This window comes from Nostoc sp., assembly GCF_036917535.1.
Taxonomy (GTDB): domain Bacteria; phylum Cyanobacteriota; class Cyanobacteriia; order Cyanobacteriales; family Nostocaceae; genus Nostoc.
In genome coordinates, this window is record NZ_JBALDA010000089.1 from 1 (window position 1) to 101,642 (window position 101,642).

The 101,642-nt window shown below is 42.5% G+C and carries 84 protein-coding genes, 1 other RNA gene and 6 pseudogenes; 36 read left to right on the forward strand and 55 right to left on the reverse strand.

Annotation, left to right across the window (positions count from 1 at the left end; genetic code table 11):
• The coding region (locus tag V7K56_RS27915) for a HEAT repeat domain-containing protein (protein ID WP_334915790.1) at positions 1 to 1,989 on the forward strand (1,989 nt) is incomplete at its 5' end.
• A 229-nt stretch (positions 1,990 to 2,218) separates the two neighbouring features.
• Here the strand turns inward: V7K56_RS27915 and V7K56_RS27920 are convergent.
• A complete protein-coding gene (locus V7K56_RS27920; RefSeq protein WP_334915793.1) occupies positions 2,219 to 2,902 on the reverse strand; it encodes a Uma2 family endonuclease in 684 nt (227 codons plus the stop codon).
• A 172-nt stretch (positions 2,903 to 3,074) separates the two neighbouring features.
• Between V7K56_RS27920 and V7K56_RS27925 the strand changes: the two genes are divergently transcribed.
• The gene (locus tag V7K56_RS27925; RefSeq protein ID WP_334915795.1) at positions 3,075 to 3,995 is read left to right on the forward strand and encodes an NADP-dependent oxidoreductase; all 921 of its coding nucleotides are present in this window, start codon (positions 3,075 to 3,077) and stop codon (positions 3,993 to 3,995) included.
• 283 nt (positions 3,996 to 4,278) lie between these two features.
• Here the strand turns inward: V7K56_RS27925 and V7K56_RS27930 are convergent, their stop codons facing one another.
• Positions 4,279 to 4,464: a hypothetical protein gene (locus tag V7K56_RS27930; protein WP_334915797.1), complete on the reverse strand. Its 186-nt coding sequence runs from the start codon at positions 4,462 to 4,464 to the stop codon at positions 4,279 to 4,281.
• A 315-nt stretch (positions 4,465 to 4,779) separates the two neighbouring features.
• On the opposite strand from V7K56_RS27930, the gene V7K56_RS27935 reads away from it, so the two are divergent.
• Positions 4,780 to 11,376 (forward strand): HAMP domain-containing protein, encoded by a 6,597-nt coding sequence (locus tag V7K56_RS27935; protein ID WP_334915799.1) that lies wholly within the window; start codon positions 4,780 to 4,782, stop codon positions 11,374 to 11,376.
• Positions 11,377 to 11,749: 373 nt separating this feature from the next.
• Here the strand turns inward: V7K56_RS27935 and V7K56_RS27940 are convergent, their stop codons facing one another.
• Together V7K56_RS27940 and V7K56_RS27945 are read right to left on the reverse strand one after the other, a co-directional pair.
• Positions 11,750 to 14,173, reverse strand: coding sequence for a glycoside hydrolase family 65 protein (locus V7K56_RS27940; RefSeq protein WP_334915801.1), 2,424 nt, complete (start codon positions 14,171 to 14,173; stop codon positions 11,750 to 11,752).
• Positions 14,174 to 14,247: 74 nt separating this feature from the next.
• A complete protein-coding gene (locus tag V7K56_RS27945) occupies positions 14,248 to 17,424 on the reverse strand; it encodes a protein kinase domain-containing protein (RefSeq protein WP_334915803.1) in 3,177 nt (1,058 codons plus the stop codon).
• Between the two features lie 181 nt (positions 17,425 to 17,605).
• On the opposite strand from V7K56_RS27945, the gene V7K56_RS27950 reads away from it, so the two are divergent.
• The 3 genes from V7K56_RS27950 to pstS all read left to right on the forward strand — a co-directional run bounded on the left by V7K56_RS27950 (position 17,606) and on the right by pstS (position 21,011).
• Positions 17,606 to 18,346: a cytochrome c biogenesis protein CcdA gene (locus V7K56_RS27950; RefSeq protein WP_292782130.1), complete on the forward strand. Its 741-nt coding sequence runs from the start codon at positions 17,606 to 17,608 to the stop codon at positions 18,344 to 18,346.
• Between the two features lie 30 nt (positions 18,347 to 18,376).
• On the forward strand, positions 18,377 to 19,777 hold the full coding sequence (locus V7K56_RS27955; RefSeq protein ID WP_334915806.1) for a cytochrome c biogenesis protein: 1,401 nt from the start codon (positions 18,377 to 18,379) through the stop codon (positions 19,775 to 19,777).
• A 136-nt stretch (positions 19,778 to 19,913) separates the two neighbouring features.
• Positions 19,914 to 21,011 (forward strand): phosphate ABC transporter substrate-binding protein PstS, encoded by a 1,098-nt coding sequence (gene pstS, locus V7K56_RS27960; protein ID WP_334915808.1) that lies wholly within the window; start codon positions 19,914 to 19,916, stop codon positions 21,009 to 21,011.
• A gap of 37 nt (positions 21,012 to 21,048) precedes the next feature.
• Here pstS and queF read toward each other — a convergent pair whose 3' ends face one another.
• The 6 genes from queF to V7K56_RS27990 form a co-directional block, all read right to left on the reverse strand.
• Positions 21,049 to 21,462: a preQ(1) synthase gene (gene queF, locus V7K56_RS27965; RefSeq protein WP_334915810.1), complete on the reverse strand. Its 414-nt coding sequence runs from the start codon at positions 21,460 to 21,462 to the stop codon at positions 21,049 to 21,051.
• 73 nt (positions 21,463 to 21,535) lie between these two features.
• Positions 21,536 to 21,937 (reverse strand): hypothetical protein, encoded by a 402-nt coding sequence (locus V7K56_RS27970; protein WP_334915812.1) that lies wholly within the window; start codon positions 21,935 to 21,937, stop codon positions 21,536 to 21,538.
• A 156-nt stretch (positions 21,938 to 22,093) separates the two neighbouring features.
• On the reverse strand, positions 22,094 to 22,480 hold the full coding sequence (locus V7K56_RS27975; protein ID WP_334915814.1) for a phasin family protein: 387 nt from the start codon (positions 22,478 to 22,480) through the stop codon (positions 22,094 to 22,096).
• Between the two features lie 25 nt (positions 22,481 to 22,505).
• Positions 22,506 to 22,602, reverse strand: an RNA gene (ffs, locus tag V7K56_RS27980) — signal recognition particle sRNA small type.
• Positions 22,603 to 22,639: 37 nt separating this feature from the next.
• The gene (locus V7K56_RS27985) at positions 22,640 to 22,906 is read right to left on the reverse strand and encodes a YciI family protein (protein WP_334915816.1); all 267 of its coding nucleotides are present in this window, start codon (positions 22,904 to 22,906) and stop codon (positions 22,640 to 22,642) included.
• Positions 22,907 to 23,047: 141 nt separating this feature from the next.
• Positions 23,048 to 23,383 carry a KGK domain-containing protein gene (locus tag V7K56_RS27990; protein ID WP_334915818.1) on the reverse strand — a complete coding sequence of 112 codons (336 nt, stop codon included), beginning with the start codon at positions 23,381 to 23,383 and terminating at the stop codon, positions 23,048 to 23,050.
• Between the two features lie 116 nt (positions 23,384 to 23,499).
• On the opposite strand from V7K56_RS27990, the gene V7K56_RS27995 reads away from it, so the two are divergent.
• The gene (locus V7K56_RS27995; RefSeq protein ID WP_334915820.1) at positions 23,500 to 24,051 is read left to right on the forward strand and encodes a 2'-5' RNA ligase family protein; all 552 of its coding nucleotides are present in this window, start codon (positions 23,500 to 23,502) and stop codon (positions 24,049 to 24,051) included.
• Between the two features lie 118 nt (positions 24,052 to 24,169).
• On the opposite strand, the gene V7K56_RS28000 is transcribed toward V7K56_RS27995, so the two are convergent.
• Positions 24,170 to 24,304 carry a hypothetical protein gene (locus tag V7K56_RS28000; protein WP_334915822.1) on the reverse strand — a complete coding sequence of 45 codons (135 nt, stop codon included), beginning with the start codon at positions 24,302 to 24,304 and terminating at the stop codon, positions 24,170 to 24,172.
• Between the two features lie 140 nt (positions 24,305 to 24,444).
• Positions 24,445 to 26,076, reverse strand: coding sequence for an alkaline phosphatase D family protein (locus tag V7K56_RS28005; protein WP_334915824.1), 1,632 nt, complete (start codon positions 26,074 to 26,076; stop codon positions 24,445 to 24,447).
• A gap of 417 nt (positions 26,077 to 26,493) precedes the next feature.
• On the opposite strand from V7K56_RS28005, the gene V7K56_RS28010 reads away from it, so the two are divergent.
• Positions 26,494 to 27,318: a peptidoglycan-binding domain-containing protein gene (locus V7K56_RS28010; RefSeq protein ID WP_334915826.1), complete on the forward strand. Its 825-nt coding sequence runs from the start codon at positions 26,494 to 26,496 to the stop codon at positions 27,316 to 27,318.
• Positions 27,319 to 27,645: 327 nt separating this feature from the next.
• Here the strand turns inward: V7K56_RS28010 and V7K56_RS28015 are convergent, their stop codons facing one another.
• Both V7K56_RS28015 and V7K56_RS28020 read right to left on the reverse strand, forming a co-directional pair.
• Positions 27,646 to 28,071, reverse strand: a complete 426-nt coding sequence (locus V7K56_RS28015; RefSeq protein ID WP_334915829.1) for an ester cyclase — start codon at positions 28,069 to 28,071, stop codon at positions 27,646 to 27,648.
• A gap of 279 nt (positions 28,072 to 28,350) precedes the next feature.
• Positions 28,351 to 29,490 (reverse strand): NAD(P)/FAD-dependent oxidoreductase, encoded by a 1,140-nt coding sequence (locus V7K56_RS28020; RefSeq protein WP_334915831.1) that lies wholly within the window; start codon positions 29,488 to 29,490, stop codon positions 28,351 to 28,353.
• A gap of 255 nt (positions 29,491 to 29,745) precedes the next feature.
• Between V7K56_RS28020 and V7K56_RS28025 the strand changes: the two genes are divergently transcribed.
• Both V7K56_RS28025 and V7K56_RS28030 read left to right on the forward strand, forming a co-directional pair.
• Positions 29,746 to 29,889, forward strand: coding sequence for a hypothetical protein (locus V7K56_RS28025; protein ID WP_334915833.1), 144 nt, complete (start codon positions 29,746 to 29,748; stop codon positions 29,887 to 29,889).
• Positions 29,890 to 29,925: 36 nt separating this feature from the next.
• Positions 29,926 to 30,120 (forward strand): hypothetical protein, encoded by a 195-nt coding sequence (locus V7K56_RS28030; protein ID WP_334915835.1) that lies wholly within the window; start codon positions 29,926 to 29,928, stop codon positions 30,118 to 30,120.
• An 85-nt stretch (positions 30,121 to 30,205) separates the two neighbouring features.
• On the opposite strand, the gene V7K56_RS28035 is transcribed toward V7K56_RS28030, so the two are convergent.
• Positions 30,206 to 30,589 (reverse strand): hypothetical protein, encoded by a 384-nt coding sequence (locus V7K56_RS28035; protein WP_334915838.1) that lies wholly within the window; start codon positions 30,587 to 30,589, stop codon positions 30,206 to 30,208.
• A gap of 102 nt (positions 30,590 to 30,691) precedes the next feature.
• On the reverse strand, positions 30,692 to 30,961 hold the full coding sequence (locus V7K56_RS28040) for a hypothetical protein (protein ID WP_334915840.1): 270 nt from the start codon (positions 30,959 to 30,961) through the stop codon (positions 30,692 to 30,694).
• Between the two features lie 32 nt (positions 30,962 to 30,993).
• Between V7K56_RS28040 and V7K56_RS28045 the strand changes: the two are divergent.
• A pseudogene (locus tag V7K56_RS28045) lies at positions 30,994 to 31,170 on the forward strand (chaplin).
• Between the two features lie 33 nt (positions 31,171 to 31,203).
• Here V7K56_RS28045 and V7K56_RS28050 read toward each other — a convergent pair.
• The 3 genes and pseudogenes from V7K56_RS28050 to V7K56_RS28060 form a co-directional block, all read right to left on the reverse strand.
• Positions 31,204 to 31,371 (reverse strand): annotated as a pseudogene (locus tag V7K56_RS28050) (FAD-dependent oxidoreductase); the annotation flags it as partial.
• A gap of 36 nt (positions 31,372 to 31,407) precedes the next feature.
• Positions 31,408 to 32,292 carry an isopenicillin N synthase family dioxygenase gene (locus tag V7K56_RS28055; RefSeq protein WP_334915842.1) on the reverse strand — a complete coding sequence of 295 codons (885 nt, stop codon included), beginning with the start codon at positions 32,290 to 32,292 and terminating at the stop codon, positions 31,408 to 31,410.
• Between the two features lie 4 nt (positions 32,293 to 32,296).
• Positions 32,297 to 32,500: a hypothetical protein gene (locus V7K56_RS28060; RefSeq protein ID WP_334915844.1), complete on the reverse strand. Its 204-nt coding sequence runs from the start codon at positions 32,498 to 32,500 to the stop codon at positions 32,297 to 32,299.
• Positions 32,501 to 33,058: 558 nt separating this feature from the next.
• Here V7K56_RS28060 and V7K56_RS28065 point away from each other — a divergent pair.
• On the forward strand, positions 33,059 to 35,725 hold the full coding sequence (locus V7K56_RS28065; RefSeq protein ID WP_334915846.1) for a TonB-dependent siderophore receptor: 2,667 nt from the start codon (positions 33,059 to 33,061) through the stop codon (positions 35,723 to 35,725).
• 7 nt (positions 35,726 to 35,732) lie between these two features.
• Positions 35,733 to 36,728, forward strand: a complete 996-nt coding sequence (locus V7K56_RS28070) for an iron-siderophore ABC transporter substrate-binding protein (RefSeq protein ID WP_334915848.1) — start codon at positions 35,733 to 35,735, stop codon at positions 36,726 to 36,728.
• Positions 36,729 to 36,972: 244 nt separating this feature from the next.
• Here the strand turns inward: V7K56_RS28070 and V7K56_RS28075 are convergent, their stop codons facing one another.
• A complete protein-coding gene (locus V7K56_RS28075) occupies positions 36,973 to 38,004 on the reverse strand; it encodes an iron-siderophore ABC transporter substrate-binding protein (protein WP_334915850.1) in 1,032 nt (343 codons plus the stop codon).
• Positions 37,992 to 40,658 (reverse strand): TonB-dependent siderophore receptor, encoded by a 2,667-nt coding sequence (locus V7K56_RS28080; protein ID WP_334915853.1) that lies wholly within the window; start codon positions 40,656 to 40,658, stop codon positions 37,992 to 37,994. Before V7K56_RS28080 ends, V7K56_RS28075 begins: the two co-directional genes overlap by 13 nt.
• 346 nt (positions 40,659 to 41,004) lie before the next feature.
• Between V7K56_RS28080 and V7K56_RS28085 the strand changes: the two genes are divergently transcribed.
• The gene (locus V7K56_RS28085; RefSeq protein ID WP_334915855.1) at positions 41,005 to 41,835 is read left to right on the forward strand and encodes a phytanoyl-CoA dioxygenase family protein; all 831 of its coding nucleotides are present in this window, start codon (positions 41,005 to 41,007) and stop codon (positions 41,833 to 41,835) included.
• A 207-nt stretch (positions 41,836 to 42,042) separates the two neighbouring features.
• Here the strand turns inward: V7K56_RS28085 and V7K56_RS28090 are convergent, their stop codons facing one another.
• The 5 genes from V7K56_RS28090 to V7K56_RS28110 all read right to left on the reverse strand — a co-directional run bounded on the left by V7K56_RS28090 (position 42,043) and on the right by V7K56_RS28110 (position 49,635).
• Complete coding sequence (locus tag V7K56_RS28090) at positions 42,043 to 45,033, reverse strand: UPF0182 family protein (protein WP_334915857.1); 2,991 nt, start codon at positions 45,031 to 45,033, stop codon at positions 42,043 to 42,045.
• 60 nt (positions 45,034 to 45,093) lie between these two features.
• Complete coding sequence (locus V7K56_RS28095; RefSeq protein WP_334915954.1) at positions 45,094 to 46,812, reverse strand: NAD+ synthase; 1,719 nt, start codon at positions 46,810 to 46,812, stop codon at positions 45,094 to 45,096.
• Positions 46,813 to 46,917: 105 nt separating this feature from the next.
• The gene (locus V7K56_RS28100) at positions 46,918 to 47,664 is read right to left on the reverse strand and encodes an NUDIX hydrolase (protein WP_012411955.1); all 747 of its coding nucleotides are present in this window, start codon (positions 47,662 to 47,664) and stop codon (positions 46,918 to 46,920) included.
• Positions 47,625 to 48,224 carry a nicotinate-nucleotide adenylyltransferase gene (locus V7K56_RS28105; RefSeq protein WP_334915957.1) on the reverse strand — a complete coding sequence of 200 codons (600 nt, stop codon included), beginning with the start codon at positions 48,222 to 48,224 and terminating at the stop codon, positions 47,625 to 47,627. The genes V7K56_RS28100 and V7K56_RS28105 overlap by 40 nt, the downstream gene beginning before the upstream one ends.
• A 4-nt stretch (positions 48,225 to 48,228) precedes the next feature.
• On the reverse strand, positions 48,229 to 49,635 hold the full coding sequence (locus tag V7K56_RS28110; RefSeq protein WP_334915859.1) for a nicotinate phosphoribosyltransferase: 1,407 nt from the start codon (positions 49,633 to 49,635) through the stop codon (positions 48,229 to 48,231).
• 454 nt (positions 49,636 to 50,089) lie between these two features.
• Here V7K56_RS28110 and V7K56_RS28115 point away from each other — a divergent pair, with 454 nt between their 5' ends.
• Positions 50,090 to 50,239 carry a hypothetical protein gene (locus V7K56_RS28115; protein ID WP_334915861.1) on the forward strand — a complete coding sequence of 50 codons (150 nt, stop codon included), beginning with the start codon at positions 50,090 to 50,092 and terminating at the stop codon, positions 50,237 to 50,239.
• 223 nt (positions 50,240 to 50,462) lie between these two features.
• Here the strand turns inward: V7K56_RS28115 and cysW are convergent, their stop codons facing one another.
• The 4 genes from cysW to V7K56_RS28135 form a co-directional block, all read right to left on the reverse strand.
• Positions 50,463 to 51,338 carry a sulfate ABC transporter permease subunit CysW gene (gene cysW, locus V7K56_RS28120; protein WP_334915863.1) on the reverse strand — a complete coding sequence of 292 codons (876 nt, stop codon included), beginning with the start codon at positions 51,336 to 51,338 and terminating at the stop codon, positions 50,463 to 50,465.
• Entirely contained in the window at positions 51,325 to 52,185 is an 861-nt protein-coding gene (cysT, locus tag V7K56_RS28125; protein WP_334915865.1) for a sulfate ABC transporter permease subunit CysT, read from the reverse strand. The genes cysW and cysT overlap by 14 nt, the downstream gene beginning before the upstream one ends.
• 153 nt (positions 52,186 to 52,338) lie before the next feature.
• Complete coding sequence (locus tag V7K56_RS28130) at positions 52,339 to 53,532, reverse strand: sulfate ABC transporter substrate-binding protein (RefSeq protein ID WP_334915868.1); 1,194 nt, start codon at positions 53,530 to 53,532, stop codon at positions 52,339 to 52,341.
• A gap of 311 nt (positions 53,533 to 53,843) precedes the next feature.
• Positions 53,844 to 54,419, reverse strand: a complete 576-nt coding sequence (locus V7K56_RS28135; RefSeq protein WP_442940201.1) for an AMIN domain-containing protein — start codon at positions 54,417 to 54,419, stop codon at positions 53,844 to 53,846.
• A 56-nt stretch (positions 54,420 to 54,475) separates the two neighbouring features.
• Here V7K56_RS28135 and V7K56_RS37285 point away from each other — a divergent pair, with 56 nt between their 5' ends.
• Positions 54,476 to 54,658 (forward strand): hypothetical protein, encoded by a 183-nt coding sequence (locus V7K56_RS37285; protein ID WP_442940203.1) that lies wholly within the window; start codon positions 54,476 to 54,478, stop codon positions 54,656 to 54,658.
• A 39-nt stretch (positions 54,659 to 54,697) separates the two neighbouring features.
• Here V7K56_RS37285 and V7K56_RS28145 read toward each other — a convergent pair whose 3' ends face one another.
• Together V7K56_RS28145 and purE are read right to left on the reverse strand one after the other, a co-directional pair.
• A complete protein-coding gene (locus V7K56_RS28145) occupies positions 54,698 to 55,477 on the reverse strand; it encodes a class II glutamine amidotransferase (protein ID WP_334915871.1) in 780 nt (259 codons plus the stop codon).
• Positions 55,478 to 55,685: 208 nt separating this feature from the next.
• Positions 55,686 to 56,204, reverse strand: a complete 519-nt coding sequence (gene purE / locus V7K56_RS28150) for a 5-(carboxyamino)imidazole ribonucleotide mutase (protein ID WP_334915873.1) — start codon at positions 56,202 to 56,204, stop codon at positions 55,686 to 55,688.
• Positions 56,205 to 56,363: 159 nt separating this feature from the next.
• Between purE and nagA the strand changes: the two genes are divergently transcribed.
• Positions 56,364 to 57,581: an N-acetylglucosamine-6-phosphate deacetylase gene (gene nagA / locus V7K56_RS28155; protein ID WP_334915875.1), complete on the forward strand. Its 1,218-nt coding sequence runs from the start codon at positions 56,364 to 56,366 to the stop codon at positions 57,579 to 57,581.
• Between the two features lie 296 nt (positions 57,582 to 57,877).
• Here nagA and V7K56_RS28160 read toward each other — a convergent pair whose 3' ends face one another.
• The 3 genes from V7K56_RS28160 to V7K56_RS28170 all read right to left on the reverse strand — a co-directional run bounded on the left by V7K56_RS28160 (position 57,878) and on the right by V7K56_RS28170 (position 59,101).
• Entirely contained in the window at positions 57,878 to 58,030 is a 153-nt protein-coding gene (locus V7K56_RS28160; RefSeq protein ID WP_334915878.1) for a hypothetical protein, read from the reverse strand.
• Positions 58,031 to 58,116: 86 nt separating this feature from the next.
• Positions 58,117 to 58,296 (reverse strand): hypothetical protein, encoded by a 180-nt coding sequence (locus V7K56_RS28165; protein WP_334915880.1) that lies wholly within the window; start codon positions 58,294 to 58,296, stop codon positions 58,117 to 58,119.
• Positions 58,297 to 58,357: 61 nt separating this feature from the next.
• Entirely contained in the window at positions 58,358 to 59,101 is a 744-nt protein-coding gene (locus V7K56_RS28170; protein ID WP_334915882.1) for an alpha/beta hydrolase, read from the reverse strand.
• A 657-nt stretch (positions 59,102 to 59,758) separates the two neighbouring features.
• Between V7K56_RS28170 and V7K56_RS28175 the strand changes: the two genes are divergently transcribed.
• The 3 genes from V7K56_RS28175 to V7K56_RS28185 all read left to right on the forward strand — a co-directional run bounded on the left by V7K56_RS28175 (position 59,759) and on the right by V7K56_RS28185 (position 64,277).
• Complete coding sequence (locus V7K56_RS28175) at positions 59,759 to 61,951, forward strand: EAL domain-containing protein (RefSeq protein WP_334915884.1); 2,193 nt, start codon at positions 59,759 to 59,761, stop codon at positions 61,949 to 61,951.
• Positions 61,952 to 62,404: 453 nt separating this feature from the next.
• A complete protein-coding gene (locus V7K56_RS28180; protein WP_334915886.1) occupies positions 62,405 to 63,682 on the forward strand; it encodes a mechanosensitive ion channel family protein in 1,278 nt (425 codons plus the stop codon).
• 451 nt (positions 63,683 to 64,133) lie between these two features.
• On the forward strand, positions 64,134 to 64,277 hold the full coding sequence (locus tag V7K56_RS28185; protein WP_334915888.1) for a hypothetical protein: 144 nt from the start codon (positions 64,134 to 64,136) through the stop codon (positions 64,275 to 64,277).
• Positions 64,278 to 64,630: 353 nt separating this feature from the next.
• Here V7K56_RS28185 and V7K56_RS28190 read toward each other — a convergent pair whose 3' ends face one another.
• Positions 64,631 to 64,813, reverse strand: a complete 183-nt coding sequence (locus V7K56_RS28190; protein WP_334915890.1) for a CsbD family protein — start codon at positions 64,811 to 64,813, stop codon at positions 64,631 to 64,633.
• A gap of 388 nt (positions 64,814 to 65,201) precedes the next feature.
• Between V7K56_RS28190 and V7K56_RS28195 the strand changes: the two genes are divergently transcribed.
• The 6 genes from V7K56_RS28195 (at position 65,202) to V7K56_RS28220 (ending at position 70,646) form a co-directional block, all read left to right on the forward strand.
• Positions 65,202 to 66,089 (forward strand): TIGR02587 family membrane protein, encoded by an 888-nt coding sequence (locus V7K56_RS28195; protein WP_334915892.1) that lies wholly within the window; start codon positions 65,202 to 65,204, stop codon positions 66,087 to 66,089.
• Positions 66,086 to 66,484: a TIGR02588 family protein gene (locus V7K56_RS28200; protein ID WP_334915894.1), complete on the forward strand. Its 399-nt coding sequence runs from the start codon at positions 66,086 to 66,088 to the stop codon at positions 66,482 to 66,484. The genes V7K56_RS28195 and V7K56_RS28200 overlap by 4 nt, the downstream gene beginning before the upstream one ends.
• Positions 66,485 to 66,919: 435 nt before the next feature.
• A complete protein-coding gene (locus V7K56_RS28205; RefSeq protein ID WP_334915896.1) occupies positions 66,920 to 67,099 on the forward strand; it encodes a hypothetical protein in 180 nt (59 codons plus the stop codon).
• A 124-nt stretch (positions 67,100 to 67,223) separates the two neighbouring features.
• A complete protein-coding gene (locus tag V7K56_RS28210) occupies positions 67,224 to 68,018 on the forward strand; it encodes a hypothetical protein (RefSeq protein WP_334915898.1) in 795 nt (264 codons plus the stop codon).
• Positions 68,019 to 68,413: 395 nt separating this feature from the next.
• Positions 68,414 to 69,634 carry an MFS transporter gene (locus V7K56_RS28215; protein WP_334915900.1) on the forward strand — a complete coding sequence of 407 codons (1,221 nt, stop codon included), beginning with the start codon at positions 68,414 to 68,416 and terminating at the stop codon, positions 69,632 to 69,634.
• Between the two features lie 34 nt (positions 69,635 to 69,668).
• Positions 69,669 to 70,646, forward strand: a complete 978-nt coding sequence (locus V7K56_RS28220) for a hypothetical protein (protein ID WP_334915902.1) — start codon at positions 69,669 to 69,671, stop codon at positions 70,644 to 70,646.
• A gap of 65 nt (positions 70,647 to 70,711) precedes the next feature.
• Here V7K56_RS28220 and V7K56_RS28225 read toward each other — a convergent pair whose 3' ends face one another.
• The 4 genes and pseudogenes from V7K56_RS28225 to V7K56_RS28240 all read right to left on the reverse strand — a co-directional run bounded on the left by V7K56_RS28225 (position 70,712) and on the right by V7K56_RS28240 (position 75,257).
• Positions 70,712 to 71,626 (reverse strand): bluetail domain-containing putative surface protein, encoded by a 915-nt coding sequence (locus tag V7K56_RS28225; protein WP_334915904.1) that lies wholly within the window; start codon positions 71,624 to 71,626, stop codon positions 70,712 to 70,714.
• 103 nt (positions 71,627 to 71,729) lie between these two features.
• Positions 71,730 to 71,885, reverse strand: a pseudogene (locus tag V7K56_RS28230) (DUF2887 domain-containing protein); the annotation flags it as partial.
• 132 nt (positions 71,886 to 72,017) lie between these two features.
• Complete coding sequence (locus tag V7K56_RS28235) at positions 72,018 to 73,541, reverse strand: FAD-dependent monooxygenase (protein ID WP_334915906.1); 1,524 nt, start codon at positions 73,539 to 73,541, stop codon at positions 72,018 to 72,020.
• 270 nt (positions 73,542 to 73,811) lie between these two features.
• Positions 73,812 to 75,257, reverse strand: coding sequence for a deoxyribodipyrimidine photo-lyase, 8-HDF type (locus V7K56_RS28240; RefSeq protein WP_334915908.1), 1,446 nt, complete (start codon positions 75,255 to 75,257; stop codon positions 73,812 to 73,814).
• Positions 75,258 to 75,493: 236 nt separating this feature from the next.
• Between V7K56_RS28240 and V7K56_RS28245 the strand changes: the two genes are divergently transcribed.
• A complete protein-coding gene (locus V7K56_RS28245; RefSeq protein WP_334915910.1) occupies positions 75,494 to 76,057 on the forward strand; it encodes a cupin domain-containing protein in 564 nt (187 codons plus the stop codon).
• Positions 76,058 to 76,210: 153 nt separating this feature from the next.
• Here the strand turns inward: V7K56_RS28245 and kefC are convergent, their stop codons facing one another.
• From kefC to V7K56_RS28260, 3 genes and pseudogenes are all read right to left on the reverse strand, one after another.
• Positions 76,211 to 78,103: a glutathione-regulated potassium-efflux system protein KefC gene (gene kefC / locus V7K56_RS28250; protein ID WP_334915912.1), complete on the reverse strand. Its 1,893-nt coding sequence runs from the start codon at positions 78,101 to 78,103 to the stop codon at positions 76,211 to 76,213.
• On the reverse strand, positions 78,093 to 78,731 hold the full coding sequence (gene kefF / locus V7K56_RS28255) for a glutathione-regulated potassium-efflux system oxidoreductase KefF (RefSeq protein WP_334915915.1): 639 nt from the start codon (positions 78,729 to 78,731) through the stop codon (positions 78,093 to 78,095). Before kefF ends, kefC begins: the two co-directional genes overlap by 11 nt.
• A 154-nt stretch (positions 78,732 to 78,885) precedes the next feature.
• Positions 78,886 to 79,083: pseudogene (locus V7K56_RS28260) on the reverse strand (DUF4277 domain-containing protein); the annotation flags it as partial.
• Positions 79,084 to 79,584: 501 nt separating this feature from the next.
• On the opposite strand from V7K56_RS28260, the gene V7K56_RS28265 reads away from it, so the two are divergent.
• Genes V7K56_RS28265 through V7K56_RS28275 form a run of 3 tightly spaced genes read left to right on the forward strand, consistent with a single transcriptional unit; the run spans position 79,585 to position 83,349 of the window.
• Entirely contained in the window at positions 79,585 to 80,169 is a 585-nt protein-coding gene (locus V7K56_RS28265) for a (2Fe-2S)-binding protein (RefSeq protein WP_334915917.1), read from the forward strand.
• Positions 80,156 to 81,139, forward strand: coding sequence for an FAD binding domain-containing protein (locus tag V7K56_RS28270; RefSeq protein ID WP_334915919.1), 984 nt, complete (start codon positions 80,156 to 80,158; stop codon positions 81,137 to 81,139). Before V7K56_RS28265 ends, V7K56_RS28270 begins: the two co-directional genes overlap by 14 nt.
• Positions 81,136 to 83,349 carry a xanthine dehydrogenase family protein molybdopterin-binding subunit gene (locus V7K56_RS28275; protein ID WP_334915921.1) on the forward strand — a complete coding sequence of 738 codons (2,214 nt, stop codon included), beginning with the start codon at positions 81,136 to 81,138 and terminating at the stop codon, positions 83,347 to 83,349. Before V7K56_RS28270 ends, V7K56_RS28275 begins: the two co-directional genes overlap by 4 nt.
• Before the next feature lie 53 nt (positions 83,350 to 83,402).
• On the opposite strand, the gene V7K56_RS28280 is transcribed toward V7K56_RS28275, so the two are convergent.
• A complete protein-coding gene (locus tag V7K56_RS28280; RefSeq protein ID WP_334915959.1) occupies positions 83,403 to 83,531 on the reverse strand; it encodes a hypothetical protein in 129 nt (42 codons plus the stop codon).
• On the opposite strand from V7K56_RS28280, the pseudogene V7K56_RS28285 reads away from it, so the two are divergent.
• Positions 83,491 to 83,818 (forward strand): annotated as a pseudogene (locus V7K56_RS28285) (ABC transporter ATP-binding protein); the annotation flags it as partial. The gene V7K56_RS28280 and the pseudogene V7K56_RS28285 overlap by 41 nt on opposite strands.
• 417 nt (positions 83,819 to 84,235) lie before the next feature.
• A complete protein-coding gene (locus V7K56_RS28290) occupies positions 84,236 to 84,856 on the forward strand; it encodes an FMN-dependent NADH-azoreductase (protein WP_334915923.1) in 621 nt (206 codons plus the stop codon).
• Between the two features lie 246 nt (positions 84,857 to 85,102).
• Here the strand turns inward: V7K56_RS28290 and V7K56_RS28295 are convergent, their stop codons facing one another.
• From V7K56_RS28295 to V7K56_RS28315, 5 genes and pseudogenes are all read right to left on the reverse strand, one after another.
• Positions 85,103 to 85,747, reverse strand: coding sequence for a nucleotidyltransferase family protein (locus tag V7K56_RS28295; protein ID WP_334915925.1), 645 nt, complete (start codon positions 85,745 to 85,747; stop codon positions 85,103 to 85,105).
• 190 nt (positions 85,748 to 85,937) lie between these two features.
• A complete protein-coding gene (locus tag V7K56_RS28300; RefSeq protein ID WP_334915927.1) occupies positions 85,938 to 87,095 on the reverse strand; it encodes an XdhC family protein in 1,158 nt (385 codons plus the stop codon).
• Positions 87,096 to 87,556: 461 nt separating this feature from the next.
• Positions 87,557 to 87,658 (reverse strand): annotated as a pseudogene (locus V7K56_RS28305) (glycosyltransferase family A protein); the annotation flags it as partial.
• The gene (locus V7K56_RS28310) at positions 87,654 to 87,800 is read right to left on the reverse strand and encodes a hypothetical protein (RefSeq protein ID WP_334915929.1); all 147 of its coding nucleotides are present in this window, start codon (positions 87,798 to 87,800) and stop codon (positions 87,654 to 87,656) included. The gene V7K56_RS28310 and the pseudogene V7K56_RS28305, both read right to left, overlap by 5 nt.
• Positions 87,801 to 87,818: 18 nt before the next feature.
• The gene (locus V7K56_RS28315) at positions 87,819 to 88,616 is read right to left on the reverse strand and encodes a hypothetical protein (RefSeq protein WP_334915931.1); all 798 of its coding nucleotides are present in this window, start codon (positions 88,614 to 88,616) and stop codon (positions 87,819 to 87,821) included.
• Positions 88,617 to 88,969: 353 nt separating this feature from the next.
• Between V7K56_RS28315 and V7K56_RS28320 the strand changes: the two genes are divergently transcribed.
• Positions 88,970 to 89,416 (forward strand): TOBE domain-containing protein, encoded by a 447-nt coding sequence (locus V7K56_RS28320; protein ID WP_334915933.1) that lies wholly within the window; start codon positions 88,970 to 88,972, stop codon positions 89,414 to 89,416.
• Positions 89,417 to 89,874: 458 nt separating this feature from the next.
• Here V7K56_RS28320 and V7K56_RS28325 read toward each other — a convergent pair whose 3' ends face one another.
• The 6 genes from V7K56_RS28325 to shc all read right to left on the reverse strand — a co-directional run bounded on the left by V7K56_RS28325 (position 89,875) and on the right by shc (position 99,721).
• Complete coding sequence (locus V7K56_RS28325; RefSeq protein WP_334915935.1) at positions 89,875 to 91,011, reverse strand: cytochrome P450; 1,137 nt, start codon at positions 91,009 to 91,011, stop codon at positions 89,875 to 89,877.
• Positions 91,012 to 91,285: 274 nt separating this feature from the next.
• On the reverse strand, positions 91,286 to 91,849 hold the full coding sequence (locus V7K56_RS28330) for a TetR/AcrR family transcriptional regulator (protein ID WP_334915938.1): 564 nt from the start codon (positions 91,847 to 91,849) through the stop codon (positions 91,286 to 91,288).
• A gap of 879 nt (positions 91,850 to 92,728) precedes the next feature.
• Positions 92,729 to 93,775, reverse strand: coding sequence for a hypothetical protein (locus V7K56_RS28335; RefSeq protein ID WP_334915940.1), 1,047 nt, complete (start codon positions 93,773 to 93,775; stop codon positions 92,729 to 92,731).
• 152 nt (positions 93,776 to 93,927) lie between these two features.
• Positions 93,928 to 97,047 carry a beta strand repeat-containing protein gene (locus tag V7K56_RS28340; protein WP_334915942.1) on the reverse strand — a complete coding sequence of 1,040 codons (3,120 nt, stop codon included), beginning with the start codon at positions 97,045 to 97,047 and terminating at the stop codon, positions 93,928 to 93,930.
• A gap of 241 nt (positions 97,048 to 97,288) precedes the next feature.
• Positions 97,289 to 97,666 (reverse strand): hypothetical protein, encoded by a 378-nt coding sequence (locus tag V7K56_RS28345; protein ID WP_334915944.1) that lies wholly within the window; start codon positions 97,664 to 97,666, stop codon positions 97,289 to 97,291.
• Positions 97,667 to 97,798: 132 nt separating this feature from the next.
• Positions 97,799 to 99,721 (reverse strand): squalene--hopene cyclase, encoded by a 1,923-nt coding sequence (shc, locus tag V7K56_RS28350; RefSeq protein ID WP_334915946.1) that lies wholly within the window; start codon positions 99,719 to 99,721, stop codon positions 97,799 to 97,801.
• 123 nt (positions 99,722 to 99,844) lie between these two features.
• Here shc and V7K56_RS28355 point away from each other — a divergent pair, with 123 nt between their 5' ends.
• The 3 genes from V7K56_RS28355 to V7K56_RS28365 all read left to right on the forward strand — a co-directional run bounded on the left by V7K56_RS28355 (position 99,845) and on the right by V7K56_RS28365 (position 101,573).
• Entirely contained in the window at positions 99,845 to 101,110 is a 1,266-nt protein-coding gene (locus V7K56_RS28355; RefSeq protein WP_334915948.1) for a glycosyltransferase, read from the forward strand.
• Positions 101,111 to 101,190: 80 nt separating this feature from the next.
• Positions 101,191 to 101,427: a hypothetical protein gene (locus V7K56_RS28360; protein ID WP_334915950.1), complete on the forward strand. Its 237-nt coding sequence runs from the start codon at positions 101,191 to 101,193 to the stop codon at positions 101,425 to 101,427.
• Positions 101,424 to 101,573: a hypothetical protein gene (locus V7K56_RS28365; protein WP_334915952.1), complete on the forward strand. Its 150-nt coding sequence runs from the start codon at positions 101,424 to 101,426 to the stop codon at positions 101,571 to 101,573. The genes V7K56_RS28360 and V7K56_RS28365 overlap by 4 nt, the downstream gene beginning before the upstream one ends.
• Positions 101,574 to 101,642: the final 69 nt, after the last annotated feature.

A 101,642-nucleotide genomic window follows, 5' to 3' on the forward strand; every position in this document is an offset into this window, starting at 1 on the left:
GGCAAAGAAGCGGTATCTGCCTTAATTAATGCTTTGCAGGATAAAGATTCCTCTGTTCGTTGGAGTGCCGCACAAGCGTTAGGAGAAATCGGCAAAGAAGCGGTATCTGCCTTAATTAATGCTTTGCAGGATAAAGATTCCTCTGTTCGTTGGAGTGCCGCACAAGCGTTAGGAGAAATCGGCAACCAAGAAGCGGTATCTGCCTTAATTCATGCTTTGCAGGATGAAGATTACGGTGTTCGTTGGAGTGCCGCACAAGCGTTAGGAGAAATCGGCAACCAAGAAGCGGTATCTGCCTTAATTAATGCTTTGCAGCATGAAGATTACGGTGTTCGTTGGAGAGCCACAAAGGCGTTAGGAAAAATCGGCAACCAAGAAGCGGTATCTGCCTTAATTCATGCTTTGCAGCATGAAGATTCCTTTGTTCGTTGGAGTGCCGCAGAGGCGTTAGGAGAAATCGGCAACCAAGAAGCGGTATCTGCCTTAATTAATGCTTTGCAGGATGAAGATTCCTCTGTTCGTAGGAGAGCCGCACTAGCGTTAGGAGAAATCGGCAACCAAGAAGCGGTATCTGCCTTAATTAATGCTTTGCAGGATGAAGATTCCTCTGTTCGTAGGAGAGCCGCAGAGGCGTTAGGAAAAATCGGCAACCAAGAAGCGGTATCTGCCTTAATTCATGCTTTGCAGGATGAAGATTCCTCTGTTCGTAGGAGAGCCGCACAAGCGTTAGGAGAAATCGGCAACCAAGAAGCGGTATCTGCCTTAATTAATGCTTTGCAGGATGAAGATTCCTCTGTTCGTAGGAGTGCCGCAGAGGCGTTAGGAGAAATCGGCAACCAAGAAGCGGTATCTGCCTTAATTAATGCTTTGCAGGATGAAAATTACGATGTTTGTTGGAGAGCCGCACAAGCGTTAGGAAAAATCGGCAACCAAGAAGCGGTATCTGCCTTAATTAATGCTTTGCAGGATGAAGATTCCGATGTTCGTTGGAGAGCCGCACAAGCGTTAGGAAAAATCGGCAACCAAGAAGCGGTATCTGCCTTAATTAATGCTTTGCAGGATGAAGATTCCTCTGTTCGTTGGAGTGCCGCACTAGCGTTAGGAGAAATCGGCAACCAAGAAGCGGTATCTGCCTTAATTAATGCTTTGCAGGATGAAGATTCCTCTGTTCGTAGGAGTGCCGCAGAGGCCTTAGGAAAAATCGGCAACCAAGAAGCGGTATCTGCCTTAATTAATGCTTTGCAGGATGAAGATTCCTCTGTTCGTAGTAGTGCCGCAGAGGCCTTAGGAAAAATCGGCAACCAAGAAGCGGTATCTGCCTTAATTCATGCTTTGCAGGATGAAGATTCCTTTGTTCGTAGGAGTGCCGCAGAGGCGTTAGGAAAAATTGCTGGCTCTGAAGTTTTGTGTCAGATATGGGAGTTACAGTTAAAAACACCATCATGGGATAAAAGCGATGCAATTTCTAAAATTCAAGAGCGGTGCAAATTTTATAACCATGAAATTCGTTATTCTATCTTGAATGAGGAAACAAACAACGCCGCTCCTTCAACCAGTTCTGTAAACACATTTAATCAAACATTCAATATGTCACAAACTTATAACAATGATTTCACAAGTGCTAACTTTAGCAATATCACAGGCAGTGTTACAGGAAATATCCAAGGTGATAACATTGGCACTCAAAACAATTATGCGTCTACAGAAGATATTGCTAAATTAAAAACTGTGCTTGAGCAGTTGCTTGAGAAAATGGAGCAGGATAAACCGACTGTAATCGATGCTCAACCTATTGTTGCTCAAGCTGTTGAGAGTCATCCAGTACTTAAAAATAGGCAAGCGATTGAACAAGTTATCAAAAATAATCCAACGCTCAAAGTACGTTTGCAAAGAGCAGTGACAGCAGCAGGTATTGAGACTATAAAAATTTTATTTGCTCCTGCTGGGATTCCGATTGAAGCGATTAGGGCTTGGAATGAACCTATGTAGAAGTACCCTCCTATTCCTGTTTCACTTTAAGAAGATGTTTTAAAAGTTCTTTGGTCGGTAGCAAAACGTTTTAGATCCCACTAAATCCCTCTTAAAAAGTCTACCGTGTATACACAAGTCAAATTACCCCCCTTAATCCCCCCTTGGAAAGGGGGGAAAAACAAATCTAGTTCCCTCCCCTTTACAAGGGGAGGGTTAGGGTGGGGTAAAACTAAAGTACATTTTATTCCTATTTCTGCAACTGCTGCACAAACGCATTATGTTCCGGTGACTTCAACCCCGCTTGCACCACCTCCAACACCCGCACCATCTGATTGTTTAACAGCGCCTCCACCGCTAACCACAAACCCGGAAACACCCCAGAGCGAATAATTCCATCTGCACCCGGAGATAGCAATCGATAGTCGCCATCAATTAGGCAAAACCATTCAATTTGATTCTCGTAAGATTGCCAGATTACGTACTCCAACACCCCATTACGGCGATAAACCTGCTTTTTGCTGCCTGTATCAATAGCAGCACTACTCGCTGCAATTTCAACAATCAATTCGGGAGATCCTTCAATATAACCGTCGCTGCTTAAACGGGTTTGTCCGCCTGCGTCTGGTTCAATAAACAACGCTGCATCTGGCTGCGGTTCATTGTCTAAATCTAGTCTGACTGTTGGTTCAACGCTTAAGTCAACGCCAGGAGTCAGTGATTGGTAGACACCTAACCAAGTCATAACGCGACTGTGGGGTTTGCCATGTTGCTCATGTCTTAAGGGAGATGCCACGTAAACGATTCCTTCAATCAGTTCTGCTTTCTTGATATGGGGTGCAGCCGCATAACGCCGTTCAAATTCAGGGCGAGTTAGGCGATCGCCACTTTCAAGCGGAGGCAGATGTCTCTGGGGTGAGTACTCTTTAACCATTTGCCAATCTTTGGAGTTGCCGGATACTTCTGACTTTAGCAAACCTCAGTTATCAGTTAAGAATTCTTGATTTACTGCTTTCCTCAAATTTTAAAAATCATAAAATGTAATCTTAATCGTCATCATGAGCTTAGACACCGCTTGGTTAAAATATCATTTGATAGGAGAAAAAATGAAAGCAACAGTAATTAATGAATACGGCAATGAAGACGTTGTGAATTACACCGATATTGAGCGCCCAGAGCCGACGGCAAACGAAGTTCTGGTGAGAGTTCACGCCGCGGGGGTCAATCCGGTTGACTGGAAAATCCGCAACGGTGCGGGCGAAAGGTTTGGGCTGAAATTACCCATTATGCTTGGCGGCGAGATTGCCGGAACAGTTGAAAAGATTGGTGGTGATGTCAAAGATTTCAAAGAAGGTGATGCAGTCTACGGCATCATCACTTCTGGAGGTTTCGCCGAATACGCGATCGCCAAAAAGGGCGACATCGTGCCCAAACCGCAAAGCCTCGATTTCCAGAATGCAGCAGCGATTCCGCTCGGTGCGTTGACCGCGTGGCAGGCAATTTTCGATTTAGCCAATCTCACGAGCGGACAAAGAATTTTTATCACTGGCGCATCGGGCGGAGTCGGCTCGCTGGCTGTCCAACTCGCCAAAGCAAAAGACACATACGTGATCGGTATGGCTTCGGGACGCAATGAAGATTTCGTCAGGGATTTGGGCGCGGATGAGTTCGTTGATTACACGAAGCAAAACTTCGAGGATGTCGTTAAAGATGTTGATGTCGTCTTCGATACGGTCGGCGGCGACACTTTTGAAAGAGCGTTTCAAACTTTAAAAAAAGACGGCTTTCTGGTGACGGCGGTGGAATTTCCGTCTGAAGAAAAAGCGCGGGAATTCGGCATTAAAACCGCGCGGGTTTTTTGCAAGCCGAACGCGGAAGAATTAACCGCGATTAGCGAATTGGTTGACGAAGGACGATTAAAAGCTCACGTTTCAACCGTCTTGCCACTCGCAGAAGTGAAAAAGGCACTTCAACTTTCCGAAGGCGGTCGCACGCGGGGCAAGATTGTGTTGCAAGTCGAGGCATAGCTTTGAAAGGTGGCGAAAATAACAGCGCAACCCAATAATTCAATGGACGTGAGGGCGAGACAGCGACTTTCTGATCACGTTGCGTGGTTTCCCTTTGCTTGCGTGTAGTCAGTTTCGCCCCACGTCATCTCAAGAGATGCTGCTTTAGCTGACAGTAATCAAGAATAAACTGAAAATTGATAAATTTTGTTTCAAAGGTATAAATTGATAATCCTTAGTTAATGGCTGCCCTATGAACTTGTTGCACCACTTCGGGATATTGATATCATGTCCGCCTAATTAGTTATAATTCCCGCATCTGTGCAAAAAGAAAGAAAACTCTTTCTCCCTCTGCCCCCTGCTCCCTTGCAGTCTTAATGATAAGTCTTTCATCGGACACGATATGACCCACCCGTGCGACAAAAGTTCGTTGCTCTTTTTGCTCTACACCCTCGCCCAAGTTAGGCATCACCGACAATTGATGCTGCATAACAAACGCCAACTCGCTATCATTGGCTAAGTGGGATGCCAGATATAGCCGTAATCACATAGATTAGGACATAATGACAAGCGTAAATGCTAAAAATAATAGTTCTACCTCCTGCCTCCTGCTATACATCAATGGCGATACCACTTAATTAGCAGTCTTGATCAACTGCTTACACTCGCACCCATAAAAATTAGTTTGATTCACTTTTTATTCCCGCTCTCTATTGTGATACGCATTGGCTAAAAGTACTCTAAATAAGTACGGGGTGCAAAAAATACAAAAAATTTTTCAAGAATCAAGATTAAGGATAAGGTTATGGCAACCGAACAGTTAACTAGAGACAGCGACAATCTCGATTTAAATCAGCTGTTAAGAACGCTGAATGCTGTTAAACAGGGTGACTTCTCGGCTCGGATGCCCATAGACTATACTGGTGTAGCAGGAAAAATCGCTGATACGCTCAATGGTATAATCGATCAAAATCAGCAGATGGCGGCAGAACTACAACGGATTGGTAACGTTGTTGGCAAAGAAGGCAAAATTGCTGATCGCGCCTTTCTCGGAGATGTTCGTGGTTCTTGGTCAGATTGTATTACTTCTGTCAATACTTTAATTACAGATTTAGTTCAACCAACAGCTGAAACTACGCGGGTAATTCGATCAGTCGCCAATGGTGACTTATCCCAAACGATCGCTACAGAAATTGATGGCAGACCTCTGCAAGGTGAGTTTCTCCAAACTGCTAATATTGTCAACACGATGGTAGAGCGGCTCGGTTCTTTTGCATCGGAAGTAACGCGGGTTGCGCGTGAGGTGGGAACCGAAGGTAAGTTGGGTGTCCAAGCCGAAGTGCAGGGTGTGGCTGGCACTTGGAAAGATTTGACTGATAACGTTAACTTGATGGCGGGTAATCTCACCGGACAAGTTCGCAACATTGCCGAAGTTGCGACTGCGATCGCCAATGGTGACTTATCGAAAAAAATCACTGTTAATGTGAAAGGCGAAATTCTCGAACTAAAGAACACCGTCAACACGATGGTGGATCAGCTTAATTCTTTTGCATCGGAAGTAACGCGAGTTGCCCGTGAAGTGGGAACTGAAGGGAAGTTGGGCGTACAAGCAGAAGTTAAAGGTGTCGCCGGAACTTGGAAGGATTTAACAGACAATGTTAACTTGATGGCAGGTAATCTTACAGCCCAAGTCCGTAATATTGCGGAAGTAACAACGGCGGTAGCGAATGGCGACCTTTCTAAGAAAATCACTGTAGATGTCAAAGGCGAAATTTTAGAGTTGAAAAATACCGTCAACATCATGGTGGATCAACTGAATTCTTTTGCATCGGAAGTAACAAGAGTTGCGCGTGAGGTGGGTGCAGAAGGTAAATTGGGCGGTCAAGCAGAAGTGCGTGGGGTAGCGGGTACGTGGAAAGACTTGACCGATAGTGTAAACTTCATGGCGGGAAGTTTGACGGCACAGGTGCGGAATATTGCCGAAGTGACTACGGCGGTTGCAACAGGCGATTTATCTAAAAAAATCACCGTCGATGTCAAAGGCGAAATTCTGGAGTTGAAAAACACCATCAACACAATGGTGGATCAACTGAATTCCTTTGCAAGTGAAGTCACAAGAGTGGCGCGGGAAGTAGGAACTGAAGGGAAGTTGGGCGTACAAGCAGAAGTCCGGGGAGTAGCGGGAACTTGGAAAGATTTAACTGATAACGTTAACTTAATGGCAGGTAATCTCACCGGACAGGTGCGGAATATTGCTGAAGTTGCAACTGCGATCGCCAATGGCGATTTATCTAAGAAAATCACTGTTGATGTTAAAGGTGAAATTCTCGAACTGAAGAATACCATCAATATCATGGTGGATCAACTCAGTTCTTTTGCAAGTGAAGTCACAAGAGTTGCTCGTGAAGTGGGCAGTGAAGGTAAACTGGGCGTACAAGCCGATGTCAAGGGTGTGGCTGGCACTTGGAAAGATTTGACTGACAGCGTAAACTTCATGGCGGGAAGTTTAACGGCACAGGTGCGGAATATTGCCGAAGTAACTACGGCAGTGGCAACAGGGGATTTATCTAAGAAAATCACCGTCGATGTCAGAGGTGAAATTTTAGAACTTAAAAATACAATTAACACAATGGTGGATCAACTCAATTCTTTTGCATCAGAAGTAACAAGAGTTGCCCGTGAGGTGGGAAGTGAAGGTAAACTGGGCGTGCAAGCAGAAGTGCGCGGCGTAGCTGGCACTTGGAAGGATTTAACCGATAGCGTAAACTTCATGGCGGGAAGTTTGACAGCACAGGTGCGGAATATTGCGGAAGTAACTACAGCGGTTGCAACAGGCGATTTATCTAAGAAAATCACCGTTGATGTCAAAGGTGAAATTCTGGAGTTGAAAAATACTATCAACACGATGGTGGATCAACTCAGTTCCTTTGCATCGGAAGTGACGCGAGTCGCGCGTGAGGTGGGAACTGAAGGTAAATTGGGCGTGCAAGCAGAAGTGAAAGACGTTGCTGGTACTTGGAAAGACTTGACAGACAGCGTAAATTTCATGGCGGGAAGCTTGACAGCACAGGTGCGGAACATTGCGGAAGTGACAACTGCGATCGCCAATGGTGATTTATCTAAGAAAATTACTGTTGCTGTCAAAGGCGAAATTTTAGAACTCAAGAATACCATCAATATCATGGTGGATCAACTCAATTCCTTTGCAAGTGAAGTAACGCGGGTTGCCCGTGAGGTGGGAAGTGAGGGTAAATTAGGCGTCCAAGCAGATGTGCGCGGCGTAGCTGGCACTTGGAAAGATTTAACCGATAGCGTCAACTTCATGGCGGGAAGCTTAACGGCGCAGGTACGAAACATTGCCGCCGTCACCACAGCTGTAGCTAATGGCGACTTATCTAAAAAAATCTCCGTTGATGTCAAAGGGGAAATTTTAGAGTTGAAAAACACCGTCAACACGATGGTAGATCAACTCAATTCCTTTGTAAGCGAAGTAACGCGGGTGGCGCGTGAAGTGGGAACTGAAGGTAAGCTGGGCGTACAAGCAGAAGTTAAAGGTGTAGCCGGAACTTGGAAAGATTTAACTGACAGTGTAAACTTCATGGCGGGAAGCTTGACGGCACAAGTGCGGAACATTGCCGAAGTTACCACAGCAGTAGCAAACGGCGACTTATCTAAAAAAATTACCGTCGATGTCAAAGGTGAAATTCAGGAACTAAAAAACACCATTAATACAATGGTGGATCAGCTAAATTCCTTTGCATCGGAAGTTACCAGGGTTGCCCGTGAGGTGGGAACTGAAGGGAAATTAGGCGTACAAGCTTACGTTAGAGGAGTGGCTGGAACTTGGAAAGATTTAACAGATAATGTTAACTCGATGGCAGAGAACCTTACCGGACAAGTTCGCAACATCGCTGAAGTTACCAAGGCGGTAGCAAATGGCGACTTATCTAAGAAAATTACCGTTGATGCTAGAGGGGAAATTTTGGACTTGAAGAACACCACCAACACAATGGTGGATCAACTTAGTTCCTTTGCATCAGAAGTAACGCGGGTGGCGCGGGAAGTGGGAACTGAAGGGAAGTTAGGCGGACAAGCACAAGTCCAAGGTGTGGCAGGGACTTGGAAAGATTTAACAGATAACGTTAACTCGATGGCGGGGAACTTAACGGCACAAGTACGCGGTATCGCCAGAGTTGTAACCGCCGTTGCTAACGGTGACTTGAAACGCAAACTGATGTTAGATGCCAAGGGAGAAATTGAAACTTTGGCAGAGACAATCAACGAGATGATTGATACTCTAGCAACATTTGCCAATCAAGTAACCACAGTAGCGCGGGAAGTGGGAATTGAAGGGAAGTTAGGCGGACAAGCGAGAGTACCTGGGGCGGCTGGAACTTGGAAAGATTTGACGGATAATGTGAACGAACTTGCTGCGACACTGACAACTCAGTTGCGAGCGATCGCCGAAGTTGCTACAGCTGTAACTAAAGGTGATTTAACTCGTTCAATTGCCGTCGAAGCACTAGGAGAAGTAGCGATACTCAAAGACAACATCAACCAGATGATTGCCAATCTGCGAGAAACAACGCAGAAAAACACTGAACAAGATTGGTTGAAAACAAACTTAGCCAAGTTTACCCGAATGCTCCAAGGTCAGCGAGATTTGGAAACCGTATCTAAACTGATTCTCTCAGAACTCGCACCCTTAGTAGGAGCGCAACACGGTGTATTTTTCTTAATGGATTTTGTTGAACATACACCGTGTTTGAAACTAATCAGTAGCTACGCTTACCGTGAACGCAGACATCTAGCTAACCGCTTCCACTTGGGTGAAGGCTTGGTGGGACAATGCGCTTTAGAAAAAGAGCGAATTCTGTTGACGGAAGTGCCCAGCGATTATGTGAGAATTTCCTCTGGGTTAGGAGAAAGCACGCCACTTAATGCTGTGGTGTTACCTGTACTTTTTGAAGGACAGGTGACAGCAGTGATTGAATTAGCATCCTTCCGCCGCTTTAGCGAAATTCATCTGACATTCTTCGACCAGCTTACCGAAAGTATCGCGATCGTTCTCAACACGATCGCCGCCTCGATGCGAACTGAAGAATTACTCAAGCAATCGCAATCTTTGGCTGAAGAACTGCAAACCCAGCAAAGCGAACTCCGCGAAACCAACAAGCGCTTAGAACAACAAGCTCAATCACTCAAAACTTCTGAGGATTTACTCAAAGGACAGCAAGAGGAACTGCAACAAACCAACGCCGAATTAGAAGAAAAAGCAGAGTTGTTGGCGATGCAGAAGAAAGAAGTTGAGCACAAAAATCAAGAAATTGAACAAGCAAGACTGTCTTTAGAAGATAAAGCCGAACAATTAGCTCTTTCCTCAAAATACAAATCAGAATTTCTCGCCAATATGTCCCATGAACTGCGGACACCGCTAAACAGCTTGTTAATTTTGGCGAAATTACTAACAGATAATATAGATCGCAACCTTACCGCCAAGCAAGTCGAATACAGCCAGACAATTTACTCAGCTGGTACTGACTTGTTAACCTTAATCAATGACATTCTGGATCTCGCTAAAATTGAATCTGGAACCATGTCCATTGACATGACCCAAATGCCATTGACAGACTTGGGCGAACAGATTGAGCGCACCTTTCGACAAATCGCTCACAGTAAAGGACTTGGTTTCGCAATTGAATTTACTCCCGAATTGCCACTCACCATCTATACAGATGTTAAACGCATACAACAGGTGTTAAAAAATCTCCTCTCCAACGCTTTTAAATTTACAGAGCAAGGGGAGGTACGCTTACGGATTGCGGTGGCCAAGCTAGGGTGGAGCAACGACAACGAAACTTTAAATCGTGCCCAGCATGTGATTGCTTTCTCAGTCAGCGATACAGGCATTGGCATTGTCCCCGAGAAACAGAAAGTGATTTTTGAAGCATTCCAGCAAGCCGATGGCTCTACCAGTCGAAGATACGGCGGTACCGGATTGGGTTTATCAATTAGCCGCGAAATCGCCCGTCTCTTCGGCGGTGAAATAAAGCTAATCAGTCAACCTGGTGAGGGTAGCACCTTTACATTCTACTTGCCACAATTGAGTCCTGAGTCTATATCCAAACCACTCTCCATTCCCCACTCCTCACTCAGTACAGACGCGATTAATCGCGTCTCTACCCACTCCCCACTCATAAATGACGATCGCACTACCATTGAAAGAGGCGATCGCGTGTTACTAATTGTCGAAGATGACGTTAATTTTGCCCGTATCCTGCTAGATATGGCGCAACAGCAAGGATTCAAAGTGATCGCTGCCCAAACTGGTAGTACGGGTTTGATGCTAGCACAGCAATTCCTACCTTCAGCGATTTTGCTCGATATCCGGCTGCCAGAAATGGATGGTTGGACGGTATTGGATCGTCTCAAACATGACCCAAATACTCGTCACATTCCCGTACATATCATGACTGTTGAAGAAGGAAAACAGCGCGGTTTACAATTAGGTGCGATCGCATATCTGCAAAAGCCCTTAACCAGCGAAACAATATCTGAGGCGTTGACTAAAATTAAAGGTTTTGTTGAGCGCCAAGTAAAAAATTTATTGGTAGTCGAAGATGATGATACTCAACGGCTAAGTATTGTTGAGTTGATTGGTAACAGCGATGTTTCGACCACTGCTGTGGCTGACGGTGCAGCAGCTTTAGAAGCTATTCGCACCCAGCATTTTGATTGCCTAGTTCTTGATTTAGGGCTACCCGACATGACCGGGTTTGAACTAATTGAGCAGATAAAGCTTTTACCTAACGGTAAAACCTTACCAATTATTGTCTACACAGGTAGAGAAATTAGCAAAGCTCAAGAAACAGAACTCAGACGGATTGCCGAGACAATTATCATTAAAGATGTGCGATCGCCCGAACGTCTTCTCGATGAAACAGCATTATTTTTACACCGAGTCCAAGCAAATTTACCTGCACCCAAACGCCAAATACTCGAACAACTGCATTCACAAGATTACTTACTCACTGGCAAAAAAGCGCTAATTGTAGACGACGATATGCGGAATATCTTCGCCCTGACTAGTATGCTGGAGCGTTATCAAATAGAGGTTATATATGCTGAAAATGGCAGAGAGGGGATTACCTTGTTAGAAAATACACCAGATATTGATGTTGTTTTGATGGACGTAATGATGCCAGAAATGGATGGTTACGAAACAACACGTACAATCCGCCAAAACGATCGATTTAAGTCTTTGCCGATTATTGCACTGACTGCTAAAGCCATGCTAGGCGATCGCGAGAAGTGTATTGAAGCCGGCGCATCAGACTACATTACTAAACCCGTAGATACTGAGCAATTGCTATCGCTATTGCGTGTTTGGCTATATCGTTGATACTACTGTGTATTTTTTATCCGTCCGCTCCAACGTTTTGTTAGATTATGCTCTGGCGACAATTTTACGATTTCCCAACTACTTTCAACTTGCTGTTTTTGTAAATCCGCAAAAATTGCGTCCAAGTTATAGTTGAACGACTTCAAAAATCCGAGCGGCTCGATCATCAAAGGGCAGCGATATAAAATTATTCAAGAATGCTTCTTGTAGTCCTAATGAGAACATAACTTAATACTCTGTATTACTGTTTTCTCCTACTCCTTGTTTTATTGAGAATTATAATGCTTACGCTGTATTAATTTTGAATTTTGAATTTTGAATTCCGCTCTGCGGTACTAGCTGTTCAAATTTATTCACTGCTTGCGGGTTCTCCTTATTCATCATCAGAATTGGGGCAATCTGTCTTGATCTGTCCTCCCTCAAGTTCAACAACAGACTTCAGTTCTACTGACACCGGAACTCCCTCATAAAGATGGATATCTTGGCCTTGATGCTCGATCGCCAACTGTGTTCCCTGTCGTAGCAAATACGTCGCCGATTGGTGATTGATATCAACCTCCAACCGCTGCCCTCGAATGGTTAAGGGAAATTGCAGCCGTTTGATAGTTTTAGGCAATCTCGGATGGAAAGATAAGCGACCATTATAATCTCGCAGACCGCCAAATCCATAAACCAGCACCATCCAGGTTCCCCCCATAGCAGCAATATGGCAGCCATCTTTCACATTACCAGCCACATCGCCCAAGTCCATTAGTACTGCATACCTGGCATATGCGTTCGCCTTTTCCATATAACCAATTTCTGCTGCCGCAATGCTCTGAATACACACAGAGAGGGAGGAGTCTCCCGTCGTCAAAGGATCGTAATAGTCAAAGTTACGCCGCTTTTGTAGGAGTGAAAACTGATGCCCCAATAAAAACATTGCCAGTACGACATCCGCCTGCTTAATCACCTGATGCCGATAAATTACTAGGGGATGAAAGTGTAGTAGCAGTGGATATTTACTTGCAGGTGTATTCTCAAAATCCCAAACCTCATCATTTAGAAAGCCATCGTGCTGGAGGTGAATTTCTAATTGTTCATCGAAGGGCAGATAAATATTGTCCGCCGCCTTCTTCCAGTCTTCCAGCTCAGAAAGTTCCAGTTTGGTTTGATCAACTAGAACGATAAACCAATCTGGGTTTTGTTCGCGCAGAGTCTCAACGGTTTTTGCGGCATACCACAAGTTCTCTCTCGCCATCAAGTTGGTATAGGTGTTATTATTTACCACAGTGTTGTACTCATTGGGTCCTGTGACACCATGAATGCAGAACTGACCGCCCATTCGCTGTGAAAAGAACCCAAGACTGTACCACATCCGAGCCGTTTCAACCAAGATCTCTGCCCCTTCTTTGAAGAGAAATTCCTCATCCCCCGTCACTTCAACATACTTTTTCAGGGCATATACGATATCTGCATCAATATGATATTGAGCTGTTCCAGCCGCATAGTAGGCAGATGCTTCTTTGCCGTTGATCGTTCTCCAAGGAAACAGTGCTCCATTTTGGTTGACTTCCCGTGCTCGCTGTCGCGCCTGCTCCAGGATACTGTACCGAAACATTAGCAAATTCTTGGCAACACGGGGGGCTGTGTAAGTCAAGAAAGGCATGACATAGATTTCCATGTCCCAGAAGTAATGCCCCTCATAGGCTTGGCTTGTAAGTCCTTTAGATGCGACACCTGCTCCTTCGGCTCGGGCTGATGCTTGAAGGATCTGAAACAGATTAAAGCGCAGCACTTGCTGCATCAACTCTGGGGTCACATCAGGGTAAGTCGGATCGCCGTCAATTTTGACATCACTACGATCCCAAAAATCATCCAGGTATTGTCGTTGGCTTGCTAGCAGATCGTCGAAACCATGTCTTATGGCGCGATCAAGGGTTCGTTCGGCTCGTTCGCACAACTCTTGGGTAGGAGAATCGCGGGAGGTATGATAAGTCATGTACTTGACCAGTCGAATAGGGACACCTGGTTGAGCATCCACACAAAAGACTACCTTGCCATCATCTTCTGAACAATCACTGTTGTAGAAGTAAGGACACTCGGTTTCAAACCAATGCTCAACGCCGCACGCCAAGGTCATCTGACTGTTTCTGGTGATGTGGCCCAGGATAATGCGACGCTCCTTGATGTAGTGCTGCTGAGGCAACAGTACACGCTCTTTGAAACCCTTAGCGAGGCGAGGATCTCCTTCACTGGCAGCAGCAGTGGGGTCATAGTGCATTTCTGAGGAGATGACGACTGGAGCCTTAGCATTGAGAAGAGTCACTTCATAAGAAATAGCTGCCAGATGTCGATGCACAAATGAAACAATTCGACGTGACCGGATAGAAACTTGCTTACCAGATGGTGTTTCCCATACGATTTCCCGATCGAGAGTGCCGCATCGCATATCGAGGGAGCGCTCAAAATTGAGTAGATTGGCTGTAGGGAGGTAGAACGGTTCATCATCAACGTACAGCTTGATAATTTTGCTGTCGGTGACATTTACGATAGTTTGCCCCGTCTTAGCGAAGCCATAGGCTTCCTCAGCATAGACAATGGGCCAGGATTCATAGAAGCCATTAATAAATGTGCCATTTTGCCAGACAGGAGCGCCTTCCTCAAAAACCCCTCGTATTCCCAAATAACCGTTGGCTGTAGAAAACAATGTTTCCATCTGTGCCAGAAAATGGGGATAGAACTGCTTTTCGACCCATCGCCAAGGATCGGGGGGATAAACGTATCTAGGCGGGTTTATAGGTTCACGCTGTAGCATTGTCCTTCCTTATTTGTTGCTTCATCCACCTGTTTCAAGTTGCGTTGTGTTTGAGTTAATGCCGATGCAACGTTTCAAGCTGCTTGCAAGTTTAATGATACGATCGCTTTCACCAATTCTTCTGGATCTACAGGCTTAGAAATATGCTGTTGAAATCCCGCAGTGATCGCTTGTTGACGATCCATCTCACCAGCATAAGCAGTCAAAGCGATCGCCAAAATTGTCCCTCCTTGTTCTGGTTTCAAACTCCTCACTTGTCGCATCAGCATATAACCATCCATTTCTGGCATCCCGATATCGCTGACGATCAAATTTGGCTGGGATTGAGTCAATACTGTTAAAGCTTCAATGGCTGAGGCGACAACGGTAACAGTTGCACCATACTGCTCCAGCATGAAGGGCAAAAATTCCCGCATATCTGCATCATCATCCACCACCAGAATCTCTAAGCCAGACAAGGGCGAAGACTGAGCCGCCCCAAGTGAGGAGTTATCTTTTGCATCCTTGATTCCTTTGCTTTCTTTCTGTAAGTATGGAAGTCTCACAGTGAAAGTTGCTCCTTGTCCTTCGCCGAGACTTTCTGCTTGCACAGTTCCTCCGTGAAGTTCTACAAGATGGCGAACGATCGCTAATCCTAAACCTAAACCGCCAAATTTTCGAGTTGTCGCCCCATCTGCTTGACGGAAATAATCAAAGACATAAGGTAAAAACTCAGGTGCAATTCCCTTTCCTGTATCAGTTACACGAATTTGTATCTGTGAGTCAACTTGCCCTAATTTAATTTTTACCTGTCCGCCGATGGGAGTAAACTTAATGGCATTGGAAAGAATATTCCAAATGATTTGTTGTAATCGATTGGCATCGCCTAAAACTTCCCCAACACCAGATTCGAGAATTGTCTGAATCTGGATAGACTTAGCCTTTGCCGAGAAACGTACTGTTTCGATCGCAGCTTCAATCACTGATACCAAATTAATCCGGTCGAAGTTGAGGTGAAGTTTACCCTGAAGGATGCGGGAGACATCAAGCAAATCTTCAATTAATTGAGTTTGCAACTTGACATTGCGCTCAATGGTTTCTAGGGCGCGATCACTTGTTGCTTGATCGAGCTTGCGGCTTTGCATCAGTTTTATCCAACCCAGAATCGGGTTGAGTGGTGTTCTTAATTCATGAGATAGCACAGCTAAAAATTCATCTTTGATCCGATTTGCTGATTCAGCAGCGCTTCGTGCCGTTTGTTCGGCTTCATAAAGATGAGCGCGAGCGATTGCTTGGGCACATTGTTGAGCAACAGCCAAGACAAACGCTTGATCTTCTCCACTAAGTTGTTGGAGTTTGGCAAATCCCAAAGTTATACCGCCAACTGCCCAACCTTCCACCATCAATGGAATAGAAATCCAAGCTTCAAAATTGTATTTGGCATAAGTTTCAGCCAAATGTGGGTAACGATTTACCCGATTTTGTATTGGTTCAGCCCAAATAGGTTGCCCAGTCCGTACAGCTTCTGCTAAAGGAGAGAGTGAATCGATGGCAAAATGACGCCAAGTATCTATCAAATCTTGGTCATAGCCAACCGCATGTACAATTTCTAATTCAGTTTTCGCTTCATTTAACAAAGCAACAAGGGCACAGCTAGCTCCCAAAGCAGCCATGCTCTGCTCTACAATGACTTCAGATACTTGGGTTGGTGTCAGTAATTCTGAAAGGGCAGCTGTGATCGATTGCAGACGAGCAATGCGCTCTAACGCTCTTTCTGCTGTTCTTTGTGCTTGCTGCGCTTCTTGGTAAAGGCGGGCATTATCGATCGCGATCGCCGCTCGATGGGTAACATCTTCTGCTAACGACAAGTCAGGCTTGCTGTAACGACGTTCTGATTCCGCAGTAAAAAAGGAAATTGCACCAAAAATCCTTTCCCGTGCTATCAATGGACAAATTATACAGGATTTTAAACCAAGTTCGCGCACAATTCTTAGATGTTCTGCGTCTAGGATGCCTTCTAATAAAGCTGCATCTGAAATTTCAGTTACTATTTCAGCAATTCCTGTACGCAGCACTTTCGGCACACCTTCGGATTCAGCCAACTTTCGCGGATAATCCTGATAAAGTTCCCAACCAAGTTTCACTTTCTCTGGATCTCGGTGAGCAACTGCTACCCGATTAATTGATAGGTTGTCTTGCAGCAAATCAACGCTGCACCAATCGGCAAAATCAGGCACAACCAAGTTTGCCACGCTAGCAAGCGTGCTTTTGTAATCGAGAGAAGAAGCGAGGGTTGCACTGACTTGAGCCAAAAACCTGGCTCGTTGTCGCTCGACTTCTGCTTTTTGTTGGGTGGTTTGCTCTTGAATCAATTGAATACGTGCTGAACTTTGCCAGGGTTTTGAGATATCCTGCTGACCCAAAACAAAGGATTGAATTTGTCCAGTTGTCTCTAATTGCTGCAAACACTGTTCTAGATCAAGTTGTAAACCAAAAGCACTCTGATACCTCTGTTCTGCAACCTTCGACAGCAATTTCATGATCATGTCACAAAGCATTTGCGGGATATCAGGGTTCAGCTTGATTGGAGATAGTGGAGATTTTTCCAGATGACAATGCACCCACTCTAAAGGGTCTTTGGCTTGAAATGGTAGCTGACCTGTGAGTATTTCATAAAAGGTGACTCCCAGAGAATACAAATCGCTACGATAGTCAATTCCTCGATTCATTTGCCCAGTTTGCTCGGGTGACAGATAAGGTAAACTGCCTTCAATGCAACTAGAACTGCTAACTATTTGCTCCTGGTATGGAATAAAAGCAGCAATTCCAAAATCAGCAATTTTGACCTGATTAGTTTCCAGGTTAACTAAGATATTTTGCGGATTAATATTCTTGTGGACAATGCGATCGCTGTGGATTTGGGCAAGTTTGCTAGTGATTTCAATCGCTATCTTCAAAAACGGTACAGGCTGTTGAAATTGGTCTAGAAACTGGTCGAGCGATCGCCCCTGAAAATCCTCCATAATTAAATAAGGGATTCCCTGATCCATCTCCAAGGCGTAGACAATGAGGGCGGCGGCAGTATTTAATCTTTGAGCGATCGCATACTCATGTTTGAGTTGTTCGATATTATTGGGCGTACACTGTTCTGGATTTAGCCCTTTGATAATTACCGGACACTGATCTTTAACTCTAATTCCACGGTATATGACTGCTTTTACCCCTGTTTTTAACAAAGTGACAATTTTAAATCCGGGTAATGCAATCCTCATGCCAAATACTCCAGCCGTACTTCTTTAGGGATAATCCGAGCTTAATTGTATTTTAGATACATTTCCTTGGGTAGATGAAATTTAGATAATATCAGGTTGGGATAATCATTTCTGCTGACTTAAAAACAAAAAGTAAGCTAAAATTCAACCAGAGTAAGCATTTCCCGCTCAAAAACTCCCCATGTTTGATAACTTGCAAACCCAAATTTACCAACTAGAACAATTTGCCAACAGCCTCGTTTCTAACCAACTGACACACCTAAGTGTGGTGAGTATTGGTATCATCTTTGCAGCTGGTTTGCTCACCAGTCTTACACCCTGTATGCTTTCCATGCTGCCAATTACCATTGGTTACATCGGCGGTTATGAAGCCAAAAGCCGCCTGCAAGCAGCTGCTCAATCAACTTGGTTTGCTTTAGGTTTAGCAACTACATTAGCAGGGCTGGGTATCTTAGCAGGTTTTGTCGGAAAAGTCTACGGTCAAGTGGGAATTGGTTTGCCGATTATCGTCAGCATTATTGCCATTCTCATGGGGCTGAACTTATTAGAAGCATTGCCTCTACAATTTCCATCCTTGGGTGAAACAAATTGGATTTCGCCGGATTTGCCAGCAGGGTTGCGTTCCTATTTGCTGGGACTGACTTTCGGCTTAGTCGCATCCCCTTGTAGCACGCCTGTTTTAGCGAGCTTACTCGGTTGGATTGCCAATACACAAGACTTAATTTTAGGTGCTGTTTTGTTACTTTCTTATACAGCAGGTTATGTAGCGCCATTGATTTTAGCAGGTACTTTTACAGCTTCAATTAAAAAATTACTGGAATTGCGTCGCTGGTCTGGTTGGATTAACCCAGTTAGTGGGGCGCTGTTGGTAGGATTCGGTGTATTTTCCTTAATTTCTCGGATTCCCCTCGGCAGTTTTTAATATCAATACATTTGTTAGATTTTAGACATAATGACTTTAGAAGATTCGGCGTCCAAAGAATTAAAATGGTGGGCGATACCTGGGCAGTTCTTACGCCAAGAGCTTTTGCCTGTACTGACTAATTTACGACTAGCGATCGCACTACTGCTATTGATTGCAATCTTTAGTTCCACAGGTACAGTCATCGAACAAGGTCAATCACCCGCATTTTACCAAGCCAACTATCCAGAACATCCAGCTTTATTTGGTTTCTTAACTTGGAAGGTAATTCAAGTAGTTGGATTAGACCACGTATATCGTACTTGGTGGTTTCTAGCATTACTCATCTTATTTGGCACTAGCTTAACTGCTTGTTCATTTACGCGTCAGTTACCAGCCTTAAAAGCTGCCCAGCGCTGGAAATATTACGAAGAACCACGACAATTTCAAAAGTTAGCTTTGAGTACAGAACTAGATACTGGTTCCCTGAATTTTCTGAGCGAAATATTACAGAAATACCGCTATAAAATTTTTCCAGATCCAGAAAAAGCAAATCTCCTTTACGCCCGCAAAGGAATAGTCGGACGCATCGGCCCAATTATTGTTCATATTGGCATCGTTGCGATTTTGCTAGGAGGAATTTGGGGGGCAATGACTGGGTTTCTCGCTCAGGAAATGGTTGCTAGTGGCGATACATTTCAAGTAACAAACATTGTCGATGCTGGCCCTTTAGCAGCTGCCCAAGTCCCGAAAGATTGGTCTGTGCGCGTCAATCGTTTTTGGATTGACTACACACCATCTGGCGGCATCAATCAATTTTATTCGGATATGTCTGTCTTGGATAATCAGGGAAAGGAAGTTGACCACAAGAAGATTTTTGTCAACGAGCCTCTGCGCTATCATGGCGTAACTTTCTATCAAACTGATTGGGGAATTGCAGGTGTTCGCGTCCAATTTAACAACAGTCCGGTTTTTCAGCTACCGATGGCGCAATTGAACACTAACGGTAACGGGCGCATTTGGGGAACCTGGGTGCCGACTAAACCGGATTTGAGTGAGGGTGTCTCTCTGTTAGCGAAAGACTTACAAGGGATGGTATTAATTTATGATGCCACTGGGAAACTTGTTGATACAGTCCGCGCGGGGATGTTCACTGAAGTTAATGGTGTGAAGCTGAAAATTCTGGATGTCATTGGTAGCACTGGCTTACAAATTAAAGCCGATCCAGGCATACCAATTGTTTATACAGGGTTTGGCTTGCTCATGCTGGGTGTGGTAATGAGTTACTTTTCTCACTCGCAAATCTGGGCATTGCAAAAAGGCGATCGCTTGTATGTGGGTGGCAAAACTAATCGCGCCCAAGTTGCTTTTGAACAAGAAGTTTTAGAGATTTTAGATCGGCTGAGTTCACAGCCAAAAGCTGAGGAAAAAGAGACAGCGATTGAAGTTTAGACGTATAAAAACGCAAAGGAAATTGCAGAGGAACGCAGAGGACTACTTTGCGTACCTTTGCTTTTTCAAGTTATTTACAATCAATTACGCCCACACAGTTACAAATTAGGAAATTACGAGAGGTATTTATTAAACATTGAAACAAAAAACTTCTCTGTCTGCCAAGCTTCCATCTCAGGGACGGGTTTGCCTTCTACCTTTAATCGCTATCTTGTTAAGTATTGCTTCTTGCACTGCCGAGCAGAAAAATATCAAGCATGTTTCCCTTATTGGAACTGGGGCAAGTTTTCCCGCACCTTTGTACGAGCGTTGGCTTTCAGATTATAACCAGCGAAATCCCAATATAGAAATCAACTATCAAGCTATAGGAAGCAGTGCCGGAGTGCAACAGCTCATCGATGGTACTGTGGATTTTGCAGCTAGTGATGTCGGAATTACAAGGGAACAAGCAGCCAAGATAAAACGGGGAGTAATCGCTTTGCCAATAACTGCTGGTTCTATTGTTCTAGCTTATAATCTCAAACCAGTTGCACAACAGTCGTCTCAAGTCAATGTGCCAACTGCTCTCAGGCTACCACGCCAAGTTTACGTAGATATCTTTCTCGGAAAAATTACGAATTGGAATCATCCTAGAATAGCCGCGGCTAATCCAGGAGCAAGTTTGCCCGATTTGCCAATTCAGGTTGTACACCGAACAGATGGTAGTGGAACTACAAGCGTGTTTACGCAACACCTAAGCGCCATAAGTCCAGAATGGAAAAGCAAAATTGGGGCTGGTAAATCTGTAGCATGGCAAGTGGGAATTGGTGGAAAGGGTAACGAAGGTGTTACCGCCCTGATTCAACAGATACCAGGAGCTATTGGCTATGTAGAATACATTTATGCCAAACAAAACAAACTTCCTGTCGCTGCTTTAAAAAATAAATCTGGTAATTATATTACACCGACACCAAAATCAGTAGCACAAACTTTAGAAGCAGTGAAATTACCAGATGATAACTTAATTGCTTTTATCACCGATCCCACAGATGCCCAGTCTTATCCCATCGTCACTTACAGCTGGCTTTTGACTTATCACCAATATCGCAACCGAGTCAAAGCTCAAGCGCTGAAAAATTTTATCGATTGGGCTGTGATTGACGGGCAAAAATCCAGTTTGGAACTTGGATATATTCCTTTGTCTAAAAAAGTTGTGCTGCAAGTGCAATCTGCCATCAAGAAAATTGCTGAATAAAGCTGATTAATGCTATCTGCATCCATCAATGATAATGTTACTTTTGGTGACGCACTTCAACTACAGTATGCACATTCCCGCGAGGCGTGAAGTCTGCTTTTACCGTGACTTCCAACGGATCGCAAGCAGCCACAAAATCATCCAAAATTTGATTAGCAGATTCTTCGTGGGAAATGTAGCGATCGCGGTAACTATTAATATAAAGTTTAAGCGCCTTCAATTCCACTACCCGCTCATCAGGCACATAGTTAACATAAATTGTCGCAAAGTCAGGATAACCGGAAAACGGACATTTACAAGTAAATTCCGGCAAAGTAATGTTAATGTCATATCGCCTGTCTACACGCGGATTGGGAAAGGTAATTAGTTTACCTTCTGCAATGTCGCGTTCGCCATACTTCATTTCTTGGCTTGCTTGGGATGCACTTTCAGATAATTTATCAGTTGTCATTTGTCAGTTATTAGTTTTTAGTTGTAATTTGTAATTTGTCATTTACTCACCATGCCTCCTGCCCCTCTGCCTCTTAATACTCTTCTTTCTCCCAGTCTGGACAATTCTCATCTTCACAACCGTGAGGATGCATAGCACAAACTAATAAATTACCACCATAAACTTGACCGTGGTAATGACTACAACCGATACAGGCAGGATTTTTTTCAGATGTAGGTTCAACTGAATAAGGAAAACCCGGATCGACATCTGCTACAATGTCTTCCAGTTCCCAGTAAGCTTCCAACATCGGTTCAGCCAAATCCTGTAGATACTGATCGACTTCAGTAATAATATTATTGTGTACTTGCTCGCTGACTTCTTCCGTTAGCTCAAAAAATGCGTCTACCATTTCACTCATTCCCAGGAAGAAGCGCTCTACTTCATCAGCCACTGTTTCGACGATTTCTACTAAATCTTTTTGCCACTGTTCCATAAACTTGACACCCTTGCAGGCTATAAACAGGACGCTTTATGTTATCTGGCTTGAAGCACTAGAATACACACTAGGCAATGTATCTTATCAAGTTTTTACCCCAAGTGTCATGTCAAAATGCCACTTCTTAATGATATTCCGCTCAAAGAATGCTTTTTATTGATCGCGTTGCAATCGTTTTAACTCGTCTTGCAGGTTTAGCACTTCTTGGCGCAATTTATCTACATTCTGATCATTTGACGCCTCTTTCACCGTTGGCTCTTCATCTTCCTCTAAAATTTCAATGCGGCGAGGTTGAGAAGGGGGAGTTTCTGGTGAGGCTACACCCGATGGTTGGGCTTGTTGGGCTTGCTTCATCATTTCTTCAACGAAGCGGCGAGCTTCTTCTGTGTTCATTTCGCCCTTGGCCACCATTTCATCTGCCAGTTTTTGGACTTGCGATCGCACTTCGGCTAATTTTCCCCCTGCTTTCTCACCCGCGTAAGAAGCTAATCCAACACCGAGGTAAAAAGCTTTTTGAACAATATCTCCAAAACCAGGCATTGTTGCTAACCGCTCCTAAAAATAGGGCGACCCGGAGACTAAGCCTACCACAAGCCTCCCGTGTTGCTGCTACCTTCCGGTTCTGACAAGATTTGGGTGTTGCAATCGCATAGATCCAGGTCTTTTATAAGCATAACATTAAAATTCAGTAAATGTGTGTTATTCCATAACAATTCGCCATTCATAAAGCTGATAGTTGACGCAGCCGTGTTTCACCAAGGGGTCATCAGCCACAATCACTTCTGCTTCCTCCTTTGAGGCAGCCTCAAACAGCAACATCCCACCTCTTTGCTCTGCCCAATAGCCTGTTCGCGCTTTGTGTCCTTTAGCAATCAAGTCCTGAATGTAGGCTTTATGAGCAGGTACATATTGGTCAAATGTAGGTTTATCGACTTTGCCTTCTTCAATTTTTACAAACCACGGCATAATCTTCTTAACTCCAGTTACAATAGACAGTCTGCTTTAGTTATTACTATTTTTGAGTAGCAAATAAGTAGCAATATACACCAGGTACAGCGATTTACTGAAGATTTTACTAAAATAGCAGAAGCGACGCATCTGTGAATGTTAGACCTCTAAGTGCGATCGCAGATCATCCAGTGGAGATGACGAGTTAGTGGGAATCAGTGGTTTTGTTGGTGTCGCCTTATCAGGAACAAATTCAAAGCGAATTCGGATTTTACCTTTCTGCCAACCGCCACCCTGAGTTAGTAAAACCTTACAGTTCACGCCATTTGCAGCCCAGGCTTCAGCCTCGTCCTGTTGTAAGCTGGTGTTCTGAAATACCAAATTTACCACAGTCTCCATCAATTCTTCACCTGTTGATGTTGAAGCCCCAGTTAAATTAGTATCCTGAGCCATAGAAACAACATCCTCGTCGGACAGAAAAATTTGATCGCTCATTTAGTTTTCTCTTTCGGTAAACAACATGGCCGGTCAAGCGCCAACTCGATCTGCCTTTCCTAAGTTTTCCCACTAACGACCAATTACTAAGCAATAAAAATAATTAATATAGAGAGATGAGCCGTTTTTTTGTCGCCCTCCTACCACCGCAAGACATTCAAGACTACGCCAACGAGATTAAGCACTACTTTGCCGATTGCTATGCTAGTAGCGGGGCGCTAAAGTCTCCGCCTCATATTACCCTGCAACCGCCTTTTGAATGGGCAGATGCTAACTTGCCACTGTTAGAAGCATCCTTGAAGGAGTTTGCCAATGGACAACAGCCAGTCCCAATTACACTTAAAGGATTTAATGCTTTTGCGCCTCGTGTAATATACATTAATGTCGTCAGAAGTCAAGAGCTTTTAACTTTGCAAGCTGATTTAATGGCTCATACAGAAAGCAACTTGGGAATTGTTGATCAGGTTTCTAAAACCCGTCCTTTTGCACCCCATTTAACGGTTGCATTTCGGGATTTAACAAAGCAGAACTTTAAAGCTGCTTGGCCAGAATTTGAAAGTCGTCACTTGCATTTGGAGTTTACTGCTGACAAATTAACCTTGCTGCTTCACGATGGAAAGCGCTGGAATATTAAACGAGAGTTGGCTTTTTTCTCTGGTAGTAATTGAGCGATGTTTTTGTGATGGAAGCTGGTGCTGTTTGATATTGGAGCTAATTTTGTTTTGGATTAATCGGTAATTTATATATTCTCTAATCATTGGTGAGACAGAGAAAGAGTAGCATTTTTTATACTAGAGAGCGCTTTTGCAAAGATTCTAAAGCATATAGTAATTGTGGTGTTGGTATAGTAGATGATATTTGCGATCGCAGTTCTGAAAAGAAAACTGGTTGAGAATTACTTCTTAACAACTCAATAATCATATTTTCTATGTATGACAAGCGTTTAAAATGACAGCTTATAGCAAGCATCGCTACTTTTGAGAAGAAAGTAGCGATGCGATGTAGAAGATGTAGCTTGCATCAACACTTAACTCTTTAACTAGAATCTTGGATATTTACCCTCATTTATTGAGTTGATACGCAGGCGTCACGTCTTCAATTAACACCTGATCGCGGGGCACTCGGAAAACTTTGAGGGTTGAGAGTGTTCCCCCTACTTTTTTAATATCGCTGACTGCCTTTAACGTACAAGTCAAAGCTTTTGATGTCACTTCAACCAAATTGTATCCGTGGGTTGCGGAGTTAAAATATTGGATATGTGCATTACTAGCTGTAAGCACTTGAGTAATCACGTTGATTGGTGCTAGGGGAACTCCCAAAGAGCTAGGACCAGTTTCCTCAGCAAAATTGGAGGATGTGGTTGAGCCAACTACAAACTCTACCCCTATCGGTACATCAAGTGGGTCATCAAAGTTCACTTTTTGATACCCAGTAACAAATGAGTGGAGGTCACCAGTGATTGTCACAAAGTTTTTAATTCCAGCCTTTTTGAAAGTTTGAAACAGTAGAGCGCGTTCAGCAGGAAAGCCATCCCACTGATCTAACGCCACGAACAAATCCGGGGTCGGTTTTCCCAGGAATTGTGTTGCGAATGCTGACAATACCTTGAATTGCATGGTCATCACTTCATTACCCCAAATCTTCCAGATACTGGAAGATTTGCAAATTTGATTAATGAACCACTCACGTTGTTTGGAACCTAGCATAGTTCGGTTTGGATCGCTTCGGTTGGGACAGTCTGGGGTGATATATCGCTTTGCTGTGAGATAATGCTGCTGTTGCGCTTTAAGGTTGTCGCAGGGAGGGCCATTGCGATATAGGCGCTCGTCCGTCATTACTAGTTCTAGTAAGTTGCCAAATTTAAATGTGCGGTAGATTTGCACAGAAGCCAGCGGATTCTTATCACTCAGGAAAGGAATACTGGTTGGGGTGTATTCTGCCCATGCTTGATTTGCTAACTGACGAAGCTCTGGTTTAAGAAATGGAACTTGGTCAGGAGCACTCACCCCAAAGCAATCGTTGGCAAACTCGTGATCATCCCAAATGGTGATAAAGGCAAAGCGCTCCCGTAGCTTTTGCAAATCTGAATCTCCATTGCAAGTCTGATAAAGGAATCGATAATCTTCAAGCGTGGTAGCAGCAGGTTGACCACTAGGTAGCCGGAGGGGACGAATGCTATTCTGAAAACTTGTGCCTCCCACTGTTTCATAGATGTAATCACCCAAAAATACAACAAAATCTATCTCTTCTTCTGCAAGGAAGCAATAAGCGTTGTAATAGCCGTTAGTGTAGTCCTGGCAGTTAATGTATGCAAAGCGAACTTGGTTGACCTTTGATTCACAAGCAGGCAGTGTCTTGAAGCGACCCGTTCTGCTGGCTGTTCCTTTATAGATAAATCGATAGTAATAGGTGGTAGCAGGTTGGAGCTGCCAGGAATTCAGGCGAACTTTGAGGGTGTAGTCCTTGAACGCATCTGTCTGTGCGACACCACGCAAGACGAATGTGCTAAATTTAGAATCTGTAGAAATCTCAAAGGCAGCTTGAACCAGACCAGGTTGAGGTGGAACAACACGAGTCCACAGAGTAATCCCGCGCGGTTGCGGATCCCCAGACGCTACACTCTGCGGAAAAATGGGTGTGGTAGCATTAACAGATTCTACAGCAAACAATTCTTGGACTAGATCTTTGGTCATTCCTGCTATCTTGGGAAGTTTCTTACCCACCCAGATAACAACGCCTGTTGCCAGTGAGTACTTCAGAAATGTTCGTCTATCCATTTGCTTATTTAATTAGGTATAGTCAGTGTATAACAATAGCTTCAGCTACAGCAATTCCAAATTCAAAATTTTGCATGGTAAAATTAACTCTTCACCCCTTTTAGTACCTCAAGCTTGCTCATAAATAATCATTAATTTTGATAAGTTCGTAGTGGGTAGAGCAGTAGGGGCGCACAAATATGCGCCCCTACACGTAGTATCATTAATAGTTGAGAATAAGCGATCGCATTTCTTTCTTTATCACTCTCTGTAGTTGCCTACGCTGAACATCTCAAAGAGTTGCAGCTTGTCGTCACACATCGCTTAACTTTTGGAACACCTTGCAAACAAGAAATGTTAGATTTATTTATTTCTACTTACCTAATTTTTGTAAAACAAGATACATTAAATGGTAGTTTAATCGCAAAGGAACCAAAACGTATGGCCGTTAGTAGTCCTGAAGTCATCCGTCATATATTGATCGGATTGGGATATTTAGCTCCTGAAATCGATCCTAAGCCGGATCTGACTAAATTTGCTCCTTGGAAGCGGAATAACAATTCTTTGACAGATGATCCTACTGAAGAAGCAATTAAAAAGTTTCAGAAACAGTACTCACAAAAACTTACGGTTAATGGTAACGCTGATGCAGATACTCGAACTGTAATGGAAGATACAGTCAAAGGGCTTCAGAATAGATTGAAGTTTCACGGTTTTGCAACCAATGCTGAAATTCCAAAAGACTTGCCTTTTTATGGGCCAGCTACTTATACAGCAGTCAAAAAATTTCAGAAATCTCAGGGTTTAACTGAAAATGGTATTGCTACTTTTGAACAGCGTCAAATTCTACAGCAATCTAGTCTGACAGATAAGCCCCAGCCCCAGTCACAAGTCAAGCTGAGAGATTTGTGCTTTCAATTCCAAAAGAATCCTAAAAATCCTTCTTACATCGCAGCGTTAAATAACTTACAACAAAATTTACCCAAGGATGTTTTACACAAAGTTACTAACAAATGGAGGGGAACAAACGATCAAAATCCAGAGATTGTCAAGTTGACGAATCTATTTACTTATTATGATGACAATAATGCAAACCATCGTGATGCACTAAATCACTTACAAAGTCAGCTTACCCCAGCCATCTCTCAAGCATTTTTAAATCTTTGGAATAAAAAGTAACAAATTGGACTTATATATACGTAATCTGCTTTTCTACATCTGATATCTTGTCCGGCTAAAGACTAATCATTTAGACGGCAGGGGGCAGGGGAAAGAGACTTTTGGGATTTTTGCACAGATGCAGTAATCATACAGCAGTTTTCAGTTGAGTTGACTACAAATTTAGTAACCTAGAGAGGTAGTAAAAATACTTACGGTAAAGCCTGCTCTGTACTCAACCGATTTACGCCAACGTGTAATTGATGCTTATTTGGGGTTGGTTTGCTCACTGTAGTCTATTCAGATGAAAACTGCTGTAAGTCAGGTTAAAATGTTCCACCTACACTGCTATTGCTCAGATACTCCTGGTTCAATCCGTGCCCCAAGCTGAAGAACCCGTCCAAGATCGTCAGCGTTTCGCCAGGTTTCAATTATCTTTCCGTCGGCAATATAATGAATGAATGTAGCAGTGAATGTCTGTTGACGATCGCGACCTGGTATGCCAAGAAAACTCTCCTGGATGCAAGTATTAGTCGCACGCACAACAACTTTGTTACCTTCAGCAATTACGTCTTCAATTGTCCATTTCTGCTGGATAGGCCCAAATGAACCAAAGAGTTTGCGTACCCCTTCAGGGCCAAGGGGAAGCCCTGGTAAACCACCGTGCATTTTCCAAGTTGGGGCGGTTATCTCGCAAATTTCTTCGATCTTATGCTCGCTAATAAGTTCAATCCAACGTTGAGCAATTATTTTGTTGTCCTCAATGGAAGACATTGCTGCTGTTCCTCTACCGAAAATTAGGCGAACTCTAATTATTTATTTAGACAGACAAGATGCACTATTGTCAATTAACCAAGCATGATATTGAACTATAGCAGGAGGCAGGAGGTAGAACTATTACTATTCCTAGCATTCACGCTTGTCATTATGTCCTAACCTATGTGACTACGGCTATAAAATCAGTGCAGGTCATATCCCCTTTTTATAACTCCAAAGTTTGACTACGCCTAATGTGCCAGCATCAGTAATATTTGTGTTTTTCGCTGCGGGCTTTTAGATTAGCATTTGTGTAATAATTTCATCTTCTTGTCCAGTTGCAAAATTAGCAAAGTGCTTTGCCAAAGGTGGTATCAATACTAGGGGATTGCTAAATCCAGAGAAAACATGAACGCCTTCAAATCCGGGAATAGCACCAATTAAGGGGAGTTGATTGCTACTAAACGCGACTAAGCAGTGATACCAAGTCCCTGGTAAATTCCCCAATGCTGGTAAAATTTGACCAACACTTTTTTGCAACCATTTTTTGCTTACGTCTGAGTTTACCTTGGCATGAGGATCTGCGATCGCCCGGCTAATTTGACCGATGCGGATACTACCATCTTGAAACTGAATCGCACCCGCATCTAAAATCGCTGGTACTAACTCATTACCAAGTTCATCCCATAATTCATCAACTTGAGTAGATTCAGCTTCTAGTTGAAACCGTTGCAGATTGGCTGGCATAACTAAGGTGCGTAACCTGACATCAACGGGTGGGGTTTCAATGATTTCTTCGTGGGTAAAATACAGTTTGATGGAAACACCAGCAGATTTGAGAAGCTGACGGCCCAGTCCACCCGCACAAACGACAACGTTAGCGCTGTGGAAAGTTGCAGTAGTAGTTTGTACACCATCTTGCAATACTTGCAATACTTGAGTAATCTGCATTTCACCCCCAGCACGCTCAAAAGCTTGGATGTAAGCTTGTGCTGTTTTTTCTGGGTGAATATGACCGTGTTTGACAGTTAAAGCCCCAGATATTGCCTCTTGATTTAGCTGCGGTTCCAACTCACAAGCTTCTTGAATATCGAGTAAACGGGGTGGAATGGCAAAATGATTATATGATGCCGCAGTTGCTTCTGGGTCGTTATCGGCTGAAATAGTCAGTAATAAATCTAATTCCCGAAATTGGATATCAGCGTCTAACTCTTGAGATAGGATATGGTAACGTGCGATCGCTTCTTCGCACAATCGCCGAGTTAGTGGCGTAGTACCAGACCAATAAGCCAGTCCACCATAACTATAGCGAGTTGCATTTTGTGGTGTAACATTTTGTTCTAGCAAAAGTACAGCAAAACCTTTCTTCGCTAGTTCGTAGGAGAGTGCAGCACCTGTAATTCCACCACCAACAACAATCCAGTCGTAGGTTTTCATATTTTGCAAATCGTGAATAGGTCAACCCCTTCGGGGAATTCAAAATTCAAAATTCAAAATTCAAAATTAATAATCCCCATAATTAACAATTCAACAATAATTTGTACTCGGTTATATAGATATTTAAGTAACTAATATTACTAAAATTATGCATAATTTATTTCCGTTAAAACTTGAGAATTATTAATAAAAATATTTCAAATAGTGATTAATGAGTATAAAATTATACATTACTATCAAAGTATGATCGAGGCGATGGCTAAATCCCGCAAAGAAGACAGCCATCGCCCCTATCTAAACCCCAAAATCGATAAAGGCGATCGCCAAATCTCGCAAAGAAGACAGCGATCGCCTTTATATAAACCCCAATATCGGAGTATGAATATCATCATGTCATAATTACCAGAATCTGCCCAGTCCAAGTTAGAACAATTTTTGCCTGGGGAAAATTTAGATACACCTACCAGCCATCAACCAACCGGACAACCATTACCTCGGCGAGAACCGATTAAACATACATTGATTGGTTCTGCCAAAGCTGTTACCAGCACCATTCACTATTTACAAGTAATTGGCTACGCCAGCGTTGGCGACTGGAGTCCACTAGTACCCACCAATAACCTAGATTAGGTGATGAGCATTTTAATCCGCCAGATTCTTATGCAATAACCTAGATGTAGAGACTAGCAATTGCTAGTCTCTTTTTCTATTTGATTTACAAACCAGTAGGGGCTGGTTCACCGAGAGCAGAAACCACGCTTTTACGCACATTACGCTTGCGTTCGCTTTTGCGAATACCTCCAGCCATCTGATACTCATAGCTATTCCTACCAAATTTATAAGCAATACCACGCAAAATTTTCTCAGAATAATCTGCTAAATCTTGCTCATTTTCAAGGATCTGAGTTAGTAAGACATCAATAGTGGAGAGGGTAGTATTGTATGTTTCTAGAGATTGTTGCAGGCTTTGGATTTTTCCAGTATAATCTTTGACTGACAATCCCTCTCCGACATCTAGACTTGAATTGATAGATTTAATGCTTGCTAGACGTGTTTGAGCTTTACCAAGAATACGTGAATTTCGTTTTGGTCTTGCCATAATTGTTACTCATTTTTCAAATTTACCATAACTCTATAGTGGACAATTGTTTCAAAAGTTGTCATACGTAAAATTATTGGTTTTTATTTAAAAACCTAAAATTTAAGTAATTTCCAGCCACTTCTGATAACGTGAAGGCGGAAGTTGATACAGAGTGCGCGAAACACCCAAACGTGAAGGCAGAAGTTGATACAGAGTGCGCGAAACACTCAAACGTGAAGGCAGAAGTTGATACAGAGTACGCGAAACACTCAAACGTGAAGACAGAAGTTGATACAGAGTGCGCGAAACACTCAAACGTGAAGGCAGAAGTTGATACAGAGTGCGCGAAACACCCAAACGTGAAGGCAGAAGTTGATACAGGTGAGGCAAAATAGATGTGACTACGGCTATAACAATTTTTTGTGCAATATTATACAGTTGGTGGAATTGATGCTGGTGCCGCTATTGGTAGTCCTGGAGTTGCTTCGGGGAACGTTATTTAAGTACCCGTTCATGTACCCGTTAACGTTTGTGGTAATAGTGTCAACGTGATTGCTTTACTTAACCCAGCTTTTGGGAATACTTGTGTAAATGCGTAATGATTTGCGCTCTATTGACTATTACAATTAAATAGCGATCGCTTCTTCGCATAATAGCTGAGTTAGTGGTGTAATACCCGACCAATAAGCCAGCCCACCATAACTATAGCGAGTTACATTCTGTGGTCTGCTGTGTTGCTCCAATAAAAGTACAGAAAAGCCAGTTTTAGACAGTTTATAAGCGAGTGCAGCACCCGTAATTCCAGCTCAAACTACAATCCAGTCGTAGGTTTTCATCTAATATGTTGCTTGTAAACGTTGTAAAAGATATTCTCCTGCCAGGATAGGCGGATAGATAGGCGATTGTTCTTTCTGGCAACTCTCCAAACAAGTAATTTCTGTATCATCATTAGGATGACAGAAAAAAGCCATAGAATACCGAGACTGATTTACCCTATGATCAGTAGGAATCATCACTCGATGCTTAGTTGAGCAAAATCGATGATTTGTCCACCGTTGCATTAAATCGCCAGTATTGACTATGACAGTATCAGGAATTGCAGGCGCGGCAATCCACTCTCCAAATGCTGTCTGTACTTCTAACCCGCCAATGTCATCTTGGAAAAGTAAGGTAATACTGCCATAATCGGAATGCTCACCAGCACGCACTTGTCCGGATTTCGCTGGTGTCTGCAATGGCGGATAGTGGAGTAAGCGCAAAGTATGATTTTGTTGATTATGTCTGATAGTAAAAAAATCTTCTGGCAATTCTAACGCCAACGCATAAGCTTGTAATATCGTGTTAGCAAGTTCTGTACAGCGATCATAGAAGCTAACAATAGAAGCATCTATCCCGATAGCTGCTTGTTTGTTTACATTAAACGCCTCTTTTAAGTCGCCTGGTTTATTGGGGTTAAGACGTTCTCTCTCAATTCCAACGTAACCCATATTACTAAATTCATCACTCCAAGCTTGCTTTTGCTTAACTTCTAAAGGTAAATTGAAAAAAGATTTGCTATAAGTGAATACTTGTTTGATTAAGTCTTTTGATATTCCGGAATTTTGTAAGTAGACGAAGCCAATTTCATGACAAGCTTCATAGATTTGTTTGATGACAGCTTGCCGATTTATTGCGTTGCCCTTAGTAAAATTAGTAAAATCAATTACTGGAATTGTGACCATTAATTCAAAATACCACATCTTTACGCAACTTCAGATTTTGAATGCGAGTATCTTTGGTAGCTGGTACATCTTCCTGAGCAAATGGAATCTGCTTAAAGTTAGCAGCCAGATATTCTGCTAATGCATTTTGTTCAAAACCATCAGCAGCAAAGGTGGCTAAACCTGTGCGTTTAGCATCTTTATTAAGCGATCGCCTTTTAGTGTACATATTTTAAATTGTATTGTGAATTTACTACCAACAATTTTGGCTCTTAAGGTATACCCTTGGTAAAGATCCCCTGACAAAAGATTTGGATCGATTTAACAGCACTTATCTAAATAATTTTACTTAAAAGCGGTTTTAACATCAGATTTTGGTGGCTCAATGAGAAGTTGCTCTCGTTAAAGTAGCAGATTGAGAGTACTATTTTGAAAATTGTATCAGAAATATATTTAGTATTTTACTCACTAAGTTGGTAATATTTAAACTACGCTAAATAACGGATCTGACGCAACAACCCCAATTCCAGGAGCAGAATTTTGGGGTGAGATTGTCATCAGATTTTAGACAAAGGGGAATAAGTATTTTAGGCGTTGCTGAATCAAGGGATGATTCTTGTAGGGTGGGCATCCTGCCCGCCCGGAAATACAAGGGACGGGCAAGATGCCCATCCCACAAAACTAGTAAAATCATCCCGCAATTATGCAACGCCGTATTTTACTTACCCTCTATAACCCTAATTAAGAGTGTGTGGTGACTTCTAAGCGAGTGTGTGAGGAGATTTCAATGAAGCCCCAAAGATTAAACTATTTTTTCTGGCAGAGTTTATTACTAAGTACTTCGTTAGTAATGTCTGTAATTGAGCCTGTGCATGTTATTCCTATTCTAGCAGCAGAAATACCAGCTACCAAGCAGCAACTATTATCTCAAGTAACAATCACAAAGTCAGTTGCACCGATTAGAGAAATTCGCAGTCTCAACCAAATAGAGTATCCGCTTACCGATGCCCAAAAGTTAGTACAGTCACCAACTCCCCAAGCAAAAGTAATATCAGTGACGGGTGTGAAGCTGAATAGCACTAGTAAAGGGTTAGAGGTAATTTTAGAGACTAGTAGTAAGAGCACTCGCCTGCAAGTAACGCCAAAAACTGAGGGTAACTCTTATGTTGCAAACATACCTAACGCTCAGTTGCGTTTGAGCAGTGGCAATACATTTCGGCAATCAAAGCCAGTAGCGGGAATTACTGAGGTAACAGTTACCAATATTGATGCTACTAGTATCCGGTTGACGGTAACGGGTGAGGCGGGTGCGCCAGCAGTGGAGTTGTTTGATAGTACTGAAGGTTTGGTATTTGGAGTAACTAGCACTGCAACCACTGGGCAGCAACCAACAACGCCGCTGCAAAAACCCCCATCTGAGCCAAACCAAGCACCAATTGAACTAGAGGTAACAGCATCGCCAGATACAGACTACAACCCAACTGATGCAAATGTAGGAACTCGAACTAATGCACCGCTACGCGACATTCCTCAGACAATTAATGTTGTTCCTCAACAAATTATCAAAGACCAACGCGCTCTCACCATTGGAGAAGCGTTAAGAAATGCTGGTGTAGTAGGCGGAGGTACTTTCGCTCAGTCAGACAGATTAATTCTTCGAGGCTTTACTACTCGTAACATTCTTACAGACGGTTTGAGGAATTATTTTGCTGGGTTCAGAGACCTAACTAGCATTGGCAATGTTGAGCGAATTGAGGTGCTGCGAGGCCCAGCCTCTGTACTTTACGGACAAGGAGACTTGAATGGAACAATTAATTTAGTCACCAAGCAGCCCTTAATAGATCCTTTTTATGCAGCTTCTTTTTCTGTGGGTAATTACGACACTTATCAAGGCACACTTGATTTATCTGGGCCGCTGACAACCGATAAAAGTGTTTTGTATCGCCTCAATGGTTCCTACTTAACTTCAAACGGTTTTGTTGATTTTTATAGCCAGCAGCGATCGCAGATTGCCGGGGCGCTAGCATGGAATATTGGCAAAAACACGAAACTGACATTCTATACAAGCTATGCCGATTTTAGTCGTAGCGCTTACTATCAAGGGATACCTACAAAAGGAACTTTGTTTTTTAATCCCTTGGGTAAACTCTCTCGAACTCGATTTTTGGGTGAACCAGACAAAGAAAACCAAGACACTTCAGACACTCGATTGAGTTACAGACTAGAGCATCGCTTCAATGATAACTGGTCTTTGCAGAATGCTTTCCAAGCAATTTTTACCAAATATAGTAACGATTTGAAAACACGTCCCATAGGTCTATTACCAGACAACAGAACCTTAAGACGAGATGCATTTACTAATCCAGAAGGTGTCAACTACTACGTTTATGATTTAGATACTCACGTTGCAGGGCGGTTTAAAACTGGAAGTATTGAACATCAAGTAGTTTTCGGAACAGAATATGCTTGGAACCAGTATTATGCTGTTCAAAACAGGTATGATTTCAGTTCTATTGATATTTTCAATCCTATTTATGGGAATACAACACTTGGTAAACTTCTTAGTTCCGATGGAAGTGGAACCAAAGTGGATAACTTGGGTGTATATGCTCAGGATTTGATTGCCTTGTCTGAAAACCTGAAACTAGTTTTAGGCGGTCGTTATGACTGGTCATCGCAAACAAGCTATACGATCTTTGACTTATTTGGTTCTCCTTCTTCAACTTCAACAGCAAGCGAAGCTTTTAGTCCTCGTGTCGGTATAGTTTATCAACCGATTAAACCGCTTTCGCTCTATGCTAGCTACAGCCGCTCTTTTATTCCCCAGACTAGTCGCACTGTTAATAACGAGTTGTTTAAACCCCAGCGCGGGACTCAATACGAAGTGGGTGTCAAAGCTGATTTGCTTGGTGATAAACTTTCAGCTAACTTAGCTCTTTTTCAGCTAACTCAATCTAACGTTCCCACACTCGATTTGAATAATCCTGATTATTCTATCCCCGTAGGAGAGGTAAACACTCAGGGTGTGGAGTTGTTTGTTACAGGTGAGATTTTACCAGGCTGGAATGTGATTGGTTCCTATGCATACGCCGATCCTCGAACTACAAAAGATAATAGTACTCCTTCCCCTGTCGGCAAAACACTAATCGGAGTACCACTCAACCAAGCTAGTCTTTGGACGACATACACAATTCCCAAAGGGAACCTGCAAGGGTTAGGGGGTGGTGTTGGTATATTTTATGTGGGCGATCGCTTTATTGATACCCTTAATACTTTGAAAGTGCCCAGTTATGTCAGAACTGATGCGGCCTTGTTCTACCGTCATTCTAAATTTGATGCAACCCTCAACTTCGAGAATTTATTTGACCTTGCATATTTTGAAAGTGGTAATAACACATCAGTGACTTATGGTAGTCCATTCACTGTTACTCTGACATTGGGATGGAAATTTTGATTGACCATTGACAATTAACGGTCAGCCGCTACCAATAGTTATGCTTATCCGCGCTATTTCTGTTTTTTGCCTTTTGTCATTGTGTGCTTGCAGCTTGTTTTCACACCTACATAACCCCTTACCTAAATCACCATCTCAAGCAGATGTCCGTGTAGTCAAACATACAATGGGTGAAACAGCAATTCCCCTACATCCGCAAAAGATTATTTCACTAGATCCCCAATCTACGGAAGTAGCTATTAGCTTGGGAGTAAAACTTTTTGGCTATCCTCAAAGAGAAATACCAGCATCATCGCGGCGTTCTGATGCTGTAGACATTGGCTTGCCACCTAACTTTGAGAAAGTTCTCTCTTTGAAGCCAGATTTGATCGTAAGCATCGATTTCGGTTTTTTAGAAAGCTACAGTTTATGGTCGCATATTGCGCCTACTGTTGTATACCAAATTACCAAAGATGTCGCAGGCTGGAAAAGATTATTTATGCAACTAGCCCAAGCATTAAGTCAAACACAAAAGGCAAAACAAATAGCAGCGCTTTACAATGCACGAATAGCCCAATTCAAAGCAAGCATGGGCGAAAAACTCAAACGAATTCAGGTATCCGTTGTACATATTTTTCCAGGTAGGATAATTATCCGCACTGAAAACTCGTTTTCTGGTTCAATTTTACAGGAGCTTGGTTTAGACCGTCCGCCCTCGCAAAAACCGAGTGCTGTACCAGATTTTACTAAGATATTTGGTAATACTAGTTGGTACTTTATATCCCCTGAACTTCTGAGTTTGATAGATGCAGATGTTTTATTTGTTATAACTTCTAACTTTTCTCAACCCGACGATGCAAAGCTGGCAATTCAACAGTTGACAACACAACCTTTATGGTCAAAACTCAATGTAGTCAAGCAAGATAAAGTTCATATAGTAGGGCAACATTGGCTTGTTGGTTATTATTTATCTGCAAATCTTGTACTGGATGATTTGTTTAAGTACTTAGTTGACAACAATTAATTAAATGAAAAATCAAAAATCATCTGTTTGCTATTCGCTTTCAAGTCAGCACACCACAAAATATGATAAAGATTGTTCAGCAATCAGCCTTTATCTTTTAGCAACAGGAATTTTAATACAATACCAACTATTACGTACAATCCCAATATTTTTGGTGTTTAAATCTTGATAAATTAGAATTAGGCACTTAACAAGAAAAAATGCTCAAAGTTCGCTATATGTATTAGCATTGACTACAACACATTTATTGTGTAGTAGTTGGTTTCATAGGTTTTGTTAAATATCGGACTAAATCATCTATAATTCGGTTTGCGGAGATTGGACCCATACCACGCCAGTAAGAGCCAACTCCGTAGACCTTTGAGCGTTGCACAACCTTTAACTTATGCCATAGTGGAGATGCCAGTAAATGCTGTTGTATTGAGCTAAGATTTGGATTTGCTGCTGGCCAATCTTCAACTAGAAATAAGATATCTCCATCAACTTCGTGCAAAAGTTCCTCAGATATGGGAAGAAAAGCATAGCGTCCTCCTAAGCGCAAGCGGATGCTGGTTTCAAAACTGAGTAACTGATTTGACGGACGTTGAATACCAGCATCGCGGAAAACTTCTCCTTCAAAAGAAGCAGCTTCCGGTAGGAAAAACCCATCACTACGCAATTCGACTACTGATACAACCGTAGTTAATCGCCGCTGACTCATAGAAGCTCTTAACTGTGCTAAACGCCTATAATAGTTAGCCATTAACTGCTGTGCTAAGTCAGTTTTTCCCAAAGCGTCGGCTGTAAAAGCGAAGAACCCTTTCCACGGTGCATTTGGGTCAAAAGTACCTAAAACTGTAGGCGCAATGTGAGACAACAGTGGGTAGATATTCTGATGGGAACTAAAGCCTAAAATCAAGTCTGGCTTGATTCGTAAAAGTGTCTCTAGATTCGGTGATTCAAAATCAATATCTTCAATACCTTTAAGCTTGCCTACTAATTGCTGCAAGTTATCTACAGTATTTTTTGGAGCAGCAATGGGCTTGACTCCCAAGGCAAAAGTAGGTTCTAATAAAGCAGGCATCAAAACAGCAACTCGTTGTGGATGGGTAGGAACCATAGTTTCACCCATGACGTGTTTAACCACGCGCATACTTGTTTTATCGGGTGATTTAGTTAACAGATAACTTTTGTTAGCTGGTAACGTCCACAAGTTACAACTATACAATAATAAAAGTAGTAACAATGCCATTAAAAATAGCCACTTTTGCATGATTGTTACTTTTACAATTGCCACTTTAAAGTTGCCTCTACCTCGAACGGTTCACCCCGAAAAACCCGATTAATATTAAAAGCACCTTCATAATAAAGAATATCAAACAGATTTTTGAAATTGAGTGCTGCCTGGAATTGGTTGTGGCGGTAGTATAGAGCAGCATCAGTGCGAACATAACTCGGCAACGTGTAGGTGTTGGTCAAATCACCTTGCCTGTCCCCAAAATAGAACACACCCAAGCCGCCTCCGAACCCTTGCAATTCACCTTTAGGAATAATATAAGTTGTCCATATTGAAGCGCTATTCTCAGGAGTGTTAGCGAGTAAACTTCCGACTTTATAAGTGTTGTCACGAATCACACGACCATCAGTATAGTTGTAAGCAGCAATAATATTCCATCCTGGGGCAAGTTCCCCGGTAAAAAATAGCTCAACGCCTCTACTTCTCTGCTCACCGACTTGGATACTGAAGGTGGGATCGTTAAGGTCTGTTGTTACAATGTTGCTTTGGGTGAGTTGGTACAAAGCAAGTGTTGCAGATAACTTATTATTCAGCAAGTCGGTTTTGACGCCGACTTCATACTGAGTACCACGGGTAGGCACAAAGGTATTGCCGTTGGCACTTGTACCGATCGCCTGGTCAAAAGAGCGACTGTAGCTAGCGTAGAGTGAAACTGGTGGAATCGGTTGATAGACAATGCCCAAGCGTGGGCTAAACGCCGAGTCGGATTGATCGCTAAGACTTGAGTTGATAACGTCCCTTTGCCTTGCAAAGTCACCGCGTCCACCCAACACCAGCTTCAAATTAGGTGCGATCGCTAATTGGTCTTGAACATAAACTCCTAGCTGATTGTAGCTCAGTTTGCGTTTCAAAATCCTGGTGATGTTTCCTGGTGTCTGTCCATAAACTGGATTGTAAATGTCAATCGAAGGAAAGGTTCGTTGTGTAAAACCATAGGGTGAAATTATACGTTGATACCAATCAACGCCGACGAGCAATTGATGCTCTAGACCGAAAGTGTTGAACTTACCCACCACATGAGTGTCTTGAGAAAAATTGCTCATGGCAAAGGGGTCCCAGGCTTGGTAATAGCGATTAAGGCTACGGTTGTCTGCCTGTAAAGTTATTAGTCCTGTGGTGATAGTGTAAGGTCGCTCCATAAACGCATAGCTAAAGCTATTGTACAAAGACCATTTGTCACTAAAATTATGCTCAAAGTTATAGCCAACTCGACCTTGTGTCACTTTCACTTTGTCTTGCGTCGGATCTCCCACATGGGTGTTAGGAGAAATCTTGCCATTTGGATTAGGTAGTACTGTCCCCTTTGCTGGTAAACCTAGAGGGAAGAATTCCAATTGTCGTGAATTAAGATACTCCCCTGATATAGTCAGTTTTGTGTCTTGACTCGGTTGCCAATTAATCACAGGTGCGACAAAAGCCCGCTCTGCGTATACATAATCAATATAGCTACCGGAATTTTCGTAGTCGGTATTCAAGCGATACAACAGCTTTTTATCAGCAGTCAGTGGACCTGTGAAGTCTATGGAGGATTTATATAAGCTATAGCTTCCGACATTGCCCTCTATTGAGTAGTAAGGTGTACTCAAGGGCTGTTTAGTTACTAGATTATATACACCTCCCGGCGAGCCGTTCCCGTACAGCACCGAGGCTGGTCCTTTCAACACCTCTACACGTTCTATGTTGGCAAGGTCATTTTGAAATGTACTACCAATTAAATTAGTCAGGTTATCTCTCAAGCCATCTCTGAGAGTATTTGAAGCCTCAACACTGAAACCACGAATAATCACACTCTCGCCAATGCGGCTTGGTTCCGCGTTCTGACCAATACCAAGATTTCTCAAGACATCGCCAATGCGTCTGTCTGCTTGATCTTCAATCACCTGCCTGGGAACAACTTGAACCGTTTGGGGAATGTCTCGATTTAGCGTATTTGTTCTTGTCCCGGTAGTGGTATCAGGCACGCGATAACCAGTGTCTGGTGGAGCAGTCACTTCTAATTCTATGGCTGGTTGGTTCTCTGGTGTCTGCTGTGGTGGCGTTGGCTGCTGTGCCGTCGATGCAGTAGTACTCACTGCAAATACCAACCCCTCAGTCTGACTGTCAAATAATTCCACTATTGGTACTGCTGTTTCTCCAGTCACTGTTAACCGCAGTGTATTGCTATCCACAGGTGCAACTATTACATTGGTAATACCTGCTGCTGGTTTCTCTTGTCGGAAACTCTGCCTACCAGCCAATTGCAATTGGGCATTCTTAATATCTACAACGTAGGAATTAGTTTCAGTTTTTCCAGAAACGGACAATTTCTCAGAACTGGGTGTGACTAAAATTACCTCTATACCTTTATTTGTGGCATTTACTTTCACGTCTGTTACCGATACCACCGGAGTTACTGCTTGGCTAAGTTCGGGGACATTTTGCTGACGCGGTGTCCTTAATAAGGATGTAGCGCTGGTAAGAGCAGATTGGACATCGCTGAGGTTCAAAACATCATGACTGAGTTCGACTTGATTAGCTGCTGTCTGTTTGAGTGAAAGTTGCCTAGAGGTCGCATTTGCTATCTGCTGGGCTAGAACAGGGTGAGTATACGTTACGATTGAGGCAGTTAATAAAACACACTGCCAAAACAACATAGAAAGTTTTTTTAAAACCACTATTACTCCTCACTATTTGCTTTGAAGTCAGCACACCACAAAATATGCTAAAGATATGGCGATCGCATCAGCAATCCGCTTTTATCTTTTAGCAACATAAATGCTAATACAATACCAACTATTACGTACAATACCAATATTTTTGGTGATAAAACTTTGACAAATTACAAATAGATGCGATCGCAATCAATGTAGTATTAGTAGTGTTAAAAATATCTAACCAACTATATTGGTAAATATTTATGAACTGGTATTATCTTTGAGCATTTTTATTCAAGTTCAGGTGATAAATTTAACTATCAATCTCAGTTAAGCTTTTAAACTAATTTTTGCTAGATGTATGGCCATGAACAGCGAAAAAGCTAATAGCTCTTGGATCGACCACTACCGTAAGCACGGTTACGTCGTACTCGAAAAAATTCTGCCTTTGGAACTGATAGATGCTCATGTAGCAGCTTGTGAGGAAATTCAACGCCGACATGGCATTTATCAGAAATTTCCTTGGAGAAAAGACCCACTGGAAAACGAAAAAGCCTTTGGGGAGGAACTAATAGCCCTCGATGATAACCATGAACATACAAAAAGTCTTAGAAACGATCCGACACTTCGTCAATATTTGAATGCCCTTTTCCAAGAAGAGGCGGTACTTCAATACGGCTTTACAAGTTTATGGGAAAGAGGCCGCGAACCGCACTCGGACACAGTAATGTTGTTCCGCGACCCACCTGAGAAAGTCTGTCGTGCATGGTGTGCCCTCGAAGATATCCATCCAGACTGCGGAATGTTTTATGTGATACCTGGAACGCATAACAATGAGCGTCTTCGTATTTATGATGAGGTTCTGGGCGGCAACCCAGAGATTTTTGAGCTGCTTCGCTCACCATCACCAAATGATTCAGAGAGTGCATTTTTGGAAAACCGAGCTATTTGGAAAGTGGTTTGTCAGAAAACAGCCTCTCTCACAAAAGATCTACCAAGAGTTCCATTCTCGATTAATAAGGGTGATGTAGTGTTATTCGATCCAAACGTCATTCATGGCACTATGCCTGCACCCAATCCATCACTTACCCGCAAGGCCATTGTCACCGAATGGCACACGCGATCGGTTCACAGCTACTCCTACTTTGAATATTTTGGTTCGCAGCACGACAAAAGGCAGTCATTACTAGCTAACTGAAAAATCGACTTTTTCGCTCTAAAAAAGACATAAGAAATTTTCTAGCTCATCAGTGGTGAATAATTTTTTAGTGTGTTATCAACATCTCATTCAATTAATGATTGCAACACATCTTTCGGTAAAGACGTGATAAATCGTGTCTCTACAAATGGTCTATTTATCGCATTCTTTTTTCAAATTGGTATAACTTTTTAGTCTTAAAATCGCTTAACCCGGCGGGACTGCTTCTTCAAAGGGACGGATAATCGCCGGCGCTGGTGTAACTTCTGGTTTAAAGATTCCCTGCAATGCTTGTTCTAAGGTTTGCGCCATGACAATCCGGTTTTCGTAAGCCACTACTACCCGTACCAAGGTTGGCAGACTATTCTGTGTGGCTTCTAGATAGATTGGCTCTACATACAGCAGCGATTGCTCAATGGGAATTACTAGTAGATTGCCTTGAATAGCTCTCGAACCCTGGCGATTCCACAAGGAAATTTGCTGAGAAATTACTGGGTCTTGGTTAATTCGCGCCTCAATTTGCTCTGTTCCGTAAATCAGGCGTTCTTTAGGAAAGACATATAGCACCAACTTACCGTAGTTTTTGCCATCCGATCGCGCCGCTAACCAAGCAATTAAATTAGTCCGTTGTTTGGGAGTATAGGGTAGGAGCAGAATAAATTCTTCAAAGTCTACACTGGGTAGACTAGTAATCAAATAATACGGATCTACTGGACGGGGTTCACTACCATAGATTTCATTCGGAATCTGCCACTGGTCTTCCCGATTGTAAAATACTTGAGGATCGGTCATGTGATAGGTCATCAACCGCTCAGATTGAATTTTGAAGAAGCCCTCCGGATATCGGGTATGACTGCGGAGATTGACTGGCATTGTACTGAGTGGTTTGAACATATCGGGAAATATCGCTGACCAAGTGGCAATGATTGGATCGCTTTGATCGGCAATGTAAAACTTCACAGTGCCGTGATAGGCATCAATCACTACTTTGATAGAATTGCGAATGTAGTTGATCCCATCGCTACCAGTGTCTGAGTAGGGATAGCGATCGCTCGTTGTGTAAGCATCAACAATCCAGTAAAGATAACTAGGATTACTTGGTAAATCTTGATTAGCAGCAGCAGCAACTAAATAGGGATCACTGTCAAATTTCAGGAAGGGTGCAATCGCTTGAATTCTTTGCTTGACATTTCGTCGCATTAGCACTCTTGTATCTGGCAAAAAGTCCCTTGTCAGAACCATCTGCCAATCTTTCAAATACATCGCATATAGCCACCGTCGCCATGTTGAACCGATTTCAACGCCACCTAGACCCTCATAATAGTTGTAAACATTATCACTACCGCTAGGATAGTCTAGCTCTCTAACTCTTGTGCCAGTCATTACGTAAGTATCAGTAATCTCACCGTAATAAATCCGGGGTTGCCCAATCGGAATACTTTGACGAACGGCTTCATTAGAAGTTGTGAGAGCGCTACTATTACCGCTAATATCTTTAACAAAATATTTTGGTAGCCCACCCGGCCCAACTGTATTAACTGGACTAACAGTAAACCCGAAACCGTGGGTATAAATTAAATGGCGATTAACCCATGTTTGAGCTTCCTGCGGAACGGCACTATAATCTAATTCTCGTGCGGCAATCAATACCTGCCGCCGTTCTGTAGATTCAACTACTTCCTGCTTAGGTTCTGCCGACTTTTCGGCAGAGGGTCGGCGTGAAGTTTCATCTGTTTTGAGAGTATATCGATCAATATCGGCATCAGGGAACCGATAATACGGGCGAATTTGTTGCAGTTGACGGTTAGTTTCTAACAGTGGTCGCTGATCCCACAGGCGAATATTCCGAATTGTCGAGTCATTCTTTTGAATATCAGTTTCAGTCAATGTTCCTTGGGGATTGAAGCTTCTAGAATCAATTGCCTCTAAATCGAATGCTTGGCGAGTCAAGGCAATAGTCCGCTGAATGTAGGGTTGCTCTCGTTGCAACTCATTAGGTTGGACAATTAAATATTGCACTACAGTAGGTAAAACAACATCAGCAGCTACAACTAATACTAGATAAACCCCTAATCCGTAAAATACAAAAGAACGATACTGAGATTTGGGTTTCCAGAAAAACGTTCGCCAAAGTAGATAAAAGGCGATCGCTACTGCCACAATGCCCAAGACGGTGTAAGCTGGCAACTGGGATGTCACATCGGTATAGCTAGCACCATAACTCACACCACGGCTAGAATACACGAGTTCATAGCGACTTTGCCAATAACTCAGAGCCACTACCAGCATCAACAAGCCACCCATACCGAATAAATGACGCTGCTGCTGGGCCGAAAAACCAGGGAAAATTCCCTGACTTAAACTATCTGCCGACAAGAGATAAGTGAGGGTAACGGCGACGAAGCCATACAAACATAATCCCATCAACCAGAGTTCTAACAGTTCCCAACAGGGTAAGGAAAATATGTAAAAGCTGATATCTCGACCAAATAAAGGCTCAGTGCTGTTGAAAAGAGTGGGGTGGAAATATTGCAGCACCTTTGGCCAGTGTCGGAATATGATGAAGGCAAAAATGGGACTGGAGAGAATTGCGATCGCAGTGAGTAAAAATTGAGGATAGATTAAGATTGCGATCGCTACTCCCACAATTAAACTGAGATACCAGACTTGAGAGACAATCTGCCTCAAAAGTTGCCAGATTGTCTCCGGTCGGAACAGGGCGGGAATGGGTAGAATAGTCTGATTAACTGGAGAATGCCAGTAGAAAAGAGCAATTTGACCATAGTGAGCCAGCATTAACCCAATCAACATGCTCAGAACCACAGTTAAGGGTAATAACCAGCGCAATTTTAATGATTGAAAGCGTTGCTGCCCAAGTATCCGGGTTTTGTTGCGTTTTGGATAATCAGGACTGAGAAAATTTGTTAATTCACTGTTGAGTTCTGCTTGCTCAATCTTTAGAGACTGGGAATATTTTAGCCGTTGTGCTAAAGCCAGGTTTAGCAGTAGATAGGCAGCAGTTATTCCAGCCACGACTATCCACAAAATACCACGAGTCAGCAGCCTCAACAAAAATACTTGGAGATAACCGACTTCCTGAAACCAAAAAATTTCTGCTCCCAGACGGGAACCCAGATCCAGGAGTAGCCACAGCCCCAAGAATACAATTAACAGTCTAAAACCCCATTTCCAATACATTGATATGTAATTTTACCCCTCTAAAAGGCTTTGGGAAGTCCAGCTTGTTTTAAAACTCCGTTAGCGGTATGGCGTGACTTGATGGTTCCTGCTTTTAGTCTGGTAAGCATTTTTGACACCAACCCAGTTACTAGCAATTGGCATTCGCCAACCAGTTCCAAAAGCGCGATCAGTGATTTTTATGCCGGGGGGTGCTTGTCGCCGTTTAAATTCAGCCCGCGCCACCATTTGAATTACTCTGTCTACAATCACCGCATCGTGACCAGCTGCAACAATTTGCGCTGCTGATTGGTAATTGTGAATCAGGCGTTGCAAAATATCGTCCAAAATTTCGTAAGGCGGTAGAGAGTCTTGATCTACCTGGCCTGGTTTGAGTTCGGCGCTGGGTGCCTTAGTCAAGACGTTTTCCGGGATGATTTCACGCTCGCGATTTAACCAATGGCAAAGTGAATACACACGGGTTTTAGGAACATCTGCAATCACTGCTAACCCGCCATTCATATCGCCGTAGAGTGTACAGTAACCAACTGCCATTTCTGACTTGTTACCGGTAGATAAAAGCAGATAGCCAAATTTATTAGCGATCGCCATTAATAAATTACCGCGAATCCGAGATTGGATATTTTCTTCAGCCAGTCCAAACTCCGTACCCGCAAACAAATCATCTAAAGTATGATCGAAGCCTTGCATTAACTCGCCAATTGGTAAAAGATTAGTCTTAATCCCCAAATTTTCGGCTAATGCCACAGCATCACTGATGGAATGCTCGGAACTGTAAGGGGAAGGCATGAGAACACCGAGGACATTTTCTTTACCAAGTGCAGCCGTGGCGATCGCAGCTACTATTGCAGAGTCAATCCCGCCGCTTAAACCCAACACTACTTTAGAAAAGCGGCACTTACGAGCGTAATCTCGTACTCCCAAAACCAACGCTTGCCAAATTTCTTCATCTTCCGATTCATAGACAGGTGCTATAGAACCCAACTGGAAATCATGTTGCGCCTCGTCAAATTCTACTATTAATAAATCAGTGTCAAAACCACGAGCGCGACTGATAATTTCACCTTGACGATTTAAGGCAAAACTACGTCCATCAAAAATTAGGTCATCATTTCCCCCAACTTGATTAGCGTAAATCATTGGTTGTTGAAAACGTACTGCACTATGCTTGAGCATGATTTCGCGGAACTGTTGCTTACCAGCCGTGTAGGGCGAAGCAGATAAATTTACAATGAAATCTACACCCAAAATTGCTAAGTCAGCAATCGGATTCACTGCATAACTACGTTTGCCCCAGAATTCCTCATCGTTCCATAAATCTTCGCAAATAGTTACGCCAATATGGATATTATCGAGAGTGAAATAATTGGCTTGCAAACCTTCTTCAAAATAGCGACGTTCGTCAAAGACATCGTAAGTAGGCAAAAGTCGCTTGTAAAAAACTTGCTTGATTGTGCCATTCTCTAACAAAGCCATGCTGTTAAATAAAGTTTTACCGCCAGTAATATGTGCTTTGATATTCGATTCAACAGTTCCTACCAACACAGCTAAATTTGATGGTAAATCTTGAGCCAAGTTTTGTAAAGTGATGCCCATCGCTTCCACAAAACTAGGATTTAGTAATAAATCTCTTGGTGGATAGCCACACAAAGAAAGTTCTGGTGTCAACAACAAACGTGCACCGCTAGATGCTGCTTGTTGTGCCGCCTCCAGGATTTTTTGGGCATTTAAAAGCAAATCACCAATTGTCGGATTAATTTGAGCGATCGCAATTTTCATATTGTTTGTCATTTGTCATTGATCATTTGTCATTTGTCATTTATCAAGAGTCATAAGTTGCTCTAAACTTAAGACTTTTAATTCTGAACTTTGGATAGAGATTGGTTAAATAAACACTAAAGGTTTATCTTTTAGGGGAGCAAAAGCTTCAGCGTCAAACTTATACAAACTAGCTGGACGACCAGCACCTCGTGATACCTTAATTCCGGTATCGCATAAAAAACCTAACTTGAGTAGACGCGCTCTAAAATTAGAATAATCGGAAAAATTGTCACCTAAAACTGTGGCGTATAACTGATATAAATCATTCAAGGTGAACATTTCAGGCAAGACTTCAAAAGCCACTGGGCTATACTCTAATTTATTTCGTAACCGCCGATGTCCATAAGCCAGAATTTCATTATGATCAAAAGCTAATTGCGGCACTTGTTTTACCGGATACCAAGCAATGCCAGTCATACGATCGGCAATCAATTCGGCTTCTTCAAATCGCACTAGGGCAAAGTAACTAACTGATAAATAACGCACACCATAACTATCAGTTGCTTCCCGTGGATCGCGATTCGGGCCGCCAAATGTATACAGTTGTTCTAAGTAGAGATTGTTGACCTTAATTTTCTCTGCCATAATGCGATAGGCGGCATCTTCTAAAGACTCTCCTGGACGTACCAAAGTACCGGGAAGACTCCAATGATTTAAAAATGGTTCTTGCTGTCGCATTACTAGTAGAACTAACAGCCGATTTTGTACAGTATCTACAGAAAAAATTACATTATCAACACCAACCTTGAAATCGGCCAAAGGTTGTTGGTTTAACGGAGTTGGTATCTTTTTTTGTGAACGTCCTGGCATTCGTACAAATGCTCTTGATTAATATAGGCAACTACAGGGGCTGTGAGGGCTTGGGGATCTCCATGTTCGCGGTAAGCTGTTGAGGAAACATCTAGACCGATCAGACTAGCGATCGCAATCTTCCCTCCCAGCTTTTGCACTACCTCTGAACTAGATTCATCTATTGCATATCCCGGTCGCGGGACAATCAGTAGTTGCACTTCCTGTAACAAATCTTCAATGCGATACCAACGTGGTAGCTGATTCAGTAAATCGGAACCAACGATCAACGTTAATTCAGGATCTTCACCCCAAGTAAACTTAGCTTTTTCCACTGTTTCCAGTGTTCTGAAGCTACTTAATTCTTGTTCCAAAGCAATATTGTGCCGTGGCGCGTCTATATCCGCAATCAACAGTCGCAACATTGCCGCCCGATGTTCTAAGGGTGTTTGATGGGACTTAAATGGATTATCCGCTGCCCAAACCGCTACCCAATCATAACGCTCAGACAACCAATTCAGAATTTCTTGATGTCCAGCTGTTGGTGGATCGGCACTAGTTCCAAACAAAGCAATTCTCATCATCTTACTTTGCGTCCTTTGCGGTTCGTTTTTTAGTTTCCTCAGTCAACTCTTGCAGTGCGGCAGAAATCTCCACCTGCACCGTGACAGGATGATCTAAACGCCGTGTCTGTTCTGGCAAACTGGCAACTGAGGCGGCGGTACGCTGACGAATTGTTGCCAACGACTCCAATGGCTGCACCAGTTCACCTTCTTGCACTACCAACTGTAATAAAGGTTCTTCTTCCAGAGGAATTTCGCCTAAGAGTCCCAATCTGTCTGCTTTTACCTGACCTCCCATAAACAAGCGAAAAATCTGCTTGCGCCCTGGATAAGTAACTTTACCACTGGACTGCTTCATGACTGGGATGCCATCAATGTCTACAAGTTTATAAACTCCATTTACGGGCGAACCTGTAACTAGTCGTGTTCCCAGTCCGTAACCATCAATCTCAGCCCCAGCAGCTTTTAATCTGGCAATTTCCCACTCGTCTATGTCGCTACTAGCAAAAATTGGCACACCGGGAAGGAGCGATCGCACCTGTTTTGATAAGGTAACTAAATCTCCTGAGTCCAATCTCACTCCTGTTAATTGCATTTTCTCGGAATTTACTTTTTCGGCCAAGTGCTGGGCAGCAGCAATGGTATCGTAAGTATCAATCAGCAATGGCGCACCCGGAAAATATCGATGAAATGCACTAAAAGCTTGTTCTTCAGTGCCTTCTATTGCTGACAATGCCATTACTAAGGCGTGTGCCATCGTACCATTTGGCTTTTGTCCCAGTTGTAGCGCTGCTAACACATTGGAAGTAGAATCTAACCCACCTGCCAACGCCGCTCGTGCTGCCCACAAAGACCCTTGGGGACTAAATGCTCGCCTTGTGCCAAATTCTAAAAGTGTTGCTGATTCTCCCGCTACATCCCGCAACCGTGCTGCTTTTGTAGCAATCAAAGTCTGGTAATTAATCGTATTTAGGAGGTAAGTTTCCACTAGTTGCGCTTGCCAAAGGGGTGCTTCCACTCGCAACAGTGGTTGATTGGCAAATACAGCCGTCCCTTCTGGTACTGCCCAAACATCACCTGTAAACTTTCCCTCAGCTAAAAGTGACCAAAAGCGATCACCAGCATGAGCAAAAATGCCTGTTGCTTGTAATGCCGTAATTTGCGCGGAACTAAAGCGGATTTTGGCTAAATATTCTAATGCCTGCGTCAGCCCCATTGCTATTAAATAACCAAAACCCTCTGGCAATCGCCTGACAGACAATTCAAAGCTTGCCCGTCGTTGTTCTATACCTTCGCCTGTGTAACAAGCTGCCATTGTCAACTGGTAAAGGTCGGTCAGCAAGCTGTAGTCATCGGCAGAAAGGTTCAGTTCCTGGTTCTGCTGGCTTTGCTGTTTATGTACATAGTCCAAATCTGGCAAAGTTGTCATGCAAGAGCTTCCTTAAAAGATGCTTCTTTTATTTATGGTAATATTTACCATAAATAATGTCAACTCTTGGCGAGTATATTGTCTGAGATTGTCGTAAAACAGTAGATTTATCGGCAGCTTAATCCTAAATTCATCAAAAAATTAATATTTTTTAATAGTAATAGCTAGTAATAATGTTAATTAGATCAGGCGGCTGATGAAGGAAAATAATATTTTGGTAAAGCAAGTTTGTTTATGAACCTCTTTTCCAGACTGGGGTTGAAAAAATAGCTAAATTACAATTAGAATTAATAAGAAAAGTTTGGCTTTTTGACAAATTAAAGTATTGCAAAGTTATCTGAATAAATATTGCGTATAATTTCAAGATATTGAGAATCAAAGCAAGCCTTGAATATCAGCATTAAAGTATAGGTATGACAATCAATGGCGACTCGAAAATAAGGAGTCAAATATTATGACTATTTCCGAAATCATTGCGAACATAACCCAGTATATTTCTGAAGCTGCAATGCGGATTTTTGGACCTAATGATGATGCTTATCCTGTTATTGGCTTACAACCTTTTACAGGTGAGCCTTATGATCGGCGTAAAGATGATAATTAGTAGGTGTTGAATATAGGAATGCAACTTAAATAATAATTTGTGAAAATCACAAAACTTAGATATCCGACTTCTTAGATAAGTCGGATATCTCGTTGTTAACTAATGATTAAATAGGGCCATATTTGCAATTAGCAGCCGCGATCGCACTCGTAACCCAGGCTTGAATGTTGAACAGGAAAGCATTTCACTGATTCTTGCTTTGGCGAGTAACTCTCTGGGGATTCTATTCAACATCTTTAATGCGGGTTTTCCGTTCTAGAATCTCCTTCAGCACCAAGGTTACTACTGCTAGCAACGCTAACAGTACAGCCGCAGAGAAAGCCGCTTCAGTTTCGTACTGTTTGTAAGCGTCTTCTACAAACAGTGGTAGGCTCTGGGTTCGGTCAGCAATGTTGCCAGATACGACTGAAACCGCTCCGAATTCACCCATTGCTCTGGCATTAGTCAAAATTAAACCGTAGAGTAAACCCCAACTGATACTGGGTAGGGTGACGCGCCAAAATATCTGCCAATCTTTCGCACCTAGAGTTCTAGCAGCTTCTTCTTGATCCTTACCAAATTCTTCTAAAACCGGAATCACTTCCCGCGCCACAAAGGGCATACTCACGAAGGCTGTAGCTAGCACCATACCTGGAAAGGCAAAGATAACCTTGATATCATGGGCCAAAAGCCAAGGGCCAAACCACCCATTCCGGCCGTAAAGTAGCACAATCATTAATCCTGCAACTACGGGCGAAATTGAAAAGGGCAGGTCAATAATGCTCAAAACTACGGCGCGTCCAGGAAATTTATGACGAGCGATCGCCCAAGCTGCACATAGTCCAAACACTGTATTTACAGGCAAAGCAATCAAAGCCAACAACAGTGTTAGCCAAGCTGCATGGATAAAAGCTGGTCGCGTCAGGTTGGACAGAAACGGCCCAACACCTTTACTAAAGGCTTGGACAAAAACGTTGATTGCTGGGATGTATTGAACTAGGGCTAAATAGGCGATCGCTACCCCAATCAAAACTATTGGCACCCAACTCTTGTGTTCTTTCGGCTTGGCTGTATCTGATACAGATGCAGATGAGTGAAAACTTGGTTTATCTAGTGTCATATCGCCTTGCCCATGCTTGTAAGAAATTAATTGCTAATAACAGTACCAACGAAATCGATAGTAAAACTATGCCAATTACTGTTGCACCAGGATAGTCGTACTGCTCTAGCCGTTGAAAAATCAGTACAGGTGCGATCAAATCTTGGAAGGGCGTATTGGAAGAGATAATCACAGTCGAACCATACTCTCCAACTGCACGAGAGAAACCCAAGGCAACACCAGTCAAAATCGTGGGAAATAAAGGTGGCAAAATCACTTTCCAGAAGGTCTGCCATTGAGAAGCACCCAGACACCAGGCAGCTTCTTCAATTTCATGTTCCATTTCTTGAAGCACGGGTTGCACAGTTCTCACAATAAAAGGTAGTGAAATAAATATCATTGCTACCGCTACTCCCGTGCGGGTAAAAGACACCTTAATTCCCAGTGGTGCTAGTAGCGAACCTATCCAGCCGTTATCGCTGTAAACTGTTGCCAAGGTTAGCCCTGCTACCGAAGTTGGCAGTGCAAAGGGTAAATCTACTGTGGCATCAATCAAGCGTTTTAAGGGAAAGTCATAGCGAACCAGAACCCAAGCAATCAGAGTTCCAAAAATCCCATTTAATAAGGCAGCAAATATTGCCGTCACAAAAGTGACATTATATGTTGCTAATGCGATATCACTGGTTGCGATCGCCCAAAACCTAGATGGAGGTTCTGTACCTGCTTTCAGAAACATTGCAGTTATGGGGATAAACAACATCACCGTCAAATATGCAATGGTGATTCGCCAAGTCCAAGGAACTCGCCCCAATCTCTTCCAGAATAACGTTTTGCGTTCAACTTCCACAGAAGGAGATACAGATGTCATAGTGAAAAATTCAAAATTTAAAATTCACAAGGAGCTTTTTGCCAGTGTTGGTAATTGCTAATTCGTAATTCCAGCACAGACCAACTACTTTTAATTCTGAAGAAAAGAAAGTTGTGGGGTGATAATTACGAATTACGAATTAAGAATTACGAATTATTTTTTGGCTTGAATCTTGTCAAATATGCCCCCATCTGCGAAGAACTTCTGATCAATTGCTTCCCAACCGCCCAAGTCTGCAACTGTACCTAAAGTTTTCAGCTTGGGAAATTTGCCTGTGACTTCCTTGGTTTGAGCTAAAGTCTCATCTACAGGACGGAATCCCAATTTGACAAACTCTTGCTGTGCTTCTGGGCTATAGAGGTATTTCACAAAACCTTCAGCAACTTCGCGGGTTCCATGCTTATCGACGTTTTTATCTACCACGGCGATCGGATTGTCGATGGATATATTCACATCGGGAACGACATACTCAACCTTCTCGCCCTTTTGCTGTGCCAAAATAACTTCGTTTTCGTAGTTGATTAAGACATCTCCCTGCCCTTGCTTGGCAAATGTATCAGTAGCTTCCCGCGCATCTTTAGGCAAGATTGGCACATTTTTGTAAACTTTAGTCACAAATTCAGTAGCTTTAGCCTCATCGCCACCTGTTTTAATTACAGAATCCCATAGTGCTAAGAAATTCCACTTAGCACCGCCGGAAGTTTTAGGGTTAGCAGTAATCAATTTCACACCGTCTTTGGCTAAATCTTGCCAGTTCTTGATGCCTTTAGGATTACCGGAACGAGTGACTATTGCTGCAACAGATTTGGAGACAATACCATTGTTGGGAACTTCTTTCTCCCATCCTGGCTGAATCAATCCAGCCTTCTCAATCTTTGTGGTGTCTCCAGCTAGTGCCAAGTGAACAACATCTGCTTCCAAACCATCAATAACAGCACGAGTTTGGGAACCAGAACCGCCATAGCTTTGCTTGAAGACGACTGTTTGATTATGATCTTTCTTCCACTGTTCTACAAACTTAGGAATAATTGCTTCGTGAGCTGCTTTAGTAACTGCAAAGGAAACCAGAGTTAGTTCAACATTATCTTTGCTTGCAGCCACAGGAGTAGCACTAGCAGCAGGGGTTTCAGAGGCAGAATTACTCGCTGTTCCACCAGAGCAGGCGGCAAGGGCTACACTCAATACAGTACCTACCAAAAAGAGTGATACGAAGCCTTTGAGCGAATTTAGTCTGAACCGATAGGTTCTATGTTCAGCGTAGATGCGTTCGCGTAGCGTCTCGCAGAGAAGCAGCTTGTCGTAAGACATTGCTTGTAATCTTTTCAGTAAGCGTTGCCACAAACTCATTCCATTTCCTCCACTAATCTACAAATAATTGATGGGAATACAGTTATATAATGTTTATAATACTGGATGATTCCATGTATCTAGTACAAACACCAAAAAACCTCATATTCTTTATCAAGAATATGGTGATTTTACCAGTTTTGTGAAAAATTAAAAATGCTTTTACTTTCAACTATCAAATTGCGTACGTGCAGCCCACTGTAGGCATCGCAATCAGCTACCTGATGCATCAAGCAACTTGCTAGGGAATAGCTAATTTTTGAGGAGAGTCTGTTCTAGGGATTGACTTGACTCAACGCAGTACAACAAAATCAAATAAGTTGTGTAGTTGATGCTACTGGTGTCAGAGCAAAAATTAGACCTTCATTACTGTCAAATAACTCAACTGTGGGCAATCTTGCTTCACCGACAACTGTAACTCTGATGGTAGTTGCATTTATATTTATGACTATTATCTCTGTAATTCCCGCAATGGGTTTCTCTGAGCGGTAGGTGAAGCGATCACCATTAGCTAGACTTAACTGAGCATTGGGAATATCAGCAATAAAATTATTACCTGCACTGCGATTGGTGATTTGTAACTTTGCTCCTTGAGTAGTTTGTAAAATCACCTCTATACCCTTTTGTGTCTGGGTTGCCTTCACCCCTGTAACTTGATTAATTTCTGAGGTTGGTGTTGGCGATTGTACAAGCAATTCGGCGCTAGTGTTGGGAAGTTCTATTTCACTGAGTTGACGAATCTTTCTAATTGATTTGGAATTGATTTGCTCAGATGCAATAGATTCGCTTTGCGCGTTGACTACTTCCTGAGTATTTGCGCTGATTGCAGTCCAAAGCCAAACACTAGCCATCACTAATAAAATCTTCAATAACTGCTTTTGTCTCACTTGTTTCCTCTACACTGCACCTGCTTATCAACAGATATTATCAATAAGCTAGTGCCATGAAAAAGTGGCTTTGGTCGCTAGCGGGAGTTTTTTGGTTGCTAGAAGAAGCGTTTCCGTTGTATCAGGTATTCTTTGGGGTTGATGCCAAATTTATTTCTAAAGGTAGCAGCAAAGTGATTGCGACTAGCAAAACCGATTATTCGGGCAACTTCACACACTCAAAAACAAAACCCATCTAGAAATTATCTAAATGGGAAAAATCGAACAACCACTTATTATTAACTGAATGCATATTTCAGGGGCAGCCCGTCCTGAAAAACTAGTAATTCCCCTGGTTGGATTTGTGTCCAAACTTCGTTGTCAGTTAGGGGTGTAGTAGCAATGACAGCAACGCGATCGCGTTCAGTAGTCACTTCCCGAAAATCTACGGTCATGTCTTGGTCAATTAAATGAGCAGCGGCAAAGGGCGCTTGGCGAACAATGTAGCTGAGTTTAGTTGAACAATAAGCAAAAAAGTGTTCTCCATCTGATAATAAGTAATTAAATATACCAATATTTGCAATTACAGCAGTAATTTCTTGCAGCACAGAGTACAGTTGCTTTATATCGGGCTTACCTTTAGGAAAGCGCGATCGCAATGTTTCTAGGATCGTACAGAATGCTTTTTCACTATCGGTGTCACCTACGGCTTGATAAAAGCCCAAATTTTCTGGATCAAAATCTGGCAAATTACCGTTGTGGGCAAATACCCAATACTGACCCCACAATTCTCTGCGGAAAGGATGGCAGTTGTGTAGGGCAACTTCACCCTGAGTAGCTTTGCGGATATGGGCTATAACATGGGTTGAGTGGATGGGATAACTCCGCACAAACTCCGCTACCGGAGAAACAACAGAAGGTTGAGCGTCTAAAAACATTCGACATCCCTTTGCTTCAAAGAAAGCAATACCCCAACCATCGCTATGGTCATCTGTTTTTCCTCCCCGTGCAGAAAACCCTTCAAAAGAAAAGCAAATATCCGTTGGAACATTGCAATTCATTCCGAGCAGTTGGCACATGGACGTTGCAGCTCTCAATTTTTGACTAAGGCCTCAGGATCAAGATACTTCAGAATGCTGCCTTGATTCTGGAGCGATCGCTTCAATCTTAGAATTTAAGGCTGAGATATTCCAAATGATCCTCAAAAATAAATATTTGTCATTTGTCATTGGTCATTAAGTCAAAAGTTAGGTAATTCTTTCGCTGCTGCTCTGGTATTAATATTTATTAAAACATCTGCTGTAAATATTGCTCATAGCCTAGTTGTTCTAGTTTTGTTTGCTTTGCGATTACAGATTCACACAAGGTTTGGCGATATTGTTGCACTTTTTCGAGCAATTCTGGTTGATGAGTTGCGAGGATTTGTACTGCTAAAAGTCCGGCATTTTTGGCATTACCGATCGCTACTGTTGCCACAGGAATACCACCAGGCATCTGTAAAATAGAATACAAAGAATCTACACCTTGTAAGTTCCGAGTGGGTACAGGAACACCGATCACAGGAAGGGGAGTTAAAGACGCTACCATTCCAGGTAGATGGGCAGCACCACCAGCACCAGCAATAATTACCTTAATACCGCGTTGGTGGGCGAGTTGAGCATATTGCACCATACGTTCTGGGGTACGGTGAGCCGAAACGATCGCCACTTCGCTCTCAATGCCAAATTCTTCACAAACTGCGATCGCATCTTTCATAGTGGGCAAATCGGAATCGCTGCCCATGATAATACCAACTAGGGGAGTCATAATAATTTAAAATTCAACATTTAAAATTCAAAATTATTTGAGCTAGCTTATGGAAGCTAGGTGATGCGGATCATCATCTCATCTATTGGCGTTGTTTGAATTGATTCATTGATGTTGGTTGCATCTAAAATCAGATTTAGCTATCTTCTTGTCAGTGTGATGACCCAAGCAACACAAAATCCTGTAGATATTATCAATGCTAGAGTACCTGGTTACAAAGATTTGCAGATACTCTTGGTTAATCAAGAGGGCATAATTGAGCAAATCTTGCCAATGGGTACAGTAGAGAAAGACATCTGTGCATCCGTGATAGATGTTGCAGGTGACTGGATTTCATTGGGTGGCGTTGATTTGCAAATTAACGGTGCGTTGGGTTTGGCATTTCCTGATTTAACGGCTGAAAATGCTCATGTACTCCAGAAAATAACGCAATTTTTGTGGGATGTCGGGGTAGATGGATTTTTACCTACGCTTGTAACAACTTCAATAGAAAAGATTCAGCGATCGCTTGCAGTCATTGCTAATTTTACTCCCCTCTCTGTTGACACAGAGGGGTTGGGGGTAAGGTCATCTGCCAAGATTCTCGGAGTACATCTAGAAGGTCCATTTTTAAGTTACCAAAAGCGCGGCGCACACCCGGCAGAGTACTTGTTACCCTTGACAATTGACGAGGTAAAGCGGGTTTTGGGTGATTATGCCTATGTTGTAAAAGTCATCACCTTAGCGCCGGAGTTAGATCCCACTGGTGAAGTAATTCCATATTTGCGTTCTTTGGGAATTACCGTTAGTTTAGGACATTCTCAGGCAACATCAGCCCTAGCACAACTTGCTTTTGAACTCGGTGCAACGATGGTAACTCATGCTTTCAACACCATGCCACCGTTACATCACCGCGAACCAGGATTATTAGGGGCAGCAATTACCCATCCTGATGTGATGTGTGGTTTTATTGCTGATGGTGAACACGTTTCGCCCACGATGCTACAAATATTACTCCGCGCTAGCTATCAAGAAAAAGGGCTGTTTCTCGTTAGCGATGCTCTTTCACCTCTGGGGCTATCCGATGGCATCTATCCTTGGGACAGTCGGCAAATTGCAGTTCAAAACGGTACAGCACGACTAGCCGATGGCACTTTATCGGGGACGACTTTACCCTTATTAGTGGGAGTGCAGAATTTGGTAAAGTGGGGGATTTGTGATGTAGAGACTGCTATTTTACTAGCTACAGATGCACCTAGACAAGCGATTGGTTTGCCTGGAATTGCCAAAAGTCAACCCGCTAATTTATTGCGCTGGCATTGGGATGAAGCGACAAAAGAACTAGCTTGGCAGCGATTATTGGGCAAATTTCGCATCCAGGTAAAAGAATCAAGGTGATAGGGAAAGAAGCGTTAATATACTCAGTAAAAATGTACATTTCTGAGATAAACATCATATGGTGTAAATATTTCTGGAAGAATTACTCCAAGCTGTTGTATGAATTATCGGGCAATCGCTATGGCTTCGACAAATTTATTCTGGGAGGTCTTTGCTTGAATTCTAATTTGGTAAACATTGACCTTTTCTAATAACCCAAGTTGCTAGTTATCAAAAAGTGCCTTTACTTAAGTACAACATTTTATTTTTTGGTATTTAGCAGTACTTAAAAAACGGCTTTTTGTATAACTAGCAACTTACGTTAATAATGAATATGCCTGTTCAGTGACAATATCAATATAATGTTCCATCGCCTCAAAGTCACCGCATAGGAAAGCTACTTCTGCAGCTAATTCGTACAAGGCAATGATCATTTCATATTGTTGTTGCCAAGCCTTTTCTCCCAGCATTGATAATCTAACACTGGCATAATCACGACTGGTTTGATAAGCAGTGGCACTTTTGGCTTTGCGACAGGCAATCAGATTGAGTTGGGCTAATTCATCGGGCTAATTGTCCAAATGTACTTAGGCTCATACACTGGGCCAGAATTCAAGAGTATGCCGACGACAATACTGTATTCAGTTTGTCCTGTGTCGGCTGGGACGCGATCGTATGACACGAATCGCTTCAGGGTGACTAATATGCCACTGATAGAAAGGGTTAATTGCCGCATAAAAAAATTTTAGGAGTTAAGAGGCAGGAGGGTTATAAAAAATTTTTCATGAGGCTAGCTTTTAACTAGTGATCACGTGAAATGTAGAATTAGTGGCAATTTTTGTCAGTGCATCGGCAATAATTTTGGGATTAATGAACAGCGTTTCATGACCTCCAGGGCATTCAATTAGCTCATACGTGCCAAGGCTTTGTGCCATCTTGATATAGGTTCCTTGTGGAAGCGAGCGGTCATCTTTGCAGAACAACACTGTTTGAGGGATATTTAAGGCAAAGAAGTCATTGGTATTGACCTTGGTATTTAATAGAACGAATGGTTGCGGTACCAGATGACTCAGCAGTGCATTTTGTACTTCTATTGAGTCATCTTTCATGAGAGCATTACGAATTAAATCTTCCAGAACAGGTATGCTTTTATCAGGAGAAGCGATCGCAGCATCAATCAGAATTTGGGCCGATTCGGGGAGAAGCATATCTAATTGCGAAGCACCATTTGGCAAGATAAAGGCATTGTGAAATACAAGATGAGCAATCTTCTTGGCTACTCTGGGTGCAACTGCTTGCAACAGAAAACCCGCACTGGAATGACCGACGAGAATAACAGGTTCTTGTTGTTGCTCTAGCACAGCCGCGATCGCGTCTAGGTAATCAGCAAACGTTACCGATGCACAGTCATCATTAAGATTGTTTCCAGGAAGCGTTGGAGCGACTGCGGTGTGACCTGCATCTTCAAGTTCTTGAATCACGCCGTCCCAACACCAACCGCCATGCCATGCACCATGAATGAGGACGAAATGTTGACTCATATACAATACCAATACATTTTTGCTAACGTTCATTGACTTATTGTTAGCAAAATATTAGCTAATTATTAGCCTTCGCCAAAAAAAGAATGTGAAGATATAGAACTGACGTAGTAGAGTCATTGTCTCTCACAATGACAACTCAAAAGCTCGCGCATTGCCCATGTTCGACATCCTATCACTGAAGGCAATCGCCTAACTGCATCATTAGCCCAAACACTTCTTCTTCTGATTTAGAAGCACTCAGCGAGCCTGTATTAGCACAATTGCATTTAGGTAAACAAGCTCCTGGTTACAAAGCAGCTAAAAAAGCTTTATCAAATTTCATTGCAGAATTGGTAGATTCATTCTTCAAACAGATATATTTACTCTGAATTAATCTAGCTAAAAGCTGTTCCTAAACTGGCTGATTTTGCCTTTATTTTGTAACTTAAATTGTTAATATAACTCCTCGTTCTGTTGCTTGATTGCACAATACATATAAGCAATTACTTGGGGTTTTAGTATAAATTTGGGTATGTGTTGCAAAGTCACTTACTCAGCTAAATTATTCAGTTTACTTAACTCATCAAATCTTCATGTATTTAAAGTGTAGTTTATCTTTTACAGTAAAAATAGTGGGAATAATAGAATAAATCGGATTAAGCAAATTATTTAGCTATGAGCCAAATATGTCCTATCTGCAAAACCTGTGCTTGTCGCAATGTTGCACGCTGCCGGACTAAGGAAGCAGGTAGGCTCTTTCTCTGGTTCCCCGTTCCACATACCCTAAAAAAAGTCACTTCCTACCTACAACAGTTTGCCCTTAAGTATGAACTGATGCCGGAGCGACCAGGTTTGAGTTTGGAGTGTAGACCCGGACAGTCCCTAGAAATTGCCCGTAACCTGGCCAAGCTACTTGCACCAAGAGAATTAAAAGAGACGCAAGTCCTTTTCATTCAAGGCACTTTCCAACCTCAACTCCATGATTTTAGTGACATAGCCTCATTACAACGCTTCATTAAGTTGAACCAATCCGACTGGCTGGTTGAAATGCTGGCAACAGAACGATTCACCAGTTACTTCCAACCAATTGTCTCAATTAACAATACATCGCAGATTTTTGGATATGAATCGCTTTTGCGGGGACTGGATGAAGAAGGCAATTTAGTGTTACCGACACCAATTGTGGAGTTAGCAACCGAAGCCGGACTTTTACCACAACTAGACCAAGTTGCTCGACTCAGCACAATCACTCAATTCAGCCGCTATCAAGTGAGTGGGCACATCTTCATCAATTTTGCACCAACATCACTTTATGACCCAGGTTTTTGCCTACGTAGTACGGTAGAGGCAATTGATACTGCCGGAATTTCCCACGATCGCGTTGTTTTTGAAGTTGTGGAATCAGACAATCCTCAAGATTTAGCCCACCTGAAGACAGTACTTAAATACTACCGGGATGCTGGGTTTTTAGTCGCTCTTGATGACCTTGGTTCTGGCTATTCCAGCCTAAACTTGCTGCATCAGTTACGTCCAGACTTTATTAAGTTGGATATGGAGTTAATTCGAGATGTGCATCAAGACCTTTACAAAGCTTTGATTACCGAGAAGCTTCTAGAGATTACTCAAAAGTTAAACATCCAGACTGTTGCTGAAGGAATTGAGTGCATTGAAGAGCTGCACTGGCTGCGAGAACGAGGTGCAAATCTTGCTCAAGGCTATTTGATTGCTAAACCCAGTGCAGTGCCTGTCACTACAACCCCTTACTTTGAGCAGATTGCGTTAACTGTAGCATCGACACATTACCAAAGCGAGCCTGAGCGAATTGTCGCAGCTGTGACGCAGCGCATTCGCCAATCCTTGGAGTTAAACGAGATTTTGCAAACTACGGTAGCCGAAGTGCGACAACTGTTTGAGGTAGACCGAGTGGTAATGTATCAATTTAAGCCAGACTGGAGTGGGTTAGTCGCTGTAGAATCCTTAGCAGAAGGGTGTATGTCGATTTTGGGATTTCACGTCATGGATACCTGCTTTCAATCCACGCGTGCAGCTTACTATCAACAAGGTAATACCAGAGCTATCGAAGACATTGAAAATGCCGGTCTATCACCGTGTCATGTTGACCTCCTCAGAAGTCTGCAAATCCGGGCAAACCTTGTCGTACCAATTTTGCAGCAAGGTTGTTTGTGGGGACTATTAATTGCTCACCAATGCCGTCATACCAGACAATGGCAGCAATCGGAGATTAACTTGTTTAACCAGTTAGCAGGTCAAGCAGCGATCGCTATTCAGCAATCAGAACTTTACCACCAATTACAACAAGCAAACCAGGAATTACAGCGCCTTGCCTGTTCCGATGGTCTAACCCAAGTGGCAAATCGCCGCTGCTTTGATGACACATTAAACACGCAGTGGCAATGGTTGGCACGAGAGCAAAGTTCGCTATCTTTAATTTTGTGTGATGTCGATTACTTTAAGCTTTACAACGATACGCATGGACATCTGGCAGGAGATGATGCACTTAGACAGGTTGCTAAGGCAATCTCTCAGACAGTTAAACATCCCGCTGATTTAGTTGCTCGTTATGGCGGAGAAGAGTTTGCAGTTATTTTGCCGAATACTAATATTGAAGGGGCCATTGCAGTTGCAAGAGATATTCAGACCAATATTAATGCATTACAAATGCCTCATCCCCATTCTCAGGTGAGTGAATTTATTACCCTAAGTCTTGGTGTGGCAACCATCACTCCTCATAGCCAATTATCTCCTGCAATCTTAATTGCTGCTGCTGACCAAGGACTCTATCAGGCAAAAGCACAAGGAAGAAATTGTGTGGTGCAGATGGATTGTGAGAATGCTGATATTAAATAAGCTAATACGCTTGTAAGTTGTATAGTTCAAATCACTAGAAAGATGTAAAAACGCGGACATACGGAGATGAAAAGACACATTAACCCACTTTTTACTGTCTTGCCTACAGCTGTCGTCAAAAGGGTGATCATTTCCCCCTGACAGTGCCAGTAAATCTTTTTCACAAGCCGTTGCTGGAATGATTTTTCAAGAATCTCAATGGAACGAGAAGCTTTTCTTGATTGGATAGATGAAGAGGTAATTATCTATCAGCATCGCTTAAGTAGAACGGCATAAATAATCAAAGGTTTGTAGTGAGAACTTTAGTCCTTTCTGCAAGATGCTACACGAACAAATGGGGGCTTCAGCCTTCACTAATATCATGTCCAGTTAAAGACTTATCATTAAGACCGCAGTTCTTGGCAGAGGGGAGGGGTTTTTGGGCTTTCTGCATAGAGAAAGGAAATTATTAAATTGATTCAGTGTATTGGCACTTTGATTTTAGCAGCGATCGCCCTGAAATTTCTAAAATATTGGCTGATGGTAGCCAGCACTAGTGCCAAGAACTTAGAAAAAAATACTGCCGACGATGAAAGTATTGATGCTTTCTTTAACGCCTTCTATCACAGAATCAGCGGGGGAATCTGGCTGTGGGCTGTCATCTTGTGTGCCCAGTTTCTCAAATTGCCAATAACAGTTTCGCAAAATTTGTACATTGCGCTGCGAATCTATCTAATTATTGCCGTCGGCTTACTTATACTCAAAGCAGTCGCTGCGATCGTTGATAGCCTAGATGCTCTCAGCATCAGATACTCTAATCCTGATAACCTGCTGAGGTTTTATGATCGCCTCCGACACCTAATACCCTTTTTAAAGCGCTGCTTGGAATTTGTGATTTATGTCTGCATGGCAACATTGGTAATTCAGCAAGTGCAGTTAATTGCCAATATCGCAACTTTTGGCCCGCGAATTATCAAGATAATCGGTATCATTTTCATTAGTCGCGTGTTGTTTGAGGTCGTTTACTTACTGATTGAAGAGGTGCTGTTCAAAGACCAGAATCTAACTGATATTCAAAGAAGTAGACGTCTGACGCTTGTTCCTCTGTTTCGTAGTTTCTTACAATACTTAATTTACTTTGGTGCTACAGTTTTCATTCTCTATGCCCTGAGTATCGATCCAACTCCCATACTTGCGGGTGCTGGTATTGTCGGCATCGCTGTGGGGTTAGGGGCACAAACACTAATTAACGATATTGTCTGCGGTTTCTTTATTCTATTTGAAAACTATTACTTAGTAGGTGACTATATTGAAGCTGGAAAAGTCGAAGAGAAAGTTGTCGAAGGTATTGTCGAGGCGATTGAACTCAGAACCACTCGTGTCAGACATCCTAATGGTCAATTGCAGATTATTCGTAATGGCGATATTGGCTCAATTACTAATTACTCCAAACAGTATATTTTTGCAGTAGTAGAAGTTGGTGTGCCTTATGATTCCAACTTAACGCACGTGTACAAAATAATTGAGGAGGTGGGACAGCAGTTAAAAGCAGACAATCCAGATGTACTTGAAGGCACACAGGTGGATGGAGTTGAAAGTCTGGGAGAGTCTAACTTGTTGCTGCGGACACTAACAAAGGTGAAACCGGGAAAACATCTTCAGATTCAGCGCGTTCTTCGGAAGATTTTTACGAACGCACTGCTTCGAGAAGGTATTGTAATTACTGTGCGCGCTGAAAGTGTTGAAGGTTAATTTCTTATTACATTAGGCGGATTTATAGTTATTAATATGACATAGAAAACAAATTTGAAAGCAATAAAAATGTGCCCATTTATACAATAACTTAGTAATAATTGTTATAGGCTTAAAAAGCCCTTTACTTTTATACTTTTGGCGAAACTCCACCGCCAAAAAAGCACCAGAGCGATAGGAAATTACCTGTTACCAAATGCGATTGATACTTATCAAACGCAAACCTGGTTAAGTTGAACAGATTCTTGTCAGCAGAATAGGTGATTTCCTACGCCCTGGTTATTTCTTTTAATTATTTTACTCAATGGCTTTAAGCGATATCAATGCTATCTCTAGTGCTTTGGCATTTACTATTTATTTAATGTGAGTTCGACGGTTAGAAAAAGGCAAAAAGCTTGCTAAACATGAAGCGTGGGAAACTGATTGTCTTACCTGCATCAAAGCCCACACATTGGCTTACCATCGCCTCAACGGGAAAAGTCAGAATTTAGAAGAAGCTGCTCGTGCTGTGTTGAAAGATTTGGGGGAGTTGAAGCGGCCGTATATTAACTGCGGTGGAGGAGAAGCTGTTGGATGTGATAGAGCGAGAATATAGGATTGTAGATGAGCAATGATTCTTGGAAAACTCAGGAACGAGGGAAAGACAATGCAGAGTATTAAGTTATGTTTTCATGTTGGGGCTGATGGCATTTTGCACCTTGAGATTCTCGTAGGTATTGTTAAATCTGATTTGGAAGGGTATTACTGTCTTGAATAGCAAAATCTCTGATCTAAATTTTGTTAAATTGACAAATAATTAATTCATGTACAAATAGAAATTACAATCAAAAAAGAAGCGTTTTTACACCATAAAAAACCCCACTAACTTATAGAAAGTGGAGTAATTAAAGTTACAAATTTAGGAGTCAATCATCGCTAACAATCGCTATTTACACTGGACAAGCGAAATTATTCTAAAGCTTTCTTGAGTTCGTCTTTAATATTTTCTACAGTGTGATCAACTTGGGCTTCAGCTTGCTTTGCTTGTCCTTCAGCTTTATCTTGTGGATTACCTGTGACTTCACCCACAACCTCTTGAATTTTTCCTTCAATATTTTTTGCAGTCGCTTCTATTCTTTTTTCGGCACTCATGGTTTTTATCTCCAGCTTGTAGTTGATTCAAGGAACTCCAAAAATAAATTACTGCTACCTGCAAAGCGGGTCGAAAAGCTCGGCCATTTCACAGGACGGGTAAGACGCTCATCCTACAAGTAATAAAATATTTGAGCTATTTTATTACTTGGAAATCCCTAAGCTATTAAATAATCTAACAGTTGTGTATTGTTTTTTACTTCCATCAACCGATAGAATATTTTGGTGAATTATATTAACTTAAGATAGATGTCGGTCGGGATTGTAGCAGATAATGCAAAATATGACAATCTGATAAATAAAATTTATATATATTAAAAAAATAACTTTTTTCCAAATAAATGAACTATAAGTTAAAGCAAAATTTAAATCAAAGGAAAATAAAGGAGTGCCAACAAAAAGTCAAAAAAATATTTGGAAGAATGAGATTAATGACATCATTCGAGGTGCTTGTGGAGGTTTTTTGTTTGGCATACCCTTGCTGTACACAATGGAGGTTTGGTGGATTGGATCGCTGGCAAAACCACAACTAATAATGATGGCGATCGCATTAATGTTTATTGTGGTTTACTTGCTCAATTACACAGAAGGCTTTCGGAAACGCAGATATACAGGCCTCGCTCATCAAGCTGTAATGGATACCATCGAAGCGATCGCGATCGGACTAGCTTGTTCTACCTTTGTGTTATTACTATTGCGAGAATTGACACTAGAAACCTCCTTAAGGGAGTCTTTAGGTAAAATCATCTTTGAAAGTGTGCCCTTCGCTCTCGGTGTAGCATTAGCGAATCAGTTGTTGGGAGATACTGAGAACAGTAATGGAAAAGGACAAGGAAGCGATCAGGGAAATAGCACAACCAAGAACAAAGGGGATGAGTTACACGCTACCTTTGCTGATGTGGGTGGAACCCTGATTGGTGCAACCATAATTGCATTTAACATCGCTCCCACTGATGAAATTCCTATGCTAGCAGCCGCAACCTCTCCACCTTGGGAGTTGGCAATGATCGCCGCATCTTTGCTGATTTCTTATGGCATTGTATTTCAGGCAGGTTTTTCTAACCAGCAAAAACGTAAAGAGCAAAAGGGAATTTTTCAACGACCATCAAGCGAAACCATTATGTCCTACCTAGTATCATTGCTAGCAGGTGCTTTTATGCTGTGGTTTTTTCAAAAGTTAACTCTTAGCGACCCCTGGACAATGTGGTTAGATCACACATTGATACTGGGTTTACCTGCAACTATTGGTGGTGCAGCCGGAAGGTTAGCAATATGAATAAAACGGAACAACAACCAAAGCGCTCAATAGCTGAGTGGATAACATTCAGCATCGCCTCATTCATCCTAGCAATCATTGTGAGTCTAGTAGGCTACACTTGGCTGAACGAAAAAAATCAACCTCCGATCCTTTCTGTTACTAAAAAACAAACAATTCGAGAAGTTAATGGCCAGTTTTATGTTCCTTTTGAAGTTGTAAATAGTGGAGGAGACACAGCTGAGTCAGTTCAGATTATGGCTGAGTTACTGATTAACGGCAAAGTTACAGAAACAGGAGAGCAACAGATCGACTTTTTATCTAGTGGGGAAAGCGAAGAAGGCGCATTTATATTCAGCCATAACCCGCGCCAAGGTCAGTTAAATCTACGTGTTGGTAGCTATAAATTGCCATAGGGGACTGACAAATAAAAAAATACCCCACAATATTGCATAATCTATTTATTGGAAGTATATCCTTTCCCAACCCTCACGCCGCTTGCTTTCATCGCGGGAACGTTAAGATGCGAGTTTGGGTGAGCGATCGCGCTGGTAGGGTATTTCTGTACCTGACGTTGACGTAGCCTCTGTCTGCAACACGCTGTTTGCGTTCGTAGAAAAGTTGAAATCTGCTGTATCAGTCTTATATTTTATTGCTTCCCCATATTTCCAAGACAATAGTCCTCGCCTTTTTGAAAGCCTTGAAGAAATTAAATAATTTTGGTAAATAAATTATTGTATTTTTCTCTCACCAGAGATATAAAATAGGATTAATTGTTTTGAGGCATATTTCATCAGAAATTTATATACTTGATATTTGTAATATGTAAGTATTACAAATATCAAGTATATTTGACATACAAAACTATCAAGGAATATTTCATATCTATTATTATTGGTATTCCTAATGATGATTTATTGGTGTTTACTAGTCATGACTATTGGATTTTTGCTTATGAAGGTAATGACAATATCTCTGCTAGTCTTGGAGATAACCTAATTGATGCTGGAGAGAATAATGACAAGTTTTAGAGCAGTAGACTTGATAATAGCAGTTGCTTTAACTCTCTTGAACTGAGCAAGGCATTGTCTGATCATGAATATTTAATTGTTGCATTTTGATGATATTATCTTAAAAAATTAAGGAGTAAACCTCGTGGGAGTTACGAGCAATCGATTATTTAAGTTATTTGTAAAATATTTTTCAGCAATCACAGCCATAATAACGGTTCTCCCATTACCAGTTAAAGCCGCTACATTTTTAGTAACTGAGCGCGCTGGTTTAGGAGGCAATGATCAAGTTAATTGGGAAAGTTTAGGTAAAGTATTTAATCCCTCTACCCTTAATTTTTCTGCTTTTTTACCTAACTCTTTTTCAGCAACATCGCAACGTGGTTTAGGGTTAGATATAAATATAACTCCAGCTAAGAATCCTCAAATTACTCCACCATTTGTTTTTCAAACTTTACCTTCACCTGGCATTCAGAGTAACTTCGGTCTAGGTGATTTTATTCTCTTCGGAGGTATAGACCCAACAGGTTTTATCCCTCTTCCTCCTGGTACTTCCGATCCTGGTACTCAGGGGAACGGCGGGCCTTTTTCGATTAGTTTTGCCCAGCCAGTTTTTGGCGCTGGAACTCAGATAGCTGTAGACACTAGTAAATTGAAAATAGAAAATTCAATCGCCGCTTTTGATAACGCCAATAACCTATTGGGTACTTTCTCAGTTCCAAATATTTCGTCTTTAGCATTAGATAATTCGGCAGTATTCTTGGGAATTCGTAGTGACACTCCAAACATCTCACGACTTGTTTTTAGCAGTTCTGCTCCCCAATACGGCTTGGCTATTAACCAGGTAAGCATTCTTGCAGTTCCTGAACCAACTTATACCTTAGCGATATTAGCTTTTGGTGTTTCAGGTGCTATTTTAAAACGACGCCAACACACTTGACATTCCCATAAGGTCAAAATAGCTTTCATTTAATAAGTTAGAGATTTCGGACGTACTCAAACTTATGTAAGCACATAACGTAAGTTCCAGATAATTATTGTCTTTAACCAAATTTAACTCAATGTTATACAAAGAATTAGAAAACATCATAGACACTAAGATACAAAAAGCCATACGGAAGCACGAAATTATAGTTGCTTTCATTAGTAGTATTATTGGCTTGATTTTTATCATGGGTTTGTTCCATGCTATTTTGCTTAACCACACTGAAATTCAAGCATTTTGCTTGTACTGATTACTGTTTGTAATCAATAGCTCTTTACTATCAAGCATTCCCTAATGTTCTTAAAACTAATCCAAGTTATACATCTTTTTTATAAAATGGAATTGCACAGATGGAGAGTAAAAATAATGGCAAGGCTATATTCGTCTTATTTTTGACTGTATTTATAGACTTGCTTGGCTTCGGAATTATTCTGCCAATACTGCCTTTGTATGCTGAACAATTTGATGCAAAACCTAATGAAGCGACTCTACTTATAGCTATTTATTCTTTAATGCAGTTCTTATTTGCACCATTATGGGGCAGATTTAGCGATCGCTACGGTCGCCGTCCGATTTTATTGCTGACTTTATTCGGTTCGGTAATTGCATACGCAGGCTTAGGTTTTGCCAACTCCTTATGGATTTTGTTTATTGCTCGTAGTCTTGCTGGGATTATGTCAGGGAATATTGCCACTGCTCAAGCGTACATAGCAGATATTACCACGCCAACTAATCGAGCTCGTGGCATGGGTGTAATCGGCGCAGCTTTTGGTCTTGGGTTTATTCTCGGCCCAGCGATTGGAGGTCTTCTAATTGGGTCAGATGCGAACAATGCTAACTTTCATCTACCGTCGTTGTTTGCAGCTGGATTATCTTTATCGGCATTTCTTTGTGCTTTGATATTACTTCCAGAATCTCTAAATTCTGAAACTAAAGCCAAAATCCAAGTTTATCGCCACCATCAGCGACGCCTAAACTTGCGACATCTGTCACAGAGTTCACAGTTTTGTGTACTTGTTGGCATCTACTTTTTAGTCACCTTTGCTGTCGCAGCTATGGACTCTACATTAGCTTTATGGTCTAAGCAGCAACTAAATTGGGGCCCTCAACAAGCTAGTTATCTTTTTGCTTTTATAGGGATTGTCAGCACAATAATTCAAGGAGGACTAATCGGATTCCTCAAGAAACAATTCGGTGAAATCAAGTTACTTATCTTGGGAATATTAGGATTAGGTTTAGGATTACTATTAATTGGATTCTCGGAAAGCTTAATTTTATTATTAGTCGCTACCACACTTGTGGCATGGGGAATTAGTCTCAGTCAACCAATATTGAACAGCTTGATTTCCCAGATGACACCCCCAGAAGAACAAGGACAAATATTAGGAATCGCCAGTTCTTGCTCTGCATTGGCACGCATCGCTGGGCCAACGTGGGCAGGAGTTAGTTTTATGAAATTTGGGAGTTCTGCTCCCTTTTTGAGTGGATTTATAGTAATGCTAATAGCTTTGACTCTTAGTTTGCGAGTGACTAAAAGTGCATCTGAATCAAAAACAGAACGTGTCGCCTGAAAATCTAGGTCTGAATTAAGAATTACGAATTAATATGACAGGTCGCCGAGTATTATTTTTAGGCATCTTTGTAAGCATCCTCCTCACCTACGCAATTTGGATTGGTGGGAGCATTCCTGCAAGCATTATCAAACTTCCCGATCAAGGATTAAACTGGTACTACTGGAAACTTCCCCAACCAACCTTTTGGAGTCGAGCGACGGCTTGGGGTATGTACCTTGGGCATCAGTTTAGCATCTGGGCGTGTATCTTGTGGGCGCAGCGATCGCAGTTGAAATACAAATCAGCGTTGCATCCGATAAATTACCTCATGCTTGCCATTAATGGTATATTCATCGCTTTACACTTTCTCCAGACATATATTTGGTACGATGCTCTAGCTCAGGATACTTCAATTTGGGCTTCTCAAGGTGCGGTTGTACTCTTACTAGTCTTCGTACTGATTTTAGAAACACCTCGACGCGGTTTATTTTTTGGCAATTCTGTTCCATTCCATCAACAGTTTTTGCAAATTATCAAGCTGTACCACGGCTACTTTTTCTCCTTCGCCGCTATCTACACCTTTTGGTATCATCCAATGGAAGCGACTGTGGGGCACTTAATTGGTTTTCTGTATATGTTCTTGCTTCTGCTTCAATCGTCGTTAATCTTTAACCGCACCCATTTAAACCGTTGGTGGACATTCACTTTGGAAATTACAGTGCTTTTACATAGTGTCGTTGTGTCGTTGATGCTAGGACAAAGCAAATGGCCTACATTTCTCTTTGGTTTTCTCGGCATTCTGGTGCTTACTCAACTTCACGGTTTACCTGTAGGTATCTGGACTAAACGTACTATCTACGCAGCCTTTTTAGTGAGTGTACTGGCTGTTTATGGACTGACTGAACGCGGTTTGGGCAGAATTTACGAAGTAACCTATATTCCTTTGATTGAGTTTGGGCTGGTTGGGGCAATTTACTTAATCTTCCTGCTCATCTTATGGACAATTTTTCGTTTACCAGTCAAGACGTAAGTAATATATCGCTACGGACTTGTGTTCTGAACCAACGAACTCTAGTTTTGGTCAGCAGCATAAAGTTAGCCAACTGCTAAATTATTCAAGCTGCCTTTGTAGCCACTAATCTCAATCACAGCATCCGTGAGGGCAGAGAATCCATTAGTGTTATCGTTGAGTGCCAGAAAAGTCTGCACCTTATTGCCTGTACCAAGGATAAAAGTTGCCGCACTTTTAGCTACAAAAGCAGTTGCAGTCAATATCTGTTGTACATCTGAGAGATTTAGACTCGCAACAGTACCAAGTTGAACTAAATTATCAGCGCTAACTGCATATAGCCCATCAATTTTATCTTGAGAAATGTTCAAGTCAGTTATTTTATCAAAGCTAGACAGCAGCGAATCACTCAGACTACTGAACACAAATTTATCAGCGCTACAACCGCCTGTGAGGGTATCACGCCCAGCCCCACCATTGAGGGTGTCATTACCAGTACCACCAACTAGTTCGTCATTTCTGGCTAATCCAAAGAGTTTATCGTTGCCGTTTTTGCCGGAAATTTGATCGTTACCAGCCCCACCACTGAGTTCATCTGCACCGTTACCACCTTTTAAAGTAATCTTTGGCACATTTCCGTCTGTAGTGGTTTTGCTGATTAATTGACCATTGGTATCATACAGATAAGTGGCAACTGCATCAGTAATGCCATCACTGTTGTTGTCAATATCTGCGGAAATTAGTTTGCCATTGCGATCGTAGTTGAAAGTGGTAATCTCATCGGGGATGCCATCATTATTTTTGTCAGCTACCTGTGCAGAGAGTTTGCCGTTAGCGTCGTAACTATAAGCGGTAACTTGATCCAAGATGCCATCATCATTATTGTCAATTTTTTCTGATTTCAGGTTGCCTTTAAAATCGTAGCTGTAGATGCCAACTGCATCAATTACACCATCATTGTTGAAGTCATAGCTAGCGGATGCGCGTCCATAATCACGCAAGGTTAGGAAATAATCAACTTTGCCGTCGCCGTTGTTGTCAATGCGTAAGAGAGAGGTAGCAGCAGTACTTCTCGGATAAGGGTTGAGTCATACTAAGGTTTCTTCAGTTTGATTGGGGAGCATTTTGTACAAGATTAATTAAACTTCTTGCCTTTGATACTGCTTCGTCTTCTTCTACTAGTACTAACTTAACAATTCCTAAACCAATAGAATCAGATGATGTATCAACTAATTCATCCAAATACACAACCTTAATTTGCCCTGTCGCTAATGAAGTTCAATAAGCAACAGGTACACCAGGATCAAAACTGCGTTTGACCCAAAATATCACAGCTTACCAGGATTTAGTCGGTTTGTACTGTTTCAGGTATAAAAAGCTATTTCACTACCACTATCGAGCAAACCAGAGAGCAACCGCTTGTCTGATTGATTGCTCATCAGGTTCGCTGTCAGAAGCCCAGGCTATAATCCCATCAGGACGTATCAGTACAGTGCTCAAGCCTAATTGTTCTTTCGCCCGGCCCAAAACATACTTCATTCGGTCGCCGTATTCACTCACCAAAGTTTTAAGTGAAGCATTCATATCGAAATTAAGCAGTATCCCGTGGCCATCGTGCATTAGCTCCCCAATCCTTGTACCATCTTCGAACTCAAAGTTGGGAACGCTGTGGCCTACTAAAGGGTGGTCGCCACCGAGATTGTAATGTGTGAAAACGCCCCACACCCTTCCTGCAATATAGGTGGCACCATCGCGCGTATTCATAAGGTCGCGGATAATTGCATTCAGTGCGCGGGCTTGTGAACCTGGTTTCATGATTGCAACCTGGGCGCGTGACCAATCCAGAACCTGCACACCAATTGGGTGACGTTCGGTATAATAACTGTCCAACAATTCTGACGGCGCTTTGTTTTGGATGGTTGCGGCGAGCTTCCAGCCCAGGTTCATGGCATCGCCCAGTCCAAGGTTAAGCCCTTGGCCTCCTAACGGTGAATGAATGTGCGCGGCATCGCCGGCTAAAAGTACACGTCCGTTGCAGTAGGTTGTAGCCTGCCGTGCTCGATCAGTCCACGTGGTTGCGATATGCAGGGCGCTGATAGTAACGTCGGTGTTCGAGACGCGCCGTAATACCTCCTGCACGTGTTGAAGCGTGACTGGCTCTCCTGCATTATGAAATGTCCCACCATCAAAATCCTGAATTAGGATGTAGCCTGGCTGAGATTGGAGGTACATGCCGATTGGTGTTACGTTTCGGCCTGGACTCAGCTTCTCTGGGTCTGCAATGTCTACTAAAGTAGTGTAGCCGGTGAATTCTGGCTCCGTACCAGCGAATTCAAAACCGCCCGCCTTGCGAACAACACTACGGCTTCCATCGCAACCCACGAGCCACTTACTTTTAAAAGATTGATCGCCTGAGTGAACAGTTACCTGGTCCTCAGTTTGGTGAAAGCCAGTCACAGCAAGTCCGCGCTTGATTTCTACATCCAAGGCTTCTGCGCGACGAGATAGTACCGTTTCAAGCTCCTCCATTTCAGATATCAAACTTGTTTCGGTCGAGCTTGGCAGGCGATATGTCCATTGCGAAGTGTCAATATTGCCCTCATGAAATGGAATGCCGGCGAAGTGTCCAACCTGACGACGCGATCCTTGTCCGGCATTTTGGTGGGGATTTTTAAGGCGTTTGTGTATCTCAAGCTCATTTAGTAACCCGCGACGGTAAAGCGCTTCAATAGTAGGCGTTGAGAGTCCCCGTATCCCAAAAGGAAGCTGCTTTAATGGCGAGTGCGGATTCTTTGCCTTTTCCAGTATTAGCACTGAACATTTGGTCAAGGCCAGTTCACAGGCTAGGAAAAGTCCTACTGGGCCAGCCCCGGAAATGATTACATCGTAAACGGATTGATTTTTGTGATTATTCATGAGTAGTTTCCATTTGTACTACCTATTGGTCGGCAGATGTTGCGTATTACGATATTTGTCTCAATGATAAGGCTGCCAAGTATATGCAAATCAGGAACTTTAGCAATGTAGTATGCAGATTTTACGGGTTCTCATGCTATGTGTCGCAATTTTTAGTAGCTATGTCTTACGGTATTTGTCGTGTGAAAATGAGAGTAATTCGTGGATAATAAATAAACGAAAAAAGTTAATTTATTGCGGAAAAATTCACAATTATACAAATTCATAATTTTACTCACCACTACTAATATTTTTTTGTTGTTGATAACGCTGTTTGAACTGCTGTTGCTGTCTTTTATGATCCACAATTGGGTCAGGATAGCCAACAGCATGACGTTCTAAAGGTGGAATTTTCCCAGTAACTAAATATTCTGTATCTACAGACCGCAATTCTGACACCCATTGCCGAATATATTCCCCCTCTGGATCGAATTTTTGTGTTTGACTGGCTGGGTTGAAAATCCGCACAGGTTTGGGGTCCATGCCGCTAGAAGCACTCCATTGCCAACCGCCATTATTAGCAGATAAATCACCATCAATTAAGTGCTGCATAAAATATTTTTCTCCCAATTGGGGATTAATTAGCAAGTCTTTAGTGAGGAAACTGGCAACAATCATCCGACAACGGTTATGCATCCAGCCGCTTTCGTTTAACTGACGCATTGCTGCATCTACAATCGGATAGCCTGTTCTCCCCTCACACCAAGCTTGGAAATGTTCTTCGTTTGTTTCCCAAGGAAAATTCTTAAAGGCGTCGCGGAAAGCACCACCAGCCAATTCAGGAAAATTATACATTGCGTGTTGATAAAACTCCCGCCAAGCTAATTCTTGTTGCCATGTGCGGATATTAACTGCTGTTTCCTCACTGCGGCTATTTTCCTGTGCTTCTATCGTGGCTTGCCAAACGGTGCGAATGCCAATTACGCCAAATTTTAAAGCTGCACTCAGTTGTGATGTTCCGTCCACTGCGGGGAAATTGCGCTGTTCTTGGTATTCAGTAATAGCTTTATTAGTAAATTCTTCTAATCGTTCTTGTGCTGCCGCCTCTCCCGGTGAAATAATCAATGGTTCATCCCAAATAAATCCTAAATCTTTTGCTGAAGGTAGTGCGATCGCTCCTGCAACTTTGGCAATTTCCTGTTCAGCTTCCGTTAATCCCTCAACATTTTGCAATGTTTCTACTGGTTGACTCTTTGGTTTAGCAAGCCAATTTTTCCAGAAAGGCGTGTAAACCGTATAAGGACTGTTACTACCCGTGCGTAACTCCTCTGGGGAGTTGAGGATTTGATCCCAGTTTTGGTTAAGAAACTCAATACCTTTTTCTTTGAGGGCATTTATAATGGTGCGATCGCGTTCTTGTGAATAAGGTTCTACATCCCAATTCCAAAAAACAGCTTTGGCATTTATTGCTTCGGCTAAGGCTGGTATTGCTTGTACAGGATCGGCATGTAGTATTAACAACTGGCTACCAACTTGAGCATATCGCTCTTGGAGTTTCTGCAAACAGCCAATCATATAAGTTACTCTCACAGGAGCAACATCATCCCGTTCTAGAATATGCGGATCGAGGCAAAACACGCCCACTACCTTCGGACTCTGCTCTTTTGCCGCAGCCAGTCCCGTATTGTCAGAAATGCGTAAATCGCGCCGATGCCAAAACAGAATTAAGTCAGACATTCCATGCTATATATAGTTCACCCGTACTAGCTTAGATGCTAGTGGTACCAATAAGCATCATTCTGGCGAGAAATTTATTCTTTTAATGGGCAGTGGGCATTGGGCATTGGGAAGATCAATAATTCTCGCCATTCTCCATACCCTATTCCCCATTCCCCTGTTTGTCAATCGGGAATGGTGGCTTTTTAGATCGAAATTGAATATACTCTTCTTAACAGTTAATTAGTCTTTTTGTCATGGCTAACCTACTACTTGACGACGGTACGATTGAGAGCGATTTAGGCGAAATAGCTCGCGAACTTGCGCCTCTTGGCATTCAACTCAAACACTACGATCCAGGAACATCGTTACTCTTCCCTAATTTGCTACACCAGGACGTTTTAACTGAGGCCGAGAAACGTTATTGCGTAGAACTCCATAACAGCGTCTTTGAATTTCTTCAGCAAGAAAATGGCGCTCTCTGGTGTGACTTACTAAATGTGCATCCAGGTTCGTTCAATCTTCACCACCTAATCGCAACCTACAGTCGTTACCATACTCATCCTGCACCTGAACCCATCTATGTGTTGTCAGGAGAAATGATTTATGGTTTCGTGCGACTTGATGGTAGTCAGGTACAGCTTTTAGTTCAGGCACAAGACTATCTTTACATCCCCGCTGGCGTTGAGCATTGGTGCAGCCCAACTGCATCGTTGAATTTCAAAGGAGTACGCTATTTTGCGATGCCTGCGGCAGGCTGCACCAACGCAGAAGGTTGGATTCCCAATTATACAGGGACTCAAGTGAGTGATTTGATCTAAAAGCCGCGTTAAAGCTTATATCATGTCCGGCTAATCACTTATGATTACTGTATCTATGCAAAAATCCCAAAAGCCTCTTTCCCCCTGCTCTCTTGCCCTCTAATGGATTTCACCGCAGTTAAACCTGCACGTAACATCTTGACCATATTCCTTTTAGACATTCTTCTGTAAATCTGAAATGTCCCAAGCTCGGTCAACTTCATGAGTGAGGTCTTTATCGTCTGACCTTAATAACTGCTCTAACTGTTGAGCTAGTTGACGCGATCGCGCCACCAATATCGTATCATCTCTCTCTATATTTGCCATTTCCCGCAAAGCTTGTTGATCGTGGCTTTTGAAGGTGTTAGCGGCTCGATGCGCCTTATAAGAGCGGAAACCCAATAACTTTAGTGCTTCCACTCCCATTTCTACCGCCGAACCAAAGGTTTCCCGCTCAACCACTTCAACCCCTCGTCGAAGCAACTCGTAGGCATGATTGCGATCAATAGCCCGCCCTAAAATTTTCAGGTGAGGAAAATACTTACGAACCCGATCAACAGTTTCGAGGCTTTTCTCGCGATCATCTATGGCTAAAACAAATAGCTTCGCCTGCCTTGCTCCTGCTGTATGTAGCAAATCAATCCGGGACGCATCCCCGTAATAGACTTTGAAACCAAAACGCCGCAGCATATCAATTTGAGTCGGGTTGTGATCGAGAACTGTGGCTTTGAAGCCATTGGCAATCAGCAAACGACCGACAATTTGTCCAAAGCGGCCAAAGCCTGCGATAATTACTGGATTTTCATTGTCATGAATGGAATCAGCTTCTCGCTCAACTGCTGTGGTTACAAAACGAGACTGGACGAACTTCTCATTAATCAGCATAATTAACGGTGTCAGCACCATCGACAATGCAACAACGGCAACAATGATACCCCCCACGGCTGTAGTTAGGACGTTATTTTGAGTAGCAAACGAGAACAGCACAAAGGCAAATTCACCTCCTTGGGCGAGGGCGAAGGCGAAAAGTAGATTCTGACTGGCTTCCAACTTGAACAACCAACCCAACCCAAACAGCACTGCAAACTTAATAATTGCTAGTCCGATGACTAATCCTAGAATCAAGAAGGGTTGTTGAATCAGCAAATTAAAGTTGATGCTAGCCCCAACCGAAATAAAGAACAGCCCCAACAATAAACCTTTGAAAGGTTCAATATTAGTCTCCAGTTCGTGACGATATTCGTTATCCGCCAAAACAACTCCGGCAACAAACGTACCCAGTGCAGGCGAAAGACCAACCTGCTGCATCGCCAGGGCAATCCCAATTACCAATAGTAGAGCTGTCGCCGTGAAAATTTCTTGCAATTGGGTAGCAGCAATAAAGCGGAAAATCGGGCGCATCAGAAACCGTCCGGCAACAATAATGCCACCCACTGTTACCATCACCAGCAAGGCTTGTTGCCAACCTGGTACATTTGCCTTTTGTTGCTCTGCGGCAACAAAGATTACCCGATTGACAGCCAAACTCACTGTCGGGCTGTTTTTCATTGCCAGTAACGGTAACAGAGCCAACATTGGGATGACTGCGATGTCTTGAAACAGCAGTACTGAAAAGGACGATTGTCCGCCTTCTGTTTTCATTAACCCCTTCTCGTTTAGGGTTTGGAGGACGATCGCCGTTGAAGACAATGATAGAATCATGCCGATCGCTAAACCCATTTGCCAGGAGAGTCCGAAAATTAAACTCAGCACAGTTACAACCAAAGTCGTAACTAGAACCTGCAAACCTCCTAATCCGAGAATCGGGACACGCAATCGCCACAGCAGGAATGGTTGCAGTTCCAAACCAATCAAAAAGAGCATCATCACCACACCAAACTCGGCGAAGTGCATTACATCATTGCTTCCCTCATTTCCCACAAAGCCTAGTACAAAAGGGCCAATGATTACCCCAGCAATCAGATAGCCTAGAACTGAACCGAGTCCTAATCGTTTGGCGATTGGTACTGACAGTACCGCCGCCATCAAGTAAACAAATGCTTGAAAGAAAAAATCTTCATTGTGCATGGTACGGGGCCTTTTGTATCTTGATCACTTCAGCTAAGTTTTGGTTTAAATGTTTGAATTGCTTGAGAAGTTCCCAGCTTATAGTGTTATCACGCAGACCGATGATTGCAGTACGATAATCATCTGCGTGTTTAGCAACTTGGTGTTGCTCCCGTAGCTGATGTGTTTCATGTACAAGAAAGGGCGGTAAATATTCCATGCCACAAAGACGCGCTGTTTGCTCAAATGGTACTAGCAGTTCTTGGATAGAAAAGTAGTTATATCCCTCCCGACAGTAAGCTTGTTCGCTTCCCCCCGTCGTGATTGCTGAGAGCAGTTTTTTGCCATGCAGCGCCGTTCCTGTATTACCATAAGCAAATCCATGCTCTAACACTAAATCCAGCCACTCCTTCAAAATCGCGGGACTGCTGTACCAGTAGAAGGGATGCTGGAAAACGATAATATCGTGGGCAAGGAGTAAATCCTGTTCAAACTTCACATCAATGTGAAAGTTAGGGTATACCTCATAGAGGTCATGAATAGTGATTGAATCCAACCCCTGAACGGCTTGAATCAAATGCCGATTCACCCGTGACTTTTCAAGTGCAGGGTGAGCAAATAAAATTAATATTTGGTTAGAACTGCCCATTGGTTTTGCATATAAGAGTTAAGTGGCTACTCTTTGCAAAGGATAGCATCCTAAGTTTATAGTAATTTGAGATTATCCTTTTTTGGTAGTAACAAAGGGAGATTAAACCATTAGGCATTTTATTATGGGAGCAACGCGATTTTGTGAGGTCGGGGAAAAAAGGTGCGATCGCTAAACCTAATCCATGAGAATCATTGCTTTGACTGCTTGACCTGGCATGACAATTTCTTGCGGGTGCGTACCCAGTATTTGGTTTATTTGCTCTTACCTTACATATCTGGTCTATGATTCCAGCTACTAGCCCACAGTAGTCAATATTTTGTACGCTGATTTGTAAGATTAATGGTGTCATGAATAAAAAATACCATTAATCTCCTCGCTTACCTGCGGAATCTAGATTTAAAAGATCTAATTTTTAAGACAAGATAATTTTTACTAAATAGTTAAACAATATATTTCTGGCAAAAGTCCAACAATCATAAATTTCATTCTGAGCAAAATGCAGTGAAGATAAGAATATCACCAGATATTTTGCTTTGCCAAATATCATAATTTAAACATTTATAAAATAGGTCTAATTACTATAAATTTTAACTGTTATCTTGCTAACAACATTCTAAAATAGAATAAGAAATATAAATATTACTTATGATATAAATCTTTTGATAGAGACACAAGAACAAGATGAAATTGTATTCTATTAACGATGTGATTTTTAGGAAAATGCTTGTAAGAAAAGAGTGTTTTTTATAAAGAATTGAAGTCAAGAGAATTACCAATATTATTACCAACAAAAACAGAATGGAGTAAACAGATGAGGTTTGTCCTAAGACGCCGTAGGTTGGGTCAATTGATGGTTATTAGCACAGTAGCGGCTACAATCAATAATTTTGTAGATAAAACTGTAGCACAAACTCAAGTAAAAAAAACTACTCCAAAGCTGAAAACTTCCACACCTGAGACTATGAAGGTGACGCTGCAAGTGAACGGAACAGCACATAATTTGCAGATCGAACCACGTGTTACCTTACTTGATGCACTTCGGGAATACATAGGGCTAATTGGTTCTAAAAAAGGCTGCGATCATGGTCAGTGCGGTGCTTGTACGGTATTGATTGATGGGCGGCGTGTTAACTCGTGCCTGACTTTTGCCATCATGCACACCGATGCTGCTATTACAACTATTGAAGGTTTGGCGCAAGAAGACAATTTGCACCCAATGCAAGCTGCATTTGTTGCCCACGATGCATTTCAGTGCGGCTACTGCACGCCAGGACAAATTTGTTCGGCAGTGGGTTTAGTTAACGAAGGACACGCTAAATCAGATGCCGACGTTCGGGAATTGATGAGTGGGAATATTTGCCGTTGTGGCGCTTATCCAAATATCGTGGCTGCTGTCCGCGATGTCTTAGGAGGAAAAAAAGATGCAGCCGTTTAACTATAAGAAAGTAGGACAAGCGGAAAATGCTGTGGGGTTGGTAGCTCCAGATGCTCAAGCTTCGTACCTTGCTGGTGGTACTAGCCTCATCGATTTGATGAAGCTGAATGTCCAGACACCAACAGAGTTGGTTGATATTAACCCATTACCGCTAACCAAGATAGAAATGCAGGGCAACAGCGTACGAATTGGCGCAATGGCACGCAATAGCGATGTTGCTTATAATGCGATGATTCAGGAGCGTTACCCTGTGTTGTCAGAGGCGTTGCTGTCTGGGGCATCGCCGCAGCTGCGAAACATGGCAAGTGTAGGCGGGAATTTGCTGCAACGTACCCGTTGTTACTACTTCCGCGACACTTCGATGCCCTGTAACAAGCGCGTTCCAGGTTCAGGTTGTGCGGCGATTGAGGGTTACAACCGTATCCACGCAATTCTTGGCGGTAGCGATCGCTGTATTGCCACCCATCCATCTGATATGGCTGTGGCAATGCTAGCACTCGATGCAGTTGTGCAAACACGCGGGCCCAAGGGAGAGCGCAGTATTCCGCTCGTCGATTTTCATCTCGTACCAGGCAATACACCAGAGAAAGAGACAGTTCTACAACACGGAGAGTTAATCGTTGCCGTAGATTTACCTGCTTCAAACTTTGCTAGGCGATCGCACTATTTAAAAGTCCGCGATCGCGCCTCCTATGCCTTTGCGATGGCATCGGTTGCGGCGGCATTAGATGTTCAAAATGGCATCATTCGCGCCGCCCGCATTGCCTTGGGTGGAGTAGGAACAAAGCCTTGGCGTGCCTACGAAGCTGAAAAAGTACTTTTGAATAAGCCCGCAAACCAGGCAACATTTCAAGCAGCAGCCACAGCAGCCCTCGCCGGAGCTAAACCTCAAAAATATAACGGGTTTAAGGTCGAACTTGCTAAACGCACAATTGTTAAGGCACTCTTCACGGTAGGAGGGATAGCGTGAATACAGGGGATAAAAATGGAGTTGTGGGCAAACCGCTCAACCGAGTCGATGGACACCTGAAGGTAACTGGTGGCGCCCGCTATGCGGCAGAGTTTCCGGTGGCAAAAATGACTTATGGTGTGACGATTCAAAGCACGATCGCCAAAGGTAAGATTGCCCAAATCGATACCAAGGCGGCGGAGCAAGTACCGGGTGTATTAGCAGTAATTACCCACCTGAACGCGCCCAAAGCTTTTGGAGAAAAGGGCGGCGGTCGCAAGCTGCAAGTGCTGCAAGATAACATTGTGCTTTATAGCGGTCAGCACATTGGTATCGTCGTTGCCGATACTTTTGAACGAGCTATGTATGCTGCTTCCCTCGTCAAAGTTCGTTATAACGAAGAAAAGCCGACCATCAATATGCGAGACAATCTCGCTAAAGCATACTTGCCTAAAGGTAAAATCCCTAAAGAAGAACCGCCCGATTCAGCGCATGGCAACGTTAACCAGGGACTAAGGGCTGCGGCTGTACGCGTCGAGCAAACCTATACTACACCAATCGAAAATCACAATCCGATGGAGCCTCATGCCACAACAGCAGTTTGGCAAGGCGATCAACTGCTGCTGTATGATGCTACTCAGGGAATCTTTCAGGTTCAACAAAAAGTTGCGGGGGTATTAGGAATTGAGCCAGAGAAAGTTCGCGTTATGTCTTACTTTGTTGGCGGTGGTTTCGGTTGCAAAGGGTCGTCTTGGTCGCATGTGCCTCTAGCAGCGATGGCAGCACGACAGGTTAATCGCCCAGTAAAATTAGTTCTGGGACGGATACAAATGTATGGGCCTGTCGGCTTCCGACCAGAAACGATTCAACAAGTTTCTTTAGGTGCAACCCGCGACGGTAAATTAACCGCTCTGCGACACGCTGGCATTTCCCAGACTTCAACTTTCGATGAATTTATCGAACCTGTTGGTAAAAGCGCCCGCATGATTTACGCTTGCCCAAATATCGAAACCAGCCACCGTCTGGTGCAACTCGATGAGGGTACACCAACTTTCATGCGTGCGCCAGGAGAATCTTCTGGATCGTTTGCCCTAGAATCGGCAATGGACGAACTGGCTTACGCACTCAACATCGATCCCATCGAGCTGCGTCTGCGTAACCATGCTGATGTTGATCCCAGTAAAGGACTGCCTTGGTCGAGCAAGTCACTCATCCAGTGCTACAAGCTAGGAGCAGAAAAGTTTGGTTGGCAGAAGCGCAATCCCAAGCCCCGTTCGATGCGAGACGGCAATTATTTGATTGGTTGGGGTATGGCGACAGCTACTTATCCTACCAACCGTTCCCCAGCATCGGCGATCGCCCGAATTATGGCAGACGGTACAGCCGTTGTCCAAAGCGGTTCGCAAGATATTGGTACGGGAACTTATACTGTGATGACTCAAGTCGCAGCTGAGGCTCTTGGTCTACCAGTTGAGAAAGTTCGCTTTGAACTAGGCGATACAATTTTGCCAGAAACCCCCGTTTCCGGTGGTTCGCAAACCGCCGCCAGTGTCAGCTCGTCGGTGCATTTAGCGGGAAATCAAGCCCGCAATCAGCTCTTGCAACTAGCACTTGCCGATCAAAAATCGCCGCTTTATCGTTCAAACGCTGAGGATGTGATTGCCGAAAATGGCAGCTTTTTCTTAAAGAATAAATCGTCTGCAACCGAAACATATCAGGCAATTTTGGCACGGCATGGTATGAAAATGCTGGAAGCGCGTGCAGATGCCAAACTCGGAGAGGAACAAAAGAAGTTCTCAATGCACTCATTTGGCTCGCAATTTGCCGAAGTCCGCGTTAATCCTGATTCCGGTGAAGTGCGAGTGACGCGCTGGGTAGGAACTTTTGGCGTGGGACGCATACTCAATGCGAAAACAGCCAACAGTCAACTCATCGGTGGGATTACTTATGGCATCGGTATGGCACTGATGGAACACACAGTAACAGACCCCAATTTCGGACGCGTTGTCAACCACGATTTAGCTGAGTATCACGTACCAGTGAATGCAGACGTTCCTGATATTCAGGTGTTCTTTGTTGATGAACGCGATCCACACATCAACCCGCTTGGTGTCAAGGGAATTGGCGAAATTGGGATTACTGGCACTGCGGCGGCGATCGCTAACGCTGTTTATCATGCCACAGGTAAACGTATTCGCGATTTGCCAATTACATTAGACAAGCTGCTGTAGATATTGCGTAGGCATAGCCAGCTGTAGGCATCGCCGAAACGATGAAAGCTCAATCATCCGATCGGCGATCGCCTGTGTTTAAACTCAATTAAGTTGATTAACTTGCGATCGCATCTGGCTTTTTGCGCGAAGGACGCTTGGATCGCTCGTGCTTTAGCTGCAAAACCCAAAATTTTACTCATGGATGAACCCTTTGGTGCATTAGATGTGCAGACGAAAGAAGTAATGCAGCAATTTCTACTAGAAATTTGGCGTAGCACAAACACTACAATTTTTCTAATTACTCACAATGTTGAAGAAGCAATTTTTCTATCTCAACACATCTACGTATTAAGCCCACAACCAAGCACAGTTAAGCAAGAATTGCAAATCCTAATTGCCAAGTAAATCTGATCCTCAAGTCAAACGTCATCTCATATTTCAGAAATACAAAGATAGAGTAATGACATTAGGTGAGAGGTTAAGGTAAAGCGCATTTTGTCAACCAGTTAAAATACTCAAAATAAATCTAATAACAATGATAATCGTGTGCTGGGTAAGGGAAGGAGGCGAGCGTCGCTCGCCTCCTTCCCTTTATTTGATTATCATTTTGATTCAAGTTTTTGTTCTTATTAAATACCCCTCTTTTGTCACTCTCCGGGAGGGCGATCGCTAGAAGCCTCATGAGGCAATCAATATAAGCTATACTATTAGAAAAAAATCGGTCTTGTATTTGTTATTAGAAAAGAATCGCGCGATGCCTGCGGTTTTTGCTAGCCTACGCTTGCTATACAAAAGCTCTAGAATTCAGAAATGATAAATGTTTTCGGAAAGTGACAGAAGCTTGTTACCGCTAGTTAGGATTACAAGAAAGAATTCTCAATTTATCTTTCATGGTTGAGGCACTATGGCACGCATTCTTCATGTTGATTCAAGTCCGCGTGGCGATCGCTCTAAATCTCGCAAGCTAGCCAAAGAGTTCATAGCTGCTTGGCAGAACCTACATCCCGATGATGCGATCGCCTATCGTGATTTAAGACAAACGCCAGTTCCTCACGTCACCGAAGATTGGATCGCTGCTGAGTTTACTCCTCCAGAAGCACTTACTCTAGAGATGACTGAACTCCTTAAGTTTTCTGATGAGTTGGTGGATGAATTTTTGGCGGCTGATCGGTGCGTTTTCAGTGTGCCGATGTACAACTTCAGCATTCCATCCAATTTCAAAGCGTACATTGATCAAGTGGTTCGTGTGGATCGCACATTCACAGTTGAGGATGATCAAGTCAAAGGACTTGCGAACGGTAAAAAGGTTTTGTTCATTACATCACGAGGTGTTGAGTATGGAGCAGGTTCTCCTTACGAAGGGTGGGATTGTCAGGAACCTGCGCTCCGATATGCTTTTCAATTCATGGGTGTGACTGATATTCAGTTCATTCATGCCAATGGGCTAGACATGGGAGACGAGGCACGAAAACGAGGGCTAGACGAAGCACAATCTAAAATTCAAGAACTAGTTGGTAGTTGGTAGAGCCAGCCAGCTAACAAGTCGATGAAGCGGACGGCTCAGAGATCGTGGTGATGATGCCAAGGTAATCTGCCGCTGCTTATCTTGGTCGTTAGTTAGGTTTACCAAAGCGATCACTATATTACCAGTATGAGCAAGAAGTTCATACGCTGACTGCGTTAAGTTGACCTTTACAAATCATATTCATAGTTTCGTAGCCACTAATCGTGATTCTAGCTGTGTAGAATGAATTTGAATCCTAAGTCAGAATTAACTAATCATCGATTTTTGCAACACAACTTGTAATTGTTCGTAATCCTTTGGCGTATCAATATCAATGTTCCCTAGCGTAAACGGAATAGAAAACACTTGATTGAGGTTATTATTAATAACTCTTTTTGCTCCTGAAGTTTCTTTCAAAGCAGCAAGTTCGGAAAAAAATATTTGACTAAATAAAGCGGGTACACCTAATGTACCCCCATACTCACAAGCAATTATCGGTTTTTTTGTTGAATAATATGCATCAACAAGTTGATCAATAATTTGGTAAGAAACAAATGGCTGGTCACAAAGTGTAATAACTACTGCTTCTATTTTTTGCGGAAGATTATTTAACAATTCAATACCGCTTTTGATTGAAGTACTCATTCCACAAGCCCAATTTGAATTGTTAACTACTGTAACGGGAAGTTGCTTAATTTGGGGATAAATTTGTTCTGCATTTGCTCCAAGTACTACTACCACAGGTTGACAAACTGAAGCGATCGCCATTTCTGTAATATATTGCAAAAAACTACGTCCTTGGTAAAGCAATAGTTGTTTTGGTGTACCCATACGAGTAGATGCACCAGCAGCAAGAATCAGAATGGCTATGGTTGATTTTTCTTGGTCTATTTGCTCAGTGTGAAATACCATAACAGTTAACAATTCAAAATTCAAAATGACGCTCGCAGACTCGCTAACGCTGCGCTAACAAAATTCAAAATTAAAGACATTTTCAGACGGGGATTTAAACCCCGACTGAAAATGAGCGGAGTCGGAGCCACTCCGCCTCCGAGCTACGTTTAGACGTAGGGGTCTTAAACCCTTTAATTTACGATAAAAACTATGTGGTCAGTAGTAAGTTTAAGTTGCTTTCATAAGATTGGTGAATTGGTTGATTGCGATTTTTTAAAAAATTACCACTGCGGTTTGTTAGCACTGCTTGAATTTCCGCAATAATAGCGATCGCTATACCTTCAGGTGTCTCTGCTCCAATGTCAATTCCAATCGGGCCATGTAATCTTTTTAATTGTTCAGGGGTATAAACTATTCCTTGCGAACGTAAATCTTCAAGCAATCTTTCAGTACGCGCTTTTGGCCCTAAAACTCCTATATAGCGTGCAGGAGATGGCAGCAACATTTTCAAAATTTCCAGGTCATCAAGGTAATTATGCGTTATCACTACAGCAACTGTGTTGACATCTATAAATACCTGTTTATGTATAATTTCTCGCCGACTCAGAATCACATCACAAGCTATAGGAAATCGCGCTCTAGTTGCCTCATTAGCTCGACAATCGACTACAGTAACGTCCCAACCTAATGCTTGAGCAAACTGTGCTACGGGTACAGCGTCATAACCAGCACCAAATATTACTAGAGGCGTGGGTGGTTGAATGATTTCGATGAAAACTTCTGCACTACCTAAAGGTAACTGATAGTTTTTTACGCTTGACTTTTGATTAGTAAAGGCTGCTTGAGTATCTGCAATTAAAGATTGAATTAAATTTGCATCTTTGATATCAGTGCTAATTTTACCATTTGGATACAGCAGTAAGCGCGACCCCAGTTTCACATCTACCTTGCCTTCAAAAGCAAAAACTGTAGCAATAACACCCAAATGTTTTTTATGAAAGCACTCCTGTGTAAAAGCGATCATATTCGGTGTACTTTCTTTTTCAAGACGTTCGATCAGAACTTGCACTGTCCCATTGCACCCCAGACCAAAGCCCCAAAGAATATCTTCAGAGGCGGTGTTATCGTAAGTCACAACAATTGGTTCGCCGTCCGACATTCGTTGTTGAGTATGCTCAAATACGTCGTTCTCTAAGCAACCTGCGCTAATTGTTCCGATCATCCGACCTGTATTTGTCATTAACATTTTGGCACCTGGTCGGCGATAGGTAGAACCTTGAGTTTTGACTACAGTGGCAAGGAAAGTGGTTTCACCACTTTTTTGACTTGACTCGAAGCCTTCTAAAATTGCTTGTAATTCGTTCATTGGATTACTTATTTTTCTGTTTCTAGCAGTTTGTCAGCTTGAGTAGACAGTCTCAATCAAAACAATGTAATGACTGTGCCATTGTGCATTGCTGCTAGTGTTAAACACGACGCCCGTTAATGATTGCAGTATATGCATTAGACTGACTGCGTTGTTTACTGCGGCAGACATCGCGGCGTTGTGTTATCCAAGATAAACGAAAATATCGCTGAAATCATGCCCCGCAAGATAGTTGTCAATTTGAGTCATTTATCTATTATTATAGTTAGCACGGAATATTTATTTTCGAGTAAGCTTTTCTTACTTAAAAAACTTGTTGGACAACCCACACATCATCGCTCCATTTATTAGGCGGCATCGAATGGCACAGAGATAGGCTGACTCATCCCATTACTGCTCAATGGCATTAAAAGCTGTAAGGCTTATTATTCATAGATTAGAGCTTTTCTTAGTGCCATTCGGTCATCTCCATTTAAAAAAACTAAATATTCTCCTTGAGCATGGCGAATACCAGTATTCCTTGCTCCAGATACTCGTCGATTTGCCTGGTGAATAATTTTAACTCACAGTACCTAACTCTATAAGGCGATCGCCAATATTAGGATAGTCAAGATAGTCCAGTAATGCACACTCTTGAAATGTTTCTAATTTCTCTAGTGATTTATGCAGAAGTTCTTTTAGCTGTTCCGGTTGGGGGGTAGCCATTAAAGAAAGCTGACCACTTTACTCAACTTCCTCACAATGAATTAACAGCTTTTCTATCGCTTCTGCTAGAGAAATCAATTCTGTCCAAGAGGAGCCACTAACTAAATTTTGGGCGTGAGCTAATCGGTTTCGCAACTGTTCAGCAGACTTGAGGAAACGTTCGCCAAACCGTTTTGATTTTAGTCCTAGTTGCTGAAGAAGTTCTGGTTGATTTAAAATCAACTCTCGCTTATCACAGAATTGCAGATAATCTAACAAATCGGTGGCTTCGTTTCTTTCTTGACTCTCTCGCCATAGTCGTTGAGCAACTTCTAAGCGCTCAGGTTTAAGGACTTTTTGCCAAGAATCTTGGGGATAGTAAATCCGCACTAGCCGCAGCAAATTCATTTCTAGCAGCGTTACTAAGCCAAACAGTAGCATTCGCACGGGTGCTTTCTGCAAATCACCACAGGTAACAATACCACTGACCTGACTACAATCTAAGACAAACAATCGCGGAGTTTGTTGCAGAATAGGTAGCAACTTTATCAGTGGGGTGGAAATGGCAATTAGTTCTTTGGGATGAAACACCCGTTGATAGTCGCTACATTTACCTTTTTTGTCTGGAATCAAACTAGAGCGTTCTACATAACCGCTAATAATATCTCCCGTCTCAACGCCGATAACATCAAAATTTTGTGCTTGCATCCAATGCAGCACTTCTTTCGCCTCCGCATCAGCTGGCATAGCTTTCAGGGGTTCTGCCACGTATTCAATGGTGATATTGTTCTCAAATAAACTCCGCAGGTCTTGAGAACGTGATTTTAGGTGTTTCATCCCCCAGCTGTGAACTCACGTTAAATAATCCTACGGCACTCACGCGATCGCCAGCGGAATTTTGTGCTCGATTACCCTTGCATAGGCATCGCTATCCCAACAAATACCATAGACTTCACTTTGTACCATCTTAGTTGGTAATAATTTAGTGATGATTTAGACAATTTCAAGTAACAAAATATTTCGCATCTAGAAAAAAATAAATATATATGTAGTTTACTATATGAGATTAATTGATTAATTTGCGATAACAATGCCGAAAATCCTGACAAAAAAATGTTATTACTAAAACGACGTAACGAATTGATAATTGGTAGAATTTTACCAAGATAACCAAAATTGATAATATTATTATGCCAAGGAAAGAACAAGGATGGGTTACATTTCAAACCTCAGAGGACGAGCGGAAGATTTTAGAGGAGTTTTGCGAACAGTCTCAACGCACTAAAACTGAGATTCTGCGGGAACTTGTGCGTAGTCTTACTCAGCATTCTTCAACATCAATATCACCAGCAACTCACCAAGAACAACAGGAAGATATTGACTACGCTCAAAAGCCTGACATAGAAAGTAGTATTCAAAAGAAACCACTAAAAGTTAGCTCTCGCAATATTCTTAAAGGTGTAGTTAAACGAGTTGTTTATGGAGCAGTTAATAGTGAGGTGACTCTGGAAATTATTCATAAAGTAGAATTAACTTCGATTATCACCAGAGCTTCTGCAGAAGAGTTGGAATTATCTGAGGGAAAAGAAGCTTATGCAGTTATTAAATCTAACGATATTGTCATTGCTAGAGAATAGAAATACATTGATTCTGGGTGTTAGATATTAAGAGAATAAGCTTTCTTTACTAAAATTTTGAAGAATTGAGTATATATAGTTGATGCGATCGCTTATGTAATAGCTATTTTTGTGTAAATGTAATATAGCGTAGAATAGCATAGCTGTGCTGACCTACTGAAGTTGACACAGATAATTGTCCTCCATAGCCCAATACGCTTGGGTTAAGCATTTTTTCTCTTCTCTGTGTTTCGCGCCAGTTGCTAAGAAAGCAGGAACGCTAAAAGTGAACAAGTCGGGGAACCGCAAGGGCGCACTGACGTTCTCTGCGCCTGGAGCGGTAGCCTACGGCAAGCCCTCCGGGTGACGCTCCTGCGTCGCTCTAAGCGTTCGCGCAGCGTCTCGAAGAGAAGCTATGCTGTAGGCTTTACGCTGCGCTAACAGATCTCCCCACTCTCTAAGTAGAGCTGATTCGTTTTCTATAACAAAACACTCAAGCTTTCGAGTCCATGTACTCTGGGGTTAGGAAGTGGTTTCAAAGGTTGGGTTGAGTCAACGCGGAGGTTCGGAAATTCTGAGAGTAAAGCTTTTAGCCCAATCTTGGCTTCTAATCGAGTTAAAGGTGCGCCCAAACAGAAATGAATTCCATTCCCAAAGGCAAAATGTTTATTCGGTTCTCGGTCAATGATGAAGCGATCGGCATTCTCAAAGTGATGTTCATCTCGATTGGCAGAAGCTAGCCACGGGTGCACAAGTTGCCCAGCAGGAATTGTTTGATCTCCAATTTGGGTTTCTACTTGCGTGAATCGATTCAAAAAAGTAATCGGGGAATAATAACGCAGTACTTCCTCAATTGCACTCGGTAATAGAGACAAGTCATTGCGTAAGCGTTGGTTTTCATCGGGATGCTCATGCAGACACCAAATGGTATTGGTAATTAAGTTAGTTGTCGTCTCATTCCCTGCTGTCAACAGTAGGATGCAAAAATCCACAACTTCCTGTCCAGTCAACTTTTCTCCTTCTTCATAAGCCGCAATTAAATCGCTGATCAGGTCTTGCCCTGGATGGGATTGCCGCTTTTCCAGTAATTGGCGAAAATAGTCAGCCATGTTTTTTATCGCTGTTGGATCGCTAGCTAATACCCCGTCTGACCAGTGCTTGAAGTCTTCTCGCTCATCAAGGGGTACACCAAGAATTTCTCCAATCACGATGATCGGCAAAGGTGAGGAGAAAGCTTGGATTAAATCGACCTGTTTGTGTTGCTTGATTTGATCCAGCAACTCGTGAGTCAGTTCGGTAATCCGAGATTCCATAGCCTCGACTCGATGCGGCGTAAACACCTTTTGTACGAGGGTGCGTAGTGACTGATGTTTCGGCGGATCGGTCTGGGGTAAACTCTGAGTAAAATCTTCTCGGCCGAGGGGTTGGGGCGATTTAGATGAAAAGGTTTTCCATTCGCTTAATACTCGTTCCACATCGTCATAACGAAACACCATCCAAGCTTGCTGCTCTGTGTCATAGAAAGCAGGCGCTTCTTGACGCATTTGAGCCAGCCAGGGATAAGGATTGAGCAGGAATTGTGAATCGGTTGGTTGGAACCGTAAATCATTAGTCATGATAAATCTCCTTAAAAAATTGCAAGTTGAACTGAGTCAGATGCTGGCATTATCTGACGTATCATCTACGAGAGAGAAATTTGTTGTGGAATTACGGAGTCAGCGCTAGAGCGATGTCTGCGACAAGACGTTCGCGTAGCGTCTCCGACAGGAGAAGCGTCTACCCACTGAATCCAGATTTCATCAATACAGGTATGACAAAAATCTCTAGACGCAAACACCAAATTAGGAAAGCGTCCAAATCAAGCCTTTTTGAGACCGTCTCAATTATGAATTACTCTTGTGCTAGTTTCAGCAGAGTTTCAATTACCTGCTTGTGCAAAGATTCCTGCGGGACTCCTAAACCAAAGAGGTAAGCGAAGGTTAGACCATTGAGCGCTAGACGAATCAAAGTCGCGATCGCAGGATCGAGTCCACTTGCTTCAATTAGCCGTTGCCAATCAGCAAATTTTTCTTGCCAGGGCTTAAGTAATTCTGGATTTTCAGCAACCGCTGCAAGTATTGCCGATTGCATTGGACTAGAGTGAGTATTATGATTTTCAAATGACCGGATATAGGCTCTTAGCCAATGTCCTGGTGTATTCGGTGCATCATCTTGCTCTAATTCATGCTTTAGTGATGCTGTCTTTTGATCGATTAGCTGTTGCAACATCCCAGCAATCAAGGCTTCTTTGTTGGGAAAGTGGTAAAGTAATCCACCTTTACTAACACCTGCTTCGCGGGCAACTGCCTCCAACGTCAATGCCTTTGAACCATCAGCTACTATCACTCGCGCTGCTGCTTCTAGCAATGCATTACGGGTGGCAGACGTAGATTTTGTTGTTTTGCTAGTAGTCATAGAGCTTGGATGATGGAACTAGATAATTTGTCTGGCAACGAGATTGTTAATATCCTCTCTCATTGCTTCGTCTTTGGGCAGCAAGGCTAGGATTAGATTTATTGGGTGAACTTGCTCTCTTTGAAAATCGGTGGGATGTAATCATACAGTGTAAAGTTTCATCCAACAAATCCGTAGCACGTCGAACCTGCGGATTTTGAGACAGCAGCGAATTGCTATGGGAACCCAAAGCAGTTTGATCAAAAAAGGGATTTGCAATTGTGAACATAACATTCTCAATCCAAGATTGATATAGATTGGATTCAAGTATTTACTATTAGTAAACCGTCCAGACGGCTTATAAATGTATACTACCGTCCAGACGGTAAAGTGTCAAGGAGGTAATTTGAGATTTTGGATAATTTGACCTACTCAGGACTTACGCACAGATAACGGAAAATTGAACCACAGAGCACGCAGAGGGCACGGAGGAATAAGAGTTTCAGAGAGTTTTTGCGTAAGTCCTACTACTGACTGTACGTTCGCTCCTACCTTGAAGGGTAAGAGGAATTAATGCCTTATTGTCCAAGGAAAAACCTTATTCGAGGATCTGATTGTAGTGATGCCATGTAATACATGGAGAAAGAAATCGAGGGTTACTGTGTATTACATATTGGGGCAAATATAGCGAAGCTGTCACAAAATTTAAACTAAACCGTTTAGTTTAGTTTATAAAGCTTAATATGATTGGCTTTTGAAGTATTAAGTAAGCAGCACATTTCTATGTGCTGTTTAGGGACACAGTAAAGGCATTATAGTATTAAATTCATTACTTTAAGCCCGTTTGTTCCCAAGGTTTTTTCAATATATTCTGTAACTATAACTATCAATTCTTGCATATTATTTGAATGAAAGCACTTGATCTAGTTTGGTGAATATCTCATCAATATTATCAACTTTTAATAAATGCTTGCTTAATATCAAATGTTTTAATTCAGTTCTAAGTGCTTTTAATGTTTCTAAGTCGTTTATTGTCGAGAAATGTTTGTATGCTTCGTCGATTTGCTCATTGAGCTGAACTTCATCTAGGCAATACACTTCTTTAATGTTTTCGTCTTTATTTATATTTTGCTTAAGACAATATAAATCGAGTAAGTTAGAAACAGTTTCTGTATAACTCTTAATTACGAAAGTGCTTTTCCCCTTTTGTGTTAATATCTCTTCATCAGCACATGCCCTGGCCTCATTTACTAAAAACCTCACATATTCTTTTTCTGTTAAGATAGTTTGACCAAATACTTCTTTTCTATTGTATCTCCTGATCATTCGAGAAATTCTAGTTGCCCACTCCCCGTAAACATAGATTGTTGCATCATATAATTTATAGTCATTTCCATAGAAGTATACCATTGTACCGTCAATAACATAAAGACTATTTGCTTTCGGGATGAAGAAACTATAAATTCTGTTTGTTTCTAATTCATCATAGAGTTCTTTACTCCCAGGTGCGTGACTAAATGGACATTCTTCACTTAGAAGAGTGAATTTTCTTCCAAACCACTCGACAACTTGCTCTGGTACTAAATATTTTTTATAACCTTCGTCATTTCTAATGTTTTTTGATAGGTCATACCTTGGACAAAACCAACCTGTCTCAGATTTGATACTTTTTAGTGCTAATGATAAATCATCTAGGAATAACCTTTCTGCATAGGTTTTAGAATTTAAATTATCCTTATTTATCCAATAGTCGAAAGGAAGATAAACTAAATCCATTTCTAACAGGTCTGGAGCTGTTTCTGTAAAAATTTTGCAAAATCTAGACTTTCCACTTGCAACAGATCCTGCAATACCTATCATTAAACTTTTACCTAGTGCCTCTCTATGTTTGTTCAACAGTAATTTATCAAGTTGAGACAAACCTTCGTTAATTGTTAGTGGTTTCATAAGACTCCTTTATACTGTTTTACATGAGTTAACATAGGACTATTTAATAACATGCTATAGCCAAATTGATTCCATTTCTGTGAAACTCTCACCCTTCAAGGTAGGAGCGAACGTACAGTACTGAAGTTGACACAGATAACAGATGTGCGAGCCTACGCTTGCACTACGAAATCTGATGCATTGAGAGTTGGCGCAGTAGTCAGGGTTGCAAATAAACCGCCGCTGCCAAAACCAGCCGCACTACCATTTTGGTTGTAGAACAGCTGCCCACTCACAGCGTCGTAGACAATTTTCGCCGTGCTAGCCGCCCCTGAAGAAGTGATTGTAAAATCATTGGCACTACTAAAACCTGTACCTGGAGTTGAAATAATAGCACTAAAAGTAGTTTTATCCAGGATAATCTTATCGCCTTGGGAATGTTTGAAATCAGCGATCGCATCTAGACCAACAGCAACACTGGCAAAAGCAGCATTGGTGTTGTACAGAAATCCGTCAGCACCCGCACCACCAACAAGGGTATCGTTACCAGCCCCACCAATAAGAGTATCATTACCAGTGCCACCCCGCAGCAAGTCGTTGCCACTCTTGCCGTCAATAGTGTCGTTACCCCCCTGACCATTAATCACATCAGCAGAGTTGTCAAAACCCGTGATGTTGTTGTTAAGGTTATTGAGGAATGTCACACTGTTGGTGTTAAAGATGCTGCTAAAATTCCAGTTGGCATTGAAGACATCATAACTGTCGCTGACAAAAACTTGTCCGTCAAACGATATATTACCAATGCCTGCTGTCGGAAATTTTGAGGGAAGATTTTCCAGGTTTTCCAATTGAAAGTTTTCCAGGGTGACTTTGGTATTTGCAACGTCTTCAAAAGTGAGTTCCAAGTTATTACCATTTTGAGTTAGTTGCAGATTCCGAGCAGTTAAGCCAGCGCCGATAAATTGCAACGTGTCAAATGAGGCAATCACTGGCGCTAATCCACCAGTGCCCACACTACCAAAGTCAGTGATGGTCTCATTGCCATCGCCGACTCGGACAATAAAAGAATCATAGTCAGTACCACCAACAAAAGTGTCATCACCAGTACCACCAACTAAAGTGTCATTGCCACTACCACCAACAAGAGTGTCATCACCAGTACCACCCCGCAGCAGGTCGTTGCCACTTAAGCCGTCGATGCTGTCATTACCCCCTTGGGCATTAATCACATCATTGGAATCATCAAAACCTGTAATGTTGTTATTCAAGTCGTTGAGGAAAGTGACGGTGTTTTTGTTGAATAACGTAGTTTGAGTGGAGTTGGCATTAATCACATCAAAGCTGTCGCCGATAAATGGTTGTTCGTCAAATTCCCCAAATAGAATATTACCGATAGCAGGTCTTGCTGTCGATGCAGGTAGGTTATCCAGGTTTTGTAGCTGAAAGTTTTGCAGAATAACTTTAGTATTTGCTACACCTTCAAAGGTGAGTTCTAAATTGTTGCCATTTTGAGTTAGTTGTAGATTGCTGGCGTTCAAGTCAAGATACCCAGAAAATTGCAACCTGTCTAATTCGCCAATCACCGACGCTGATGGGTTTGCTCCAGTACCAATACCACCAAAATCAGTAATGATGTCAACGCCATCTCCTTCCCGAATAATAAAGTTGTCATTTCCACCGTTACCTGTCAAGGTATCATCACCAGCTAGTCCGTTAAAAGTTTCGTTGTTGGGAGTACCGATGAGGTTATCGTTTTGATCGGTGCCGTTGAAGTCAAGGGTAGGGGTAGCACTGCCATAGATGACATAGCTTTGTCCAGCTTGGAGGTTGCCGTTAGGAGAGGACAGCCATGCTCCGATAATCAAGTCGTCAATGCCATCACCGTTAATATCCCCCGCCTTGCTAACCGCTCTGCCTGCCTGACGAATGCCATTAATGGCGCCATTGATGGCGAAGCCATTAGTGCTATTGAGGTCAGAGAGGTCGAAAGTACCGCCACTGCCCACATTTGTGCCCCCATACACCACGTAGCTTTGCGAAGCACCAAATGCTCCAATAATTAGATCGTCAATGCCATCATCGTTAGTATCTCCGGCATTGCTGACTGAATAACCTGAATGGCTCGATGAATTAATGCCATTAATGGCGAAGCCGTTAGTACCATCTAAAGAAGAGAGGTCAAAAATGCCGCCACCGCCCACATTCGTCCCCCCATACACCACATAGGTTTGCCCAGCTTCATTAGTGAAACTGGGGGAAGCCAGCCATGCCCCAATAATCAAATCGTCAATGCCATCGTTATTGATATCTCCCGCATTACTGACTGAAATACCTAATCCGTCACCAAAATTAATCCCATTGATAGTAAAGCCATTGGTACCATTTAGGTCAGAGAGGTTGAGAGTGCCGCCACTGCTCACATTTGTCCCTCCATACACCACATAGCCTTGCCCAGCATATTGATTGCCGTTGGGGGAGGCATGATATGCCCCAATAATTAGGTCATTAATGCCATCGTTGTTGATATCCCCTGTATTGCTAATTGAGTAGCCTGAGAAGTCATCCGCAGCAATCCCATTGATAGTAAAGCCATTAGTACCGTTTAGGTCAGAAAGGTTTAGGGTACCCCCACTTGCTACATTCGTCCCCCCATACACCACATAGCTTTGCCCAGCACGAGAATTGCCGTTAGGGGAAGCAAATGCTGCCCCAATAATCAGGTCGTCAATACCATCGTTATTAATATCCCCTGCATTGCTGACCCTCAAGCCTGAGTTGTCACCCGCAAGAATCCCGTTGATGGCAAAGCCATTAGTGCCATTCAAGTTAGAGAGGTCGAAGGTGCCAGTACTTCCTACATTCGTCCCCCCAAAAACCACATAGCTTTGCCCAGCACCAGAGTTGCCGTTAGGAGAGGCATAAGGTGCCCCAATAATCAGGTCGTCAATACCATCATCGTTGATGTCCCCCCCATAGCTGACTGAGGAGCCTAAGCCGTTATAGTAAGCAATGCCGTTAATTAAAAAGCCATTAGTGCCATTCAAGTTAGAGAGGTCAAAGGTGCCGTCGCTGGCTACATTCGGTCCCCCAAACACTACATAGCTTTGCCCAGAAAAATCATTGCCATTGGGATCAGCACCAGATGCCCCAATAATCATGTCGTCAAAGCCATCATTGTTGATGTCTCCTGCATTGCTAACCGACGAGCCTGACTGATCTTCAACAGCAATGCCGTTGATGGCGAAGCCGTTGTTGCCATTCAACGAAGAAAGAGTAAATGATGAAATAGCCATGATTTTTCTTTTATAGTTAGGGAATAAGCTTTAAAGGTCTAAACTTGAAATTCCGTGTTCTAAACAGAAAGTATTGTCATAAACTGCCACAATCATAAATCAGTAAAATAACGCGCTTTTATATGGGATTTCTTAATCAGGATAAGTGCGATGTCTATGACGGGCTATGACGCTCCTACGTCGCTAACGCTACGCTATCGGTGACGATAATTATCTACTAGCTATATTTCCGCTGATTAGTTTATATCGCTTTTCCAACTGTTACAATCAGCTTGTTCATAACTTTATGAAAACAATATACATTATCTATACAAAAAACATTCTGTAATAATACCAGTTCAAAAATGTTTGTGACAGATACCCCACCTGCGCTAACACGTACCCTTTCTTTACCAACTACGGTGTACAACACAAATCTTTTGACCTGCAATGGCATTGTATCGACTAACAATGGCATTGCATTGCCTGACAATAGCATTGCATCGCCTGACAATGGCATTGTATCGACTAACAATGGTATTGCATTGACTGACAATAGCATTGCATCGCCTGACAATGGCATTGTATCGACTAACAATGATATTGCATTGAGTGACAATAGCATTGCATCAACTGACAATGTTATTTCTCTCGTTCCCATGCTTTGTATGAGAATGAGTCAAGCCTTATCAAGCTAGATTTTTAGAACTTATGTGTTAACCGTAGCCCTTACCAAGGGGAGGATTGGAGAGGTAGGGCAAACGCATATAAATTACTTTGAACCTTTTTGAATTGTTGCTTGATAGCGACCTAGCGCAATTAAAGGAAAGCATTGTTGATACAGATGATACTTGAGATAAAAATGGCAAGGGAAACCAGTACCTGTAAAGTCCGCCTCAAACCAAGTACCATCTGGCTTTTGAGTTGCCATCAAATAGCCAATTCCTCGCTCAATCACATCAAGAGCTAATTTACCTGTTGCTTCACCTGCTGCTATTAACCCAATTAAAGCCCAAGCAGTTTGAGATGCAGTACTATTTCCTTTTCCTTTGAGACTGGGATCGTTGTAGCTACGGCAAGTCTCGCCCCAACCACCATCTGGGTTTTGACATCCAACTAACCAAGCTGCTCCCCGTTCTATACTGAGTTTATGTCTTTGAGGATCGATTAACGCCAAAGCTGATAAAACGCCACTGGTGCCGTAGATATAATTTACACCCCAACGACCAAACCAACAGCCTTCTGTTTCTTGTTCGTGCAAAAGATAAGTAAGCGATCGCTCTAAATTATCACTATCAATTGTCAAGTCACAAGCACCCAACATTTCTAGTACCCTAGCGGTAACATCTGCGGTGTTTGGATCGATCATCGCTTTCAAATCGCCATAAGGGATGGAGTTGAGCCAATCTTGATCGTTGTCCAAATCAAAAGCAGCCCAACCACCTGGTTTACATTGCATAGATGCAATCCAATTTAACGCACGAGCGATCGCAGCCTGCTTGATTTTTTCATTTGGGAGTTTCGCCAAATGTAGAGCCATCACCACCACCGCTGAGTCGTCTACATCGGGATAAAAGCGATTCTCAAACTCAAAAGCCCAAGCCCCTGGTTTTCCTTGACGATTTTTAACAGTCCAATCTCCGTAATCTAAAATTTGTTTTTGCAACAACCATTCTCCAGCCTTTACTACAGCCGAACCATCTGGTGCAAAACCAGATTCTATCAAAGCACGCATCGCCCAAGCTGTATCCCAGACGGGTGAAACACAAGGCTGTACCCGATAACTATCCTCTGTTTCAATGACAAAGTTATCAATTGCTTGCAAACCACGTTCTACAATCGGATCGCTTCGGTCATAATCCAGACACCGCAAAGCTAGCATGGAATTCAACATTGCCGGAATAATGCCGCCCCAGTCGCCTGTAGCTTCTTGGCGCTCTAAAATCCATTTTTCGGCGGCTTTGATGCCTTCTTGACGAAAGGGTACTAAATTCAGGCTTTCTGCTAACTTGAACCCCCGATCAAGGGTGAGAAATAAATCTGTCCAATCGCCACTTTGGGGTAATTCCCACCGGACTCGATCAATACCTTCAGCGTATAGCTCATCTAGGTTGATAGTTGGGTTGGTGAGATAAATAGGTTTGCGATCGCATACAATCAGTAATGGTACGGTGCTGGAACGTGCCCAGCTAGACATCTCGTAGATATTCACAGGGAAAGCATTTGGCAACAACATCACCCAAGCTGGTAGCGAGGGAATACCGCGCCAGTTGTAGCAGCCAATCAACGCTAAGTGTAACTTGGTAAAAATCCGAGTTTTGCTGATCCCACCCCGTTGGAGAATAAAAGCTTGCGCCCGAATCATTGCCGGATCGGTTGCTGGTACACCTAGCAATCTTAGCGCCATGTAGGCTTCAACCGAGGTGCTAAGTTCTCCGCCATCACCATAGTAAAGTTCCCAGCCGCCATGCTGCCGTTGCTGTTGACGCAAATATGCTTCAACTTTGTGTAAAGGTCTGATTTGGTCTGTTCCCCAAATTTTATGCAGGAGAACAACTTCAGCTGTGATGGTAACATTCGATTCTAACTCTGCCCACCAATAACCTGCGGGATTTTGAATCGAAAGCAGATATTCTCGGCTAGCTGCGATCGCATCTGCAACTTTATTGACTTTTACCCTGTCTTGTGTTTGCATGAAAAACTATTTAACCTCAATACCCAACACTAGATATAAACACGGTATTACAGCGAAAAAATTTTTTTCCTATATCAATAGACATAGTATTCTGTCTGAGCCACTGATAATTTGCAATAGGTGATGGATGTAATTGTATTAGGATTTATGCTCTTATCCTTGACAATTTGGTTAGGGTTACTGGGTTTTTGGGGACAGTTTTGGCGGACAGACCAGCAATTAGAGTTTACAGAAACTCAGCTAGAATCGTTACCTGTGGTTTGTGCTGTAGTTCCAGCCCGTAACGAAGCCCAATTGCTACCAACTACACTGCGATCGCTCCTACTTCAAGATTACCCTGGTTCTTTCAACGTGTTTTTGGTAGACGATCGCAGCACAGACCGGACAGCAAATTTCGCCGAAGGGGTTGCCCACGCTGTTGGTAAACCCCAACAATTGCATATTATCTCAGGTGAATCACTGCCTCCCGGTTGGTCGGGAAAACTTTGGGCAGTTGAGCAAGGCATAAAGAGCGCGAGTTTATTTGCACCCGATTATTTTTTGCTGACTGACGCAGATATCGAACACGATCCTGGTAATCTCCGCCGACTCGTGAAGAAAGCTGTGCAGGAAGATTTAGACATGGTTTCGGTAATGGTACGACTCAGATGTGAAAGCTTTTGGGAAAAATTTTTGATTCCAGCTTTCGTCTTTTTCTTCCAAAAACTCTATCCTTTTCGCTGGGTGAATAATCCCAACAATCCCACAGCCGCCGCTGCCGGGGGATCTATTTTGATTTGTAGAGAAGCTTTAGAGCGAATCGGGGGAATTCAATTCATTCGCCAAGCTTTAATTGACGATTGTGCCTTGGCTCAGGCTGTTAAGAGAGGAACTGGGGACAAGGAGACAAAAAGACAACTTGCAACAAGTCTTTCCTCTCTTCTCCAATCCCAAATACCCAATCCTAAATACCCAATCCCCAGTCAAGGTCGTATCTGGCTGGGATTGAGTAGTTTGACTCGTAGCTTGCGCCCTTATGACTCGTTAGCGACGATTTGGGATATGGTTGCTCGTACTGCCTATAGCCAACTGAATTATTCACCATTAATACTATTGGGAACTTTGATAGGAATGCCTCTAATTTATTTAGCTCCACCTGTATGTGTGATTCTGGGTGCAGTTTGGAGCAATTGGGCGATCGCATTTGCAGGTTTATTAGGATGGCTGTTAATGACTTTTGCTTACTACCCGACGATCCGCTTTTATAAATGTTCTTTCTGGTTCGCGTTGAGTTTACCTGCGATCGCTTTTCTCTATACTCTGATGACTCTAGACTCAGCACTACGTCACTGGCAAGGGCGCGGCGGCGCTTGGAAAGGAAGAGTCTACCCCAACCCAGATAATTTATAGCTAGGATAAAATTTAATTTCAAAATCGTTAGTGCTAATCTAAAATTCAAGTTAAGCCTAAAGTGGTTGATTAAAAAAATTATGACAACCGCAACACCAACAAATAATCCTGTTATTATCCCCAAAAAGCTGCCTTTTCTAGAGTCTATTTGTTGGCAGACTGCCGATGTGTATCGGTTTACTCCAGAACAAATGCTGAGTCGCTACGAGCGTGGTTGGCAATATCGCAATCTATTTAATAATCTTGAAGGTGAAGAACTAAATTTTCTTCAGGAACTCGCTAGGCGCTATAAATCCTGGTTGCAAGTTTGTTTATGACTTTCAGGTTTGAACACCGTAATCAAATTCTCACAGTTCTTGAATGCTTAGATTCGGACATACTTAGGAAGGGTTCTGCTTACTTCGGTGGTGGAACCCTTCTTACACTCGATTTTGAAGAATATAGCAATCGCCAAGGTAATTAGGACACTAGGTTCAAGACAAACTCGATTGCATCTCGTAGACAATCAAACTTGTCAAGTTGTTTGCGGATA

Coding starts and splice junctions, on each gene's coding strand:
- V7K56_RS27920 (WP_334915793.1), bottom strand. CDS start 2,902: ATGGTTAAAGAGTACTCACCCCAGAGACATCTGCCTCCGCTTGAAAGT.
- V7K56_RS27925 (WP_334915795.1), top strand. CDS start 3,075: ATGAAAGCAACAGTAATTAATGAATACGGCAATGAAGACGTTGTGAAT.
- V7K56_RS27930 (WP_334915797.1), bottom strand. CDS start 4,464: ATGCAGCATCAATTGTCGGTGATGCCTAACTTGGGCGAGGGTGTAGAG.
- V7K56_RS27935 (WP_334915799.1), top strand. CDS start 4,780: ATGGCAACCGAACAGTTAACTAGAGACAGCGACAATCTCGATTTAAAT.
- V7K56_RS27940 (WP_334915801.1), bottom strand. CDS start 14,173: ATGCTACAGCGTGAACCTATAAACCCGCCTAGATACGTTTATCCCCCC.
- V7K56_RS27945 (WP_334915803.1), bottom strand. CDS start 17,424: ATGAGGATTGCATTACCCGGATTTAAAATTGTCACTTTGTTAAAAACA.
- V7K56_RS27950 (WP_292782130.1), top strand. CDS start 17,606: ATGTTTGATAACTTGCAAACCCAAATTTACCAACTAGAACAATTTGCC.
- V7K56_RS27955 (WP_334915806.1), top strand. CDS start 18,377: ATGACTTTAGAAGATTCGGCGTCCAAAGAATTAAAATGGTGGGCGATA.
- queF (WP_334915810.1), bottom strand. CDS start 21,462: ATGACAACTGATAAATTATCTGAAAGTGCATCCCAAGCAAGCCAAGAA.
- V7K56_RS27970 (WP_334915812.1), bottom strand. CDS start 21,937: ATGGAACAGTGGCAAAAAGATTTAGTAGAAATCGTCGAAACAGTGGCT.
- V7K56_RS27975 (WP_334915814.1), bottom strand. CDS start 22,480: ATGCCTGGTTTTGGAGATATTGTTCAAAAAGCTTTTTACCTCGGTGTT.
- V7K56_RS27985 (WP_334915816.1), bottom strand. CDS start 22,906: ATGCCGTGGTTTGTAAAAATTGAAGAAGGCAAAGTCGATAAACCTACA.
- V7K56_RS27990 (WP_334915818.1), bottom strand. CDS start 23,383: ATGAGCGATCAAATTTTTCTGTCCGACGAGGATGTTGTTTCTATGGCT.
- V7K56_RS27995 (WP_334915820.1), top strand. CDS start 23,500: ATGAGCCGTTTTTTTGTCGCCCTCCTACCACCGCAAGACATTCAAGAC.
- V7K56_RS28000 (WP_334915822.1), bottom strand. CDS start 24,304: ATGATTATTGAGTTGTTAAGAAGTAATTCTCAACCAGTTTTCTTTTCA.
- V7K56_RS28005 (WP_334915824.1), bottom strand. CDS start 26,076: ATGACCAAAGATCTAGTCCAAGAATTGTTTGCTGTAGAATCTGTTAAT.
- V7K56_RS28010 (WP_334915826.1), top strand. CDS start 26,494: ATGTTAGATTTATTTATTTCTACTTACCTAATTTTTGTAAAACAAGAT.
- V7K56_RS28015 (WP_334915829.1), bottom strand. CDS start 28,071: ATGTCTTCCATTGAGGACAACAAAATAATTGCTCAACGTTGGATTGAA.
- V7K56_RS28020 (WP_334915831.1), bottom strand. CDS start 29,490: ATGAAAACCTACGACTGGATTGTTGTTGGTGGTGGAATTACAGGTGCT.
- V7K56_RS28025 (WP_334915833.1), top strand. CDS start 29,746: ATGGCTAAATCCCGCAAAGAAGACAGCCATCGCCCCTATCTAAACCCC.
- V7K56_RS28035 (WP_334915838.1), bottom strand. CDS start 30,589: ATGGCAAGACCAAAACGAAATTCACGTATTCTTGGTAAAGCTCAAACA.
- V7K56_RS28055 (WP_334915842.1), bottom strand. CDS start 32,292: ATGGTCACAATTCCAGTAATTGATTTTACTAATTTTACTAAGGGCAAC.
- V7K56_RS28060 (WP_334915844.1), bottom strand. CDS start 32,500: ATGTACACTAAAAGGCGATCGCTTAATAAAGATGCTAAACGCACAGGT.
- V7K56_RS28065 (WP_334915846.1), top strand. CDS start 33,059: ATGAAGCCCCAAAGATTAAACTATTTTTTCTGGCAGAGTTTATTACTA.
- V7K56_RS28085 (WP_334915855.1), top strand. CDS start 41,005: ATGAACAGCGAAAAAGCTAATAGCTCTTGGATCGACCACTACCGTAAG.
- V7K56_RS28090 (WP_334915857.1), bottom strand. CDS start 45,033: ATGTATTGGAAATGGGGTTTTAGACTGTTAATTGTATTCTTGGGGCTG.
- V7K56_RS28095 (WP_334915954.1), bottom strand. CDS start 46,812: ATGAAAATTGCGATCGCTCAAATTAATCCGACAATTGGTGATTTGCTT.
- V7K56_RS28100 (WP_012411955.1), bottom strand. CDS start 47,664: ATGCCAGGACGTTCACAAAAAAAGATACCAACTCCGTTAAACCAACAA.
- V7K56_RS28105 (WP_334915957.1), bottom strand. CDS start 48,224: ATGAGAATTGCTTTGTTTGGAACTAGTGCCGATCCACCAACAGCTGGA.
- V7K56_RS28110 (WP_334915859.1), bottom strand. CDS start 49,635: ATGACAACTTTGCCAGATTTGGACTATGTACATAAACAGCAAAGCCAG.
- V7K56_RS28115 (WP_334915861.1), top strand. CDS start 50,090: ATGACTATTTCCGAAATCATTGCGAACATAACCCAGTATATTTCTGAA.
- cysW (WP_334915863.1), bottom strand. CDS start 51,338: ATGACACTAGATAAACCAAGTTTTCACTCATCTGCATCTGTATCAGAT.
- cysT (WP_334915865.1), bottom strand. CDS start 52,185: ATGACATCTGTATCTCCTTCTGTGGAAGTTGAACGCAAAACGTTATTC.
- V7K56_RS28130 (WP_334915868.1), bottom strand. CDS start 53,532: ATGAGTTTGTGGCAACGCTTACTGAAAAGATTACAAGCAATGTCTTAC.
- V7K56_RS37285 (WP_442940203.1), top strand. CDS start 54,476: ATGAAAAAGTGGCTTTGGTCGCTAGCGGGAGTTTTTTGGTTGCTAGAA.
- V7K56_RS28145 (WP_334915871.1), bottom strand. CDS start 55,477: ATGTGCCAACTGCTCGGAATGAATTGCAATGTTCCAACGGATATTTGC.
- purE (WP_334915873.1), bottom strand. CDS start 56,204: ATGACTCCCCTAGTTGGTATTATCATGGGCAGCGATTCCGATTTGCCC.
- nagA (WP_334915875.1), top strand. CDS start 56,364: ATGACCCAAGCAACACAAAATCCTGTAGATATTATCAATGCTAGAGTA.
- V7K56_RS28160 (WP_334915878.1), bottom strand. CDS start 58,030: ATGCTGGGAGAAAAGGCTTGGCAACAACAATATGAAATGATCATTGCC.
- V7K56_RS28165 (WP_334915880.1), bottom strand. CDS start 58,296: ATGCGGCAATTAACCCTTTCTATCAGTGGCATATTAGTCACCCTGAAG.
- V7K56_RS28170 (WP_334915882.1), bottom strand. CDS start 59,101: ATGAGTCAACATTTCGTCCTCATTCATGGTGCATGGCATGGCGGTTGG.
- V7K56_RS28175 (WP_334915884.1), top strand. CDS start 59,759: ATGAGCCAAATATGTCCTATCTGCAAAACCTGTGCTTGTCGCAATGTT.
- V7K56_RS28190 (WP_334915890.1), bottom strand. CDS start 64,813: ATGAGTGCCGAAAAAAGAATAGAAGCGACTGCAAAAAATATTGAAGGA.
- V7K56_RS28200 (WP_334915894.1), top strand. CDS start 66,086: ATGAATAAAACGGAACAACAACCAAAGCGCTCAATAGCTGAGTGGATA.
- V7K56_RS28215 (WP_334915900.1), top strand. CDS start 68,414: ATGGAGAGTAAAAATAATGGCAAGGCTATATTCGTCTTATTTTTGACT.
- V7K56_RS28220 (WP_334915902.1), top strand. CDS start 69,669: ATGACAGGTCGCCGAGTATTATTTTTAGGCATCTTTGTAAGCATCCTC.
- V7K56_RS28235 (WP_334915906.1), bottom strand. CDS start 73,541: ATGAATAATCACAAAAATCAATCCGTTTACGATGTAATCATTTCCGGG.
- V7K56_RS28240 (WP_334915908.1), bottom strand. CDS start 75,257: ATGTCTGACTTAATTCTGTTTTGGCATCGGCGCGATTTACGCATTTCT.
- V7K56_RS28245 (WP_334915910.1), top strand. CDS start 75,494: ATGGCTAACCTACTACTTGACGACGGTACGATTGAGAGCGATTTAGGC.
- kefC (WP_334915912.1), bottom strand. CDS start 78,103: ATGCACAATGAAGATTTTTTCTTTCAAGCATTTGTTTACTTGATGGCG.
- kefF (WP_334915915.1), bottom strand. CDS start 78,731: ATGGGCAGTTCTAACCAAATATTAATTTTATTTGCTCACCCTGCACTT.
- V7K56_RS28265 (WP_334915917.1), top strand. CDS start 79,585: ATGGTTATTAGCACAGTAGCGGCTACAATCAATAATTTTGTAGATAAA.
- V7K56_RS28270 (WP_334915919.1), top strand. CDS start 80,156: ATGCAGCCGTTTAACTATAAGAAAGTAGGACAAGCGGAAAATGCTGTG.
- V7K56_RS28280 (WP_334915959.1), bottom strand. CDS start 83,531: ATGAGTAAAATTTTGGGTTTTGCAGCTAAAGCACGAGCGATCCAAGCG.
- V7K56_RS28290 (WP_334915923.1), top strand. CDS start 84,236: ATGGCACGCATTCTTCATGTTGATTCAAGTCCGCGTGGCGATCGCTCT.
- V7K56_RS28295 (WP_334915925.1), bottom strand. CDS start 85,747: ATGGTATTTCACACTGAGCAAATAGACCAAGAAAAATCAACCATAGCC.
- V7K56_RS28300 (WP_334915927.1), bottom strand. CDS start 87,095: ATGAACGAATTACAAGCAATTTTAGAAGGCTTCGAGTCAAGTCAAAAA.
- V7K56_RS28310 (WP_334915929.1), bottom strand. CDS start 87,800: ATGGCTACCCCCCAACCGGAACAGCTAAAAGAACTTCTGCATAAATCA.
- V7K56_RS28315 (WP_334915931.1), bottom strand. CDS start 88,616: ATGAAACACCTAAAATCACGTTCTCAAGACCTGCGGAGTTTATTTGAG.
- V7K56_RS28320 (WP_334915933.1), top strand. CDS start 88,970: ATGCCAAGGAAAGAACAAGGATGGGTTACATTTCAAACCTCAGAGGAC.
- V7K56_RS28325 (WP_334915935.1), bottom strand. CDS start 91,011: ATGACTAATGATTTACGGTTCCAACCAACCGATTCACAATTCCTGCTC.
- V7K56_RS28330 (WP_334915938.1), bottom strand. CDS start 91,849: ATGACTACTAGCAAAACAACAAAATCTACGTCTGCCACCCGTAATGCA.
- V7K56_RS28335 (WP_334915940.1), bottom strand. CDS start 93,775: ATGAAACCACTAACAATTAACGAAGGTTTGTCTCAACTTGATAAATTA.
- V7K56_RS28340 (WP_334915942.1), bottom strand. CDS start 97,047: ATGGCTATTTCATCATTTACTCTTTCTTCGTTGAATGGCAACAACGGC.
- shc (WP_334915946.1), bottom strand. CDS start 99,721: ATGCAAACACAAGACAGGGTAAAAGTCAATAAAGTTGCAGATGCGATC.
- V7K56_RS28355 (WP_334915948.1), top strand. CDS start 99,845: ATGGATGTAATTGTATTAGGATTTATGCTCTTATCCTTGACAATTTGG.
- V7K56_RS28360 (WP_334915950.1), top strand. CDS start 101,191: ATGACAACCGCAACACCAACAAATAATCCTGTTATTATCCCCAAAAAG.
- V7K56_RS28365 (WP_334915952.1), top strand. CDS start 101,424: ATGACTTTCAGGTTTGAACACCGTAATCAAATTCTCACAGTTCTTGAA.